85 protein-coding genes, 10 pseudogenes and 1 riboswitch (2 of these 96 only partly in view) are annotated in these 115,343 nt (G+C 72.3%); of the genes and pseudogenes, 59 read left to right on the forward strand and 36 right to left on the reverse strand.

Going from position 1 to position 115,343, the window contains the following annotated elements; translation table 11 throughout:
- The 3 genes and pseudogenes from KGS77_RS01520 to dnaE form a co-directional block, all read right to left on the reverse strand.
- Positions 1-983 carry the 5' portion of an asparaginase gene (locus tag KGS77_RS01520; RefSeq protein WP_242578312.1) on the reverse strand. It extends 7 nt beyond the left edge of the window, so only the first 983 of its 990 coding nucleotides appear in the window; the start codon lies at positions 981-983; its stop codon lies beyond the left edge, outside the window.
- A gap of 130 nt (positions 984-1,113) precedes the next feature.
- Positions 1,114-1,473, reverse strand: a complete 360-nt coding sequence (locus KGS77_RS01525; protein WP_242578313.1) for a DUF6300 family protein — start codon at positions 1,471-1,473, stop codon at positions 1,114-1,116.
- A pseudogene (dnaE, locus tag KGS77_RS01530) lies at positions 1,470-5,090 on the reverse strand (DNA polymerase III subunit alpha). The gene KGS77_RS01525 and the pseudogene dnaE overlap by 4 nt, the downstream one beginning before the upstream one ends.
- 226 nt (positions 5,091-5,316) lie before the next feature.
- On the opposite strand from dnaE, the gene KGS77_RS01535 reads away from it, so the two are divergent.
- Positions 5,317-6,282 (forward strand): LysR family transcriptional regulator, encoded by a 966-nt coding sequence (locus KGS77_RS01535; RefSeq protein ID WP_242578314.1) that lies wholly within the window; start codon positions 5,317-5,319, stop codon positions 6,280-6,282.
- Here the strand turns inward: KGS77_RS01535 and KGS77_RS01540 are convergent.
- Positions 6,260-7,408 carry a bile acid:sodium symporter gene (locus KGS77_RS01540; protein WP_242578315.1) on the reverse strand — a complete coding sequence of 383 codons (1,149 nt, stop codon included), beginning with the start codon at positions 7,406-7,408 and terminating at the stop codon, positions 6,260-6,262. The two genes, KGS77_RS01535 and KGS77_RS01540, sit on opposite strands and share 23 nt — an antisense overlap.
- A gap of 1,337 nt (positions 7,409-8,745) precedes the next feature.
- On the opposite strand from KGS77_RS01540, the pseudogene KGS77_RS01545 reads away from it, so the two are divergent.
- The 5 genes and pseudogenes from KGS77_RS01545 to KGS77_RS01565 all read left to right on the forward strand — a co-directional run bounded on the left by KGS77_RS01545 (position 8,746) and on the right by KGS77_RS01565 (position 16,542).
- A pseudogene (locus tag KGS77_RS01545) lies at positions 8,746-12,386 on the forward strand (nitrate reductase subunit alpha).
- A 1-nt stretch (position 12,387) separates the two neighbouring features.
- Complete coding sequence (gene narH, locus KGS77_RS01550) at positions 12,388-14,067, forward strand: nitrate reductase subunit beta (RefSeq protein WP_242578316.1); 1,680 nt, start codon at positions 12,388-12,390, stop codon at positions 14,065-14,067.
- Positions 14,064-14,690 carry a nitrate reductase molybdenum cofactor assembly chaperone gene (gene narJ / locus KGS77_RS01555; RefSeq protein ID WP_242578317.1) on the forward strand — a complete coding sequence of 209 codons (627 nt, stop codon included), beginning with the start codon at positions 14,064-14,066 and terminating at the stop codon, positions 14,688-14,690. The genes narH and narJ overlap by 4 nt, the downstream gene beginning before the upstream one ends.
- On the forward strand, positions 14,687-15,505 hold the full coding sequence (gene narI / locus KGS77_RS01560) for a respiratory nitrate reductase subunit gamma (protein WP_242578318.1): 819 nt from the start codon (positions 14,687-14,689) through the stop codon (positions 15,503-15,505). Before narJ ends, narI begins: the two co-directional genes overlap by 4 nt.
- Positions 15,505-16,542: a tellurite resistance/C4-dicarboxylate transporter family protein gene (locus KGS77_RS01565; protein ID WP_277994175.1), complete on the forward strand. Its 1,038-nt coding sequence runs from the start codon at positions 15,505-15,507 to the stop codon at positions 16,540-16,542. Before narI ends, KGS77_RS01565 begins: the two co-directional genes overlap by 1 nt.
- 48 nt (positions 16,543-16,590) lie before the next feature.
- On the opposite strand, the gene KGS77_RS01570 is transcribed toward KGS77_RS01565, so the two are convergent.
- A complete protein-coding gene (locus KGS77_RS01570) occupies positions 16,591-17,025 on the reverse strand; it encodes an STAS domain-containing protein (RefSeq protein WP_242578320.1) in 435 nt (144 codons plus the stop codon).
- Between the two features lie 326 nt (positions 17,026-17,351).
- Positions 17,352-19,133: a glyoxylate carboligase gene (gene gcl / locus KGS77_RS01575; RefSeq protein WP_242578321.1), complete on the reverse strand. Its 1,782-nt coding sequence runs from the start codon at positions 19,131-19,133 to the stop codon at positions 17,352-17,354.
- A 287-nt stretch (positions 19,134-19,420) separates the two neighbouring features.
- Between gcl and KGS77_RS01580 the strand changes: the two genes are divergently transcribed.
- The 3 genes from KGS77_RS01580 to KGS77_RS01590 all read left to right on the forward strand — a co-directional run bounded on the left by KGS77_RS01580 (position 19,421) and on the right by KGS77_RS01590 (position 23,133).
- Positions 19,421-20,191, forward strand: coding sequence for an alpha/beta hydrolase (locus KGS77_RS01580; RefSeq protein ID WP_242578322.1), 771 nt, complete (start codon positions 19,421-19,423; stop codon positions 20,189-20,191).
- Between the two features lie 59 nt (positions 20,192-20,250).
- Complete coding sequence (locus KGS77_RS01585; protein ID WP_347404422.1) at positions 20,251-20,973, forward strand: ribonuclease H; 723 nt, start codon at positions 20,251-20,253, stop codon at positions 20,971-20,973.
- Positions 20,974-21,105: 132 nt separating this feature from the next.
- Positions 21,106-23,133, forward strand: a complete 2,028-nt coding sequence (locus KGS77_RS01590) for a hypothetical protein (RefSeq protein WP_242578323.1) — start codon at positions 21,106-21,108, stop codon at positions 23,131-23,133.
- 33 nt (positions 23,134-23,166) lie between these two features.
- On the opposite strand, the gene KGS77_RS01595 is transcribed toward KGS77_RS01590, so the two are convergent.
- The gene (locus tag KGS77_RS01595; protein WP_242578324.1) at positions 23,167-24,396 is read right to left on the reverse strand and encodes an acyl-CoA dehydrogenase family protein; all 1,230 of its coding nucleotides are present in this window, start codon (positions 24,394-24,396) and stop codon (positions 23,167-23,169) included.
- Positions 24,397-24,544: 148 nt separating this feature from the next.
- Here KGS77_RS01595 and KGS77_RS01600 point away from each other — a divergent pair, with 148 nt between their 5' ends.
- Positions 24,545-25,192 (forward strand): TetR family transcriptional regulator, encoded by a 648-nt coding sequence (locus KGS77_RS01600; protein WP_242578325.1) that lies wholly within the window; start codon positions 24,545-24,547, stop codon positions 25,190-25,192.
- Positions 25,193-25,295: 103 nt separating this feature from the next.
- Here the strand turns inward: KGS77_RS01600 and def are convergent, their stop codons facing one another.
- Positions 25,296-25,850 (reverse strand): peptide deformylase, encoded by a 555-nt coding sequence (gene def / locus KGS77_RS01605; protein ID WP_242578326.1) that lies wholly within the window; start codon positions 25,848-25,850, stop codon positions 25,296-25,298.
- Positions 25,851-26,049: 199 nt separating this feature from the next.
- Here def and KGS77_RS01610 point away from each other — a divergent pair, with 199 nt between their 5' ends.
- From KGS77_RS01610 to KGS77_RS01645, 8 genes and pseudogenes are all read left to right on the forward strand, one after another.
- Positions 26,050-27,288, forward strand: coding sequence for a MurT ligase domain-containing protein (locus KGS77_RS01610; RefSeq protein WP_242578327.1), 1,239 nt, complete (start codon positions 26,050-26,052; stop codon positions 27,286-27,288).
- A 57-nt stretch (positions 27,289-27,345) separates the two neighbouring features.
- Positions 27,346-28,074, forward strand: coding sequence for a glutamine amidotransferase (locus KGS77_RS01615; protein ID WP_242578328.1), 729 nt, complete (start codon positions 27,346-27,348; stop codon positions 28,072-28,074).
- A 187-nt stretch (positions 28,075-28,261) separates the two neighbouring features.
- Positions 28,262-29,287 (forward strand): 6-phosphofructokinase, encoded by a 1,026-nt coding sequence (locus tag KGS77_RS01620; protein ID WP_242578329.1) that lies wholly within the window; start codon positions 28,262-28,264, stop codon positions 29,285-29,287.
- A 284-nt stretch (positions 29,288-29,571) separates the two neighbouring features.
- Positions 29,572-30,521: pseudogene (locus KGS77_RS01625) on the forward strand (cytochrome c oxidase assembly protein).
- A 181-nt stretch (positions 30,522-30,702) separates the two neighbouring features.
- Entirely contained in the window at positions 30,703-30,861 is a 159-nt protein-coding gene (locus tag KGS77_RS01630) for a hypothetical protein (RefSeq protein WP_242578330.1), read from the forward strand.
- Positions 30,862-30,989: 128 nt separating this feature from the next.
- Positions 30,990-31,250, forward strand: a complete 261-nt coding sequence (locus KGS77_RS01635; protein WP_242578331.1) for a hypothetical protein — start codon at positions 30,990-30,992, stop codon at positions 31,248-31,250.
- Positions 31,251-31,329: 79 nt separating this feature from the next.
- Positions 31,330-31,818 carry a sigma-70 family RNA polymerase sigma factor gene (locus KGS77_RS01640; RefSeq protein WP_242578332.1) on the forward strand — a complete coding sequence of 163 codons (489 nt, stop codon included), beginning with the start codon at positions 31,330-31,332 and terminating at the stop codon, positions 31,816-31,818.
- Positions 31,818-32,522 (forward strand): hypothetical protein, encoded by a 705-nt coding sequence (locus KGS77_RS01645; RefSeq protein ID WP_242578333.1) that lies wholly within the window; start codon positions 31,818-31,820, stop codon positions 32,520-32,522. Before KGS77_RS01640 ends, KGS77_RS01645 begins: the two co-directional genes overlap by 1 nt.
- 26 nt (positions 32,523-32,548) lie before the next feature.
- Here KGS77_RS01645 and KGS77_RS01650 read toward each other — a convergent pair whose 3' ends face one another.
- Positions 32,549-33,772, reverse strand: a complete 1,224-nt coding sequence (locus KGS77_RS01650; RefSeq protein WP_242578334.1) for a hypothetical protein — start codon at positions 33,770-33,772, stop codon at positions 32,549-32,551.
- A gap of 130 nt (positions 33,773-33,902) precedes the next feature.
- Entirely contained in the window at positions 33,903-34,730 is an 828-nt protein-coding gene (locus KGS77_RS01655) for a DMT family transporter (protein WP_242578335.1), read from the reverse strand.
- A gap of 338 nt (positions 34,731-35,068) precedes the next feature.
- Here KGS77_RS01655 and KGS77_RS01660 point away from each other — a divergent pair, with 338 nt between their 5' ends.
- The 4 genes from KGS77_RS01660 to KGS77_RS01675 all read left to right on the forward strand — a co-directional run bounded on the left by KGS77_RS01660 (position 35,069) and on the right by KGS77_RS01675 (position 39,277).
- Positions 35,069-35,665 (forward strand): XRE family transcriptional regulator, encoded by a 597-nt coding sequence (locus KGS77_RS01660; protein WP_242578336.1) that lies wholly within the window; start codon positions 35,069-35,071, stop codon positions 35,663-35,665.
- A gap of 150 nt (positions 35,666-35,815) precedes the next feature.
- Positions 35,816-37,417 carry an FAD-dependent oxidoreductase gene (locus tag KGS77_RS01665; protein WP_242578337.1) on the forward strand — a complete coding sequence of 534 codons (1,602 nt, stop codon included), beginning with the start codon at positions 35,816-35,818 and terminating at the stop codon, positions 37,415-37,417.
- Positions 37,418-37,573: 156 nt separating this feature from the next.
- The gene (locus tag KGS77_RS01670; protein WP_242578338.1) at positions 37,574-38,305 is read left to right on the forward strand and encodes a lysophospholipid acyltransferase family protein; all 732 of its coding nucleotides are present in this window, start codon (positions 37,574-37,576) and stop codon (positions 38,303-38,305) included.
- 129 nt (positions 38,306-38,434) lie between these two features.
- Positions 38,435-39,277 carry a TIGR02452 family protein gene (locus KGS77_RS01675; protein ID WP_242578339.1) on the forward strand — a complete coding sequence of 281 codons (843 nt, stop codon included), beginning with the start codon at positions 38,435-38,437 and terminating at the stop codon, positions 39,275-39,277.
- 69 nt (positions 39,278-39,346) lie between these two features.
- Here KGS77_RS01675 and KGS77_RS01680 read toward each other — a convergent pair whose 3' ends face one another.
- Positions 39,347-39,697, reverse strand: a complete 351-nt coding sequence (locus KGS77_RS01680; RefSeq protein WP_242578340.1) for an SH3 domain-containing protein — start codon at positions 39,695-39,697, stop codon at positions 39,347-39,349.
- 340 nt (positions 39,698-40,037) lie between these two features.
- On the reverse strand, positions 40,038-41,675 hold the full coding sequence (locus KGS77_RS01685; RefSeq protein WP_242578341.1) for an alpha/beta hydrolase: 1,638 nt from the start codon (positions 41,673-41,675) through the stop codon (positions 40,038-40,040).
- Positions 41,676-41,998: 323 nt separating this feature from the next.
- Here KGS77_RS01685 and KGS77_RS01690 point away from each other — a divergent pair, with 323 nt between their 5' ends.
- The 9 genes and pseudogenes from KGS77_RS01690 (at position 41,999) to KGS77_RS01730 (ending at position 57,838) form a co-directional block, all read left to right on the forward strand.
- Entirely contained in the window at positions 41,999-42,619 is a 621-nt protein-coding gene (locus KGS77_RS01690) for a histone deacetylase (protein ID WP_242587242.1), read from the forward strand.
- 266 nt (positions 42,620-42,885) lie between these two features.
- Positions 42,886-44,313 carry an MFS transporter gene (locus KGS77_RS01695; protein WP_242578342.1) on the forward strand — a complete coding sequence of 476 codons (1,428 nt, stop codon included), beginning with the start codon at positions 42,886-42,888 and terminating at the stop codon, positions 44,311-44,313.
- 47 nt (positions 44,314-44,360) lie between these two features.
- Positions 44,361-45,905 (forward strand): non-ribosomal peptide synthetase, encoded by a 1,545-nt coding sequence (locus tag KGS77_RS01700; protein WP_242578343.1) that lies wholly within the window; start codon positions 44,361-44,363, stop codon positions 45,903-45,905.
- A 209-nt stretch (positions 45,906-46,114) separates the two neighbouring features.
- Positions 46,115-48,717, forward strand: a pseudogene (locus KGS77_RS01705) (amino acid adenylation domain-containing protein); the annotation flags it as partial.
- Between the two features lie 249 nt (positions 48,718-48,966).
- Positions 48,967-49,320: a phosphopantetheine-binding protein gene (locus KGS77_RS01710; RefSeq protein WP_242587243.1), complete on the forward strand. Its 354-nt coding sequence runs from the start codon at positions 48,967-48,969 to the stop codon at positions 49,318-49,320.
- Positions 49,317-50,513 carry an acyl-CoA dehydrogenase family protein gene (locus KGS77_RS01715; protein WP_242578344.1) on the forward strand — a complete coding sequence of 399 codons (1,197 nt, stop codon included), beginning with the start codon at positions 49,317-49,319 and terminating at the stop codon, positions 50,511-50,513. Before KGS77_RS01710 ends, KGS77_RS01715 begins: the two co-directional genes overlap by 4 nt.
- Before the next feature lie 92 nt (positions 50,514-50,605).
- On the forward strand, positions 50,606-52,786 hold the full coding sequence (locus KGS77_RS01720; RefSeq protein WP_242578345.1) for an amino acid adenylation domain-containing protein: 2,181 nt from the start codon (positions 50,606-50,608) through the stop codon (positions 52,784-52,786).
- Between the two features lies 1 nt (position 52,787).
- On the forward strand, positions 52,788-54,797 hold the full coding sequence (locus KGS77_RS01725) for an amino acid adenylation domain-containing protein (RefSeq protein ID WP_242578346.1): 2,010 nt from the start codon (positions 52,788-52,790) through the stop codon (positions 54,795-54,797).
- Positions 54,794-57,838, forward strand: coding sequence for a condensation domain-containing protein (locus KGS77_RS01730; protein WP_242578347.1), 3,045 nt, complete (start codon positions 54,794-54,796; stop codon positions 57,836-57,838). Before KGS77_RS01725 ends, KGS77_RS01730 begins: the two co-directional genes overlap by 4 nt.
- A gap of 200 nt (positions 57,839-58,038) precedes the next feature.
- Here KGS77_RS01730 and KGS77_RS01735 read toward each other — a convergent pair whose 3' ends face one another.
- Both KGS77_RS01735 and KGS77_RS01740 read right to left on the reverse strand, forming a co-directional pair.
- Complete coding sequence (locus KGS77_RS01735; RefSeq protein WP_242578348.1) at positions 58,039-58,341, reverse strand: hypothetical protein; 303 nt, start codon at positions 58,339-58,341, stop codon at positions 58,039-58,041.
- A gap of 77 nt (positions 58,342-58,418) precedes the next feature.
- A complete protein-coding gene (locus KGS77_RS01740; protein ID WP_242578349.1) occupies positions 58,419-59,843 on the reverse strand; it encodes an amino acid permease in 1,425 nt (474 codons plus the stop codon).
- 231 nt (positions 59,844-60,074) lie between these two features.
- Here KGS77_RS01740 and KGS77_RS01745 point away from each other — a divergent pair, with 231 nt between their 5' ends.
- Positions 60,075-61,232: an amidase domain-containing protein gene (locus tag KGS77_RS01745; protein ID WP_242578350.1), complete on the forward strand. Its 1,158-nt coding sequence runs from the start codon at positions 60,075-60,077 to the stop codon at positions 61,230-61,232.
- A gap of 217 nt (positions 61,233-61,449) precedes the next feature.
- Complete coding sequence (locus tag KGS77_RS01750) at positions 61,450-62,715, forward strand: hypothetical protein (protein WP_242578351.1); 1,266 nt, start codon at positions 61,450-61,452, stop codon at positions 62,713-62,715.
- A 127-nt stretch (positions 62,716-62,842) separates the two neighbouring features.
- Here the strand turns inward: KGS77_RS01750 and KGS77_RS01755 are convergent, their stop codons facing one another.
- The 7 genes from KGS77_RS01755 to KGS77_RS01785 all read right to left on the reverse strand — a co-directional run bounded on the left by KGS77_RS01755 (position 62,843) and on the right by KGS77_RS01785 (position 69,973).
- Positions 62,843-64,711: a transglycosylase domain-containing protein gene (locus tag KGS77_RS01755; RefSeq protein ID WP_242587244.1), complete on the reverse strand. Its 1,869-nt coding sequence runs from the start codon at positions 64,709-64,711 to the stop codon at positions 62,843-62,845.
- A 452-nt stretch (positions 64,712-65,163) separates the two neighbouring features.
- Positions 65,164-66,108, reverse strand: a complete 945-nt coding sequence (locus KGS77_RS01760) for an urease accessory protein UreD (RefSeq protein WP_242578352.1) — start codon at positions 66,106-66,108, stop codon at positions 65,164-65,166.
- The gene (ureG, locus tag KGS77_RS01765) at positions 66,105-66,800 is read right to left on the reverse strand and encodes an urease accessory protein UreG (RefSeq protein ID WP_242578353.1); all 696 of its coding nucleotides are present in this window, start codon (positions 66,798-66,800) and stop codon (positions 66,105-66,107) included. Before ureG ends, KGS77_RS01760 begins: the two co-directional genes overlap by 4 nt.
- Positions 66,801-66,832: 32 nt before the next feature.
- Entirely contained in the window at positions 66,833-67,507 is a 675-nt protein-coding gene (locus KGS77_RS01770) for an urease accessory UreF family protein (protein WP_242578354.1), read from the reverse strand.
- A 120-nt stretch (positions 67,508-67,627) separates the two neighbouring features.
- Positions 67,628-69,349 (reverse strand): urease subunit alpha, encoded by a 1,722-nt coding sequence (locus tag KGS77_RS01775; protein ID WP_242578355.1) that lies wholly within the window; start codon positions 69,347-69,349, stop codon positions 67,628-67,630.
- Complete coding sequence (locus KGS77_RS01780; RefSeq protein ID WP_242578356.1) at positions 69,342-69,653, reverse strand: urease subunit beta; 312 nt, start codon at positions 69,651-69,653, stop codon at positions 69,342-69,344. The genes KGS77_RS01775 and KGS77_RS01780 overlap by 8 nt, the downstream gene beginning before the upstream one ends.
- Positions 69,654-69,670: 17 nt before the next feature.
- Entirely contained in the window at positions 69,671-69,973 is a 303-nt protein-coding gene (locus tag KGS77_RS01785; RefSeq protein ID WP_242578357.1) for an urease subunit gamma, read from the reverse strand.
- A gap of 374 nt (positions 69,974-70,347) precedes the next feature.
- On the opposite strand from KGS77_RS01785, the gene KGS77_RS01790 reads away from it, so the two are divergent.
- Positions 70,348-71,301, forward strand: coding sequence for a M28 family metallopeptidase (locus KGS77_RS01790; protein WP_242578358.1), 954 nt, complete (start codon positions 70,348-70,350; stop codon positions 71,299-71,301).
- Positions 71,302-71,326: 25 nt separating this feature from the next.
- Here KGS77_RS01790 and KGS77_RS01795 read toward each other — a convergent pair whose 3' ends face one another.
- The 3 genes from KGS77_RS01795 to KGS77_RS01805 form a co-directional block, all read right to left on the reverse strand.
- Positions 71,327-71,662, reverse strand: a complete 336-nt coding sequence (locus tag KGS77_RS01795) for a type II toxin-antitoxin system Phd/YefM family antitoxin (RefSeq protein WP_242578359.1) — start codon at positions 71,660-71,662, stop codon at positions 71,327-71,329.
- A 93-nt stretch (positions 71,663-71,755) separates the two neighbouring features.
- Positions 71,756-72,355 carry an XRE family transcriptional regulator gene (locus KGS77_RS01800; protein ID WP_242578360.1) on the reverse strand — a complete coding sequence of 200 codons (600 nt, stop codon included), beginning with the start codon at positions 72,353-72,355 and terminating at the stop codon, positions 71,756-71,758.
- A gap of 166 nt (positions 72,356-72,521) precedes the next feature.
- On the reverse strand, positions 72,522-73,049 hold the full coding sequence (locus KGS77_RS01805) for a DUF2867 domain-containing protein (RefSeq protein ID WP_242578361.1): 528 nt from the start codon (positions 73,047-73,049) through the stop codon (positions 72,522-72,524).
- A 340-nt stretch (positions 73,050-73,389) separates the two neighbouring features.
- On the opposite strand from KGS77_RS01805, the pseudogene KGS77_RS01810 reads away from it, so the two are divergent.
- The 6 genes and pseudogenes from KGS77_RS01810 to KGS77_RS01835 all read left to right on the forward strand — a co-directional run bounded on the left by KGS77_RS01810 (position 73,390) and on the right by KGS77_RS01835 (position 77,963).
- Positions 73,390-74,021, forward strand: a pseudogene (locus KGS77_RS01810) (ATP-dependent Clp protease proteolytic subunit).
- Positions 74,022-74,090: 69 nt separating this feature from the next.
- A complete protein-coding gene (locus KGS77_RS01815) occupies positions 74,091-74,396 on the forward strand; it encodes a hypothetical protein (protein WP_242587245.1) in 306 nt (101 codons plus the stop codon).
- Between the two features lie 448 nt (positions 74,397-74,844).
- Positions 74,845-75,007, forward strand: a riboswitch (cyclic di-AMP (ydaO/yuaA leader).
- A 3-nt stretch (positions 75,008-75,010) separates the two neighbouring features.
- A complete protein-coding gene (locus KGS77_RS01820; RefSeq protein ID WP_242578362.1) occupies positions 75,011-75,484 on the forward strand; it encodes a C40 family peptidase in 474 nt (157 codons plus the stop codon).
- A 178-nt stretch (positions 75,485-75,662) separates the two neighbouring features.
- Complete coding sequence (locus KGS77_RS01825; RefSeq protein WP_242578363.1) at positions 75,663-76,289, forward strand: DUF6328 family protein; 627 nt, start codon at positions 75,663-75,665, stop codon at positions 76,287-76,289.
- 202 nt (positions 76,290-76,491) lie between these two features.
- Entirely contained in the window at positions 76,492-77,739 is a 1,248-nt protein-coding gene (locus KGS77_RS01830) for a cytochrome P450 (RefSeq protein ID WP_242578364.1), read from the forward strand.
- A 2-nt stretch (positions 77,740-77,741) separates the two neighbouring features.
- A complete protein-coding gene (locus tag KGS77_RS01835; RefSeq protein ID WP_242578365.1) occupies positions 77,742-77,963 on the forward strand; it encodes a ferredoxin in 222 nt (73 codons plus the stop codon).
- A gap of 26 nt (positions 77,964-77,989) precedes the next feature.
- On the opposite strand, the gene KGS77_RS01840 is transcribed toward KGS77_RS01835, so the two are convergent.
- Positions 77,990-78,418: an ATP-binding protein gene (locus tag KGS77_RS01840; RefSeq protein ID WP_242578366.1), complete on the reverse strand. Its 429-nt coding sequence runs from the start codon at positions 78,416-78,418 to the stop codon at positions 77,990-77,992.
- A 321-nt stretch (positions 78,419-78,739) separates the two neighbouring features.
- Between KGS77_RS01840 and KGS77_RS01845 the strand changes: the two genes are divergently transcribed.
- A complete protein-coding gene (locus KGS77_RS01845; RefSeq protein WP_242578367.1) occupies positions 78,740-79,630 on the forward strand; it encodes a helix-turn-helix transcriptional regulator in 891 nt (296 codons plus the stop codon).
- A 9-nt stretch (positions 79,631-79,639) separates the two neighbouring features.
- Complete coding sequence (locus KGS77_RS01850; protein WP_242578368.1) at positions 79,640-79,879, forward strand: DUF397 domain-containing protein; 240 nt, start codon at positions 79,640-79,642, stop codon at positions 79,877-79,879.
- 83 nt (positions 79,880-79,962) lie between these two features.
- Here the strand turns inward: KGS77_RS01850 and KGS77_RS01855 are convergent, their stop codons facing one another.
- Positions 79,963-81,246: an 8-amino-7-oxononanoate synthase gene (locus KGS77_RS01855; protein ID WP_242578369.1), complete on the reverse strand. Its 1,284-nt coding sequence runs from the start codon at positions 81,244-81,246 to the stop codon at positions 79,963-79,965.
- 146 nt (positions 81,247-81,392) lie between these two features.
- Between KGS77_RS01855 and bioB the strand changes: the two genes are divergently transcribed.
- From bioB to bioD, 3 genes and pseudogenes are all read left to right on the forward strand, one after another.
- Positions 81,393-82,652: a biotin synthase BioB gene (bioB, locus tag KGS77_RS01860; RefSeq protein WP_242578370.1), complete on the forward strand. Its 1,260-nt coding sequence runs from the start codon at positions 81,393-81,395 to the stop codon at positions 82,650-82,652.
- Positions 82,645-83,984, forward strand: a pseudogene (locus tag KGS77_RS01865) (adenosylmethionine--8-amino-7-oxononanoate transaminase). Before bioB ends, KGS77_RS01865 begins: the two are co-directional and overlap by 8 nt.
- A 168-nt stretch (positions 83,985-84,152) precedes the next feature.
- A complete protein-coding gene (bioD, locus tag KGS77_RS01870; protein WP_242578371.1) occupies positions 84,153-84,887 on the forward strand; it encodes a dethiobiotin synthase in 735 nt (244 codons plus the stop codon).
- Positions 84,888-85,021: 134 nt separating this feature from the next.
- Here bioD and KGS77_RS01875 read toward each other — a convergent pair whose 3' ends face one another.
- Together KGS77_RS01875 and KGS77_RS01880 are read right to left on the reverse strand one after the other, a co-directional pair.
- Positions 85,022-86,128, reverse strand: coding sequence for a type III polyketide synthase (locus KGS77_RS01875; protein WP_242578372.1), 1,107 nt, complete (start codon positions 86,126-86,128; stop codon positions 85,022-85,024).
- A gap of 35 nt (positions 86,129-86,163) precedes the next feature.
- Positions 86,164-87,371 (reverse strand): annotated as a pseudogene (locus tag KGS77_RS01880) (cytochrome P450).
- A 546-nt stretch (positions 87,372-87,917) separates the two neighbouring features.
- Here KGS77_RS01880 and KGS77_RS01885 point away from each other — a divergent pair.
- From KGS77_RS01885 to KGS77_RS01895, 3 genes and pseudogenes are all read left to right on the forward strand, one after another.
- Positions 87,918-88,733, forward strand: coding sequence for an ABC transporter ATP-binding protein (locus KGS77_RS01885; protein ID WP_242578373.1), 816 nt, complete (start codon positions 87,918-87,920; stop codon positions 88,731-88,733).
- Positions 88,734-88,738: 5 nt separating this feature from the next.
- Positions 88,739-91,309: pseudogene (locus tag KGS77_RS01890) on the forward strand (ABC transporter permease).
- A 126-nt stretch (positions 91,310-91,435) separates the two neighbouring features.
- Positions 91,436-92,326 (forward strand): LLM class F420-dependent oxidoreductase, encoded by an 891-nt coding sequence (locus KGS77_RS01895; RefSeq protein WP_242578374.1) that lies wholly within the window; start codon positions 91,436-91,438, stop codon positions 92,324-92,326.
- A gap of 94 nt (positions 92,327-92,420) precedes the next feature.
- Here KGS77_RS01895 and KGS77_RS01900 read toward each other — a convergent pair whose 3' ends face one another.
- The 3 genes and pseudogenes from KGS77_RS01900 to KGS77_RS01910 all read right to left on the reverse strand — a co-directional run bounded on the left by KGS77_RS01900 (position 92,421) and on the right by KGS77_RS01910 (position 96,654).
- Positions 92,421-93,716, reverse strand: a complete 1,296-nt coding sequence (locus KGS77_RS01900; RefSeq protein ID WP_242578375.1) for a VWA-like domain-containing protein — start codon at positions 93,714-93,716, stop codon at positions 92,421-92,423.
- A pseudogene (locus tag KGS77_RS01905) lies at positions 93,713-94,977 on the reverse strand (AAA family ATPase). Before KGS77_RS01905 ends, KGS77_RS01900 begins: the two are co-directional and overlap by 4 nt.
- A 180-nt stretch (positions 94,978-95,157) precedes the next feature.
- Positions 95,158-96,654, reverse strand: a complete 1,497-nt coding sequence (locus KGS77_RS01910; protein ID WP_242578376.1) for a hypothetical protein — start codon at positions 96,652-96,654, stop codon at positions 95,158-95,160.
- Positions 96,655-97,047: 393 nt separating this feature from the next.
- On the opposite strand from KGS77_RS01910, the gene KGS77_RS01915 reads away from it, so the two are divergent.
- The gene (locus KGS77_RS01915) at positions 97,048-98,454 is read left to right on the forward strand and encodes a hemolysin family protein (protein ID WP_242578377.1); all 1,407 of its coding nucleotides are present in this window, start codon (positions 97,048-97,050) and stop codon (positions 98,452-98,454) included.
- Positions 98,451-99,476, forward strand: coding sequence for a hemolysin family protein (locus tag KGS77_RS01920; RefSeq protein ID WP_242578378.1), 1,026 nt, complete (start codon positions 98,451-98,453; stop codon positions 99,474-99,476). The genes KGS77_RS01915 and KGS77_RS01920 overlap by 4 nt, the downstream gene beginning before the upstream one ends.
- 206 nt (positions 99,477-99,682) lie before the next feature.
- On the opposite strand, the gene KGS77_RS01925 is transcribed toward KGS77_RS01920, so the two are convergent.
- Both KGS77_RS01925 and KGS77_RS01930 read right to left on the reverse strand, forming a co-directional pair.
- On the reverse strand, positions 99,683-100,453 hold the full coding sequence (locus tag KGS77_RS01925) for an SGNH/GDSL hydrolase family protein (protein WP_242578379.1): 771 nt from the start codon (positions 100,451-100,453) through the stop codon (positions 99,683-99,685).
- Between the two features lie 80 nt (positions 100,454-100,533).
- A complete protein-coding gene (locus KGS77_RS01930; protein ID WP_242587246.1) occupies positions 100,534-100,899 on the reverse strand; it encodes a helix-turn-helix domain-containing protein in 366 nt (121 codons plus the stop codon).
- A gap of 210 nt (positions 100,900-101,109) precedes the next feature.
- Between KGS77_RS01930 and KGS77_RS01935 the strand changes: the two genes are divergently transcribed.
- The 5 genes from KGS77_RS01935 to proP all read left to right on the forward strand — a co-directional run bounded on the left by KGS77_RS01935 (position 101,110) and on the right by proP (position 107,257).
- Positions 101,110-101,979 carry an alpha/beta hydrolase gene (locus KGS77_RS01935; protein ID WP_242578380.1) on the forward strand — a complete coding sequence of 290 codons (870 nt, stop codon included), beginning with the start codon at positions 101,110-101,112 and terminating at the stop codon, positions 101,977-101,979.
- 185 nt (positions 101,980-102,164) lie between these two features.
- Positions 102,165-103,085, forward strand: coding sequence for an NAD(P)H-binding protein (locus tag KGS77_RS01940; RefSeq protein WP_242578381.1), 921 nt, complete (start codon positions 102,165-102,167; stop codon positions 103,083-103,085).
- Positions 103,086-103,245: 160 nt separating this feature from the next.
- Positions 103,246-104,688 carry an adenylosuccinate lyase gene (gene purB, locus KGS77_RS01945; protein WP_242578382.1) on the forward strand — a complete coding sequence of 481 codons (1,443 nt, stop codon included), beginning with the start codon at positions 103,246-103,248 and terminating at the stop codon, positions 104,686-104,688.
- A gap of 1 nt (position 104,689) precedes the next feature.
- On the forward strand, positions 104,690-105,268 hold the full coding sequence (gene mug / locus KGS77_RS01950) for a G/U mismatch-specific DNA glycosylase (protein ID WP_242578383.1): 579 nt from the start codon (positions 104,690-104,692) through the stop codon (positions 105,266-105,268).
- Between the two features lie 441 nt (positions 105,269-105,709).
- Positions 105,710-107,257, forward strand: a complete 1,548-nt coding sequence (proP, locus tag KGS77_RS01955; protein ID WP_242587247.1) for a glycine betaine/L-proline transporter ProP — start codon at positions 105,710-105,712, stop codon at positions 107,255-107,257.
- Positions 107,258-107,325: 68 nt separating this feature from the next.
- Here the strand turns inward: proP and KGS77_RS01960 are convergent, their stop codons facing one another.
- Positions 107,326-107,775 carry a hypothetical protein gene (locus KGS77_RS01960; RefSeq protein ID WP_242578384.1) on the reverse strand — a complete coding sequence of 150 codons (450 nt, stop codon included), beginning with the start codon at positions 107,773-107,775 and terminating at the stop codon, positions 107,326-107,328.
- 229 nt (positions 107,776-108,004) lie between these two features.
- Between KGS77_RS01960 and KGS77_RS01965 the strand changes: the two genes are divergently transcribed.
- Positions 108,005-109,162, forward strand: coding sequence for an ROK family protein (locus tag KGS77_RS01965; protein ID WP_242578385.1), 1,158 nt, complete (start codon positions 108,005-108,007; stop codon positions 109,160-109,162).
- A 238-nt stretch (positions 109,163-109,400) separates the two neighbouring features.
- On the opposite strand, the gene KGS77_RS01970 is transcribed toward KGS77_RS01965, so the two are convergent.
- Complete coding sequence (locus KGS77_RS01970; RefSeq protein WP_242578386.1) at positions 109,401-110,168, reverse strand: GntR family transcriptional regulator; 768 nt, start codon at positions 110,166-110,168, stop codon at positions 109,401-109,403.
- Positions 110,169-110,463: 295 nt separating this feature from the next.
- Complete coding sequence (locus tag KGS77_RS01975) at positions 110,464-111,348, reverse strand: RNA polymerase sigma-70 factor (RefSeq protein WP_242587248.1); 885 nt, start codon at positions 111,346-111,348, stop codon at positions 110,464-110,466.
- A gap of 144 nt (positions 111,349-111,492) precedes the next feature.
- Here KGS77_RS01975 and KGS77_RS01980 point away from each other — a divergent pair, with 144 nt between their 5' ends.
- The 3 genes and pseudogenes from KGS77_RS01980 to KGS77_RS34835 form a co-directional block, all read left to right on the forward strand.
- Complete coding sequence (locus KGS77_RS01980; RefSeq protein WP_242578387.1) at positions 111,493-112,977, forward strand: GNAT family N-acetyltransferase; 1,485 nt, start codon at positions 111,493-111,495, stop codon at positions 112,975-112,977.
- Between the two features lie 168 nt (positions 112,978-113,145).
- Positions 113,146-114,863, forward strand: a pseudogene (locus tag KGS77_RS01985) (DUF885 domain-containing protein).
- Between the two features lie 123 nt (positions 114,864-114,986).
- A protein-coding gene (locus KGS77_RS34835) for a GNAT family N-acetyltransferase (RefSeq protein WP_347404423.1) crosses the window boundary here: on the forward strand, positions 114,987-115,343 show its 5' end (the start). It continues 1,122 nt past the right edge of the window; 357 of the gene's 1,479 nt are visible here — the first part of the coding sequence; it begins with the start codon at positions 114,987-114,989; its stop codon lies beyond the right edge, outside the window.

The raw sequence follows: 115,343 nt of genomic DNA on the forward strand, positions 1-115,343 counted from the left end.
AGCCGGGCGAAGGCCGCGGCGATGTCCTCGCGCCCGGCCCCGTTCGCCAGCAGCGTCCGCAGCAGCACCTTGGCCTTGTACGGGTCGAGCAGCCCGCCGTTGATCAGCCCGCGCCGTTGCAGGTCGGTCTCGGAGCCCGCCGCGCCGTACGTGTTCCGCAGCACCGAGCCGCTGCCCGACCGCGACGTCAGCACGACGGGCATGCGTGCGGCCAGGTCACCGAGTGCCGGTACGAGCGTCGCGGGCACGTGACCGACGCCGAACCCGGCGAGGATCAGGCCGTCATGGTGTTCCGCGACCCCGTCGAGCAGCAGCCCGTCGTCGTCGAACGTCACGGTGTACAGCGCGACGCGGGCCGCGGACGGCTCGGCCGGGACGGGCAGCGGCTCCCGGCGCGGCGGGCTCGTCAGGAGGCGGACCCGGCCTTCGACGACATGGCCGAGCGGCCCGGCGTTCGGGGAGGCGATCGTCGCCGTACTGGTGCTGTGGGTCTTGCGTGCCCAGCGTGCGGCGTGGATCTCGTCGTTGAAGACGATCAGCGCACCGAGGTCCCGGGCGGCGGGGGAGGCGGCGACGCGGACGGCGGCGAGCAGGTTCGCCGGGCCGTCCGGACCGGCCAGCGTCGGGTTGCGCATCGCCCCGGTGAGCACGAACGGCTCCGCGTGCGGCCATACGAGGTCGACGAGGAACGCCGTCTCCTCCAGCGTGTCGGTCCCCTGGGTGACGACCACGCCGCGCGCTCCGGCGGCCACCGCCCGCGAGGCGTCCGCGACGAGATCGAGAACCTGACGGTAGGTCAGGTGGGCACTGGGTACGGCGTGGGTGTCCCGTACATCCAGCGGCGCCCCGGCATCGGCGAGCCCGGGGACGGCCGCGGTGAGTTCGGCACCGGTCAGCCGGGCCACCCCGTCACCGGCCCGCCGGTCCGGGGCGCGCCCGGCCATCGCGATGGTGCCTCCCAGAGTGAACAGTGCAACGCTCACGTGGTGCCTTCCCCTCGTTCCTGTGACCGGATGCCGACACATCGGCGCCCACACCGTACTGAGGTACGAAAGGCGAACGATCACCGGTCTCCCGCCCGCGTAGGGGGCGCGGACAGGCACCAGGGGCGCTTCAGAGGTCTCCGGCTCTCCACCGGGCTTCTTCGGCGTCCAGGGCGGCCGGGTCGGGCCCGCGGTGCCCGATACCGTCCAGCCATTCGTGGGCGAGCGCGTCCAGGGCCGTACGGTGTTCGGCATCGCGGTGACCGATCCGCCGAAGGAGCGTGAGCAGTTTCGTCGTGGCCGGATCGTTCGCTTCGCAGACGGGACAGAGGACGGTCTCTTTGAAGCCGGTGACGTCCGCTCCGTTCCGGTTGCGCCAGGAATGCGGGTAGCGAACGGTCAGGGCGTCCGGGCACCCGCAGCGTGCGCACGGCGGCAGTGCGGCGGCCCGTACGTCGACAGGGCGTACATGGCCGCTCGGCGATGTCATATGAGGCCCGCCCAGGCATCCGTACCGTATGTGCTTTTGATGTCGGAGGCGATGGTGGAGGCGTTCACAGTGGATCGCAGCGCGTAGACGGTGGTCCTCCGGGCGGCGCGCACGCTGAGGTGGACCGGGGTGTCACCGGGTGGGCGCTGAGGATCCGCTGGAGTTCGGCGATGGACCGTCGGGTGATGCGATGGGCGGGGAGGGCGAGACGCAGGGGAGGTCTGCCACCGTGTTCGGCCGCGGACACGTCCAGGGACCGCAGTTCACGGCCGTGGAGGTGCACGGTGCCGTCACGGTCCTCGATACGGCCCTTGACGGTGACGGCGGCGTCCTGGACCAACGCGTGCCGGACCAGCGCGTGGACGGCGGGGAAGAAGAGGACTTCCAGGCTCGCGTCGCGGTCGGCGAGGGTGATGACGCCCCAGGGGCTGCCCTTCTTGGTCACCTTGTGCTGGAGGTCGGCGATCAGCCCGCTCAGCCGTACGTCACCGCTGGTGCGGCCGGAGGTGAGGAGATCGGTGATGGAGCAGTCCCGGGCGGCGGCGAGGATGCGCTCCGCGCCGTCCAGCGGGTGGGCGGAGACGTAGAGGCCCAGCATCTCGCGCTCGGTGGACAGCAGTTGCCGGCGGGGCCATTCGGTGTCGTCCAGGGGGTGTCCAGGCCGAAGGCAGGTGGGGCGCCGTCCGCGGTGGCGAGGCCGGTGAAGAGGTCGTGCTGGCCGAAACCGGCGGCCTTCTTCACCGGGGTGATCATGTCGATGGCGGCCTCGTGGGCGGCGGCCAGGCCCTTGCGGGTGTGGCCCAGGGAGTCGAAGGCGCCCGCCTTGACCAGGGAGTCGACGGCCCGTTTGTTCAGGGCGGGCAGCCCGGCCTTGTGCAGGAAGTCGGCGAAGGAGGTGAACGGCCCCTTGCGGCGGCGGGCGTCGATGACGGCCTCGATGACACTGTCGCCGACGTTGCGTACGGAGCGCAGTCCGAACCGTACGTCGTCGCCGACGGCGGTGAACTCGGCGGCCGACTCGTTGATGTCGGGTGGCAGCACGCGGACTTTGTTGCGGCGGGCGTCGGCCAGGTAGAGGGCGGCCTTGTCCTTGTCGTCGCCGACCGAGGTGAGCAGGGCGGCCATGAATTCGGCCGGGTGGTTCGCCTTGAGGTAGGCGGTCCAGTACGAGACGAGGCCGTAACCGGCGGTGTGCGACTTGTTGAACGCGTACCCGGAGAACGGCAGCATCACGTCCCACAGGGCTTTGACCGCTTCGTCGGAGTAGCCGTTGGCCCGCATACCGGCGTGGAACTTCTCCCACTCGGCGGCCAGCACCTCCGGCTTCTTCTTGCCCATCGCGCGGCGCAGCATGTCGGCGCCGCCCAGGGTGTAGCCGGCCAGTTCGCGGGCGATGGCCATGATCTGCTCCTGGTAGACGAGCAGATGGTGGGTGGGGCCGAGGATCGGTTCCAGGGCCTGTTCGAGCTCCGGGTGGATCGGGGTGGGGTCCTGTTTGCCGTTCTGGCGCAGGGCGTAGTTGGTGTGGGCGTTGGCGGCCATCGGGCCGGGCCGGTAAAGGGCGTTGGCCGCGGCGATGTCCTCGAACCGGGTGGGTTCCATCAGTTTGAGCAGGGCGCGCATGCCGGCACTGTCGAGCTGGAAGACACCGAGCGTGTTGCCCTCGGCCAGCAGCCGGTAGGTCCTGGCGTCATCGAGCGGGATGACGAGGGGTGCCGTGTCATCCATGGCGCCCGTGCCATGCGTAGCGTCCGTGGTGGGTGCCACGGTGGCCAGGCGGATGCCGCGGTTGACGCGGATGTTCTCCAAGGCGTGGTCGATGACGCCCAGGTTGCGCAGCCCGAGGAAGTCCATCTTGACCAGCCCCATCGCCTCGCACGACGGGTAGTCGAATCCGGTGATCTTCGCCCCGTCGGCGGCCCGCATGTGCAGGGGGATGCGGTCGGTGAGCTTCGTCTTGGAAAGGATCACCGCGGCGGCGTGCACTCCGGTACCGCGGGTGAGGCCCTCCACCCGCGGGCGGTGTCGATCACCCGCTGCACGTCCGGTTCGCTCTGGTACATCTGCCGGATCTCGCCGGCCTCCGCGTACCGGGGGTGGGACGGGTCGAAGATCGCGGCCAGCGGGGCGGGCCTGCCGTTCTGGTCGGGCGGCAGCGCCTTGGTGATCCGCTCGCCGTGCGCGTACGGGTAGCCCAGGATGCGCGAGGAGTCCTTGATCGCGTTCTTGGCCTTGATCTTGCCGAAGGTGTTCACCAGGGCCGTGTATTCCTCCCCGTACTTGTCGATGACGTAGTGGACCATGTGTTCGCGCCGGCGGTCGTCGAAGTCGAGGTCGATGTCCGGCGGGTTGATGCGTTCGGGGTTGAGGAACCGTTCGAAGAGCAGGCCGTGTTCCAGCGGGCACAGTTCGGTGATGCGGGTGGCGTAGGCGACGATGGACCCGGTGGCCGAGCCGCGCCCGGGACCGAGGGGGATCCCATGGGCGCGGGCGAAGCGGCAGATGTCGGCGACGACCAGGAAATAGGAGGAGAAGCCCATCGGGCCGATGACCGCCATCTCGGTCTCGAAGCGGTCCAGGACGTGCTGAGGGACCGGCTCGCCGTAGCGGGCCGCCAGGCCCTTGATGACCTCCTTGCGCAGCCAGGACTCCTGGGTCTCGCCGTCGGGCACGTCCGGGTACCGCGGCATCTCGTCGGCATGGTCGAAGACTTCGTCGTAGGACTCGACCCGCTCGGCGATCAGCAGGGTGTTGTCGCACGCCTGCGGGATGTCGGCGAAGAGGCGGCGCATCTGCGCGGGCGTCTTGAGGTGGTAGCCGGAGCCGTTGAAGCGGAAGCGGCCCGGGGCGTCCTTGTTCTTGCCGACGCCGATGCACAGCAGGTTGTCGTGCGCGTCGGCGTGTTCTTCCAGGACGTAGTGCGCGTCGTTGGTGGCCAGCAGCGGAATGTCCAGTTCGCGGGCCAGCCGCAGCAGCCCGTCGCGGACGTCCCGTTCGATGGCCAGACCGTGGTCCATCAGCTCCAGGAAATAGTTCTCCCGGCCGAAAATGTCCTGGTAGGCCGCGGCGGCGGCCTTGGCCTGGGCGTACTGGTCCAGCCGCAGCCGGGTCTGGATCTCCCCGGAGGGGCAGCCGGTGGTGGCGATGATGCCGTCCGGCCGCTCGGCGATCAGCTCGCGGTCCATCCGTGGCTTGCCTGCCGGGAACTGCCCCTGGTAGCTGGCCTGCGTGCTGAGCCAGAACAGGTTCCGCAGGCCCTGCGCGGTCCGCGCCCACATGGTCTGGTGCGTGAAACGGCCGCCGCCGGAGACGTCCTTGGAGCCCTCCCCGTCATCGCCCACGGCGCGGCGCCCGCCCGGCCCCCAGAACTCCCGCTTCCGGGCGAACCGGGACGAGGGCGCCACGTACGCCTCGATCCCGATGACCGGCTTGACGCCCTGGAAGTCCTTGGCGACCTGGGCGAACTCGTAGGCTCCGAACATGTTCCCGTGGTCGCTCATGGCGATCGCGGGCATCTGCTGCCGCGCCACCTCATGGAACATCGGCCTCAGTTTCTGGGCGCCGTCCAGCATCGAGTACTCGGTGTGGTTGTGCAGGTGGACGAAGGAATCGGGCACGCGCGTGTCACCTCCGATGACAGATGAACAGGCCCCATCCGGCCGACGGCACGGCGATGGCGGCCTCACCGGGAACCGGCCGGCCAGCCCGGTGCGTACCCACGTGCCGCCCGGCATGGACAACCGTCCGTTGACCCGGAGCATCTAACCGAAGGGCGGGTTCCGAGATCAAACAACCGAAACGCCGACGAGCTACAACCATTGATTGTGTCAGTAGGCTGTCGCCGTGGATCTCAACGCTGTACGTACCTTCGTCGCGGTCGCGGACGCCGGCCAGTTCCAGAAGGCCGCCGCCGACCTCTCACTCACCCAGCAGGCCGTCTCCAAACGCATCGCCACGCTCGAACAGGACCTCGGCGTACGCCTCTTCGACCGCACCGCGCGCGGAGTCGGGCTCACCATCGACGGCCAGGCATTCCTGCCCCACGCCCGTACCCTCCTGCGGGCCGAGGAACGCGCAGCCGCGTCCGTACGCCCGGAAAGCCGCGCCCTGCGCGTGGACGTGATCGGCCGACGGGTCTCCCCGGCCGGGCTGCTGCGGGCCTTCCACGACGCGCACCCCGAGATCCTGCTCGACGTCATGACCCTCTTCGACGCCGACCAGGCCGTCACCGCGCTCCAGACGGGCACCGTCGACGCCACCTTCCGCGCCGTGACCATGCCCGGCAGCCGGCTCCCCGAAGGCATCGCCAGCATGCCGGTCTTCGACGAACCCCTCCAGTTGTGCGTCGGCCCCGCCCACCCCTTCGCGGAAGCCGACGCGATCACCCCGAGCCGGCTCACCGGACAGCGCGTCTGGATGCCCGGCAACCTTCCCGGAACCGAATGGGGCGCCTACTACGACGCCTTCGCCGACGCCTTCGACGTCACCATCGACACGATCGGCCCCGACTTCGGCGTCGAGGCCCTCCTGGACGCCATCGCCGGCTCCGACTCACTGGTCACCTTCTTCGGCGAACGGACACCGCTCGTCTGGCCCGTCAGCCATGACCTGCGACGGATTCCCCTGCGCGACCCCACCCCGGTCTATCCGCACTCCCTGCTCTGGCGTACGGACAACCCGCACCCCGCGCTCACCGCCCTGCGCGACTATCTGGCCGCCGTAGAGCCCCGCCGCCCCGACACGGACACGTGGGTACCGGCATGGGCCGAACGCCCCCGCCGCGGTGCTAGGACCGGGAACGATCACTGAACCGTCCCCGCCGATCGCCCCGTCGCGTCAAAGACCGCCGATGCGTGACTCCACGGGCCGGTGCGGGCAGCGGACCCGCAGGGAGCCGTGGCCCGGGGCGGCGCGGCCGGCCCGCCACTCCGGCCACGATCTTCTGGAGCAGGCTGTACGAGAGGATCGGCACCAGCACTCCCGGACGGTGGGAGAACCAGCCGGCGGCCAGCACGGCCGCCGCGCTGCTGTTGTTCATCCCGGTGGCGAAGGTGAGGGAGACCCCGTCGGGCCGGTCGCACCGCGTCCAGCGCGAGATCCACCGGCCACACCAGAAGGTCAGACAGCACACTGCGCCGGAAATGCCCAGTGCCAGCAGCAGAAGGTCGGGGTCCGGGCGGGCGAGGGCCTGCCCCAGCGCGCCGACCGCGTTGATGTAGCACAGCAGGAGGATGTTCACCAGGTTGACGGCCTTGGCCGCGGGCAGAACCCGGCGTACGCCGTCGTCGCCGAGCCCGATGCGTACAAGGATTCCGGCCAGGCACGGCAGCACCACCGCCACCAGCGCGAACACGCCGGCTCCGGTGCGGGCGAGCAGGTCGAGCGTGGAGGTGTCATCCAGGGCGCCGGCGCCGGAGGGGCCCACCAGCCGGCCGGTCAGGTGCATGCCGAGCGGGACGGTGAGCGGGCTGAGCACGGTGGAACCGACCACCATCGCGACGGCCAGGGGGACGTTGCCGCCGGCGTGCTGCCCCCAGGAGGCGGCGCCGCCCGCGATCGGCATCGCCAGCACGAGCAGGAGCCCGACCACCAGACCTTCGGCTTCCCCGGGGTCGGGCCAGGCGCGCAGGGCAAGGGCGACGACCGGCAGGACGAGCACGGGCAGCAGGGCGTTGGCGACGATGCCCAGTACGAGTCGCAGCGGCCGGCGCACCACCGTACGGAGCTCGGTGACCCGCACGCCCAGCCCGGCGGTGAACAGCATCACCGCGAGCAGGACCATCGGCAGCGTCAACTCGGCCGCGCCCACCGGCATCCGCAGTATCGGCCCGCGCAGCGCCCGGCCCGGACCGGGGAACACCCCGGCCAGGACGTAACACCCCAGCATCAGTCCCAGCAGCCATCGCTGCACCGCGGCCACCACTACGCCCGTCACGCGAAGGAGCCTATAGCCGCCCCAGGACCACCCTCGATCCCCGACTCAGCCCACGCGCCCCGACACCGCGCCCCGGCCGCCCTCACAGCACACCGGACCACCTAACAGGACGATTCGAACGCGCCCGCTCCCCCAGCCGGGGGTTACCCGGAAGAAGGTGGCCAGAACCCCGGCCCAGAACACGAACCGACCCGCGAACCGCCACGCGGACCGGCCCCGTGCACCAACGCTGTAAACCGGCCCCGTGGACCGACGCCGCTAACTGCCCCCGTAGACCAACGCTGGGAACCGGCCCCGTAGACCAACGCTGCGAACTGACCTCGCGAACCGACGCTGTGAACTGGCCCGGTGGATCGACGCTCCCAACCGACTTCGCGTACCGGCCTCGTGGACCGGCCACCACCACAGTGCGCCCGGCCACCTACAGGGCAAATCGAACGCCCCCATCCCCCCAATCGGGGGTTACCCGAAAGCGGGTAGCCAGAACCCCGGCTCAGCACTCGGACCGCCACCGTGGACCGCCACCGTGGACCGACGCCGCGAACCGATCCGGCCACCCGGCCACCACCATAAGGCGGCCGGCCCCACCTACTGGACGAATCGAACGCGGATGTTCCCCCAACTGGGGGTTACCCGAAGGGAGGCGGCCAGAACCCTGGTCCAGGGCTCGGCCCCCCTCTCCGCGGCCCCGGGTGCGCGGCACGGCATGAGTGCGGGACTCGACACGGGTCCGAGGCTCGGCCCGCACCCCCGGCTCGGCCCTGACGTGAGGCCCGGACCGTGTACGGGGCTCGGCCTGTCGCGTGAGGGGTGGTGCCCCTTCTCCGCCCGGAGGCCGCGGGAGGGGATGCGGCCGGGCGGCAACTCGCCGCCGGCTTCGGGTGGGGGCGTGTCGGTGGCTTGGGGCTGTCGGTGGCGGGCGAGGGCGGCTTTCTGTTGGGGAGGCGGTCTGTCAAGGGGGCAAGGTGGCCATTCGAGGGGCGTCTGGTGGTGCTCCGGTGCCGATGGGAGGCGGGTGGGCTGTCGTGCGGCGACGCGTATTCTCGGCCCGCGAGCGGAGCGGGGAAACGGGGCCGGGATGCCTGGGTGCCCCGGGTCAGGCGTAACTGCCTTGCACGCTCCTGCCGTTCACCTGTTTGTCGAACAGCCGTAGCGACCCTTGTAAAGGGCAAGGAAAATAAGTTCTAGATGCAACCAACTGGCCGAAAAGAGGTCTACGCCAAAGACCGGTCAGGGGCAGTCTGGCCCCCGTCCGTCGACCAGCACGTGCCGGAGGTATCGGATCCGGCAGGCCGATCCCCAGGGAGTCCGAAGGCGTGGGACGCAGCAAGGCGAAGATGGAAAGGGCCGCGGCGGATGCGGCCGAGCGGCTCTTGGCCATGGGAAGGCTGTTGCAGCGGGCGCCGACCACACCGGAGGGGCGGGCGGTCTTCCGTACGGACCAGCGGGTCAACGACCAGCCCTACCGGGAGCGTTGGGCGCACGACAAGGTGGTGCGCTCCACGCACGGGGTGAACTGCACCGGCTCGTGTTCATGGCAGGTGTACGTCAAGGACGGTCTGATCACCTGGGAGACCCAGGCGACCGATTACCCCTCGACCGGGCCGGACCGGCCGGACTACGAACCGCGGGGCTGTCCGCGCGGTGCGTCGTTTTCCTGGTACACGTACTCGCCGACGCGGGTGCGCCACCCGCAGGCGCGCGGTGTGCTGGTGGAGATGTTCCGGGACGCCAAACGCCGCCACGGCGGCGATCCGGTGGCGGCCTGGGCCGAGGTCACCGGCGATCCGGACCGCCGCCGCCGCTACCAGTCGGCGCGTGGCAAGGGCGGCCTGGTGCGCATCGGCTGGCAGGAGGCGCTGGAGATCGCGGCGGCGGCGCATGTGCACACCCTCCAGAAGTACGGGCCCGACCGCATCGCCGGTTTCTCGCCGATCCCGGCGATGTCGATGGCCTCGCATGCCGTCGGCGCCCGTTTCCACGCCTTGATCGGCGCGCCGATGCTGTCGTTCTACGACTGGTACGCGGACCTGCCGATCGCCTCGCCGCAGGTCTTCGGCGACCAGACGGACGTGCCCGAGTCGGGCGACTGGTGGGACGCGGCGTATCTGATGCTGTGGGGCTCGAACGTCCCGGTGACGCGGACGCCGGACGCGCACTGGATGGCCGAGGCGCGCTATCGCGGCCAGAAGGTCGTGGTGGTCTCCCCGGACTACGCGGACGCCACGAAGTTCGCCGACGAGTGGCTGCACCCGCATCCGGGTACGGACGGGGCGCTGGCCATGGCCATGGGGCACGTGATCCTGCGGGAGTGCTTCGTGGAGCGGCAGGTGCCGTACTTCACCGACTACGTCAAGCGGTTCACCGACCTGCCTTTCCTCGTCGCCCTGGACGAGCGGGAGGGGAACACCCACACTCCCGGCGCGTTCGTCACCGCCCGGGACCTGGACCTGGCCCCGGACGCCGACGCCGCGTCCCGGCGCTGGATGCCCGTGCTGTACGACGCCGTCACCGATCAGCCGGTCGTACCCCACGGCACGCTGGGTGATCGCTGGAGCAAGCCCGGTGAGGGCCGCTGGAACCTGGATCTGGGAGACATCGATCCGCGGCTCAGCTTCTACGGTCGTCCTGGCGCCGCCACCGCCGGCGTGCGGCTGCCCCGCTTCGACGAGGAGGGTGCGACGATCGAGCGGGCGGTGCCCGCGCTGCGCCTCGGCGGGCGCCTGGTGACCACGGTCTTCGACCTGATGCTCGCCCAGTACGGCGTGCGGCGCGACGGCCTCGGCGGGCAGTGGCCCTCCTCGTACGAGGACGCCTCCGCGCCCTGCACGCCGGCCTGGCAGGAGGCGGTCACCTCGGTGTCCGCGCGGGCGGTGGTGCGTACGGCACGGGAGTTCGCCCGCACCGCCGAGCGCAGCCGGGGCCGCTGCATGATCGTCATGGGGGCGGGCACCAACCACTGGTTCCACTCCGACACCATCTACCGCTCCTTCCTCTCGCTCCTGCTGCTCACCGGCTGCCAGGGCGTCAACGGCGGCGGCTGGGCGCACTATGTGGGTCAGGAGAAGGTGCGTCCGTACACGGGCTGGCAGCAGCTCTCCACGGCGTCCGACTGGGTGCGCCCGTCGCGGCAGATGGCGGGAACACCGTACTGGTACCTGCACACCGACCAGTGGCGCTACGAGAAGTTCAGCGCGGACGCCCTGGCGCCGTCGACCGCGCCCGGCGCCCTGTCCGCACTGCACACCGCGGACCTGGTGGCCCGCTCCGCCCGGCACGGCTGGATGCCGTCGTATCCCACGCTCTGCGCCAACCCGCTGGACCTGGGGCGGCAGGTACGCGCGGCGGGGGCCGATCCCGCCGAGTGGGTGGCGGCCGAGTGTGCCGCCGGGCGGCTGTCGTACGCCTGCCAGGATCCCGACGATCCGGCCAACTGGCCGCGCGTCCTGACCGTGTGGCGGGCGAATCTGATCGGCTCCTCCGCCAAGGGCAACGAGTTCTTCCTGCGGCATCTGCTCGGCGCGTCCGACAACGCGAGCGCCCAGGAGGTCCCGCCCGGGGCGCGGCCCCGGGAGGTGGCCTGGCGCAAGGAGGCGCCGCGGGGCAAGCTCGATCTGCTGCTCGCCCTGGATTTCCGGATGACCTCCACGACCCTGTTCGCCGATCTGGTGCTGCCCGCGGCGACCTGGTACGAGAAGCACGATCTGTCGAGTACGGACATGCACCCGTACGTGCACGCCTTCTCCCCGGCGATCAGCCCGCCCTGGCAGGCACGTACCGACTTCGAGATCTTCCACGGCATCGCCGCCGAGGTCAGCCGGCTGGCCAGGGGCCGCCTGGACGTGGCGCATGACCTGGTGGCCACCCCGCTGCAGCACGACACCCCCGGCGAGGCGCCTCCGGAGGGGCCCACCGGCCCGCGGTTCACCGTCGTGGAGCGGGACTACACCGCCCTCGGGGACCGGATCGCCGCGCTGGGGCCACTGGTCGAGGAAGAGGGGATGACGGTCAAGGGGTGACCGTGTACCCCGTACCGGAAGTGGGCTGGCTGGCCGCCCGGTGCGGTACGGCCGGCCGCGGACCGGTGCGCGGGCGGCCCCTGCTGGATACGGACGTCAAGCTGTGCGAGGCGGTCCTGGCCCTGTCGGGCACCACCAACGGCCGTCTGGCCGCGGAGGGTTTTGAGCGGCTGGCCGAGCGCTGCGGCGCCGGATCGGGGCTGTGGGAACTGGCGGCGTCGGTGGCCGGGCGACGGGTGGAGTTCTCCGACACCCAGGCGCGGCCGGTCCAGGTGGGGGCGAGCTTCGAGTGGTCGGGCAAGGAGGGGCCGGAGCGCCGCTACGCCCCGTTCACGGTCAACACCGAGCACCTCAAGCCCTGGCACACCCTCACCGGGCGTCAGCACTTCTACCTCGATCACCCCTGGGTCGCCGAGTACGGCGAGCAACTGCCCGTCTACCGGCCGCCGCTGGACCTGTCCGCGCTCGGCGAGCGGCCGGCGGAGTGTAGCGACGGCGGGCGTTCGGTGACGGTGCGCTACCTCACGCCGCACTCGAAGTGGTCGATCCACTCCGAGTACCAGGAGAACCTGCTGATGCAGACGCTGGCCCGGGGCGGCCCGGTCATCTGGACCAGCGTGGAGGACGCCGCGGCCATCGGCGTGGCGGACAACGACTGGATCGAAGCCGTCAACGCCAACGGGGTGGTCGTGGCGCGCGCGGTGGTCTCGCACCGTATGCCGCCCGGCACGGTGTTCATGTACCACGTGCAGGAGCGCCTGGTGAACGTGCCCAGGTCCGAGGCCACCGGGCGGCGCGGCGGCGTGCACAACGCGCTGACCAGGCTGCTGATCAAGCCGACCCATCTGATCGGCGGGCACGCCCAGTTGTCCTTCGCCCCCAACTACTACGGCCCCACCGGTAATCAGCGCGACGCGGTCACCGTCATCCGCCGCCGTTCGCAGGACGTGGAGTACTGACATGCCCCGTGGCAAGGCCACCACCGGACCCGCCATCGGACGCTGTATGGCACAGGTCGCCATGGTGATGAACCTCGACAAATGCATCGGCTGCCATACCTGTTCGGTCACCTGCAAGCAGACGTGGACCAACCGCGACGGCACCGAGTACGTGTGGTTCAACAACGTCGAGACCCGCCCCGGACAGGGCTACCCCCGCGGCTACCAGGACCAGGACAAGTGGCGGGGCGGCTGGCAGCTCAAACACGGACGGCTCGTCCCCCGCAGCGGCGGCCGGGCCCGGCGCCTGGCCCGCCTGTTCGCCAACCCCGACCTGCCCTCCTTGGAGGACTACTACGAGCCCTGGACCTACGATTACGAGAACCTGACCACCGCGCCGCTGGGTGAGGACGTGCCCACCGCGCCGCCCCGCTCCCTGATCGACGGCGAACCCACCGCGATCACCTGGGGTCCGAACTGGGACGACGACCTCGGCGGCGGGCCCGCGCAGCTCGCCGACGACCCGGTGCTGAGGAAGATGAACGAGCGGGTGCGCCTGGAGTACGAGCAGGCGTTCATGTTCTACCTGCCGCGGATCTGCGAGCACTGCCTGAACCCGTCCTGCGTGGCCGTGTGCCCCTCCGGCGCGCTGTACAAGCGCATCGAGGACGGCATCGTCCTGGTGGACCAGGACCGCTGCCGGGGCTGGCGGATGTGTGTGAGCGGCTGCCCGTACAAGAAGGTCTACTTCAACCACCGGACCGGCAAGGCCGAGAAGTGCACCTTCTGCTATCCGCGCATCGAGGCGGGCCAGCCGACGGTGTGCTCCGAGACCTGCGTGGGCCGGCTGCGCTACCTCGGTGTCATGCTGTACGACGCCGACAAGGTCGGCGAAGCCGCCGCCACCAAGGATGAACGCGGCCTGTACGAGGCCCAGTTGGACTGTTTCCTGGACCCCGGTGACCCGGCCGTGGTGCACGCCGCCGAGCAGGCGGGCATCCCGCACGACTGGATCACCGCCGCCCGCCGCTCCCCGGTGCACGCCCTGATCAGCACGTACAAGGTGGCGCTGCCGCTGCATCCGGAGTACCGCACCATGCCCATGGTCTGGTACATCCCGCCCCTGTCACCGGTGGTCGAGTCGCTGACCGCCACCGGGCACGACGGGGAGGACCCGGCCAGGCTGTTCGCCGCCATCGACTCCCTGCGCATCCCCGTCGGCTATCTCGCGGAACTGTTCACCGCGGGCGACCCGGCTCCCGTGGAAGCCGCGCTGTGCCGGCTGGCCGCCATGCGTACCCATATGCGGCGCATCAATCTCCACGAGGAGCCCGACCCCGCCATCGCCCGCGCCGTCGGCATGAGCACCGACGGCATCGAGGACATGTACCGGCTGCTGGCGCTGGCCAAGTACGACGAGCGCTACGTCATCCCCACCAGCTACGCCGCCACCGCCCCCGCCGACGGCCTGGACGCGGGCTGCGGCCTGGACGGCGACGGCGGGCCGGGCATGTACGAGGCGGACGCCTTCCACGCACCCCTGGTCTCCGGCCACGAACCGGGACGTGGCGGTGAACCGGGGCCCGGCGGTGAACCGGAACACGCCGGGGTCTCGCTGCGCGGCCGGGTGAACCTCCTGAACTGGAACGGCGAGGGCCGCCCCGACGGACTCTTCCCGCGCGCCGAGGGCGGCACCCGGTGAGCCGCCCCGTCACCCACCAGGCCGCCTCCCTGCTGCTCGGCTACCCCGACGAGAGCTGGCCCGGGCGCCTGAGTGCCGTACGTACGGCACTGGAGCCCGTGCCCGGCCCCGACATCGCCCTCCTGCTGCGGTTCTGCGCCCGGGTCCAGGAGACACCCCCGCTCGCGCTGGGCGCCCAGTACATCGCCACCTTCGACCGCAGCCGCCGGCGGTGCCTGTACCTGACCTACTACACCGACGGCGACACCCGCAGGCGGGGCGCGGCACTGGCCGGCCTCAAGGCGCTCTACCGCGAGCACGGCTGGCAGCCCCCCGGGGACGAACTGCCCGACCACCTGCCCCTGATGCTGGAGTTCGCCGCCCGCACCCCGCAGGCCGGTACGAAGCTGCTGGCCGGGCACCGCCCCGCCCTGGAACTGCTGCGCCTGGCCCTGGCCTCGTACCGCAGCCCCTACGCCGACATCGTCGAGGCGGTCTGCCACACCCTGCCCGGCCCCGGCCCCGCCGACCGCCGAGCAGCCCTGCGCCTGGCCCGCAGCGGCCCGCCCGCCGAAGCGGTCGGCCTCCTTCCGTTCCCCCGACGAGCTGCCGACTCCCCGCACGTGGAGGAGACCTCCCGGTGAAGCATCTGCACATCGCCCTGTGGGGCGTACTGCCCTACCTCGCCGTCGCCGTCCTGGTCACCGGCACCGCCTGGCGCTACCGCTACGACCGGTTCGGCTTCACCACCCGCTCCAGCCAACTGCACGAACACCGCCTGCTGCGCATCGGCGGCCCCCTCTTCCACTACGGGATCTTCTTCGTCGCCGCCGGGCACGTCATCGGTCTGCTCGTCCCCGAATCGCTCACCGAGCGCGTCCACATCCACGAGTGGCTCTACCACGCCAACGCCCTGATCGTCGGCGGCACCGCCGGGCTCGCCACCCTGGCCGGTCTGGCGATCCTGCTCCACCGGCGGCTGCGCGTGCCCGCCGTACGGGCGGCGACCAGCCGCAGCGACCGCGCCGTCTATCCGCTCCTCATCTGCGTCGTCCTGGCCGGCCTCGCCGCCACGGCCACCACCTTGCAGCCCCACCCCTACGACTACCGCGTCGGCGTCTCGGTGTGGTTCCGCTCCCTGCCGGCCCTGGACCCGGACGTGCCCGCCATGGCCCATGCCCCGCTCGTCTACCAGATCCACGCCCTGCTCGGCATGGCCCTGTTCGCCCTGTGGCCCTTCAGCCGTCTGGTGCACGCCTTCACCGCGCCCCTGGGCTATCTGGCCCGCCCCTACATCGTCTACCGTTCGCGCGGCGCCCGGCGTGTCCCCGCCGCCCAGCCATACGGCGCCCAGCAATACGGCGCGCTCCCATACGACGCCGGGGAGTACGGCGCGCGCCGACACGGCGCACATCCCGCGCGGCGCCGGCCGGCGCAGAGCACCCCGCCGCGCCGGTGATGTGGTCGGCGCTCCCCCACCGCTGCCGGAGGCTGCCGCCCGCCTGCTTCGCCCCCGTCATGGCCACCGGCATCGTCTCCCGGGCCCTGTCCCGGACCGGCGCCCACGCCCTGTCGGCCGCACTGTTCGGCCTCGCCCTGGCCACCTACCTCGTGCTCCTGGCAGCCACCGCGCTCAAGGCCGCCTGCCACCGGGACACCATCCGGGGTGAACTCCAGGACCCCGGCCGGCTGTTCGGCCACTTCACGCTGGTCGCCGCCAGCGGCGTCCTGGCCACCCGCAGCCCCGCCCGCATCACGGCCTGCGTGCTCCTGGTCATCGCCGCCCTCGCGTGGACGGCGCTCGCCCTCGCGGCGGCCGGGCTCCGGCGCTTGGGGACGCACCTGGTCCTGCGGCAGGCCGACGGCACCTGGTTCCTGGCCACCGTCGGCCTGCAGGCCCTCGTCCTCACCCTCATCCGCATCCACCCCGGCCGCACGGTCCTGACCGGCGCTCTCCTGCTGTGGGGTACGGGAGTCCTGCTGTACGCCGCCACGCTCGCCACGGTCCTACGGCGACTGCTGTCGACCCTGCCCCCGGCCGCCCGCCTGGCCCCCAGCTACTGGGTCGCCATGGGCGCCGCCGCCATCAGCACCCTCGCCGGTACCCAACTCCTCACCCGTTCCGCGCTCCTGCCGCCCCTGGCCCGCGTTCCCCTCGGCGGCACGGTCCTGACCCTGTGGGCCTGGGCCACCCTCCTGATCCCCCTCCTGGTGGCCGCGGGCATCTGGCGTCACCTGCACCACCGTGTCCCGTTGGCCTACGAACCCGCCCTGTGGTGCATCGTCTTCCCCGTGGGCATGTACGCCACCGCGACCGCCGAACTCACCAGCGCCCAGCGGATCGGCGCGTTGACGCGCCCACACCCCCTCCTGCCATCCCTCTTGCCGTCCCTCCTGGCATGGGCCGCCCTGGCGGCATGGCTCGCCGTCGGCCTGCGCTGCCTCACCGACCGGCTCGGCCCGCGTTCCCGGCACGAGGCACCGGCCCACCGGTAGCCGCCACCACAGCGGGGGCGCGCCCGGCAGGCCCGTACGGCCGTCCGCTCACTCGATGGCGGTCGTCGGCCCCCCGGCCTCCCCTCCCCGGACCGGGAGGCCGCCGGCGCAGGCTTCCTCCAGGGTGGCCACCGGGCGGAAGAGCGAGCTGAGCCCGGTGATGCCCAGCAGGTGCAGATGCTGGGCCCGGACGCACACCAGCCGCAACTGACCGCCCTGCTCATGGATCCGCTGACGGATACGGCACAGCAGACCCAGCGTGGCGCAGTCGATGAAGTCGGCGGGGCGCAGGTCGACGACTACCCGCGGGCCGGGGTGCCGGGCCGCGGCTTTCAGGTGCGCTTCGGCCAGGGGCGCGGTGGCCACGTCGATCTCCCCGTGCAGGGTGACCACGGTCCAGCCGTCCACGAGCCGGGTGCGGGCGTAGGTGGCGGGCTGTCCGGTCGCCGGGAAGGCCGTACGGACGGACCGGGTGAATGGCATACCTGAATACATGGCTGGCGCCCCCTGGGACAAAGTCCCGCGGTACTCCGCGGACCTGCGGCAATAGGGCGACGCCGGGGACCGGGGCGACGCGTGCGGGAACACCGTACGAAGGAAAGCGTCGGCAGAAACGTACTTGCGCAGCAGTACCCCACGTCCGGGTGAATTTCGGCGATTAGCCGTGCAGAGACGGCGAGGAGTACTCACGCACCATCCGCACCATCCACCGCCGGGACCGGGGACACATGGCACACTTTCCGGGCCCGGCGGTCGACGACGCACCGGTCAGCCCGTACGGGCCGGCTCAGGTGGCCGTACGGACCAGCTCAGGCCGGCGGCGCGACGGCGGTCGGCGCGTGCCCCGGCTCGGTGGCCAGCGCCTCGAACTCCACCACTTTGTCGATGTCACCACTGGGGCTCATCGCGATGTCGGTGACGCGTTCCAGGATGACTTCGACCACGACCGGCACACGGTGCTCGGCGGCGAGCTTCCTGGCCCGTTCGAACGCCGGCAGCAGTTCCGCCGGGTCGGTGACGCGCAGGGCCTTGCAGCCCAGTCCCTCGGCGACCTTGACGTGGTCCACGCCGTACCCGCCCAGTTCGGGGGAGTTGATGTTCTCGAAGGAGAGCTGGACCTGGTAGTCCATGTCGAACGCCCGCTGTGCCTGGCGGATCAGCCCCAGGTAGGAGTTGTTCACCAGGACGTGGACGTAGGGGATGTGGAACTGCGCGCCGACCGCCAGCTCCTCGATCATGAACTGGAAGTCGTAGTCGCCGGAGAGCGCGACGACCGGCGCGTCCGGGTCGGCGGTGGCGACGCCGAGCGCCGCGGGCACGGTCCAGCCCAGCGGGCCGGCCTGGCCGCAGTTGATCCAGTGCCGCGGCTTGTAGACGTGCAGGAACTGCGCCCCGGCGATCTGTGAGAGCCCGATGGTGGAGACATAGCGGGTCTCGGGGCCGAACGCCCGGTTCATCTCCTCGTACACCCGCTGCGGCTTGATCGGGATGTCGTCGAAGTGGGTACGGCGCCGGAGCGTGGCCCGGCGCTCCTGAGTGGCGGCGGCCCAGGAGCTGCGGTCCGGGAGCCCGCCGGCGTCCCGCAGCTCGCGCGCCACCTCGATGAACAGCTTCAGCGCGGCGCCCGCGTCCGAGGTGATGCCGTAGTCCGGCGCGAAGACCCGGCCGATCTGGGTGGGTTCGATGTCGACGTGGACGAACGTGCGCCCCTTGGTGTAGACGTCCAGGTTCCCGGTGTGGCGGTTGGCCCAGCGGTTGCCGATGCCGAGCACGAAGTCGGCGGCGAGCAGGGTGGCGTTGCCGTAGCGGTGCGAGGTCTGGAGGCCGACCATGCCGGCGTTGAGCCGGTGGTCGTCGGGCAGGGCGCCCCAGCCCATGAGGGTCGGCACGACGGGGACACCGGTGAGTTCGGCGAACTCTGCCAGCGCACCGGCGGCGTCCGCGGTGATGACGCCGCCGCCGGCCACGATCAGGGGGCGCTCGGCCTGGTTCAGCATCGTCAGCGCCTTGAGGATCTGCGCCCGGGTGGCGGCCGGACGGTAGACCGGCAGCGGCTCGTAGGTGTCCGGGTCGAAGTCGATCCCGGCCTGCTGGACGTCGAGCGGCAGGTCGATCAGGACCGGGCCGGGGCGGCCGGAGCGCATCAGGTGGAACGCCTGCTGGAAGACGCCGGGGACCTGCGCGGGCTCCAGCACGGTGACGGCCATCTTGGTGACCGGCCGGGCGATCGCACAGATGTCGACGGCCTGGAAGTCCTCCTTGTGGAGGCGGGCGGTCGGTGCCTGGCCGGTGATGCACAGGATCGGCACGGAGTCCCCGATGGCGGAGTACAGGCCGGTGATCATGTCCGTACCGGCGGGCCCCGAGGTGCCGACGCACACCCCGATGTTGCCGGCCACGGCGCGGGTGTAGCCCTCGGCCATGTGGGAGGCACCTTCCACATGGCGGGCGAGGGTGTGCGTGATGCCACCGCCGGCCCGCAGCGCCGCGTAGAAGGGGTTGATCGCGGCGCCCGGCACACCGAACGCGTGGGTCACGCCTTCGCGCTTGAGGATCTCCACTGCCGCACGGGCGGCGGTCATTCGAGGCATCGAGTACTCCTGCGTCGTTCGGCCGGTGACACGATCTACGAGCTGCGATTTTCCGTATTACGGAATCTTTATTTTGTTCTACGGAAGAAGGTAGGGCGCGGCGATGTACCCGTCAAGGGAGAAGGAGTGGCTGCCGGGCCGGGCGAGGGTCACGGGCGGGTGGCACCGACGGGCGCCCTGGCGCCACGCCCTATCCTTGCCGCGCGACGATCTTGGGCGCCGCCGCCCGCCACGACCGACGGCGGACGGCGGACGGCGGACGCCCCCGGACACAAGGAGATGCGACCGTGCACAGCGCCCCAGTGACCCCCGACGGCGACCGCATACGCTGGGTGGAGCTGCCCGGACGCGACCCGGCCCGCGTCTACGTGCACGGGCTCGGCTCCAGCAGCCCCGCGTACTTCACCGGGACCGCCGCGCACCCGCTGCTTGCCGGCCACCGCTCGCTCCTGGTCGATCTGCTCGGCTTCGGCCTCAGCGACCGGCCCGCCTCCTTCCCGTACACGCTTAAGGCCCACGCCGACGCGCTGGCCACGGCGCTCACCGCGGCCGGGGTCCGGCAGGCGGAGGTCGTCGCGCACAGCATGGGCGGCACGATCGCCGTCGTCCTGGCCGCCCGGCACCCGCAGCTCGTCTCCCGGCTGGTACTGGTGGACGCCAACCTCGACCCGGTCAGCCCCGTCCGGGGCGCCCCCGGCAGCAGCGGACTGGCCGCCTACTCGGAGGAGGAGTTCCTGGCGGGCGGCTGGCAGGAAGTACGTGACGCGGCGGGCGCCCACTGGTGGTCCACCATGCGGCTGGCCGGCCGGGAGGCCCTGCACCGCAGCGCCGTCCACCTCGCCCGCGCCGAGGGCATCCGCGAGCTGCTGGCCGGCCTGCCGGTCCCGCGCACCTACCTCCTCCCGGCGGCAGACGGCCCGCTGCCCGGCGCCGACCGGCTCACCGAGGCCGGCGTCGCGATCGTCCCGGTCCCCGACTGCGGGCACAACATCATGCTCGACGCCCCCGACGCCTTCGCCCGCCACACCGCCGCCGCCCTGGCCGCCGGCCCGGCCTGACCCTGTGACGCCGTGGACCGATGTCCGGTGCGGGCCGGAGAGCTGGCAGTATCGGGGGAATGACTGAACAGATCATCGCCGCCTGCGACGGAGCCTCGAAGGGCAACCCCGGGCCCGCCGCCTGGGCCTGGGTCGTCGCCTCCCCCGACGGCACCATCGAGCGCTGGGAGGCCGGCCCGCTGGGAACCGCGACCAACAACGTGGCCGAGCTGACCGCTCTGCGGATGCTGCTGGAGGCCACGGACCCGGCGGTGCCGGCACAGGTGCGGATGGACTCCCAGTACGCGATGAAGGCGGTCACCACCTGGCTGCCGGGGTGGCGGAAGAAGGGCTGGAAGACCGCCGCGGGCAAGCCGGTGGCCAACCAGGAGCTGGTGCGGCGGATCGACGAACTGCTCACCGGCCGTACGGTGGAATTCCGCTACGTCCCGGCGCACCAGGTCGACGGGGACCCGCTGAACGCCGCCGCGGACGCAGCCGCCAGCCACACCGCCCGTACGCAGCAGGCCGCCGGCACCTCCCTCGGCTCGCCGCTGCCGGCCCCGGACGCCGCCCCGGCGGGCGGCGGACGCACCCGGCAGCCGGGCGCCCGGGGCACGGCCGTACCCCGGCAGAAGAAGGCGGCCCGTCCGGCGGGCCCCTCAAGGCGCGGTTCCCCGGCCAGTGCCGCTGCGGCCGGTCCTACGCCAAGGGCGAGCCCATCGCGAAGAACCCCGACGGCTGGGGCCACGCCTCCTGCGCCACCACCTCGGGGCCGGCCGCCTGAGCCCCTGGCGCCCTAGCCGAGGGAACGCCGCCGGATGCGCGGGACGAGCCACGCTGCGAAACGGCGCAACAAGGGCCCGCCCCGGTGGCGGGGCCGGTGCGGGGCTGCTGGGCTGGGAGCAGACGCCCCCGTCCAGGAGGAGAAGACCATGGGTGACAGCGCCCCCGGAGCCGGGGACGCCCGTCCCCCGGCAGCCCCGCAGGCCCGGCCGGACACACCGGCCCCGCCGGGCACACCGCACAAGCCTCCCTACGTGCCGCACTGGCACCCCGGCCACAGCGACCTGCCCGACAAGAGCACGGCGATTCTGGACTGGTCTTCGGGCAAGGACCCCGACGCCCCCTTCAACCGCAGCCATGTCCCTCTGCGTCCGCGCTCGCAGAAGGCACGTCCCGGCAGCCGGGCCCGCGCCGGCGAGGGCCGTGTGATGTCGTGTGCGGAGTTCTGGGGTACGGACCTGAACCCGCCGCAGGGCGTGCCGGACCACCGCTACTACGCGTTCAGCCACTGGCAGTACGTGGACCTGCTGGTGTTCTGGGCCGGAGTCGCCGACCGGGGCCTGATCTGCCCGCCCAACGGGCACGTCACCGACGCCGCGCACCGCAACGGGGTCAAGGTCTACGGCAGTGTCTTCTTCCCGCCGCAAGGGGACGGGGGCAACCCCAAGTGGGTCAAGGACTTCGTCCAGAAGCAGACCACCGGGGGCGACGACACCTACCCGGTGGCCGACAAACTGATCGAGGCCGCCCAGTACTTCGGCTTCGACGGCTGGTTCATCAACTACGAGACCAGCATGGGCCAGGAAGCCGCGGAGACCGAGGCGAAACTGCGCGCCACCCTCGCCTACGCCCGGGCCCGCTCCGCCGTCGAGTTCGCCTGGTACGAAGCCTTCCGCTACGAACTCACCGACACCGGCAGCAACAGGAACGAGTTCTACCTCCAGGACGCCGGCAGACGGGTCTGCGACTCGGTCTTCATCGACTACGAATGGACCGACCAGAAGATCACGGATTCCCTCACCACGGCCGGAAAGATCAAACGCAGCAAGTACGACGTGCACTACGGGCTGGAACTCGTCCGCAAGGTCCCCGAGAACCCGGGGCGCGTGCAGATGGTCTGCCCCGCGGGCAAGGAGCACCGGGGCTCGCTGGCCCTGTACGCCGCCCACACCGTCTCCAACCAGCCCAAGGAGCCCAAGGACGCCTGGCTGGGGTACTTCTACCGCGCCGAGGCCGACTTCTGGACCGGCCCCTGCCACGACCCCTCGGACACGGGCTGGCCCGGCATCGCCCACCGCATCGCCGAGCACACCACCGTCCACAGCCTCCCGTTCGTCACACACTTCAACGCCGGCCACGGCCTGGCCCACCACCACGCCGGGACGAAGACGTGCCAGGGCGGGAACGGCTGGGCCAACCTGTCCCTGCAGGACGTCCTGCCCACCTACCGGTGGATCACCCGCTCCACCGGCAACTCCCGCATGCACGCGTCCCTGTCCTTCGAGGACGCCTGGGAGGGCGGCTCCTGTCTGCGCCTGACCGGTGCCCTGGCCCCCAGCTTCCGCTCATCCGTACACCTGTACCAGACGAGGCTCACCGTCACCTCCGGCACGAAACTCACCGTACGGGCCAAAACCCCCGACGGCACCGCATACACCTTCAACGCCCTGATCGCCCTGGACGACAACCCCACCGACTTCATGAGCGTCCCGCTGAGCACCACCGACACCAGCGGCTGGAAGACCTACACCGCCGACCTCAGCGACCACAAGGACAAGACCCTCATCCAGCTCGGCCTGCAACTCCACCTCGCCCCGACCGCGAAGACCGACCTCGCCTACGACATCAGGGTCGGCCAGCTCGCCGTCCACACCGGCGACTTCACCACCCCACCCGCCCCGGCCGCCCTCAAGGTCGATCGCGCCACCACGCTCACGAAGACCCGCAAAGCCCTGCGCCTGTCCTGGACACCCCCCGCCACCACCGACGCGATCCACCACTACGAGATCCACCGCGGCCCCGGCGGCTCCCTCACCCACCTGGGCGCCACACCCGGCACCGTCTACTACCTCGCCGGACTCGACCGGAACAACGAGACCACCACCACCCTCACCGTCACCTCCGTCGGCCCCGACGGCACCCACAGCACCGGCGCCACCACCACTGTCACCTGGTGAGCGCGGACCACGCGTCTCACCGCAGGGCCGGCCCTAGCGGATCGGAACGCCGGAGATCGTACGGGCGATGACCAGGCGCTGGATTTCGCTGGTGCCTTCGAAGATGGTGTAGATGGCCGCGTCGCGGTGCATGCGTTCCACCGGGTATTCGCGGGTGAAGCCGTTGCCGCCGAGGATCTGCATGGCCTGGGCGGTGACCTTTTTGGCGGTTTCGCCGGCGTGGAGCTTGGACATGGAGCCCTCGGCGGAGGTGAAGGGCTTGTTGGTGGCTGCCATCCAGGAGGCGCGCCAGACCAGGAGGCGGGCGGCGTCTATCTGGGTGCGCATGTCGGCGAGTTGGAAGGCGATGCCCTGGTTGTCGATGATCGGGCGGCCGAACTGGACGCGGGTGCGGGCGTAGTCGAGGGCGATTTCGTAGGCGGCGCGGGCGATGCCGACGGCCTGGGCGCCGACTGCCGGGCGGGATGCCTCGAAGGTGGCCATGGCGGCGTTCTTGCCGGAGGCCCCGCCGCCGTTCGTCATCCGTTCGCGGGCCCGGGCCAGCCGCTCGTCCAGTTTCTCCTTGCCGCCGAGGAGGCAGTGGCCGGGTACGCGTACGTCTTCCAGGACGACCTCGGCGGTGTGGGAGGCGCGGATGCCGTGCTTCTTGAACTTCTGGCCCTGGGTGAGTCCCGGGGTGCCCGGCGGGACGATGAAGGAGGCGTGCCCGCGGGAGCCGAGTGCGGGGTCGACGACCGCGACGACGACGTGGACGTTGGCGATGCCGCCGTTGGTCGCCCAGGTCTTGGTGCCGTTGAGCACCCATTCGTCCTTGGCCTGGTCGTAGACGGCGCGGGTGCGCATCGCGGCGACGTCGGAGCCGGCGTCGGGCTCGGAGGAGCAGAAGGCGGCGAGTTCGACGTCGGCGGCGTCACCGTACATCTGCGGGATCCAGGTGCCGATCTGTTCCTCGGTGCCGTTGGCCAGGACGCCGACGGCGGCCAGGCCGGTGCCGACGATCGACAGGCCGATGCCGGCGTCGCCCCAGAACAGTTCCTCCATGGTCATGGGGATGCCCAGGCCCGTGGGGTCGAAGAACTGCTGGGCGTAGAAGTCCAGGGAGTACAGGCCGATCTTGGCGGCTTCCTGGATGACGGGCCAGGGGGTCTCCTCGCGCTCGTCCCATTCGGCCGCCGCGGGGCGCATGACGTCCGCGGCGAAGCCGTGGATCCAGTCGCGGACTTCCCGCTGTTCCTCGTTGAGCTCCATGGTGAACTCGGCCATGACCCCTCCAGCAGTGCGTTACTTGCGGTAACACGAGTCTGTTACCCGCCAGTAAGCCATGTCAACTCCCCAGGGCCGCCAATTCGCCCCGCTGTGCGGGTGTTACGTTGCGCAAGCGTCACGGATGAATATGGGCGGGGAGTGGAGCATGGAGAGCAAGCAGCACGGCGGCCGGCAGCAGGAGGCCACCGAGCGGCGGCGACGGGAGTTGCTGGAGGCGGCGGACCGGGTGGTGCTGCGGGACGGGCCCGACGCGTCGATGAACGCGATCGCCGCTGAGGCCGGGATCACCAAGCCGATCCTCTACCGGCACTTCGGCGACAAGGGCGGGCTGTACCGGGCGCTGGCCGTACGGCACACCGATGCCCTGCTGGACGGCCTGCGCTCCGCGCTGGACGCGCCGGTCCCCCGCCGCGACCGGGTCGAGTCGACCCTGGACACCTACCTCGCCGCGATCGAGGCCCGGCCGCAGGTGTACCGCTTCCTGATGCACCCGGCCGAGCAGGAGCAGCCCGCCGACCAGGGATTCGACGTCGGCCGGCACTCCGCCCCGCTGCTGCGGCGGCTCGGCGAGGAGCTGGCCAAGGTCATCGGCGAGCGGCTGGACCTGGGGCCGGGCGGCGAGGAACTGGCGCGGGTGTGGGGCCACGGGATCGTCGGCATGATGCACGCGGCCGGCGACTGGTGGCTGCGTGAACGCCCTTGTTCGCGGGCGCAATTGGTGCAACACCTGGCCGACCTGCTGTGGGGCCGGCTGGCCGCGGCCGGCGACCGGCTGGGCGGCCCCGGATTCTAGCCGGCCGACCCCGGGTTTCAGGTGCTCGCGAGTTCTGGGGCGGCCCGGGTCCTGGAGCGGCCCCGGCTGCCGAAGACGCCGCGGCATGGGCCGCGGCGCGGCTTCACACCTTTGCGGACCGTATGGACCAGGGCGCGCGGGCTGCGGCCCACAGCGCCCGGCGGCGCCGCAGCCCGGTCAGCCGGTCGATGTACAGCCCGCCGTCGAGGTGGTCGCACTCGTGCTGGAGGCAGCGGGCGAAGAAGCCGGTGCCGGCCACGGTGACCGGCGTGCCGTCCTGGTCGAAGCCCTCCACGACGGCGTGATCGTACCGTGGCGTGCCGGCCTCGATGCCGGGCAGCGACAGACAGCCCTCGGGTCCCCGTACGGTCACCCCGTCGGCTTCCACCAGGCGCGGGTTGACGAGGTGGCCCAGGTGCCGGCGGTCCTCGTCGTCGGGGCAGTCGTAGACGAACACCCGCAGCGGGACGCCGATCTGGTTGGCGGCCAGGCCCACCCCGCGTGCCGCGTACATGCTCGCGAACATGTCCTGGATCAGCTCGCGGAGCGTGGCGTCGAAGGCGGTGACCTCACGGCACGGCTCGTTCAGGGCCGGGTCTCCGAGGAGTCGCAAGGGGCGCGGGCGGCCGGAGCTGCCGGGGATGGAGCGGTCTCGCATGGGCCCAAGCGTACGGTCCTCGACCTGTGCGCAGGTCGCGGTGGATGTCACTGCACGGGTGGCGGGGTTCGGGGCCGCCGCAGGATCTCGATAGGCTGATCCCCGACCGAAGCCTCGAAGCCGGTGATCGGCGGCGAAGGGGGCGTCCCCGGCAGCCGACGGGGCGGGAGGGCGCCGGATGCAAGGAGGATCAAGGACGATGGCAGGCAACACGGAGCCGCTGTCGGCGCGGGCCAAGCTGGCCGTGACGGCGGGCAGGGCCGCGGCGGCGGTGTCGCGGGCGGCGGGCCGGGGCAGCGGATCGGTGATCGGTGGCCGGGTGGCGCTCAAGCTCGACCCCGACCTGCTGGCCCGGCTGGCCCGGCACTTGGACGTGGTCCTGGTGTCGGCCACGAACGGCAAGACGACCACCACGCGGCTGATCGCGGAGGCGCTGCGGGCCAGCGGCCCGGTGGTCTCCAACGCGCTGGGCGCCAACATGCCCGCGGGCATCACCTCCGCCCTGGCGGGCGGCTCCGATGCGCGCTACGGCGTGATCGAGGTGGACGAGAAGTACCTGGCGGGTGTCGCACGCGATGTGACCCCCAAGGCCATAGCGCTGCTGAACCTCTCGCGTGACCAGCTCGACCGGGCCGCCGAGACCCGGATGCTGGCCGAGCACTGGCGCGAGGGGCTGGCCGGCTCCAAGGCGCTGATCGTCGCCAACTGCGACGACCCGCTGATCGTGTGGGCGGCCTCGTCCTCGCCGCATGTGGTGTGGGTCGCGGCCGGCCAGGAGTGGAAGGACGACGCCTGGTCCTGCCCCTCGTGCGGTGGCGTGATGCAGCGTCCGGGCGAGGACTGGTTCTGCGCCGAGTGCGGCTTCCGCCGTCCCACGCCGAGCTGGGCGCTGTCCGGGGACCACGTACTGGATCCGCACGGTTCGGCCTGGCCGATCCGTCTCCAGCTCCCGGGCCGGGCGAACAAGGCCAACGCCACGACCTCGGCCGCGGTGGCCGCGGCGTTCGGCGTGCCGCCGCAGGTCGCACTGGAGCGGATGTACGCGGTGCAGGCGGTGGCCGGCCGCTACGACGTGGTGTCCTTCATGGAGCGGGAGCTGCGGCTGCTGCTGGCGAAGAACCCGGCCGGCTGGCTGGAGACCTTCTCGCTGATCGACCCGCCGCCGACGCCGGTGATCCTTTCGGTCAACGCGCGCGGCGCGGACGGTACGGACACCTCCTGGCTGTGGGACGTGGACTACCCCCGGCTGGCCGGCCACCCGATCTTCGTCATCGGTGACCGCAAGCTGGACCTCGCGGTGCGCCTGGAGGTCGCCGGGCTGGACTTCCGCGTGTGCGAGAACGTCGACGAGGCGGTGCGGATGGCTCCTCCGGGGCGTATCGAGGTCATCGCCAACTACACGGCCTTCCAGGACCTGCGCCGCCGCGTGGGCAACTGACCGCGGTGCACCGCGACGCGGAGACGCACGGACGACGCACGGACAAGGACGAGCGAGATGAGTGACAACAGCCTGCGCCTGGTGTGGGTGTACCCGGACCTGCTGAGCACGTACGGGGACCAGGGCAACGCCCTGGTGGTGGAGCGCCGGGCGCGCCAGCGCGGCCTGGACGTGCACCGCCTGGACGTACGCTCCGACCAGCAGATTCCCACCTCCGGTGACATCTACCTGATCGGTGGCGGTGAGGACCGGCCGCAGCGGCTGGCGGCCGAGCGGCTGCGCCGCGACGGCGGCCTGAACCGCGCGGTCGCCAACGGCGCGATCGTCTTCTCGGTGTGCGCCGGGTACCAGATCCTGGGGCACGAGTTCATCAACGACCTCGGCGAGCGCGAGCAGGGCCTGGGGCTGCTGGACGTGGTGAGCACCCGCGGCGAGGGCGAGCGGTGCGTGGGCGACGTCCTGGCGGACATCGACCCGCAGCTCAACCTGCCGCCGCTGACCGGTTTCGAGAACCACCAGGGCGTGACGCACCTGGGGCCGACCGCCCGCCCGTTCGCCAAGGTGCGCTTCGGCAGGGGCAACGGCGTCGGGGACGGGTACGAGGGTGCCTGGACGGACACCGTTTTCGGGACGTACATGCACGGTCCGGTCATGGCGCGCAATCCGCACATCGCGGACCTGCTGATCAAGCTGGCCCTGGATGTGAACGCACTGCCGCCGGTCGACGACCGCTGGTACGAGGCGCTGCGGCAGGAACGCATCGCCGCGGCGACCCAGCCGGCATAACACCCGGCGGTCGCCCGGGACGGTCCGCCGTCCAAGAAGAACCCAGGGGGATTCGCCCCTTTCGTACGCCCGCGGTCTCGCACCGCGGGCGTACGTGTACCCGCCGCTCCCCCGCTTGTAGGGTGAGCACTCCAACCGGACGACGGGGTCCGGGCGTCCGGTTGAGTTGCAGAGGGTCTTACGAGCAATGCGTATTGGTGTACTCACCTCCGGCGGCGACTGCCCCGGGCTGAACGCCGTCATCCGCTCCGTCGTCCACCGCGCCGTGGCCGACCACGGCGATGAGGTGATCGGCTTCCACGACGGCTGGAAGGGCCTGCTGGAGTGCGACTACCGCAAGCTCGACCTGGATGCGGTCGGCGGCATCCTGGCGCGCGGCGGTACGATCCTGGGCTCCTCGCGGGTGCAGCCCGCCCATCTGCGGGACGGCGTGGAACGGGCCCGCGGGCACGTGGCCGAGCTGGGGCTCGACGCGGTCATCCCGATCGGCGGCGAGGGCACCCTCAAGGCGGCCCGGCTGCTGTCGGACGCCGGACTGCCGGTCGTCGGGGTGCCCAAGACGATCGACAACGACATCGCCGTGACCGATGTGACCTTCGGTTTCGACACGGCGGTGGGGGTGGCCACCGACGCCCTGGACCGGCTCAAGACGACCGCCGAGTCGCATCAGCGGGTGCTGATCGTGGAGGTCATGGGGCGGCACACCGGGTGGATCGCGCTGCACTCCGGCATGGCGGCCGGCGCCCACGCGATCGTGGTGCCCGAGCGCCCCTTCGACATCGAGGAGCTGACGCAGCGGGTCGGGGAGCGCTTCTCGGCGGGCAAGAAGTTCGCGATCGTGGTCGTCGCCGAGGGCGCCAAGCCCCGCGAGGGCTCGATGGCCTTCGACGAGGGCGGCACGGACGTCTACGGGCACGAGCGGTTCGCCGGCGTCGCCCGCCAGCTCGCCCTGGAGCTCGAACGGCGGCTGGGCAAGGAGGCGCGCGCGGTGATCCTGGGGCACGTCCAGCGCGGCGGCACACCGACCGCGTACGACCGGGTGCTGGCGACCCGCTTCGGGTGGCACGCGGTCGAGGCGGCGCACCGCGGCGACTTCGGGATGATGACCGCGCTGCGCGGTACGGAGATCACGCTGGTGCCGCTGGCGCAGGCCGTGGAGACCCTCAAGACGGTGCCGCACGAGCGGTACACCGAGGCGGAGTGCGTGCTGTAGCCGTACGCGGGACCTCGCTCGCGCCGCCGGGGCGCGTTCCGTACGCATCCCTGCGCGTCCGTATGCATCCGTACGCGTCCGTATGCATTCGTAAGCGTCCGTAGGCATCCGTACGGAACGTCTCCGGCTTCCCGGCGCCCGCGACCTGCACACCCGTGCCCCGTGCGCCCTCGTCCCGCTTGTCCCGTACCCCTATGACCTGTACGACCGCCCCCGGCCGTGGCCCGCGCCGGGGGCGGTTCTAGTCTGGTCCCGGAGCATTGGTACGAATCAGGAGCGAGCGGATGGATCACAGCGGGCACGGCATGAACATGGACCTTCCGCCGTTCACGCTGGGGCGGGGGCTGGAGTTCGGCGGGGACCCGGTCTTCCTCATCGGCTGCCTGGCGGGGCTGATGCTGTACGGGTGGGCGGTGGTGCGACTGCGGCGGCGCGGCGACTCCTGGCCGGTGGGCCGGACGGTCGCCTGGGTCGTGGGCATCGTGACCGTGGCACTGGTGATGTGCACCAAGCTCAACGACTACGGCATGGTCATGTTCAGCGTGCACATGGTGCAGCACATGGTGATCAGCATGCTCTCGCCGATCCTGCTGCTGCTCGGCGCGCCGGTGACCCTGACGCTGCGCGCCCTGCCCGCCGCCGGCCGGGCCGCAAGGGACCGCGGGAGTGGCTGGTGGCCCTGCTGCACAGCCGCTACATGCGGGTCATCACCCACCCGGCGTTCACGATCCCGATGTTCATCGCGAGCCTGTACGCCCTGTACTTCACCCCGATCTTCGACTTCCTGATGGAGTCCAGGGCCGGACACATCGGGATGATGGTGCACTTCATGGCGGTGGGCCTGGTGTTCTTCTGGCCGATCATGGGCGTGGACCCCGGACCGCACCGGCCCGGTTACGTCATGCGGATGCTGGAGCTCTTCGCCGGCATGCCCTTCCACGCGTTCTTCGGCATCGCCCTGATGATGGCGGCGCAGCCGATGGTCAGCACGTTCAAGAACCCGCCGGCCTCGCTGGGCATCGAGGCGCTGGCCGACCAGTCGGCGGCGGGCGGCATCGCCTGGGCGTTCAGCGAGATTCCCTCGGTGGTGGTGCTGGTCGCGCTGGTCTTCCAGTGGTACAAGTCCGAGGCGCGGCAGGCCCAGCGCAAGGACCGGGCCGCGGACCGGGACGGCGACAAGGAGCTGGCGGCGTACAACGCCTATCTCGCCTCGCTCAACGCCCGCGGGCAGTGATCCGGTGCGCGGGCGACACCGGTCCGGTGAGCGCGTGACAACGGTCCGGTGAGCAGGTGACAACCATCCGGTGAGCGGGTGACAACAGAGAGCTGGCGGTACGGGCCGCGGCCGGGGACCATGTCCTTGAGGCCGCGGCCCGTGGCATCGGCGCCCGGGCTGCCGTGAGGAGGTTGCGGGGATGCCCGGATCTGCCAAGACGATGGCGTCGTGCACGGTAGGCGGTCTGATCCTGGTCACGGCTTACACCGTGGCCCTGGGCAGCAGCGGCTGGCTGTGGTTCACCTGGGTGGTACTGGCCCTGGCGACGGCCGGGGTGATGGCCGCCCGGCAGCTCTGACGCGGCGCTGCGGGCGACGGTGACGGTCCGGCGGAGGATTCCCCGCCCGTGTCACGGACGGCTCCCCTTTGTGCACTCCTATATGAGTAGTGCATCTGGCACCTCACCGTACAAGGGCGGAGGACGTCATGGACGTAGTGCTTGCAGGGGTGGTGGGAACGGTCTGCGCCTATGGCGCGCGCCTGCTGCATCTGTGGATCGTCGGACGTACCCGGGTGGAACTGACCCGAGTGGCCCAGCAGGGAATCAGCGAGCGGGTACGACACCTTCCGCCCGGCAGCCGGGTGCGGCTGCGCCGCGCCGGCGAGCCGGAGGTCGTCCTGGAGATCGGCGACCGGCCTCATCAGGGCATCGTCGGCCGGGCGCAAGGCGGTGAGGTCGGTGGATGACCGGACAGGTGCCCTCACGGTGCCGGCGCCGTGCCGGCCCCCGTGCTCGGCGGGTCCTGACTCCAACAGCGCGGTGCGGGTGGACTTCGCCCAGTACTACGCGCAGAACATGGCCCGGCTGACGCGGTTCGTGATGCGGCACGGCGCGGACCCGCTGGAGGCGGCGGACGCCGCCCAGACGGCCTTCACCGTGGCGTTCCCCAAGTGGGAGACGATCGAGCGGCCGGCCGCCTGGCTGCGGAAGGTCGCCGTACGGCAGTACCTGCGCCAGCCCGGCCGTCTGGAGACGCCGGTCGGGCAGGTGCCGGACGCGCCGGGCGGCTGGTGCCCGCTGGAGCGGGCGATGCTCAAGGACCAGGAGCGGGACGTCCTGAAGGTCCTGGGCGCGTTGCCCATGCAGCAGCGCCAGGTGCTGGCCTGGCATCTGGACGGCTTCGCCCACGCCGAGATCGCCGTGGAACTGGGCATGACCCGCGAGGCGGTGCGGCAGAACCTCTCCCGCGCCCGCGCCGCGGTCAGACGCGCACTGGGTCCGGCGGACGGTGCGATAAGGGGAGGTGGACGGTGATGGGCTCCACGGACGACCTGTTCCCCGGGAAGGCGGACGGCGGCGACGAAGCGTTCGACGCCCTTCTGGCCGCGGCCGAGGCGGGAATCCTGGAGACGTTGGAGGAGGGGCTGGACATCGACGCCGGGCGCGCCCGCATCTTCGCCGGCGCCCTGCTGCGGCCCCGGTCCCCCGTACGGCCGGGCGCCCCCGCCGCCGGGACCGCGGGGGGTGCGGAGGAGGACGACTGGGAGATGGTCGGCCCGGCCGGCGGTCAGCCCGGCGGCCCGTGCGACGGCCGGTCCGGCGGGCAGCCCGGCGTCCAACTGCCGCAGTTGTGGGCGCGGTTGTGGGACATGCGCAAGGCGCTGATCCGGCTGCGCCGGCTGTGTGCCGACGACGCCCTGCGGGGCCGCGTCACCCCGGCCGCCCGGCGCCGGCTCGATGCGGGCTGGGCCCATGTGGACGTACTGCGGCGGCAGTTGACCACCCGGCGGGCGACGCGGTCGGAGGCCGTGGAAGCGCTCGGCCGTGTCGCCCGTGCCGTCGCGGAGCTGGACGGCCAGCTCGCACGTCCGCATGCCGTGGGACGGCCGCCGGGAGCGGAGGCGGCACAGGCCCGGGAGCTGTGTGCCGAGCTGACGCACGCGGTGCGGCTCGCCCTGCGCGTGGTGGGCGGCCTGGTCGACCCGTCCGACAAGGAGATGTGCGCCCCGGCTCAGTGACGGCCCGGTGATGGCCCGGTGACGGCTCAGTGACTGGCCGGGGTCTCTTCCAAGGTCTCCTCCAGGTTCTCCAGGTCCTCCAGGTTTTCCATCAGCCATGCCTCCGTCGTCAGCAGTCGCCGCTCCACCTCCGCGGTGTCGGCGCCGCGCACGATGACGAAGCACAGGTAGGACGCGCTGTGCTGGGTCACCGCGCCCGGCGCCAGTTCCTCGTTGACCTCGTAGTGCCGCACCCAGGGGAACGGCGGCCTGCCGGGTGCCCGCACCGGACGGCCCTGCGGCAGGACGGAGACCGAGCCGTGCACCTCGGCCGGCGGGGTGCTCGGCGGCGGGTCGACGGGCAGGCCGCACAACTGGCGCATGACGGCGGTGTGCAGGTCCACGCCGTACGTGGCGCGGGTGAGGGCCGGAATGCGGTCGCCGCCGACGCGCGAGGCGATTTCGCACAGCACCAGTTCGTCGTCGGGGGTGTGAAAGACCTCCAGGTGGTACGCGCTGACATCCGGGGTCTCGAACGCTTCCAGTACGCGGTCGAAGAAGTCCTCCAGCCGACGGGCGAACGGATCCTCCGGGCGGAGCTGGACGGATCCGCTGTTCTCCCCGGAGAAGACACCGAGACAACTGCGCAGATAGCGGGAGGCGGCCACGAACCGATAGCCCTCACCCAGCACCGCGTCGACGTGATACATCGGGCCCTCGATGAATTCCTCGACCATGAGGTCCTCACGCCAGGCCCGGCGGCTGAACGCGCGCAGATCCTCCTCGCTCCCAAGGACGCAGATATCACGTGAACCGCCCTGCTTGACCGGTTTGACGACGACCGGGTACGCGCACTCCTCTATGAAGTCCGTCAGGTCCACGAACGTCTCCAGGCGCGCGAACCGGGCCGTGCGGACGGTGCGGCCGGCGACCTCCTTCATGACCACCTTGTCGCGGAAGGAGGTGGCACTGGCAGCCGACTGACCGGGAATCCCGAAGTCCTCCCGCATACGGGCGGCCCGTTCGAGGTCGTATTCGTTGTCCGTGATCAGGTGGGTGAACGGCTTCTCCCGCGCCAGTCGGCGGATCATCCATTCCGCGTACGGTACGGACTCGCAGTTCTCGACGTATTCGTAGTGGGCCAGGCCCTCGGTGTTCTTCAGCTCATGGTGACTGAACACCTGGAGCCGGTCGGCAAGCTCCGGGAGCATGGCGGCGTAATCGTGCCTCGGACCGTAGTTGATGACAGCGATGTTGGGGCTGTCGCTCATGGGATGTGAGTCTCGCTTTCCGTGACCGGGAACTTCTTGACGGGAACTTGATTGACGGGAAATTGCTTGGCGGGAAATCGGCTGGCGGGGATTTCCTGGCAGGACGCTCGTCGGGGAGTACGGGCGGCTTTCAGCGGCGGACACGGTTGGCCAGGAGCGTGCCGGCCGTGGCCAGCAGAAGTCCGCCGAGAGTCAGCGGCCCCAGGTGCTGCCCGAGCAGCACCGCGCCGAGTGCGGCCGTACCCATCGGGACGAGGTAGAAGAGGCTGCTGACCTGACTGGTTCCGTGGCGCCGCAGGAGGTGGTGGAGCAGGCCGACGCCGACGATGGAGTTGACCAGCGCGCTCCACAGCAGCACGGGCCAGTACGAGGCGGTGGGGTGGACGTCCCAGCCCTCGGCGAAGAGCGCCGGGAGGAGCACCACCGGGACGGCGGCCAGCAGTTGGACGGCGTTGCCGCTCACCGGCTCCATCGGTCCGCAGAACCGCTTCTGGTAGACGGTGCCGACCGAGATGCCCAGCAGTCCCAGCGCGACGAAGCCCAGCCCGAGCAGATGGCCGCCGGACAGCCGGCCTCCTTCCGTGACCGCCAGGGCCACCCCGCCGAGCCCCAGGACCAGCCCCAGGTACTGGCCCGCACGGATGCGTTCATGGAGCACCGGTACGGCCAGCAGCGAGGCGGTGAGCGGGTAGAGGGCGATGATCAGCGCCGCCAGCCCGGAGGGCACACCGAGGTCCATGCCGACGTAGATGCTGGAGAACTGCACCGCTTGGACGAGTACGCCGGCGACGGCCAGGTGCAGCAGTCGGCGCCCGCGGGGCAGCCGCTCACGGCGGACCGCCGCGACGGCCAGCAGCACCAGGCCGGCGACGGCGAAACGCAGCGTCGCGAAGGTGTAGGGCGCCGAGTGGCGCAGGCCGAGCGTGCCGGAGATGAAGCCGGAGCTCCAGACCACCACGAGGGCGATCCGTACGGCCAGATCGGCCCCCGCGCCGTGGGCCGTACGGCGGCACCGGGCGGACCGGCCGCCACGCCCGCGCCCGGACGCGAACCCGTGACCGTACGCGGGACCGGACCGGGGGCCGGGCTCCTCGTCGATGACTCCCTCACTCAGGCATCACTCCCTCACTCCCTCGTGCACGCACGGCGATGCCGCGCCGAGTCGTGCCGCACCGTGTCGCGCTGTGCGATAAAAAGCACTGTAGAGCAGAATATCGTTCGGTGCGAGAGTGATCGGTGATACGGGCCGACACGGGAGAGACGGGAGGGGCGGAAGGCTGCGTCTAAGATGCGGGCATGGCTGAACCGGACTCCTCCGCCCGTACCGCCGCCCCACGGGATCCGGAACTCGGCTTTCCGCCGCCCGGCGAGGTGCTGCGCCGGCTGCGTACGCACCGGGGCATGTCGCTGCGTCAGGTGGCGGCGGAGTGCGGGCTGTCCGTGTCCTTCCTGGCCGCTCTGGAGCGGGGGGAGACCGACATCGCGCTGGAGCGGCTCGGCCGCCTCGCCAAGGTGTTCGACCACGACGTCGGGTCGTTCCTGGGGTTCTCGCGGGGGCGGGCCACCCCCTCGGTCTTTCCCCGGGAGAAGCAGGAGACGCTCGACCGGGCGCCCGGCGTCGTCTACCGGGTGCTGCGCTCACCGGAGCTCGGGTACCAGGTGGTCACCGGCGACTTCGCGCCGCACAGCGGGCTCACCGAAGACCTCCAGCACGAGGGGTCCGACCTGATCACGGTCACCCGGGGCACGCTGGTGGCCCGGTACAACGGGGTGGACCATCTGCTGCGCGCCGGGGACTGCATCCAGTGGTCCGCCGGCCATCCGCACACCTTCCGCAACGACACCGACGAGCCGGCCCAGATGATCGCCGTACTCTTCTCCAGCCTGTACTGATCCCTCGCGTCTCCAGCCTGTACCGATCCCTCGCGCCGCCTGCCACGCCTCCACCGCCTCGCGGTCCCACGGTGGCCGAACATCGCCGCCGGGGCGGCGGCGCGGACGCGGGCACGTCCATGATGGTGGCCCACCAGGGAGGGGAAGCCCATGCAGCGTGACCGGATCCAGGCCCGTGCCGACGAGACCCTCGACGCCGACTACGTGGTGGTCGGAGCGGGTTCGGCCGGGTGCGTACTGGCCGCGCGGCTGAGTGAGGACCCCGGCGTACGTGTCCTGCTGCTGGAGGCCGGTCCGCCCGACGATGCCCCGGAGATCCGTACACCGGTGGCGTTCGGGAAGCTGTTCCGTACCAAGTACGACTGGGACTACACCTCGGAACCCGAGCCGGAACTGGGCAGCCGCCGCTGCTACCTCCCGCGCGGCCGGACGCTCGGCGGCTCCTCGTCCATGAACGCGATGATCTACATCCGCGGCAACCGCCGGGACTACGACGCCTGGTCGCGCGCCGGCGCCAAGGGCTGGAGCTGGGAGGAGGTCCTCCCCTACTTCCTGCGCGCCGAGGACCACCACACCGGGCCGTCCGACTGGCATGCGGCCGGCGGCCCGCTCACCGTCAGCCCGGGACGTTCCCGCAGCCCGCTCATGGACGCGTACGTGACGGCGGCGCAGGAGGCGGGCCACCGGTTCAACCCGGACTTCAACGGCCCCGAGCAGGACGGTTTCGGCTACTACGAACTCACCCAGCGCGACGGGCTGCGGTGCAGCACGGCCCTGGCGTATCTGCGCCCCGCCATGGAGCGGCCGAACCTGACGGTGCTCACCGGCGCGCAGTGCACCCGGCTGCTCTTCGAGGGCGAACGGGCCGTCGCGGTCGAAGCCGAACGGTACGCAGAGGTGCTGGAGCTACGGGCCGAACGGGAGATCGTGCTCGCCGCCGGCGCCTACAACTCCCCGCAACTGCTGATGCTTTCGGGGATCGGCATCGCCACGGAGCTGGCGCCCCTGGGCATCACGCCCCGCGTCGACCTCCCCGTCGGCGAGAACCTCCAGGACCACGGGCACCTGCCCCTGATCCATTTCACCGACACCGAGACGCTGCTGAGCGCGCAGACCGAGCGCAATGTCGCGCTGCTGGAGTCCGAGGGACGCGGGCCGCTCACCTCGAACGTGGGCGAGGCCGGCGGCTTCGTACGGACGCTGGACGGTCTGGACGCGCCGGACGTACAGATCCACGCGCTGCCCGCGATGTTCCACGAGGAAGGGCTGGGCGCCGCGACGGCACACGCCTTCCATCACGGCGCGGTCCTCCTGGACGCCACCAGCCGCGGCAAGGTCTCCCTGCGCTCCGCCCTGCCCACCGCCAAACCGCGCATCCTGCACAACTACCTCTCCACGGAGCGGGACCGGGCGGCGGCGGTCCGGGCGCTGCGGGTGCTGCTGGACATCGCGGGCCGCCCCGCCCTGCGGGAACACCGGCGCTCGGACCTCCACATGCCGCGCTCGGACAGCGAGGAGGACCTCCTGGACTTCGCCCGGAGCGAGATGCACACGCTCTACCACCCGGCGGGCACCTGCGCCATCGGCCCGGTCGTCGACCCCGGTCTGCGGGTGCACGGGGTGAGCGGTCTGCGGGTGGCCGACGCCTCGGTCATGCCGACTCTCGTACGGGGCAACACCAACGCCCCCACCATCATGATCGCCGAGAAGGCCGCCGACCTGATCCGCGGCATCACCGCCGCCTCCCCTTGAAGCCGGCTCGCGGCAGCCTGCCCACCGCGTCGGCACCGGTCCTGCCACAAGTGGTTACGGATGCTCGCGCCTGCTCCTACACTATTTTCTCCTACACCTCATCCGACCTGCGAAAACACTTCGTTGCGCCGGTTCCGGAGAGTGAGGAGAACCCGCGTGTTCTACCTGTTGCTCAAGTACGTCTTCCTGGGGCCGTTGTTGAGGCTGATCTTCCGGCCCCGGATCGAGGGACTGGAGAACGTACCGCAGGAAGGCCCCGTGATCATCGCGGGCAACCATCTGTCGTTCTCCGACCACTTCGTCATGCCGGTGATCCTGCCGCGGCGGATCACCTTCCTGGCCAAGTCCGAGTACTTCACGGGCGCCGGCCTCAAAGGGCGGCTGACCGCGGCGTTCTTCCGGGGGGCCGGGCAGATCCCGGTGGACCGGTCGGGCGGCAGGGCGGCGCAGGCCGCGATCTCCTCGGGGCTGGCGGTGCTGCGCAAGGGGCGGGTGCTGGGGATCTATCCCGAGGGCACCCGCTCGCACGACGGACGGCTCTACAAGGGGCGTACGGGCGTGGCGACCCTGGCCCTCAAGGCGCAGGTGCCGGTGGTGCCGTGCGCGATGATCGGCACGTTCGAGGCCCAGCCGACGGGGCGCCGGCTGCCGCGCGTCATGCGCATCACGATCCGCTTCGGCGAGCTGATGGACTTCTCCCGGTACGCGGGCCTGGAGGGCGAGCGCGCCGCACTGCGGGCCGTCACCGACGAGATCATGTACGCCATCTTGAAGCTGTCGGGTCAGGAGTACGTGGACATGTACGCGCGGGACGCCAAGGCGGCGCAGCAGCAGGGCCGCGGGATCGGCCGCCTGGGGCGTGGGCCGGGGCAGGAGCAGACGCGCTGAGGCGGGGCGGGGGCCGGGCCGGTCGGCCGTGCACAGGGGGCGGCTGCGGTGATATTGCCTCGCGGGGCGGGGCCGTGGGGCTCTAGCCTCGGGACTCATGCAAAAGGATCAAGAGTGCGGGGGCCAGGGATGAGCACCCGGCTGCGCGGGATGGCGCAGGAGACGGAACGGATCGTCGCGGCGGGGTCCTACCGGGCGCTGAGCGGGCGGACGGTCGGGATCGGTGCGGCGGTCGAGCGGGCCCGGGCGGGGACGCGGCTGTACGGGCCGGAGCCGGTGGACGTGGGCGCGGAGGCGGGTGCGGGCGCCGGCCGGGGCAGCGGCGGGAGCACCGTGTTCGAGGTGACGGGGGAAGGGAGCCTGACGGCGGGCCGACGGCTGGCGGGGGATGGCGGCGGGCCGGTCGCGGTGCTGAACTTCGCCTCGGCGCGCAACCCGGGCGGCGGCTTCCTCAACGGCGCGCAGGCACAGGAAGAGGCGCTGTGCCGGGGGTCGGCGCTGTACACCTGTCTGCGCCAGGTGCCGGATTTCTATGCCGCGCACCGCGCCGAACCCAGCGCCTTCTACAGCGACCGGGTGATCCTCTCCCCCGGTGTGCCGGTGTTCCGTGACGACCGGGGCACGCTGCTCGAAAAGCCCTACGAGGCCGGGTTCCTGACGGCCGCGGCGCCGAACGCGGGCGTGATCGCACGCCGGCAGCCCGCGCAGGCGGGTGCCGTCGCCGCGGCGCTCACGGTCCGCGCCGAACGGGTGCTGGAGGTCGCCGCCACCGGCGGGCACCGGCAACTGGTGCTCGGCGCCTGGGGCTGCGGGGTGTTCCGCAACGACCCGGCGGACGTGGCGCGTGCTTTCGCGGCCCATCTGCTGGACGGCGGGCGCTTCGCCGGATGGTTCGACCGGGCCGTCTTCGCCGTACTGGACCGCCGGGAGGACTCCCCCGCCCGGGCCGCCTTCAGGGACGTGTTCGGCTGACCGGTCGCGGCGCGGCTCCCGGCGGCGGTACGGGCTGCCGGGGGGCCGCGTACGAGCGAGAAGGGCCGGTCAGCAGCCCTGGGTGCCCTTGTCGACGAGCTTGCGGACGTACACCCAGTTGACCCAGCCGGCGGTCCCCTTGGGCAGGCCGTTCTTCGACTTGGCGGTCAGCTTGACCTTGTACCAGAAGCAGGAGCGGTTGGTGGCCGTGACGCGGATCTTGTCGCCGTAGGCCAGGGAGCCGTTGGCCCGGTACTTGGTGCCGGGGCCGGACCGCAGGTTGACGCCCTTGCCCCAGATGGTGGTGTTGTAGTCCCGGACGTTGTTCTCGCCGGCCGCCGCGGCCGGGCCCGTACCGAGCGTGCCGACGGCGAGCACGGCCGCGGTCAGGGTGGCCGCGGCGGTGATGCGTGTCCTCATGGTTCCTCCGTGCGTGCGTTCCGGGAACGGATACGGCGACGGGCGGAGTGAAGCGTCGTTCCCCGGAACAGCGGGCCGCGCCGTGATGGCGCGGCCGGATCGTCGGTGCCCCCGTGCCGTGCGGCCCGCTCGGGGCGCGCTCGCCGGAAATTTTTACCATGGACACGGCAAAGCGTGTTCATGACGGCATGCCCGTGACGGCATGCCCGCGACGGCATGTCCGTGACAGGGGCGGAAAAGCGTGCGGGGCGGCCGGGAGACATCCCGGCCGCCCCTGGCGACTCCTGGCACCGGCGGTCATATCAGGACGACATGCCCGTCGGCGGACGCCCGGCCGCGGTCAGCGCGTGGCCGGCAGTTCGGCGGCGGCCCGGGCCGCGGCCTTCGCCGTCACCTTGGCCGGCTCCGGCGTGGCGTGCGGCGCGCACGTCACGTCCTTGGCGTCGGTCTTCCCCGTCAGGAAGTAGGCGTCGACACGGTTGTTGATGCAGGGGTTGACCAGACCGGTGACACCATGCGAACCGGCGTCCCGCTCGGTGATCAGACGCGAGCCCTTGAGCCGCTTGTGCAGCTCGACGGCGCCACCGTACGGGGTGGCCGCGTCACGGGTGCTCTGCACGATCAGGACGCTGGGCAGGCCCTTGCCGGTCTTGACCTCGACCGGGGTCTGCTGCTTGGTGGGCCAGGTGGCGCAGGGCAGGTTCATCCAGGCGTTGGCCCAGGTCATGAACGGCGCCTTCTTGTGGACGCGGGTGTTGTCCCGGTCCCACTGCTGCCAGCTCGTGGGCCACTTGGTGTCGGTGCACTCCACGGCCGTGTAGACCGCGTTGCTGTTCTCCGAGGCGATGTTCCCGGCGATGTCGCTCATGTCCGGGCCCGCGTTCTGCACCAGCAGCTTGGAGTCACCGGCGCGGTGCGCGCTCCACGCCTCGGCGACCGTGGTCCACATCGAGTCGTAGTACGGGGCCTTCTGGAAGAAGCCGATCAGCTCGGCGGGGCCGACGAGGCCGCCGATGGGCTTCTTCCTGGCGTCCGCGCGCAGCTTCTCCCAGTTCGCCTGGACCTTGGCCGCGGTGTTGCCGAGGTGGTAGACCGCGTCGTACTTGGCCACCCACTTCTTCCAGTCGCCCCAGCGCGTCTCGAAGGCGATGTCCTGGTCGAGGTTGGCCTGGTACCAGACCTTCTCGCGCGAGGGGTCCACGACGCTGTCGACGAGCATCCGGCGCACGTGGTTGGGGAACAGCGTCGCATAGACGGCGCCGAGGTAGGTGCCGTAGGAGACGCCGAGGTAGTTGAGCTTCTTCTCACCCAGGGCGGCGCGGACCACGTCCATGTCACGGGCGGTGTTGGCCGTCGTCATGTGCGGCAGGAGGGCGCCGCTGCGCTCGGCGCAGCCCAGCGCGTACTCCTTGGCGAGCTTGCGCTGGGCGCGCTTGTCGGCCTCGTTGCGCGGCACCGGGTCGGCCTTGGGGGCCTTGGCGTACTCCTGGGGGTCGGCGCAGGAGATCGGCGCGGAGTGGCCGACGCCGCGCGGGTCGAAGCCCACGAAGTCGTACGCCGCCGCGGTCTTGGTCCACAGCGGGCTCTTGTTCGTCACCCGGGTGGGGAAGCGCATGCCCGAACCGCCGGGGCCGCCGGGGTTGTAGAGGAGGGCGCCCTGACGCGCCTTCTTGCCGCCGGTGTTGCTGATGCGGTCAACGGCGATCTTGATGGTGCGGCCGTTGGGCTTGGCGTAGTCGACCGGGACGGTGACGTAGCCGCACTGGATGGGGGCCGCCAGGCCCCAGTCGGCGGGACAGGTCCGCCAGTCGATGCCCGCCTTGGCGGCGCGGGCGGCGGCGATCTGCACACCGCGGTCCTGCGCCGAACCGCCCTGGTGACGGTCGCCCGCGACGGCGGGCGTGGCGGCTATCGCTCCGGCGATGAGCGTGCCGGTCACCAGAGTGCCGGCCGCTCCGAGGGCTGCTGTACGTCTCACGTGATGATTTCCCCTGCGTGGAGCGCCGCTCGAAGCGGCGATGATCGATGATCACAGAGCTGCACGGGGATCCTTGCCGCTGCAACCCCCCTCTGAACAGGCCCTGCGGCCATTTCTTTACCAAACCGCAGGATTCGTACGGCGCTGTGCGGAGCAAGACCGCCGGGGTTGGTCCACTGTGGCGGGAAACGTCCGCAACGGTGCCGGGACGTCCGCAACCGTGGCAGGGGACGCCGCCGGGAAGCGTCCGAAGCGGGTGACCGGAGCGGGAGCGGGAGAGGAGGCGGGCGGTGCGCGTCTGGTACGTGTCCTACGGCTCCAACATGCACGCCGCACGCCTGCGCTGCTACCTCGCCGGGGGCAGACCGACGGGCGGCGCCCGTACGTATCCGGGCTGCCGCGATCCCCGGCCGCCGTCCCGGTCCGTGCCCGCCGTGCTCCCGGGGGCCGTCTACTTCGCGCTGGAGTCCCGGGTGTGGACGGGCGGGATGGCCTTCTACGACCCGGACGGCCCGGGGGAGGTCTGGGCGCGGGCGCACCTGGTGACGGCCGGGCAGTTCTGCGACATCGCCGCGCAGGAGATGCACCGGATGCCCGAGGACGACGCGGAGGCGTGTCCGGGCCTGCGCCGGGGGCCGGGGCTGGAGCTGGACCTTTCGGCCGTGGTCGCGCGGGGCCGGGTGAGCATCGGGCCGGGGCGGTACGAGACGCTGGTGTGCCCCGGGATGCTGGACGGCCGGCCGATGCTCACCTTCACCGCGCCGTGGGGCGCGGGCGACGTGACGCACAACCGCCCTTCGGCCCGCTACCTGGCCCATCTCACCGCCGGTCTGCGGGAGGCGGGGGCGTGGGACGAGGAGCAGATCGCCGGTTACCTGGCGCGATGCCGGTCGGGTGAGGTGTGGGCGCGCGGCGGCGAGGCGACCGGTGGGGGCGTTCCGTAGCACGTTCTGCTCCTGACGTCAGTACCGCTTATGCGTTCCGAACGCAAAGGACGGCAGGAACCGGACATTCGCCCGACAGCCGGATCCATGATGGACACCGGCCGTCGGCACGGTGCCGCAGCAGGTCGAGGCGGAAGTTGTTCGTCCGCGGAGAACGGACCGTTCACCACAAAACCATCCATCGGCGTCCGGAATGCGGATAAAGCTGACCGGAAAGCCCCCTCCGCTTTTGACCCAACCTTTGTTCATCACCAAATGTCGGCCAGGTGACCTCATCGCGAACCTCCGGCCGGACCGCCGCCGGCGGACTCCGGCGCCACCGTGACTTCCGATGGCTGCTGTCCGCCGCCGCGGCCGGTCAGATCGGTGCCCAAGTGACGCTGGTCGCCCTGCCGTTGGTCGCGGTGGTCACCCTGCGGGCCCCCGCCTTCCAGGTCGGGCTGCTGACCGCTGCCGAGACCGCCGCGTTCCTGCTCATCGGTCTGCCCGCCGGCGCCTGGGTGGACCGGACGCGCCGGCTGCCCGTCATGGTCCGGGCGAACCTGGTGCGCGCGGTGGCCATGGGCAGCGTGCCGCTCGCCGCGGTCTGCGGGGTCCTGACGATGGCCCAGCTCTACGTGGTCGCCCTGGTCACCGGCGTCGCCACCGTCTTCTTCGACGTGGCGCACCAGAGCTTCCTGCCCCGTGTGCTGCCCCGCGAGAAGCTGGTGGCGGGCAACGGGGCGCTGGAGAGCACCCGCTCGGCGGCCCAGGTGGCGGGCCCGGGCATCGGCGGCGGTCTGGTGCAGCTCCTCGGGGCGCCGTTCGCCATCCTGGCCGACGCGGCCGGTTACCTCCTGTCCGCCCTGTGTTTACGTGGTATTCGCGTCCGCGAACCGCATCCCGAGGCCCCGGCCGGCGTCCCGCTGTGGGCACAGATCAGGGAGGGGCTGTCCTTCGTCCTGCGCCATCCCGTCCTGCGCATGATCGCGCTGACCACCGGGACCGCGAATCTCTTCTCGGCGATGCTGATGTCGGTACAGACGGTGTACCTGGTACGTGTGGCCGGGCTGGCACCGGGGGCGCTCGGGCTGATGCTGTCGGCCTCCGCCGTCGGCGGCCTGGCCGGGGCGCTGTGCGCGGGGCCGGCCGCGCGGGCCGTGGGACAGGCCCGGCTGATATGGCTGTCCACCGTCGTCACGGGGCCGTTCGCCCTCCTGTGGCCGCTGGCCGGGCCCGGCGCCGCCGCGGCGTGGTTCGCGGTCGGCTCCGGCGTGGTCTTCTTCGGCGCCGTCCTCTACAACGTCGCGCAGGTCAGCTTCCGTCAACTGCTGTGCCCCGACGCGCTGCTCGGGCGGATGAACGCCACCCTGCGCTTCCTGGTATGGGGCTCCATGCCGCTGGGCGCGCTGGCCGGCGGCGCCGTCGCCCAGGCCGCCGGGGCACGGGCCGCGGTGTGGGTGTGCGCGGCCGGATTCCTGCTCGTACCCCTGCCGTTGCTGTTCTCCCCGCTGCGCGGGATGCGCGAGTTGCCCCGTACCGGCGAGGGGTCGCACGGTCCGGGCCGGACCGGCGACGGGCCGTGCGACCCGGACCAAAGCGACGACGGGCCGCCGGGGCAGCGTCCCGGTCCGTCCCAGGAGGCCGCCGGCCCGGCCTCCGTCACCCCTGACCAGCCGCCCCCGTACCACCGACCCACGCACGCACCGTTGTGAACGTCCGCCCGGACAGTTGCGCCCGCGGCGGCACCAGAGAGGTCATTGTGGACTCCAGCACCAACAGGACCACCAGCACCAGCACCGTCCGTACCGCCCCCTCCCCCACCACCGCCGACAACGCCACCGTCAACCACAGCCCCGTCAACCACAGCCGCGTCAACAGCACCAGCGTCACCGCCGCCTACCTCAGCCGCTACGAGCGGACGGCCCGGCGGGCGGACGTCCCGGCCGGTCTGCTGCCGGTCACCGGCGCCCAGCGGCGCTTCCTGCTCGCCCGGCGGCTGGCCCCCGGCGGCCGGCCCGACCTCGTCCCGCTGTTCTTCGCCTTCCCCCGGGGCACGGTCGACCTGGACCGGCTGCGCGCCGCCGCCGGTCGTCTCGCCGCCCTCCACCCGGCGTTACGGGCGCGTACGGGCGTCCTGCGCTCCACTCCGGTGCAGTGGCTCGACACGCCGCGCGCCGAGGTGCGCCGCGAGACACCGCGCCCCGGTGAGAGTGCCGTGCAGGTGCTGCGCCGGGCACTGCTGGAGTGGCCGGCGCAGGGGCCCGCGCTGCGGTTCTTCCTCACCGAGGACCCGGCGGCCGAGGAGCCCACGGAGGTACTGGCCCTCGCCCTGGACCACGCGGTCTGTGACGAGCAGTCGCTCGGCCGGATCACCGCGGACCTCGGCGACGCCTACCGTGACGGGCTGGGGCCGGCCGACGTGGACGCGGACCGGGCGGCCGAGGAGGCGGCCGGTTACGCCGAGGCGGTTCGTCTGCAACTCGACGCCGAGGCACGGGCGTCCGGGCCCGTGTCGCTGGCGTACTGGTCACAGCGGCTGGCCGCGGCCGGAGCCCGTACGGAATCCGCCACGGGTCCCGGCACGAAAGCGGACACGGACACGGGCGTGCACACGGGGGTGGACACCGGCGTGCACGCGGCCCCGGACACCGGCACGGCCCCGGACGCCGGCGCGGCGCGGCTCAGCGGTGCCGTCCAGGCCCGGCTGCCCCTCGGCCCGGACGGCGGGCGGGCCATGGCCTTCCCCGTACTCCTCACCGCCTGCACCACCGCCGCGCGCGCCCTGTACGGCACCGGCCGCGTCCCGCTGCTCGGCTACCCCTGGGGCGGCCGGCCCGCCGCGGCGCCGCCCGTACTGGGCTGCTTCCTCAACACCGTCGTGCACCCGGCCCTGGACCGCGGCCCGGACGAGGTGACCTCCACCTGGTGGGACGACCTCGACCACGCCGACACCCCTTTCGACGAGGTCGTCCGCGCGGCCCGTACCGCCCTCCACCCCCCGGCCGGCCCGGCCTCCCCGCCCGTCTCCGGCGCCTGGTCGGGCAAGCTGGACGGCCTGCTCACCTTCGAGGACCTCCACCGGCGTCCACCGCTGCGACTGGGCGGCGTCGACGGGCGTGAGGTCCACATCGACGGCCGTCCGCTCCAGGCGCCGTTCGCGGTCTCCGTCTCCTACGGCGCGGACCTGCTCGTACGGATGGCCTGGGACCGCGGCGTCCTGTCCGACGCCCGCGCGCGGGACGCCTTCGGCCTGCTTCTCGACGCGCTGCGGACCCATATGGGCACCGCTGCCCCGGCGGCCTGACCAGCACGACCAACTCGACCAGCACGCCCCGACCAGCGCAGCTCGGTCGGGCCGGCCCGACCGGCACGCCCTCGAACCCGGCGGCCCGAGCACGACGGCCCGACCCCGTCCGCCTCACCCGCCTCTTCTTTCCCACCCACCCCGGCTCCCGCCGTCCGACCGACGGAAGAGCCGTGCGGCACCCTCATCCCCCACCCAAAGGATGGATCATGTTCGCACTCTCTCCCTCACAGGAGATCGTGTGGCTGCACGAGCAGATCCTGCCCGGCAGCCGCGCCTACAACTTCACCGCCTCGGTCGACCTCTGGGGTGCGCTGGACGAGCCGGCCCTGCGCGCCGGACTGGCCGCCGCCCTGGACCGGCACCCCGGCCTCCGCCTCGAACTCGTCGGACGCCCCGGCGAGTTGCCCCTGCAACGCGTACGGGAAGACTGCGTGCCGCGCATACGCGACGTCGACCTGTCCGGGGAGGCGGACACCGAGGCGGCGTTCCGGGAGCTGCTGCGGGCCGAGGCCGAAGCCCCGCTGGACACCTTTCGGGCGCCGCTGCTGCGCTGGTGCCTGGTCCGCATGGGCGAGCGGCACCACCGGCTCGTCCATGTCGAGCACCACCTCATTCATGACGGGCACTCCTTCGCGATCCTGCTGCGGGACGTCTTCACCGCCTACCGTTCGCATGTGCTCGGCGAGCCGGCCGCGCTGCCCGCGGCACGCTCGTACGAGGAGCACGTACGAGCCCTGGCGGAGCGGGCCGGGGACCGTACCGCGAGCCTGGCGCACTGGCGGGAGGAACTGCGCGACGCCGCCTTCGACCTGCCGCTGCCCGGTCTGGCCCGGCCCGGGGCACAGCGCCGGCACGCGGGCGGACAGCTTCGCCAGTCCATCGGCGCCGACCTCGCGGAACAACTGCGCGCGCACAGCCGTGCCCAGGGGCACACGCCCTTCTCCACCCTTCTGAGCCTGTTCGCCGAGGTGCTGCGGCGGCACAGCGGGCGGGCCGATCTCGTCGTGGGCACGGCGGTCGGCAACCGCCCGCGGGGTTCGAGGAGACGGTGGGCATGTTCGTCAACACCGTCCCGCTTCGGTTGCGACTGGACCCCACCGCCGCCGCGGGCGAGACGGTGGACGAGGTCACCGACACCCTCATACGGGCGTTGCCGCACCAGGAGGTGCCGGTGCAGGAGCTGACGCGGGAGCTGGGCCTGCACACCACCGGCGCGGACAACCCGCTGTTCAGCGTGATGTTCAGCGCCCATGACGCGGCGCTGCCCGAGGTGGAGGTGCCGGACCTGGAGGTGTCCCTGTACGAGGGTTTCAACACCGGCACCACGCGCTTCGACCTGGATTTGGTGCTGATCCCGGACGACCGGAGGGTGGTCGGTCCCCGGCAGGGCGTCGCCGGGATGACGCTGGTGTGGGACTACGACCGGGACCGGTTCGAGGAGTCCACCGTACGGCTGCTCGCGGGGCGTTTCCTGGACGTGCTCCGCGCCTACCTGGAGCGCCCGGACGCCCCGTTGGCGTCGCTGGCCGCCGAGTACGGGCCGCGGCCGGAGCGGGAAGAAGCCGATGCCGCCGCCGATCTGGGCGCGCTCGCGGACATCGTGGCCTCGGTGGACCCCGCACGGCCCGCCGTGGAGAGCGGTTCCGGGCGACTGACGTACGGGCAACTCGACGCGCTCGCCGAGGAGTTGGCGGCCAGGCTGCGTGCCGCGGGGGTGACGGAAGGGCGGCCGGTCGCCGCCGTGCTGCCGCGTGGCACGGACACCGTCGTGACGCTGCTCGCCTGTCTGCGTACCGGCGCCGTCTACTGCCCGCTGTCCCCCAACGACCCGCCCGCCCGCCTGGAGACGCTGCTGCGCCGGCTGAACCCGGCGCTGGTCCTGGCCACCCGGGAGAGCGCGCTGGCGCTGCCCGCCGAGGGCCTGCCGGTGGCGCTGCTGGACGGGCCGGACTTCCCGGCAGCCGGGCCGGCCGCGTCGGTCGAGGGCGCGGCGTACATCATCCACACCTCCGGGTCCACCGGCCTGCCCAAGCCGGTGGTCGTCGGCCGGGCGGCGTTGGCGCGGCACGCCCGTGCGGCGGCCGGACGGTTCGCGCTCTCCGGGCAGGACCGGGTGCTGCTCTTCGCGCAGCCGTCCTTCGACGTGGCGCTGGAAGAGGTGCTGCCGTCGCTGCTGGCCGGTGCCTGCCTGGTCGTCCCGCAGCGCGAGGTGCCCACCGCGGACGAGCTGATCGCGGTGCTGGCCGCCCGCCGCGTCACCGTCGCCAACCTGCCGACCAGCTATCTGCTGGCCGTACGGGAGGAGCTGTGCCAGGCCCTGGCGGACGGCCGCTGGGCGCCGCGGCTGATCGTGCTCGGCGGCGAGCGGCTGCCCGCCGGCGCGCTGAGCGGTCTGCTGGACGCCACGGAGGGCGCGGGCACCGCCACCACCGTCATGAACGCCTACGGCGTGACCGAGGCGGCGGTCACCAGCACCGTCCACGAGGTGACGCGCGAGGACCTGCGGGAGGGCGCGGAGGTGCCCTTGGGCACGGAGCTGCCGGGCACCCGGATCCACGTCCTGGACGCCGGGCTGCGGCCACTGCCCGCGGGGGCGGTCGGCGAACTGGCCGTCGCGGGCGCGGGGCTGGCCGAGGGCTACCTCGGTGACGAGGGGGCCACCGCCGCCCGCTTCGTGACCGTGGACTCCCCCGGCGGCCCGCCCGTACGCGTCTACCGCACCGGTGACCTGGGCTACCGCGACCTGGCCGGCCGTCTGTGCTTCCTGGGCCGGCGGGACAACCAGATCAAGCTGCGCGGCTACCGCATCGAGCTGGAGGAGATCGAGTCGGTGGCCTCGGCCGAACTGGGCGGGCGGTCCTGCGCGGTGGTGCTGGACGGTACGGACCCCGGCGGGCCGCGGCTGGTCGGGTTCCTGGAGGCCGACGGCGACGGCGACGGCGACGGCACGCAAGGGGACACGCGGGAGGCGACGCCGGACGAGGCGGCCCTGCACGCCGCGCTGTCCCGGCGGCTGCCGGCCGCGCTCGTCCCGGCCCGCTGGGTGCGGCTGGAGAGGATGCCGCTGCTGCCGGGCGGCAAACCGCACCGGGCGGAGCTGGCCCGCCGGGCGGCCGGACTGCCGCGCACCGCACCGCAGGACGGCGCGGCACCGCGGGAGGAGATCACCGATCCGTCCGTGGCCCTGATCGCCGAGGGCTGGCGGGAGGTGCTGGGCCACGACCGCTTCACCCCGGCGTCCCACTTCTTCCAGGTGGGCGGGCACTCGCTGGCCGCCGCCCAGCTCGCCGCCTGGCTGGAGCCACGGATCGGCGGCCGGCCACCGCTGCGGGTGCTGTTCCAGAACCCGGTCCTCACCGACCAGGCCCGGGCCGTACAGGCCGTACGGACCGCACAGGAGGTCTCCGCATGATCACGGCCCACTCCCCCGCCGGGACTCCCGTGCGCTCCTCCTCGCCGTCCTCGGTCCTGGAGGCCGAGCACCGCGAACTGGTGGCCTCCTTCGAGGCGTTCATCCGCAAGGAGCTGGTGCCGCTGGCCGCCGACCTGCCCGAGACCGCCGACCTGCCGCCGGCCGACCTGCGCGACTACATACGCCGGCGCTCCGCGCGCCTGGGGTTCTACGCGGGCGACTACCCCGAGGAACTGGGCGGATCCGGCATGCCGTTCAGCGCCGTGGTGCTGCTGCACCACGCGGCGGGGCGCAGCGGCTGCCCGCTCGCGCCGTACGCGCTGGCCGGTTCCGACGGGCCGAGCCCGCTGCTGCGGCACGGTACCGAGGAACAGATCCAGCGGTATCTTGTGCCGCTGGTGCGCGGGGAGGCGGTGCGCTGTCTGGCGCTCACCGAGCCCCACGCCGGGTCGGACGCCTTCCATCTCACCAGCACCGCCGAGCGGGACGAGGAGGGCCGCGGCTGGCTGCTCAACGGCCGTAAGACCTTCGTCAGCAACGCCGACCGCGCCGACTTCACCCTGGTCGTCGCCTCGGTCGAGGGACAGGCGACCGCTTTCGTGGTCGAGGCGGGCAACCCGGGGCTGCGGATCGGACAGCGCTACGACGGGATGTCGGGCGAGCCGCTGTTCGAACTCCTCCTGGAGGACGTACGGGTGCCGGACGACGCCGTGATCGGCGGCGCGGACGGCATCGGGTCCGCGATGGGCAGCGGGATCGACAGTCTCTCGCGCGGCCGGCTCGTGGTCGCGGCCATGTGCAACGGCATCGCCGAGTACGCGCTCGCGCAGGGCGTCGGGTACGCCCGGGAGCGGCAGGCGTTCGGGGCGCGCATCGGCGCGTACCAGCATGTGCAGGAGCACCTGGTGAGCAGCCGGGCCGAGGTCGAGGCGGCCAAGCTGCTGACGCTGGCCTGCGCACGGCTGGTCGACGAGGGCACGGAGGCGCCGGAGAACGCGGCACTGGCCAAGCTCACCTCGTCCGAGACCGCGGTGCGGGTGGTGGACCGGGCACTTCAGGTGCACGGCGCGACGGGGTGGGTGCGCGGGCATCCGCTGGAGTTCCTGTACCGGTACGTCCGGATGATGACGATCATCGAAGGGACGTCGGAGATCCAGAAGGTGATCATCGCCCGCGCCATGGGACTGGGCTGAGCGCCCTTCCTTTCCCCGCACCTTCGCTTCCCTTCGCTCCCCTTCGCTCCCCTTTCTCCTCTCCTCCTCCCGCATTCCGTGACAGAGGGATCATGAATACTTCCACGACGGCGGCCACGCAGCCGCACGATCACCGTACGGACGACCCGACGGCCGGCCCGACGGAGGACCGTACGGACGACTCGACGGACAGCCCGGCGAACGGTCTCGCCGACGCCGCGCCGAGCATCGCGTACGGCGCCCCCGCGGCACCGAGCCGCCCACAGGACATCCTTTGCGAGTACGGCCACTGGGTCCGCACCGCCCCGGACGCACCCGCCGTCGAGGACGGCGAACTGACCTGGAGCTACGGCGAGTTGGACGACCTCGCCCGGCACGCCGCCGACGCGCTGCGCGGCCGGGTGGCCGCCGGCGACGTGGTCGGCGTCTGCCTGGACCGCTCGGTCGCGCTGGTCGCGGTAGCCGTGGCGCTGGCCCGGCTCGGCGCCGTCTACCTGCCGCTGGGGCCGCGCCCCGGCGAGCGGCGGCTGGCGGCGGTGACCGGGACGCTGCGGGTACGGTGCCTGGTCGGTGACGCCGGGCTGCTGCCCGGGGCGTACGGCGACGCGGAGCGGACGGTGCTGCCGCTCCCGTCGGCGGGTGCCCACGCGGCCGGGCAGGTGGTGGCCGCGTTCACGCCCGCACCCGGATCGCCCACCGCCACGTCCCGGACGTCCGGCTCCGACTCCCGGACGTCCGATTCCGGCTCCCAGCCGTCAGCCGCGGGCTCCGCCCCGGCGGCTGCGCCCGCGGCCGTTCCGGCGGGCGCCTTCTACACCGTTTTGACCTCGGGTTCGACCGGCACCCCCAAGGCCGTCGCGGTCGGCGGCGCTTCGCTGGCCGCCCTGCTGCGCTGGTACCGCCAGCGCGTCGGCTCCGGCCCCGGGGACCGGCACAGTCTGCTGGTCGGGGTCGCTTTCGACCCGCACGTCAAAGAGCTGTGGGCGGCCCTCACCTCCGGTGCCGCGCTGAGCGTCGCGCCCGAGGAGGTGCGCTGGGACCCGCGGGCCCTCACCGACTGGTGGCGCCGTGCGGGCGTGACGATCTCCGTCCTGCCCACCCCGCTGGCCGAACTGGTCCTGGACCGGCCGTGGCCCGCGCTCCCCGCGCTGCGCCATGTCGAGGTCGGTGGCGACCGGCTGCGCCGCTGGCCCTCCCCGCAGGTCACGGCCCAGTTCCACAACGCGTACGGCCCCGCCGAGGCGACCGTCATGACCACCGCGCACGCGCTGGACCCCAGGCGCGAGGACGTGAGCGTGCCGCCGCCGATCGGGTCGCCGATGGACGGGGCCGTCGTCTGCGTCACCGACGAGGAGGGCCGGGTCGTCCCCCGGGGCGAGGCCGGCGAACTGCGCATCGGCGGCGGCTGTCTCGCGCTGGGCTACGCGGACCCGGAGCTGACGGCCCGCCGCTACGTGGCGCCACCGCCCGGCGTCATTATCACCGGAACCGGCACGGGCACCGGCACCGGCACCGGCACCGGCACGGGCACGGACTCGGGCACCGAGCGCGTCTACCGCACCGGGGACCGGGTACGGATGCGGGCCGACGGGGTGCTGGAATTCCTCGGCCGCATGGACGACCAGGTGAAGGTCAGCGGCGTACGCATCGAGCCCGCCGAGGTGGAGGCGGCGTTCGAGCACGACGAGCGGGTACGCCGGGCGGTGGTGGCGGCCCTGCGTACCGACGGCGAAGTCCTGCGGCTCATCGCCTTCGTGCTCCTCGCCCCCGGCCGGCCCGCGCCCGCCACGGCGGAGTTGCTGCGGGGCGTCCGCGAGTGGCTGCCCGAGCAGGCGGTCCCCGCGGTCGTACGGTACGTCGACGCCTTCCCGTACGACGCCAACGGGAAGGTGGACCGCGCGGCACTGCTGGCGGCCGAGCCGCAGCGGACGCCCGCCGGCTCCACAAGCTCCGGAACACGTGACACGGCCGCCGGTACGGCCCGTACGGCCCGTACGGACGGCGCGGAACAGCCGCGGACCGCGACGCAGGAGCTGGTCCTGCGGCTGTGCCGGGACCTGCTCGGGGACCCGGACCTCGGGCTCACGGACGCGTTCGCCGCCTCGGGGGGCACATCGCTGGCCGCCGCCCGCCTGCTGGCGTCCCTGGAGGAGGAGTGCGGGGTGCGGCTGCGCGCGCCGGCGGTTCTGCGCCAGCCCGATCTGCGCGGCATCGCCGATCTCGTGGACGCCCGGCTGACCGCAGCCGGTACCGCCGCCGTAGGAGGTGCGTGAAATGACCAGCACGAAGCAGCTCTTGTCCCAGAGCTCCCCGTCCGGGAGTTCCTTCGACTTCGCCGGCGGGGTGCCGGCCCGGGTGGCCCGGTACGCGCGGACCACGCCGCACGCCCTGGCCGTCACCGACGGCGAAGTCAGCCTGACCTACGAGCAGTTGGCCACCGCCGCCCACCGGTTCGCCGGCCGGCTGCGGGAACGCGGGGCCGGTCCCGGCAGCGCGGTCGGCGTCCTGCTGCCGCACTCGGTGCGCGCCGTCGTCACCCAGCTCGCCATATGGTGGGCCGGCGCCCACTACGTACCGCTCGACCCGGCGTATCCACGGCCACGCGTCCAGACGATGCTGGCCACGGCCGGTGCCGTCCTGACGGTCGGCGAGAAGGGCCTGCTGGAGACCGCGGGCATCCCCGCGCACCAGGCGCTGGCCCTGCCCGCCACCGAGCAGTACGAGCAGGAGGACGACCAGCGGTACGGGCCGGAGCCGGGTGCCCCGTCCCCGTACGCGCCCTGTGATCCCGACGCCACCGCGTACGTGATGTTCACCTCCGGCTCGACCGGCCGTCCCAAGGCCGTGGCCCTCACCCACCGGGGAGTCGCCGGCCTGGTCACCGAGCCCGGCTACCTCACGCTCACCCCTCGCGACCGGGTGCTCTTCCACTCCCCCGTGACGTTCGACGCCTCGGCGTTCGAGGTGTGGGCCCCGCTGGCGAACGGTGCGGCGGTGGCGGTCTCCACCGCCGACCGGCTGTCCCTGGAGGCGCTGGCGCGGGACACCGCGCGACTGGGCGCGACCGTCGCCGTACTGACCACCGCGCTCTTCCACCACCTCGCCGCCCGGCGCTCCCCGCTCTTCGGCGTGCTGCGCACGGTCGTGGTCGGCGGCGAGGCGCTGTCCGCGCAGCACGCCCGGGACGTGCTGCGCGCCCACCCCTGGCTGGAGCTGGTCAACGGGTACGGGCCCACGGAGGCCACCACCTTCACCACCGCCCACCGGGTCACGCCGGAGGACTGCGACGCGCCGCCGCCCATCGGGCGGCCGATCGCCGGGGCGACCGTCCACGTCATGGACGAGGCCGGCGAGCCGGTGCCGTCCGGTGTCCGGGGCGAGCTGTGGATCGGCGGGCCGCGGCTGGCCCGGGGCTACGCCGGGCAGCCGGAACTGACCGCGGAGCGCTTCGTGGACCATCCGGCCGCCGGGCGGCTGTACCGCAGCGGTGACATCGTCTCGGTCCGCGCCGACGGCGTCCTGGACTTCCACGGCCGTACGGACGATCAGGTCAAGGTCCGCGGCTTCCGGATCGAGCCGGGCGAGATCGAACACGCGCTGCGCGAGCACCCGCAAGTCGCCGACGCGGCCGTGGTCCTGCGGCGTCCCGCGCCCGACGACGCCCGGCTCGTGGCGTTCGTCGTCCGGGCCGTCCGGGCGGAGCGGCGGCAGCCGGATCCGGCGGCGCTGCGTACGCACCTGGCGGAGCGGCTGCCGGCGCATCTGGTGCCCAACGCCTGGTCCTTCGTGACCGGGCTGCCGCTGACCGCCACCGGCAAGGTGGACCGCCGCGCCCTGGCGGAACGCCCGCTGCCGGGTGAGGAGGCGGTGCCCGAGCCGGGCGGGGCGCCGGAGCTCCCGCCGGGCCAGGAGGTGGCAGCCGCGCCCAAGCGGGCAGCGGTGCCCGAGCCGGCGGACACCGGGGCCGACGCCGCCCCGGACACCCCGTCCGCCCCGTCCGCCCCGTCCGCCGGAAAGGCGCTCTCCCCCCTCCAGCAGGTCGTGGCCGACGTCTGGAGCCGGGCGCTGGAGGTCCCGGTCACCGGTCCCGACGCCGACTTCACCGCGCTGGGCGGGCACTCCCTGCTCGCCCTGTGCGTGGTGGACGACCTGCGCGAGGACCTCGGCGCGGAGCTGACCCTCGCCGAGTTCTTCGCCGCGCCCACCGTCGCCGCCCAGGCCGCGCTGGTCGAGCAGGCGCTGCTGCGTGCCCACGGGGCGCCGGACCCCGAGGACGCCCGATGACCGCCGCCCCGGGCACCGGCGCCGCCCGCGAGGAGGCACTGCTGCGGCTGGCCCGGCAGCGGCGGGCCGACGCCCGTAAGATCGCCGCCCCCGCCGCCCCCGCCGCTCCGGTGGAGCCGGCCGGTGCGGCGGGTCCGCCGCCGCTCTCCTACGCCCAGCGGCGGATGTGGCTGATGGACCGGCTCGGCCGGAGCGGGGCCGCCTATCACGTGCCGTTCGCCACCCGGGTGCGCGGGCCGTTCTCCCCGGACGCTCTTGGCCGGGCGCTGAGCGGGCTGGTGCGCCGTCACGAGGTCCTGCGGACGCGGTACGGGCAGCGCGACGGCGAGCCGTACCAAGAGGTGATGCCCGCGGCGCCGGTGCCGGTGGACGTGGTGACGGACCCGGGAGACCCTGAGCACCTGTTGCGGCAGGCGGCGGCGGTCCCCTTCGACCTGGCCGCCGGCCCCGTACTGCGCGCGCTCGTCCTGCGGCACGGCCCCGAGGACCACACCGTTCTGCTGACGTTCCATCACGTAGCCGTCGACGGCTGGTCGTTGGGCGTCGTCACCCGGGAGCTGAGCGCGCTCTACCGGGCCGAGCTGGACGGCCCGGCCCCGGAAGGCGGGACCGCCCCGGAAGGCGGGCGCGGGCCGCGGGACCCGGACGGCCTGCTGGGCGGTCCCGCGCCGCGGTACGCGGAGTTCGCCCGCCGGGAACAGGCCGCCGCGGCCGGCCTCGCGGCGGGTCTGGAGCACTGGCTCCGGCGGCTGTCCGGCGCCCGCCCGGTGCCGCTCCCCGCGCCCCGCGCCGCCTCGGCCCCGGGCCACCGCGGGCGAAGCGGCGTGGTCGGCGAGCCGCTGGCGCCCGAGGTGCTGGACCAACTGCGCGCGGTGGCCCGCAAGCACCGGACCACGCTGTTCACCGTCACCCTGGCCGGTGCGTACGCGGCGCTGCTGGAGACGACCGGCGCCGAGGACCTGGTGCTCGGCTGCGCCGTCGGCAACCGTGACCGGCCGGGGCTGCGTGGCCTGGTCGGATTGTGCGTCAACACGCTGGCCGTACGGGTGGACACCACGGGCGCCGCGCACTTCGGGGCGCTCCTGGACCGCGTACGGGACGCCCTGCTGGAAGCCCATGAGCACCGCGAGGTCCCCTTCGACCTGGTCGTGGAACGGCTCGGGGCCGCGGGCCGCGACCGGGACGGGCATCCGCTGGTCGATGTGACCGCCGATGTGCTGCGCGCACCCGTCACGCTGGAACTGGCCGGCGCCCGGACCGAAGCGGTCGATATCGATCTCGGTACGGCCAAGTTCGGTCTCGGGTTCTATGTCGAGGAAGCACACGGTGAGGACGGGCCGCGCTGTCTGGTGCAGTACGACCTGGCACGTCTGGACGAGCCGGCCGCCCGGGACCTGCTGCGCCGCTTCACCGGCCTGCTCACGGCGGTGGCGGCGGACCCGGCGCACCCGCTGACCCGGCCCGTGCCGCCGGCCCCCGCGGCGCTCCACCCCGCCCAGGCATGGCTGCTGGAGCGGCCGGAGGTGGCGCGGGCCGCGGTACTGGAGCGGCCCGGACAGCCACCGCTGGCGTACGTGGTGCCGAGCGGCCTGGGGTCGGCGGAGCCCGTGGGGCTGCGGATCGCGCTGCGTTCGGCCCTGCGGCCCGAGCTGGTGCCGGCCACGGTGACGGTGCTGGACGCGCTGCCCCGCGCCGCGGACGGAAGCGTGGACCGTGCCCGGCTGCCCGGCGCACCACCGGCGGACGGGGTGGCAGGACCGGCTGCCGGGGACGGAACGAGCGGCGGGGACGGAACGGGCGGCGGGGGTGGAACGAGCGGTACTACGGGTGCGCGGGCGCGGGCCGTACTGGATGCGTTCGGTGAGCTGCTGGGCCAGGAACCGGCGCCGGACGCCGACTTCTTCGCGCTGGGCGGTCACTCCCTGCTGGCCGTCCGGCTCGCCGACCGGCTGCGCGAGCGGCTGCGACTGCCGCTGACCGGCCTGGACGTGATGGAGCACCGCAGCCCGCGGGCGCTGTCCGCCCTGCTGGAGGAGCGTGCCCGGCAGCGCACGGCCGCGGCGGCGCGGCACGGCGCACGGCGGTCCGCGTCCCGTACGGACACGGTGCTGGTCACCGGAGCCACCGGTGGCGTGGGCGCCTTCGTCCTGCGGGAACTGGCGGCGCGCGGCCGTCCCGTACGGGCGCTGGCCCGGCCGGAGTCGGCGCACCTGCTGGCGGCGGACGGGGTCGAGGTGGTCCACGGCGATCTCGGCGATCCGGCCGGTCTGCGGGCCGCTACCGCGGACGCCTCGGCGGTGATCCACGCCGCCTGCACCTTCACCGATCCCGAGGTCGATCTCGCGGCGATGCGCGCCCTGCTGGACGGCTGGCGGCAGGGCCCCTTCGTCTTCGTCAGCAGTGTGGACGCCTACGGGCAGCCGCCGTTGACGGACGTGGCCGAGGACACGCCCTCCGCCGAGCCGCTCACCCCGTACGGCCGGGCCAAGCTCGACTGCGAGCGGATGCTGCGCGAGGCCGCGGGCCGGGCCGGGCGCGGCGGTGCGAGCGCGGTGCGCGCGCCCATCGTGTGGGGCCCGCACGCCAGGCTGCGGGACCAACTGCGGTGGGGTGCGACGGGGGCGCTGTTCCAGGCGGCGAAGGCGGGCCGGCCGATCGAGCTGCCCGATCCGGCGCGGGGGTGGTACGGGGCGCCGTGGGTGCACGCCGCCGCCTTGGCGCGGGCCCTGGTGCGCTGTGTGGACCGGCCGGCCGGCGGGGTGGTCAACGCGGTCGCAGGGCACGTCGGCTGGGCGGAGTTCGCCACCGAACTGGTCCGGCTGCTGGACGGCGCGGGCGGCGTCCGCTTCACCACGAGCCCGCATCCGGACCCGGCACCAGCACCGGACCCGCGCCCGGCCGCGGACGCCGGCACCGGTCCGGCCGTGCCTCCCGGTCTGCTCCACCGCCGCCGCTACCGCGCGGGCACACTCGCCGCCGAGCTGGCCGAGCGGCCCGGCGAGGACTGGCGCTCGGCGATCGCCGCGACGCTGGCCTGCTGAGGGGCCCGGCCGGGAGACGGTGACGGCGGCCGGCCGGGCGGCCGAGGGTCCCGCCCGGCCGGCCGCCGCTGAAATTTTTTTCGCTTCGTTCGCCGTCACATGGCACCGATTGGCCCCGGATGCCGTCTAGTGGGGTGCGACGCCGCTCCTTCCCCCCAGGAGCGGCGCCGCCTCTCACCGCCCCGCCGCCCGCCGCGCCGTCACGGCTGCGTTCCGGTCCCGAAGCCGCCCCCCACCGCATAAGGGCTGTACGGCGCGTCCCGGCCCGGGACATGGTCTCGTACCTGTCCCCCCCTGGCGTCCCGCGCGCCCTCCGCGTGGTCGTACTGCGCCGCGAAGACATGCTGCCCCTCCGGCAGGCTGCGGCCCGGCTTGAGGGTCCAGCGGTAGCGCAGGATGCCCTTCTCCTGGAAGAAACGGCGACCGCCGGGTCGGTCGGTCCGGCGGTCGCCGTTCGGCCGTCTGTCAGTTGCCGCCGACCGGCACGATGGCTGCCGGCTCAACGCGAATTCTTTCCAGACCCCTGCCAGGCCCCTGCCATGCCCCTGCGGGTCTCCCGCCAGGGCCACGACGTACGCACTCAGCGCGTGGCCGCCGCCCGCTGCCGTACGCAGCCGATCAGAGCGAGCACCAGCGCCAAGCCGCCGGTGGAGAACAACTGCGCCCGGGTGCCGGCGTTCAGGGTCATCAGCGCCAGTACCGTGACCACTCCCGCCAGCGTCACCCAGGTCAGGTACGGGAAGCCCCCCATCCGCACCGCCGGCTTCCCCGGCGCGGCGCGCTCCAGCCGCCGGCGCAGCACGAGTTGTGAGGCGGCGATGAACCCCCACACCACCAGCACGACCGCGCCGACCATGTTCAGCAGCCAGGCGAAGACGGTGGTGGGCCACCAGTAGGACAGGAGCACGGCGACGAAGCCGAAGGCGGAGGAGGCGAGTACCGCGCGGCGCGGCACCCCGCCGGAGACCTTGCCCAGGGCTTTGGGGCCCTGGCCGCGGGAGACCAGCGAGTAGGCCATGCGGGAGGAGCCGTAGATGTTGGCGTTCATCGCGGACAGCAGCGCGACCAGGACGACGACGTTCATGATCTGGCCCCCGCCGGGGACGCCGAGCCGTTCGAGCACGGCGGCGTACGGCCCGTGTTCCGTGACGGCCCGGCTGCTCCACGGGACCAGCGTGACGATCAGCAGCATCGAGCCGACGTAGACGATGCCGATCCGCCACATCGTCGTACGGACGGCCTTGGCGACCGCGCGTGCCGGGTCCTGGGACTCGGCCGCCGCGATGGTCACCGTCTCCAGGCCGCCGTAGGCGACGACCGAGGCCAGCAGGCCGGTCAGCAGTCCGCTCGCGCCGTTGGGGAGGAAGCCGCCGTCGTGCAGGAGGTGGGCGGTGCCGGGCGCGTCGGTGCCGGGCAGCACCCCCAGGACCGCCAGCGTGCCCAGGACCAGGAAGAGCGCGATGGCGCCGATCTTCAGGGCGGCGAACCAGAATTCCAGCTCGCCGAAGTGGGAGACCGCGGCCAGGTTGGTGCCGCAGAAGAACGCCATGAAGACCAGCACCCACAGCCAGGACGGTGTTCCCGGGAGCCAGCCCTGCACGATGTGGGCCGCGCCGATCGCCTCGACCGCGACGCCGACGACCAGCAGGGTCCAGAACATCCAGCCGGCGGTGAGGCCGGCCCAGCGGCCCAGCGCGCGGTCGGCGTGGACGGAGAAGGAGCCGGAGGCCGGGTCGGCGGCGGACATCTCGCCGAGCATCCGCATCACGGACATCACGAGCAGTCCGGACACCGCGTAGGCGAGCACGATCGAGGGGCCGGCCGCGGCGATGCCGGCGCCCGAGCCCACGAAGAGGCCGGCGCCGATGACGCCGCCCAGGGCGATCATCGAAAGGTGCCGCTGCTTGAGGCCGTTGGACAGCGGGTTGCCGGGCCCGGGGGTGTTCCCGGCCGGTGCGGGGGTGCTCTCGGTCGGCGGAGGGGGTGCGGGGAGTGTCCGGCTCATGGTCGTACCTGTCCAATATGCGATATCGAGCCATGAGGATGGACAGAAGAAGCGATTTTGCGTCAGACGCGTCCGTTATGCGGACATCAGGTTCACGCACCGTGATCACCGGGCCGTACGGACAGTGATCACGGGACCGCCCGGCCCTTGTACGAATCTTTCCCGGAACCACTGATCCATCCGGGTGATGGTTCGTGCGAAGATTCCCCCTCCCGGCCCAGGTGAGCCGGGATGACAAGGGGAAACTACGTGAATCGAACAACACTGAGATGCGCCATCGGCGCGGCGCTGTCCGTGGCCGTGGCAGCGGTGGTCCTGCCCTCCGCGACCGCGACGACGACACCGGAACCCGCCGCTCCGCGCGTGGACAAGGCGACGGTCGACGCCTTCGGCCGGGCCGCCGACGCCGTGCTGACCAAGCGTACGGCGGCGATGGTGGACAGCCGGACGGCGGCACGGCACATAGCCCCGCTCCCCGGCCAGGTCCGTCTGTCGCAGGGCCTGGAGCACACGGAGCACGCGGGCGTCTCCTCGCTGCACAGCCGCAAGAAGCGGCTGGCCGCCCTCGGTGAGGCGTACACCGCCGGCGACACCCGGGTCACCGTGGACAGCACCCAGGTCAAGGGCCGCCGCGCCACCGCGCAGATCACCGAGACCACCACGCTGACGTACAAGAAGATCCGCGGTGACGAGCCGGGCACCACCGGCTTCAAGGCCCGCCACGAGGTGACCTTCACCGCCACCCCGGGCGGCAAGTGGGAGCTGACCGGCATCCGGTCCAAGGACAGCGGACCCGGCGCGATCAACGCTCCCGCGCTGCGTACCGCGCCGGTGGCCGCCGCGCCCAGCACGCCCGACGCGCCGCGCGCCGCCACCTCGTGGCCCGCCCGGCAGGTGCCGAAGCGGCAGACGACCGCCGGCTACAACTACGCGGCCATGGCGGCGTACGCGGAGAAGTACTGGCGGAACTACAACCCCGCCTACCGAAAGTTCAACGCGGACGGCGGCGACTGCACCAACTTCCTGAGCCAGTCCCTGAAGGCGGGCGGCTGGAAGCCGGAGACCGGCTCGGCCTCGGACTACCACAAGTGGTGGTACTCCGCCTCCGGCCAGTCCGACAGTTGGCTCGGGGTCAACGAGTGGTCGTGGTACGCGCTGAACTCCAAGCGCGTGACCAGCCTGTCGAACGTCTACCAGATGGAGGTCGGCGACGTCCTGCAGATGGACTTCGACCGTGACGGGTCCAAGGACCACTCCATGATGACGACGTACCGCAGCCGCTACGGCGTCCCGTACCTGACGTACCACTCGACCAACACCTACCGGAAGTCGGTGGCGAGCATCATCGCGTCCTACCCGAACGCGATCTACTACGCCTACCGCACCTGACGGGCCCGTCCGTAAGGACGGCACCGCCCGGCGGCCCTCCGCCGCCGGGCGGACCCGCCGACGGGCCCGGCCGCCACGGCCCGTCCGCGCCTCCCACCCCGCGCGAGACGCAGGAGAACCTGGGAATCGGCACATGAGACCCCAGGGGCGGACGAGGGTCCTGTAGCTTCCTGTGATACTCAGAGCAAACATGTGTGTGCTGCCAGGGAGTGGGAAATTGTCGAAAAGGACCGTGCACGGCGCGCCGGCTCTGCTCACCGTGGCCGCTCTCGCCCTCGGGCTGTCGGCCTGCGGCTCCGGTGAAACGGACGGCGAGAAGAGTTCCGCGTCGCCGTCCCCGAGCGCCGCCCAGGGGAAACAGGCCCCGCTGGAGAGCGACGGGAAGAAAGCCGGCAAACCCGAGGAGAAGTGGGACGGCAAGGTCAAGGTGCTGGGTGACGGCTCGACGTCCTATACGGGGCCGCAGCCCAAACAGCCCAAGCCCAAGAAGCTGAAGCCGGGTGAGAGGCCGCCGCAGTTCGTGGTCTTCTCCTGGGACGGCGCGCTGGAGGGCGACGACCACCTCTTCTCGCATTTCCGCGAGGCTGCCCGGCAGAACGACGCCCAGATGACCTTCTTCCTCACCGGCACCTATCTGCTGCCGAAGTCGAAGGCGACGATGTACCGCCCGCCGCAGCACAAACCGGGCGCCTCGGCCATCTCGTACGCGACGAACGAGCACATCAAGGACACCTTGCGGCAGCTCCGCGGCGCCTGGCTGGACGGCAACGAGATAGGCACGCACTTCAACGGTCACTTCTGCGGCCCCAAGGGCGGCGGCGACTGGAGCCCGGCGGAGTGGAAGAGCGAGATAGCGCAGTCGTATTCCTTCGTGCAGAACTGGAAGACGAACACCGGGTACACCGATTTGCCCCCGCTGCCCTTCGACTACAAGAAGGAGCTGGCGGGCGGGCGCGCGCCGTGCCTGGAGGGCCAGCAGAATCTGCTGGCGGCGGCCAAGACGTTCGGCTGGCGGTATGACGCCAGCTCGCCCGGCGACTTCCAGATATGGCCGTCCAAGGCCAACGGCATCTGGAATTTCCCGCTGCAACTGCTGCCCTATCCCAAGAGCGAGAAGCAGGTCCTGTCCATGGACTTCAACTTCCTCTACAACCAGTCCGGTGACAACACCAAGGGCGACCCGTCGAAGTACGCGCAGTGGCGGAAGCTGACCCGCGACGGATACCTCAACGGATTCGAGCGCGTCTATCACGGGAGCCGGGCGCCGCTTTTCATCGGCAACCACTTCGAGGACTGGAACGGCGGCATCTACATGAAGGCCGTCGAGGACGTCATGAAGTCGGTGTGCAAGCGGAAGGAAGTGCGCTGCGCCACCTTCAAACAGGTCGCCGACTGGCTGGACGCCCAGGACCCCCAGGTCCTCCAGCGGCTGCGCGGGCTGGACCCGGCACAGTCCCCGGACTGGTCGGAGCTGGTGAAGTGACCTCGCGCCGCCCATAAAGACCCCTGAGGACCGGCAAACGCCGGCAAAGCCCAGCAAACGTCGGCAAAGCTCGGCAAAGACGAGGCCCCGTACGCGCGCGTACGGGGCCTGTGTCGTGGGCCCGATGCTAGCGGGCGGTCATGTACCGGGTCCAGATGTCGATCGGGTACGTGCTGCCGACGTTCTTCTTCGGCGCGCCGCCGAGGCCGTCCAGAGGAAGCAGTTCCTGGCTCTTGGGGTCGATGCGGGCGAGCGAGACGGCGGTGGAGAGCGTGCCGCGGTAGCCGACGAACCAGGCGGACTTGTTGTCCTGCGCGGTGCCCGTCTTGCCGGCCGCGCCCGGGCCCGCGGCCCTGGCCCGTACGGCGGTGCCCCGGCGCACCGCGTCGCGCAGCGCGTCGTCCACGGAGCCGGCCACCGACCGCGGCAGGACCTGCTCGGTCTTCGGCTTCTCCACGGGCACCTCGGCGCCGTTGCGGGTGAGCCTGGCGACCGAGTACGGCTCGCTGTGCCTGCCCTGGCCGGCGAAGGTGGCGTACGCGTCGGCCATGCGGATGGCGCTGGGCGTGGCCGTGCCGAGCGAGAAGGACGGCAGTTTCTCGCCGAGGCTGCTCTCCAGCAGTCCCGTCTGCACGCCCATCTTGCCGACCTCGTCCAGTCCCACGTCCATGCCCAGTTGCATCATCGTGGTGTTGACGGAGTGCACGACCGCGTTCTTCAGCGTGATCCTGCCCCAGGACCTGTCGCCGTCGTTCACCGCCTTGGCGATCTTTCCCGAACGGTCCCAGTAGGGCCCCTCCGGGGTGAGCAGCGTGATCTTGTTGTTGCCGTCGTAGACCGTGGCCGGGGTGACGGGGGTACGGGGCTTGCCGCGCTCACGCTCGACACCGTCGCGCAGGGCCGCGGCGTAGACGAACGGTGTGAAGGCGCTGCCGGCCGGGACGACGGAGGAGTTGGCGTCGTTGAAGCCCTGCCGGAGGTAGTCCGGCCCGCCGTACAGGGCGACGATCCGGCCGTCCGTGGTCACCGACGCGGCACCGATGCGGACATTGCGGTCGGCCTCGCGGCTGCCCGGCCGCAGCTTGTCCCGCGCCTCCTTGACGGCCTTGGCCAGCGCCGTCATCCGGGGCTTCTCGAAGGTGGTGTGGATCTGGTAGCCGCCGAGGGCGAACTCCTTCTCGGAGATCTTGGTGTGGGCACTGACATAGGCCCGGGCGGTCTCCACGAGGTAGCCGTTCTGACCGGTCAGCCCGGCGGGCTTGGGCGGGGCCTGGGGCTCGGGGAAGTGGGTGTAGCGGGCCCGCTCCTCCTTGGAGAGCTTGCCGATGGCCACCATCCGGTCCAGGACCCACCTCCAGCGCTCCACCGCGCGCTCGTGGTTGGCGTGGCCGAGCGCCGGGTCGTACAGGGCCGCGCCCTTCAGGAGCGAGGCGAGGAAGGCGCCCTCGCTCACGTTCAGATGGGAGGCGTCCTTGCCGTAGTAGGCGTGGGCGGCCCGCTGGATCCCGTACGTGCCGCGCCCGTACCAGCTCGTGTTCAGGTAGCGCTCGAGGATCTCGTTCTTGCTCATCTTGTTGTCGAGCTTGATGGCGATGAACATCTCGTCGAGCTTGCGGCCGAAGGTCTGCTCCTGATTGAGGTAGGCGTTCTTGACGTACTGCTGCGTGATGGTCGATCCGCCCTGGGTGCTGCCACCGGTGATCATTTTGGAGACGGCCCGGACCATGCCGCTGGGCGAGATGCCGCTGTCGGAGTAGAAGGTCTCGTTCTCGGCGGCCAGCGCGGCCCAGCGGACCTTCTCGGGCACCTTCTCCAGGGGGGTGTCCTGCCGGTTGATGTCGCCGGTACGGGCCATCTCGGTGCCGTCGGCCCAGTAGTAGACGTTGTCCTGCTGGGTGGCGAAGGCGTTGAGGTCGGCGGGTATCTCGGTACGCGCGTACATGATCAGCAGCACACCGGCCAGCAGGCCGACGAAGGAACCGGCCAGGCCCAGCATCTGGCGCCAGGACGGCACCCAGCGCCGGAAACCGGTCCGTCCGGGGCGCGGGTAGACCGGGCGGACCGGGATGTCCCGGAACGCGATGCCTCTGATCGGGCCCCAGTCGGTGCGTCGTTGTACGGCCCGTCGCCGGCCGGCGGCCCGCCGGGGCCGAGGACGGGCCGCCGGTCGGCCGGAGCGGCATCGTGGTTCCGGGCGTGTGCCCCTTTTCGAGGTTCGATCACCGCTCGACCCTATGGGATGACCTGGGGCGCGAATGTTCTGCTCTGTCGCGAAAACATTACGTTTCCGACCCATCTCGTTCCCGAAGAGGTGCCCTGAGTCACTCCCGGCGTGTCACGTGCTTCTTCGCCGTGTGCTTCTCCGCCGTGTGCCTCTTCCCCCTGTGCTTCTCCGCCGTGTGCTTCTTCTCCGCGCGTCCCGGAACCGCTCGCCCGTGCGCCCGCGCGTCACCGCACGGCATGACCGGCGTCCAGCAGACGTCGCAGCCGCAGCGCGTCCGGCGCGACGGCGGTGACCAGTGCCGCCGGTCCGGCCAGCGGCGTACGGACGCCTTGGCCGCCGTCCTCGCCCAGCAACCGGACCTCGGCCGGCTCCTCACCGGGCGCCGGACCGGCGACGAGCAGTTGTCCCGTCGCCCGGTTGCCGCCCAGGACGGCCGCGGAGTCCCAGCCCGGGACGCCGTCCCCGTACGCCGTCTCCTGGTCCAGAAGCGGACGTCCGGCCCGGCGGACCGTCAGCCGGCTGCGCAGCCGGCCCGGCCGTTCGCCGCTGCGGCCCAGCACCTGTTCCTCCCGCAGCACCAGGCGCGCGGTGGGGGCCAGGCACACGGTCGTGGACATCCGCAGATCGCTGCCCGCCGCGGAGACCAGCGGCTCGGGAAGCCACTCCAGCCGGGCCCCCTCCCCCACGGTCAGCACCACGTCGTAGTACGCGGCCCCGCCCGCCCGGCCGGGGAGGGCGACGGTCGCGGCGGCGGCGGTGACACGCAGGTCGGCGCCCGGCTCGACGGTGACCTCGATGCGCAGCCGGTCGCCGCCGAGCGGGGCGCTCATGGCGCCGACGACGCAGACCCGCGCCTGGTGCGTATGCGGACGGCTGCCGTCACCGCTCCCCTCATGGGGATCGCGGGAGGCGCATGAGTGGTAGGTGTCGTACGAGCGGATGCGGCGCAGCGCGAGCGGGCCGTCGCCGTCCAGGACGGGCAGCCGCGTGACGCCGTCCGCGTCGGCCCGCGCCGTGATACGGGCGGTGGCGCGCAGACCACCGGCCGAGGCGGGGGCAGCCGCCGACGCCGGTGGTGCCGCCGGTATCGATGCCGGTGACGAGCCGTCCGGTGCGGGCCCCGCGTCCGGTACGGCCGGCCGCGGGGCCCCGGGAGGGGCGAGCGTCATACCGGGCCCGCGGTCCAGTCGGCCAGCCGCGCGCGGACCCAGTCCACCACCGGTGCGACCCCGCCCTCGGCCTTCAGCGCGGTGAAGGCGACGGGCAGCTCGCCGCGCTGCGCCTTGGCGTCGCGTGCCATGCCCTCCAGGTCGACCCCCACATAAGGGGCGAGATCGGTCTTGTTGATGACCAGGAGGTCGGCGGTGGTGACGCCGGGTCCGCCCTTGCGGGGGATGTCGTCGCCGCCCGCCACGTCGATGACGAAGATCTGCGCGTCGACCAGGCCCTTGGAGAAGGTCGCGGTCAGGTTGTCGCCGCCGGACTCGACCAGGATCAGGTCCAGCGGCCCCACCTGCTCCTCCAGGTCCTCCACCGCTTCGAGGTTGGCGGAGATGTCGTCGCGGATGGCGGTGTGCGGACAGGCCCCGGTCTCCACGGCCGTGATCCGCTCGGCGGGCAGCACCGCCTCCCGCAGCAGGAACTCCGCGTCCTCACGGGTGTAGATGTCGTTGGTGACCACCGCGATGGACAGTTCGTCGCGCAGCGCCCGGCACAGCGCGGCGACGGTGGCGGTCTTGCCGGTGCCCACCGGCCCGCCCAGGCCGATGCGCAGGGCCCGGCGGCTGCCGTCCGCGCGGCGCGGGGCGGCGGCGCTGTAGGTGTGGCGCTCGGGGAAGGTCTCGCCGTGGTCGCGATGCATGGCTGCTCCGGGGGTGTCGTACGGGCTGGTGGTCAGGAGGCGAAGAGGCGTACGGGCCAGGCGGCGTGCTGCTCGGCGGTGATGTCCAGCAGCGGTGCCGAGGCGGCCGGCAGCACGTCGACGCCCTCCAGCGGCAGGCGCCCGGCGGCCTCGGCGGCCCGGCCGGCGACCAGGTCGAGGTCGGCGGTGAGACGGGCGAGGACGGCGGTGGCGTCGAAGGGGTCCAGGCTCAGCAGGCGTACGGCCGCGGTGGCCGGGCCGCTGACGGTCTCGTACGCGACGGCGTACGCGGCGTCCAGCGGGGTGAGCCCGGCCGACCGGGCCGCCAGGCCCAGCACGACGGGCTGGTGGGCGCCGCGCGGCCGGGCCGCGGCCAGCGCGTCGAGTCCGGCGCCGGGCCAGGTGGCGCGGGCCGCGCGCATCATCTGGCGCCCCAGCCGCCGGGCGGTGGCACGCAGGGCCGGTACGGGCGTACGGGCGTCGGCCGCCTCGTCCAGCAGGAGCGGGTCGTACCCGCCGGCCGCCGCGGCGGCCAGCGCGGCGGCGACCAGGCCCGTGGTGTGCAGCCGCCCGCGGCAGAAGTCCTCCAGCGAGCGCGCGTCCGTGATGCGTCCGGCGGTGACGGCCGGTTCGGCCCCGCCGGAGTGGGCGTGCCCGCCGGCGGGAAACCGGCCGTCGGCGAGGACGAGCAGCGCCGCCCGGCTCATCGTCGTCCTTCGCGCTGCGGTCCCGTACGCATGTCCATCCCGCCGTCCATGCCGCCGTCCATGTCGCTGTCCACGCCGCCGCCCATACCGTTCACCGCAGTTCAGAGGAGTCCGTAGGTTTCAGAAGAGGAAGTACCGCTGGGCCATGGGCAGTTCGGCGGCCGGGTCGGGTTCGACCACGTCCCCGTCGATGGTCACCGTGAAGGTGTCGGGGTCCACCCGCACCCGCGGCAGCGCGTCGTTGTTGCGCATGTCGGCCTTGGTGAGGCCGCGGGTGCCGCGGATGGCCCGGAAGGACTTGCCCAGCCCGAGCCGCTCGGGAAGGCCGTCCTCGATGGCCTGCTCGGCCACGAAGTTCAGCGAGTTGCCGCCCGGGGCGCGGCCGGTGGCGCCGAACATCGGCCGGGGCAGGACCGGCTGCGGCGTGGGGATGGAGGCGTTGGCGTCGCCCATCTGCGCGTACGCGATCTGCCCGCCCTTGATGACCAGGTGCGGCCGGACGCCGAAGAACGCCGGGTCCCACAGCACGAGGTCGGCGAGTTTGCCGTCCTCGACGGAGCCGACCTCGTGGTCGATGCCCTGGGCGACGGCCGGGTTGACGGTGTATTTGGCGACGTACCGGCGGGCCCGGTGGTTGTCCGCGAGGTGGTCGCCGGGCAGTGCGCCGCGCCGCTTCTTCATCACGTGCGCGGTCTGCCACGTCCGCAGGACGACCTCGCCGATGCGGCCCATGGCCTGGGCGTCGGAGGACATGATCGAGATGGCGCCGAGGTCGTGGAGGATGTCCTCGGCCGCGATGGTGGAGGGCCGGATGCGGGACTCGGCGAAGGCCAGGTCCTCGGGGACGGCCGGGTTGAGGTGGTGGCAGACCATCAGCATGTCGAGGTGTTCCTCGACGGTGTTCAGGGTGTGCGGCCGGGTGGGGTTGGTGGATGCGGGCAGGACGTTCGGCTCGGAGACCATCGCGATCATGTCGGGGGCGTGGCCGCCGCCGGCGCCTTCGACGTGGTACGCGTGGATGACGCGGCCCGCGATGGCGGCGAGGGTGTCGGCGAGGAACCCGGCCTCGTTCAGCGTGTCGGTGTGGATGGCGAGCTGGACGCCGCTCTCCTCGCACACGCGCAGACACGCGTCCAGTACGGCGGGGGTCGCGCCCCAGTCCTCGTGGATCTTGAAGCCGAGGATGCCGGCCCGCAACTGGTCGCGCAGGGACTCGCGGGAGGTGGTGTTGCCCTTGCCGAGCAGCCCGACGTTGACCGGCGAGGAGTCCATCGACGCCAGCATCCGGGCGACGTGCCAGGCGCCGGGCGTGACGGTGGTGGCCTTGCTGCCCTCGGCCGGGCCCGTACCGCCGCCGATGAGCGTGGTGACGCCGGAGGCGAGCGCCTCGTCCACCTGCTGCGGGCAGATGAAGTGGACGTGGGTGTCGATGGCGCCGGCGGTGAGGATCTTGCCGTTGCCCGCGATGATCTCGGTCTCCGGGCCGATGACGAGGTCGGGGTGGACGCCGTCCATGGTGTCGGGGTTGCCGGCCTTGCCCAGTGCGGCGATCCTGCCGTCCCGGATGCCCACGTCGGCCTTGACGACACCCCAGTGGTCCAGCACCACCGCCCCGGTGATCACCGTGTCGGGGGCGCCCTCGGCGCGGGTGGCGCGGGACTGCCCCATCGACTCGCGGATCACCTTGCCGCCGCCGAAGACGGCCTCGTCACCGGCCCGGCCGGGGCCGCCCGAGCGGTCCTCGGTGATCTCGATGAGGAGGTCGGTGTCGGCGAGGCGGACGCGGTCACCGGTGGTCGGGCCGAACAGGCCGGCGTAGGCGGCGCGCGTCAGCTCAGCCATCGAGGGGGCCCCTGGTCTCGCCGCGCAGGCCCGCGACGATCCGCTTGCCCCCGACGGGGACGAGTTCGACCTCGGTGGGGATGCCGGGTTCGAAGCGTACGGCGGACCCGGCGGGCACGTTCAGCCGCTTGCCGTGCGCGGCGGCGCGGTCGAAGTCCAGGCCGGGGTTGGCCTCGGCGAAGTGGTAGTGGGAGCCGACCTGGACGGGCCGGTCGGCGGCGTTGAGCACGGTCATGCGGGTGACCGGGAGGCCCTCGTTCAGGCGCACCGGTTCGGCGGCGGGGAGAATCTGCCCCGGGATCATGGTCGGCCTCTCCCCGGTCAGTTGATGGGTTCGTGGACGGTGACGAGCTTGGTGCCGTCGGGGAAGGTCGCCTCGACCTGCACGTCGTGGATCATCTCGGGGACGCCTTCCATGACGTCCTCCCGGGTGAGCACCTTGCGGCCGGAGGACATGAGTTCGGCGACGGTCCGGCCGTCCCGTGCGCCTTCCAGGATGTGCGAGGTCAGGAGGGCGACGGCTTCGGGGTGGTTCAGCCGCAGCCCGCGGGCCCGGCGCTTTTCGGCCACATCAGCCGCCACATGAATCATCAGGCGTTCCTGTTCATGCGGGGTCAGTTGCATGCCTTCCACCTCACCGTCTTCCTGCCCCGGGCGCATCGGCCCAGGTCACGGGCGCGAAAACACCCGCAAAGGCAGATGTACCACACACTGATTAAAGGAGGAGCAAACTGACATCCAGCACCGTGCCATCAATTCCCCCGGGTCCCACATCGTCAGGCGCCGCTGCTCACAGGCTAGTTCGGCGGCATTTCGACGGTGTTAACGCCAGGACCCGATGAGGGACGCCCGAAGTCCCGCCGTATACGCGGTGTGTCCCGATATCCGGAACAGCCGGTCCGGTATGCGCTCTTGACGGGACGAGAAACGATCACAATCCTCATGTTCGCGTCAATCAGCTCCGCACCATCCCCCCACACCTGTATCGGAGCCACACCGTGACTCGTTCCGTACGAATACGCCGTGCCGCCCTCGCCACCGGTGCGTGCACCGCCCTCGCCGCCGGCCTGCTGGGCACGGCGTCCGGGGCCCAGGCCACCGCTCCCACAGCGGCGACCGCTCCCGACATCCCCGTCGCCGCCGTCAAGGCACACCTCCAGCAGCTCCAGTCGATCGCCGAGGCGAACGGCGGCAACCGGGCCCACGGCGGCCCCGGCTACAAAGCGTCGGTCGACTACATCAAGGGAAAGCTGGACGCCGCCGGCTTCACCACCTCCGTCCAGGAGTTCAGCCACGGCGGCAGCACGGGCTACAACCTCGTGGCCGACTGGCCCGGCGGCAGCGCGGACCACACCGTCATGACCGGGGCGCACCTGGACTCGGTGAAGGCCGGCCCCGGCGTCAACGACAACGGCTCGGCCTCCGCGGCGATCCTGGAGACCGCCCTCGCGGTCTCCCGCGAGGGGTTCAAGCCGGCGAAGCACCTGCGGTTCGCCTGGTGGGGCGACGAGGAGGACGGCACGGTCGGCTCCCGGCACTATGTGGACACGCTGGCCGCCGCCGACCGCGCCAAGCTCGACGCGTACCTGAACTTCGACATGATCGGCTCACCGAACCCCGGCTACTTCGTCTACGACGACGAGCCGCGGCTGGAGAAGGTCTTCAAGGACTGGTTCGCGGCCAAGAACATCGCCACCGAGATCGAGACGGAGGGCGACGGCCGTTCGGACCACGCCCCCTTCAAGGAGGCGGGCGTCCCGGTCGGCGGCCTGTTCTCCGGCGCGGAGCGCGTCAAGACCGACGAGCAGGCGAAGAAGTGGGGCGGCACGGCGGGCAAGCCGTTCGACCCCTGCTACCACGCCGCCTGCGACACGGCCCGGAACATCGACGAGACCGCGCTGGACAACAACAGCGACGCCATCGCCGACGCCCTGTGGAAGCTCAGCTCCTGACGCTCCGTCAGCAGCCGTGACGCGCTCAGCCCTCGCGGCCCGGTTGCCGGTTCCCGGCGGCCGGGCCGCGGTGCTCGGCCGCGGCGGAGCCGTGGTGCTGCGCCGCGATGCCGAAGCGGTGCCGTTCGCCGGCAGCGGACGGCAACTGCCGCACCGAGGAGACCGTGCTGATCACCTGCTCGTTCCCGGCCGCCACCTCTGCCTCGACCGCTTCGAGTCGTTGCAGGTCGGCGGCGGACACCAGCGCCACCAGGGGCTTCCCGTGGCGCGTGACGACCACCCGCTCGTCGCCGTAGACGACGCGGTTGATCAGATCCGCGAGCTCTGCACGGGCTTGCGTCACCGGAATCTCGTAGGTCATGCTCACAGTTTATGTGTCCATGGCCGTGGACGGTCCGGCGTACGCCGTGCCCCTGCTCGCCCCCGGCCCGGCGGTCGTGGCGCAGGCCGGCGGTCAGGGATCGGACCGCTCCTTGGGACGGGGCTTGGCACGTACGTGCATGCGCTCGCCCTGGCGGCCGAAGAGGCTGAGAACCTCGACGGGGCCGTCACCGGCGCTGCCGAACCAGTGCGGCAACCGGGTGTCGAACTCGGCCACCTCCCCCGGCCCCATGACCAGGTCGTGGTCGGCCAGGACCAGACGCAGCCGGCCCGCCAGGACGTACAGCCACTCGTACCCCTCGTGGGTGCGCGGGTCCGGCGTGTTCCGCTCGGCCGGTATGACCATCTTGTAGGTCTGGAGCGGCCCGGGGTGCCGGGTCAGCGGCACCACGGTGTTGCCGTGTACGCGCTGGGGCGTCAGGCGGACCCGGGGGTCACCGACCGCGGGGGCGCCGACCAGTTCGTCAAGGGCGACCTGGTGTGCCTGGGCGAGCGGAAGCAGCAGTTCCAGGCTGGGCCGGCGCAGGCCGGACTCCAGCCGGGACAGGGTGCTCTTGGAGATGCCGGTGGCCTCGGACAGCGCCGCCAGGGTCACGCCGCGCTGGGTCCGCAGCCGCTTGAGGCGCGGGCCGACCTCGGTCAGGGCCCGGGCGATGGCTGGTGAGTGGTCCATGCACGTCATTGCACCGTCTTGTCCCGCGAATGGCAACACGGATTGCGGGGAGCGGGACGAGGGTCCGGGCACCGGACCGACCCCCGGACCAGGGCCGGACCAGGGCCGGATCATGGCCCGGTCGCAGATCGGCGTACCGTCGCGCATCGCCGCCGTCGCGTCGCTCCTAAGCCGCCGACCGGGAGCCCGGTGCGGTCCGGCGGCGGCCTGCGGCGGACCGGAGCGCGCGCCGCAGCAGCAGGGGGACCATCAGGTGGTGGACCGGCGCCGCCACCCCCCACGCCACCCGGCCGGCCCGCCCCTTGAAGCGCACGGTGGTGGCCCACAGGATCTGCGCGTCCTCCACCAGCACGACGTTGTGCGCGTCGACCAGCCGGGAGGGTGCTTCCAGGGTGACCGAGCCGGGACCGGGACGCGTCACCCGCCATCCCAGGACGTGCCGCGGGGAGGACTTCGGGCCCAGCCGCAGCCCCAGTACACCGGTCCACCCCAGCATCAGGCACCACCGCATGGGAAGCGGGGCCGTCTCGAACGTGACCCGTGCCCACTGCTCCGGCGTCAGCGGCCGGCCGTCCGGCACAGGTGACGCGAAGGCCGACGCGTAGTGGTACCCCGCGAGGTCTTCGCGGGCCCGCAGCGCTCGCGGCACTTCCACACGCCGTACGCGCGCGGGGGATGCGGAAGCAGTGGCCATGGCAGACGGCTCCTTACGGCAGCGGGCTGAGATCAGCGGCAGGCTGAGGTCAGGGGATCGTAACCGCACGGCGGCCGGCCGGTCCGTACCGGGCCCGGCGTTCCCAACTTCCCTGCCATCTGTGGCTCATGACGCCCTGTTCCGCCGCATGACCCCTCATGTCGTGCGCCGGGACTTTCGCTGTGGGCGAGCGCCCAAGACCGCTGTGACCGCTTGCCTTCCCTCTGCGGGCGAGTCATGCTCACTTCTGCCAGGACGTACGTCCTGTACATTTTTTACATCGGCGCGTGCGGACACGTACGGGACGCGTACGGAGCACGTACAGAGCAGAGGAGTCGCCATGGACCGCCCCACGGCCCGCCATGTCCTTCCGGAGTTCACCGAACGCACCTTTTACGGGGTCCGCACCATGGACCCGTACTCCAAGCTGCTCAGTGAGCGTGTGGTCTTCCTCGGCGCCCCGGTCGACGACACCGTCGCCAACGACGTGATCGCGCAGCTCGTCCACCTCGACTACGACGCCCCGGGGCGCGACATCTCGCTCTACATCAACTCCCCCGGCGGCTCGTTGACCGCGATGAGCGCCATTTACGACACGATGCAGTTCGTCTCCTGCGACATCCAGACCTACTGCCTGGGACAGGCCGCCTCGGCCGCGGCGGTGCTGCTGGCCGCGGGCGCCCCGGGCAAGCGGTTCGCCCTGCCGCGTGCGCGCATCCTGATCCATCAGCCGTCCCTGAGCGAGCCGATCCAGGGACAGGCTTCCGACTTGCAGGTCAAGGCCGCGGAACTGCTGCGCAGCCGGGCGATGCTGGAGGAGATGCTCGTACGGCACACCGGCCGGCCCGCCGAGCAGATCGCCGCCGACATCGAACGCGACAAGATATTCGACGCGCGGGGGCGCTGGAGTACGGACTCATCGACGGGCTGACCGGCAGTCGCAAGCGGCCGGCCGTGGCGCCGGCCGCGTAGTGAGCGGAGCGCACGAGGGAATGGGACGCACGAGGGAATGGGACGCATGAGGGGGACGAGATGAGCGGGATGCTGCCGCCCGAGTTGCCGCCGCTGCCCGCGCTGACCCGGGCCGAGGGCGAGTTCATCGACAGCTACCTGGCAGTGCTGGACCTGCTGGGCCGTATCAACCCGAGCCGGGGCGGGGCCACTTACGGCGGGCTGCGGGCCGCGCAGGCCCTGGTCGCCAAGGCAACGGACCTGCGGGACGCGCTGACGCTGATGCACCGGCGCGGCGAGAGCGAACTGCACGCCGCGACGCTGACGCGGGCGCTGCGGGTGCTGGACGGCGAGCGCCGCGCCCGCCTGGTGACGGTGCCGCCCGCCCAGAAGTGACGGGGCCGGCGAACGACCGCGGAACAGCGGCTGCGGCCGGCGCGTGCCCGTCGCATCGCCCGCCCCGGGGACGACCGGCTCCCCCACCGGCAGCGGAGCGCACACCCCTTCGCCAAAGGGCACACGGGACTGACAGGCGACCGGGGTTCGCTCGCCCGTTCGGTGTAGTCAGGGTCCCGGCTTTTGCGGGAGTGCGGTTGCGCAACACGCGCACACAACATCCGGAATGATCCGCTCCGCGCCTGGTGCGGGGGTCCTCACGGGTCGCGGCCCGGGCACGAAGCGGGCGTTGTCCACCTGAACGGGTCAGTCGTGACCAGCCTCACATACGGCCGTTTCGGCTCGGCATCCTGCCGCCGCCGGGTGACGATCCCTCTCGACGACAAGCCCCCGCCACAGCGGTGGGGCGGTCCGGACGGGCGCCGAATCCTGCCGCCGTGCCGGGCGTCCGGTCGATGCGCCTGATCGGCAGGAGCGGAGGACCCGAGCACGACGGGACCGTCGGCCGGCGAAGCCGACGGCCCCTTGGGGTGAAGCCGGAGCCACGGCCGGGCATCTTCGCCTGCCCGAACCCGACAGGTTCTCCTTCGCAGGCGGCTGACGAAGGGTTGCGCATGGCTGCGCACGTTCGCGTTTCCGGGATGCCGGTGCGGGCGGGAGTGATCTCCGCTCTCGCCCTCGCCACGGCCGCCGGGACGATGATGATCCCCGGTGGGACGGCGGAGGCGCAGGCCGCCTCGGCCTCCGCCAAAGCGCTGCGGATCGCCGCCTCGAAGAAAGGGGCTCCCTACCAGTACGGCGCGACGGGCCCGTACCGCTTCGACTGCTCGGGCCTGACGCTGTACTCGTTCAAGCGCGCGGGCAAGAAACTCCCCCGCACCGCCGCGTCGCAGTACAACCGCACCCGCCATGTCCCCGCATCCTCCCGCGCACGCGGTGACCTGGTCTTCTTCTATTCCCGTGGGGGCATATACCACGTGGGGATATACGCCGGGAGCGGACGCATCTGGCACGCGCCCAAGACCGGTGACGTGGTGCGCCTGCAGAAGATATGGACGCGCAGCGTCCTGTACGGCCGGGTGCGCTGACCCGGGCGCCAACTCCTGTTCCTGTTCCGCCCCGCCGGGAACGGCGGGGCGGAACAGGAACACACCCTCGTTTTCCCCCGGCATGGACCTTCGGCGGACGTACGGGCCGGCGGGGCGCGGCAGCCGCCGTTCGTGGGTCGTTCCGACTGATTGCCGCACCGCTGGCTACTCGTACGGAATGGACCGTCCCACCGACCGCCCCGGGACGCCGGACCCCGGCGCCGGCGGACGCGAGGAGCGCCAGGAGGACGCGCAGGAACGCCACGAGACCGCGCTGGAGCGTTACGACCGCAACTTCTCCGAACTGCTCCAGGAACTGCGGGTCATGCAGACCGGCGTACAGATCCTCTTCGCGTTTCTGCTGACCCTGGCCTTCACTCCGCGCTTCGTGTCCCTGGACACGGTCCAGCGGGCGACGTACGTCGGGACGCTGCTGCTGGCCGTGCTGGCGGCCGTACTGCTGACCGCGCCGGTCGCCACCCACCGGATGCTCTTCCAGCGGCGCGAGAAACGCCTGGTCGTGATGGTGTCCGCCCGGCTCGCGGGAGCGGGCATGGCGGCGGTGGCGGTGGCCCTGGCCGGCGCCGTGACTCTGGTCGTCGACGTGGTGCTGAACCGGGCCGCGGGCGTGGCGGCGGGGGCCGCGACGCTGCTGGCGTGCGCCGCGCTGTGGGCCTTCCTGCCGCGCGTACTGGGACGCCGCAACGGGCACGACCACGAGCGGGCCGGGCCGGGACCCGGGGCGGCGGACCGTGCGGGCGACCAGGACGGGTACGGGGGCGACACCCGCAGTACGCGCGGGTAACGGCAGGCGACCCACCCCTCCCACGTAGCGCCCAGATGGCACCTTCACGGTGCCGTCATAGCGCCACGTGCACACCATTCGAGCGCCATCCACTCTTGCTGCGACGCCAACGTGATGCCATAGTGGCGTCACGACTGAGCGGACCCCGTCCCGGCCCGCTCTTCGCATTCGCCTTCGCATTCCATCTCCGAGGAGACCTGCCATGCGGCCAGAACCGTCCACCCACGCGCCCGGTGAGACGACTGTGACCACAGCCCCTTCCGCCGAGGCGGTGACGCTGCCGACGGACCGGACCACGGGCTGCCCCTTCGATCCGCCCGCCGAACTGGCAAAGGTGCGCGAGCGGCAGCCGCTCATCCGTATGCGCTACCCCGACGGGCACCTCGGCTGGCTGGTCACCGGCCACTCCGCGGCCCGCGCGGTGCTGTCGGACCCCCGCTTCAGCTCGCGGTACGAACTCCTGCACGCCCTGGTGCCGGACGCCCCCTCCGAGATACCTCCGGCCCCGCCGGGGGACCTCACCGGGATGGACGCCCCCGAGCACACCCGCTACCGGCGGCTGCTCATGGGCAAGTTCACCGTACGGCGCATGAGGCTGCTCACCGAGCGCGTCGGGCAGATCACCGCCGAACACCTCGACGCCATGGAGCGCCGGGGCGGCCCGGTGGACCTGGTGGAGGCGTTCGCGCGGCCGGTACCCGCCCTGATGATCTGCGAACTGCTGGGTGTGCCCTACGCCGACCGGGACCACTTCCAACGGCTCACGGCGACGGTGATGGAACGTGAGACCACCCCCGAAGAAATGATGGCCGCCTACCACGCGCTGCAGGAGTACATCCACGAGCTGGTGCGGGCCAAGCGCTCGGAGCCCACCGACGACCTGCTCGGTGATCTGGCCACCTCCGACCTCACCGACGAGGAACTCGCCGGCGTCGGCGCCTTCCTGCTGGCCGCCGGTCTGGACACCACCACCAGCATGCTGGCGCTGGGCACCTTCGCCCTGCTGCGCAACCCCGGTCAGCTCGCCGCCCTGCGGGCCGATCCAAGCCTGGCCGACCAGGCCGTGGAGGAGCTGCTGCGCTACCTGAGCATCGCCGACCCCATGGTCCGGTCGGCCCTGGAGGACGTCGAGGTGGACGGTCGGCTGATCAGGGCCGGCGAGTCGGTCACCGTCTCCGTCCAGGCCGCCAACCGCGACCCGCTGCGCTTCCCCGACCCCGACACCCTCGACCTGCACCGCAAGGCCACCGGGCACCTGAGCTTCGGCCACGGCATCCACCAGTGTCTGGGGCAGCAACTGGCCCGCGTCGAAATGCGCGTGGCCTTCCCCGCCCTGGTCACCCGCTTCCCCACCCTGCGCCTGGCCGTACCGCCCGAGCAGGTGCCCCTGCGCGCCCATGCGGGCATCTACGGCGTGCACAGCCTCCCTGTCACCTGGGACGAGCGCTGACCATGGACGTCTCCCTCGACCGCGACCGCTGTGTCGGCGCCGGGATGTGCGCACTGACCGCTCCCGAGGTGTTCGACCAGGATCCGGAAGACGGCCGTGTGCTGCTCCTGACCCGCCGGCCGCCGGACCCGCACCGGCCGGCCGTGCACGAGGCCGCCCTGCTCTGCCCCGCCGGGGCGATCTCCGTCCTCGGGCGGCCGGTCGCCGACGACACCTCTGCGTAACCGAACCGGCCGCCGTCCCCGGGACGTCAGGTTCCCGGGCGGGGCCAGGGAAGGACGATCCAGACCGTCTTGCCGCCGCAGTCGGTGGGAGTGACCATGACTCTGCCGCCCGATTCGGCGGCGAGGAAGCGGACGATGACCATGCCGCGGCCGTTGTCCTGCTGGACGGCGGCCGGCAGGCGCTGGGGCCAGCGGGGGTGGCTGTCGGTGACGCCGACCCGCAGTTGCTCGTCGCGGTCGAGCTGGACCTCGACGGTGAAGTCGGGCGACTGGCCGAAGGTGTGCTGGATGGCGTTGGTGGACAGTTCCGAGACGATCAGACGGGTGACGTCGATGGTCTCCGCGTCGGACGGCAGTCCCCAGTCGGCCAGTACACCTGTCACGAACCTGCGAGCCGCGGCGACCGAGGCCGGCACGCTCGGCAGGGTGAGGGATGATTCCTGGTGGTCTGCCATCGCGACGCCGTCCCTTTCCGCCGGCACCCGACTTCGCGGCACGCTTGACGGTATGGCACCGTCGAGCCGTCGCCGAGCCGCCGGGCCCCGGATCACTGCTTTGCGCCAGACTGCCACTCATGCTCTCGTCGCTGCGGGCGATCCACCTGGATATGCATATATCTGTCGCTCGAAGCAGTGAACTTTGCTACGCGGGACCGGATTTGGACGGCACACTGATCTGTTGATGTCGTACGGAACAGTAGTCGTACCAGATACGTTGTATGCGGCACGTCCTATATGAGGGCCGATGCGCGTATACGTTGCCTCAAGGGAGGACGTATGCATTACGGGCCCGCCGTACGCCGCCGCAAGCTGGGCGCGGAGTTACGGCGCCAGCGGGCGCTGAGCGGACTCACCAGTTGTCAGGCGGCACGGCTGGTGGACTGGCACCAGTCCAAGATCAGCCGGATCGAGACCGGACGCAGCGGCGTCAAACCCGCCGATGTACAGCGCCTGTTGGACGCGTACGGCGTCGTGGACGCGGAGCTGCGCGCCCTGCTGACGGCGCTGTGCGGCGGGGACGCGGGGGACGGCACCGGCCGCGACCGGCGCGGCTGGTGGCACAGCTACCGCGATGTGCTGCCGCCCGTCTACCGGGACTTCATCAGCCTGGAGGCGGAGGCGTCGTGGGCCCGCACACTGGAGACCGGGCTGGTCCCCGGGCTGTTGCAGACGCCGGACTACGCGCGGGCGGTGACCCGGGCGGCGCTGCCGGGGCTGCCGGACGGGCGGGTGGAGGCGCTGGTCGAGGTGCGTCTGGCGCGGCAGGAAGTGCTGCGCGGCCACCGGCCGTTGGAGCTGTGGGTCGTGTTGGAGGAGGCCGTCCTACGGCGGACGGTCGGCTCCTCTGCGGTGATGGCGGCCCAGCTCCGCCACCTGACGCGGATGGCCGGGCTGCCGCACGTGCGCCTCCAGGTGCTGCCTTTCACGGCCGGTGTGCACACTGGCACCATCGGCCCTTTCGTTATTTTCTCCTTTCCGCCAACCGGTGACATGGACGTGGTTGTTATCGACCATTTGACGAGTAGCCTCTACCTCGAACAGCGAGAAGATGTAAGGGCGTACAGCGATGCTTTCGCGACGCTGCGGGGGCACGCCCTCTCGTACGAGAAATCGTCGGCTTTCATTGCCCGGATCGCCGCTGCCCAGCAGGCCGGCGATGGCGCGTGAGGAGGCGCCATGACCGCACTGCCCCGCTGCCCGCACATTTCTCTTTCCGTTCATCCCTACGGCCCCTGGCGCAGCAGCAGCCACAGCGCCGGAACGAACAACTGCGTGGAGACGGCCCGCTTGAACGCGGAGCTGCTCGCCGTACGCGACTCGAAGGACACGGCAGGGCCCGCGCTGCTCTTCGGCACCGGGGCCTGGCGGTCCTTCGTGGGCGAACTGACCGACGTCCGCTTCGCGCACGTGCGCTGACTCGCGCACGTGAGCCGACAGGCCACCCCACGGCCTCCCCATGGCCTCCCCATCCCTGAGATCCCCGCGGCCGGCTGCGTGATTCAGATGGTCAGCCGCCTGTCCCAGGCGGCGGTCGGCGCGGTCCGTACGATCGTGCCGACCGCTTCCTCGATCCGGCGGTCCGAGAGATCGGCACGGGCGGTGAGCCGCAGCCGGGAGATCCCGTCCGGTACGGACGGCGGCCGGAAGCAGCCGACCGCCAGTCCGGCCTCGCGGCAGTCGGCGGCCCAGCGCACCGCCTGCTCGGGCGAGGGGGCCCGTACGGAGATCACGGCGGCGTCCGGACGGACCGCGCCGAGCCCCGCGGCGGACAGCCGCCGGTGCAGCTCGCGGGCGACCGTCCGGGCCCGGGCGGCGCGCCACGGTTCCCGGCGCAGCAGCCGCAGCGCGGCCAGGGCGGCGCCCGCCGCGGCGGGTGCCAGCCCGGTGTCGAAGATGAACGTACGCGCCGTGTTGACCAGGTGCTCGATCACCCGGGCCGGGCCGAGCACGGCACCGCCCTGGCTCCCCAGGGACTTGGACAGGGTGACGGTGGCCACCACGTCCGCGTCCCCGGCCAGTCCGGCGGTGTACGGCGCGCCCCGGCCGCCGTCCCCCAGGACCCCCAGGCCGTGGGCGTCGTCCACGAGCAGCGCCGCGCCATGCGTCCGGCAGGCCGCCGCCAGCTCCGGCAGCGGCGCAGCGTCACCGTCGACGGAGAAGACGGAGTCGGTGACGGCCAGGGCCCGGCCGGTGTGCCCGTCCAGCGACTTGCGCACCGCGTCCGGGTCGGCGTGCGGGACGACGGCGGTGCGGGCGCGCGAGAGCCGGCAGCCGTCGATGAGGGAGGCGTGATTGCCCGCGTCGGAGACGATCAGCGTGCCCGGGCCGGTCAGGGCGGTGACGGCGGCCAGATTGGCGGTGTAGCCGCAGGACAGGACGAGGGCGGCCTCGAAGCCGCAGAACGCGGCGAGTTCACTCTCCAGCCGGGCGTGGAGTTCGGTGCTGCCGGTGACCAGCCGGGAACCGGTCGCGCCCGCGCCCCAGCGGTGGGCGGCCTGTGCGGCGCCGCGGATCACCTCCGGGTGCCGGCACAGCCCCAGGTAGTCGTTGCCCGCCAGGTCCAGCAGCGGGGAGTTGACGGGGCGTGGGCGCAGGGTCCGCAGCAGTCCGGCGCGGCGGCGCTGCTCACGCGCCTCGTCGATCCAGCCGAAGGCCGCGTCCGGACCCGGGGGCGACGATTCCGGGGCCGACGCGTCCGGGGCCGACGCGTCCGGGGACAGGGCCGGTTCCACGGCGGCGAAGGGCGCGTTCCGGGGCGTCGGCGGGACAGGTCGCTGCGGCATCGGCATCCTTGTCGTTTGTTGGCTGTCGATAGACGTTAGCGGTCGTTACGCAGTCATACGGTGTGGCGATACACACACCCCCTGTCAGCGGTGTTGTGGGGTTCCTCCATTGGTCACCGGTATCGAGGTAGGACAGGATCACCGCCATGGACCTGCTGAACACGCTTGTGGACAAGGGGCTGCGGCGCGTACCGCCGACCCGCGAAGAGGCGCTCGCCGTGCTCTCGACCTCCGACGACGATCTGCTGGAGGTCGTGGCCGCGGCCGGAAAGGTGCGCCGCCGGTGGTTCGGACGGCGGGTGAAGCTCAACTACCTGGTCAACCTCAAGTCGGGCCTGTGCCCCGAGGACTGCTCGTACTGCTCGCAGCGGCTCGGCTCGAAGACCGGGATCTTGAAGTACACCTGGCTCAAGCCCGAGGAGGCGTCGAAGGCGGCTGCCGCGGGAGTGGCCGGCGGCGCCAAGCGCGTGTGCCTGGTCGCCAGCGGGCGCGGCCCCACCGACCGCGACGTGGACCGGGTCTCGCAGACCATCGCGGCCATCAAGGAGGAGAACCAGGACGTCGAGATCTGTGCCTGCCTCGGTCTGCTCTCGGACGGCCAGGCGCACAAGCTGCGCGCGGCGGGCGTCCACGCCTACAACCACAACCTGAACACCTCCGAGGCGACGTACGGCGACATCGCCACCACCCACACCTTCGAGGACCGCGTCCAGACGGTGCGGCAGGCGCAGGCGTCGGGGCTGTCCTCCTGCTCCGGTCTGATCGCGGGCATGGGCGAGAGCGACGCGGACCTGGTGGACGTGGTCTTCGCGCTGCGCGAGCTGGACGTGGACTCCGTACCGGTCAACTTCCTGATCCCCTTCGAGGGCACGCCGCTGGCCAAGGAGTGGAATCTGACGCCGCAGCGCGCGCTGCGCATCCTGGCGATGGTGCGGTTCGTCTGCCCGGACATCGAGGTACGGCTGGCCGGCGGGCGTGAGGTGCACCTGCGCACGCTGCAGCCGCTCGCCCTGCACCTGGCCAACTCCATCTTCCTCGGCGACTACCTGACCAGTGAGGGCCAGGCCGGGCAGGACGACCTGGCGATGATCGCCGACGCGGGCTTCGAGGTGGAGGGTAGGGGCACCACGACGCTGCCCCCGCACCGGGCGGACGCGCGGGCGGCGGGCGGCTGCGGCGGCGGCCGAGGGGACGGCGAGGACCACGGGGGCTGTGGTGACCACGGGGGCGAACAGAGTTGCCCCCCGTGCGGCAGTGGCGCCCAGGGAGCCGGGACGCGAACCGGCGACGGCGAGGACACCGCGACCGCCCCCGTCCCCCGCTCGGTCCCCTCCGAAGAGGCGCGCACGAAGCTGGTCACCGTCCGCCGCCGCGGCGCGGGTACGGAGCTGCCGCCCAATGCCTGAGCCCACCGCCGCACCCCAACCGCCGACGGGCCGGCCGCCCCTGACCCCTCGTGAACTGCTGGACCTGGACCGCCGGCACGTCTGGCACCCGTACGGCCCGATGCCCGGCCGCGTCGAGCCCCTGCTGGTGGCGTCCGCGTCCGGGACCCGGCTGCGGCTGGCCGAGCCGGTGCACGGCCGTACGGAGCTGCTGGACGGCATGGCGTCGTGGTGGTCGGCGATCCACGGCTACAACCACCCCGTACTCAACGAGGCCGCCCGCGCCCAACTGGACCGGATGAGCCATGTGATGTTCGGCGGGCTCACCCACGAGCCCGCCGTACGGCTCGCCACCCGCCTGGTGGAGATCACCCCGAGGGCCTGGAGCACGTCTTCCTCTCCGACTCCGGCTCGGTCTCGGTCGAGGTCGCCGTCAAGATGTGCCTCCAGTACTGGCGCTCGGTGGGGAAGCCCGCCAAACAGCGGCTGCTGACCTGGCGCGGCGGCTACCACGGTGACACCTGGCAGCCGATGTCCGTCTGCGACCCGGACGGCGGCATGCACACGGTGTGGCAGGGCGTCCTGCCGCAGCAGGTCTTCGCCGACGCGCCGCCCGCCGGTTTCGACGCCGCGCCCGACCCTGCGTACGTGGCGCATCTGCGGGAGCTGATCGCCCGCCACGCCGAGGAGCTGGCGGCGGTGATCGTGGAGCCCGTGGTGCAGAACGCGGGCGGGATGGCCTTCCACTCCCCCGCCTATCTGCGGGCACTGCGGCAGGCGTGTGACGAGTACGGCGTGCTGCTCGTCTTCGACGAGATCGCGACCGGCTTCGGCCGTACGGGCGAGCTGTTCGCCGCCGACCACGCGGGGGTCACCCCGGACGTCATGTGCGTCGGCAAGGCGCTGACCGGCGGCTATCTCACAATGGCCGCCACGTTGTGCACCTCGGCGCTGGCGCGGGGCATCTCGCGGGGCGAGGTGCCGGTGCTGGCGCACGGCCCGACCTTCATGGCCAATCCGCTGGCCGCCGCGGTCGCGGGCGCCTCGGTCGACCTGCTGCTGTCGCAGGACTGGCGCACTCAGATCAAACGTGTCGAGGCCGGACTGCGGACGGGCCTGGCGGAGGCCGCCGCGCTGGACGGCGTACGGGCGGTGCGCGTCCTCGGCGCGATCGGCGTGATCCAGCTCGACCACGAGGTGGACATGGCGGCGGCGACCCGGGCGGCGGTGCGGGAGGGCGTATGGCTGCGCCCGTTCCGTGACCTGGTCTACACGATGCCGCCGTACATCACCGACGACGGGGAACTGGCCCGGATCTGCGCCGCGATGTGCGCCGTGGCACGGGTTTCTTAAGGACGCCGCGACTCATTGGTCACGACGGTGCGCACCACCGCGCGTCGGCGGCCCGCAGAGATATGGAGGAGTGAACAATTGCCGGAGCCACAGACGGAACAGATGAGGCGGTCGGGACGGGCGGGGCAGACAAGACACGCGGGTCAGGCGGGACGGACGGGAGAGAACATGCCGGTGCTGTTCGTGACGGGGACGGGTACGGAGATCGGGAAGACCGTCACGACGGCCGCGGTGGCCGCCGCGGCGCTGGCCCGCGGCCGGACGGTCGCGGTCCTCAAGGCCGCGCAGACCGGCATCGGCCCCGGCGAGCGCGGTGACGCGGCGGAGGTGGCACGGCTCGCCGGGCCGGTCACCGTCGCGGAGACGGCCCGGTTCCCCGAGCCGCTGGCGCCGGCGACGGCCGCGCGCCGGGCCGGGCGTCCGGCGGTGGGTCCGGCGCAGATCGCCGAGGCCACCGCGCGGCTCGCGGCCTCGCACGACCTGGTGCTGGTCGAGGGCGCGGGCGGGCTGCTCGTACGGTTCGACGAGCAGGGCCGGACGCTGGCCGATGCCGCACGGCTGGTCGGCGCGCCGCTGCTGGTGGTGGCCTCGGCCGGGCTGGGAACGCTCAACGCGGTCGCGCTCACCGCGCTGGCCCTGCGCTCGTACGGACTGACCAGCCCCGGCGTCGTCATCGGGAGCTGGCCGGCCGAACCGGACCTGGCCTGCCGCTGCAACCTCGAAGAGCTGCACGAGGTGGCGCAGGCCCCGCTGCTGGGCGTGGTGCCGGAGGGGGCGGGCACGCTGCCGCCGGACATCTTCCGTACGGCCGCGCCGGGCTGGCTGGACCCCCGCCTGGACGGCAGCGCAGAGGTGTCCCGGCTGGTCTCCGCACACCGGGAACCGGCCGTCCAGGGCGCGTAGCGCGAGAGCGGGGGTCGGGGTGGGGCGAGGCCGGGGCCGGGCGCACCGGGCGTCCGTACCGGCGCGTCGTACGGCTTCGGCACGCGGACCTCACCGCGCCCCCGCCCGCACCTCACCACGCCCGTGCCGCCCCCTCAAGCAGCCTGCATGGCCGACTGCCGTACGGCCTGCTCGCCCTCCCCCTCCGCCTCCTGCGCCCCGGCCCACGTTCCCAGGGCGATCTCGGCGGTGATGCCCGGCCCGAACCCGGCGATGATCCCGCGGGCGGAGTCCACCGCGCCGCCCTCCGCGAAGAGGCGGTCCAGCGCGTCGAAGATGACGGCGCTGGCGATGTTGCCGCGTTCGGTCAGGGTGGCCCTGCTGTAGCGGAACATTTCGGAGGGCAGGTCCAGGAACTGGCCCAGGTCGTCCAGGATGCGCGGTCCGCCGGCGTGGACGATGTAGAAGTCCAGGCCGGAGGCGTCCCATCCGAACGGTTCGGCCATGGCGCACATCGCCGGGGCGAGCATGGCCATCGTGCCGGGCACCCGCTTGTCCAGGAGGAAGTGGAAGCCGGTGTCCCGTACCCCGTAGGAGATCCAGTCCTCGGTGTTGGGCACCAGGTGGGAGCCGTTGCAGGCCAGCCGTACCCCGGTGCCCCCGTCACCGCGCACCACGGCCGCGGCGACGGCGTCCCCGAAGAGGCCGTTGGAGAGCAGCGATCCCACGCCCAGGTCGGTCGGCTGGTAGCACAGGGAGCAGAACTCGCAGGAGACGATCAGTACGTTCGCCCGCGGGTAGGCGGTGCAGAAATCATGGGCGCGGTTGATCGCCGCGCCGCCGGCCGCACAGCCGAGCTGGGCGATGGGCAGTTGCCTGGTCTCGGGGCGGAAGCCCATGGAGTTGATCAGCCAGGCGGTCAGCGAGGGCATCATGAAGCCGGTGCACGACACGTACACGATCATGTCGATGTCGCGCACGGTCAGTTCGGCGTGGTGCAGTGCCTGCCGGACGACCGTCGGCACCCTGGCCTTGGCCTGGGTTTCGTAGAGCGCGTTGCGCGCGGTGAAACCCGGATGCGCCAAGGTCTCCTCGATCGGCTGAATCAGATGGCGGGTGCGGACGCCGGTGTTTCCGATCAGCCGGAGGACGAGATCCAGTTGCGGGTGCCCGCCGTGCAGTTCACGCGCCAGATCCAGGGTCTGTTCCATCGTGATGACGTGCTCGGGGACGGCCACCGCCGGCCTGCACAGTGTTGCCATGACGGCCTCCTTGGTCTGACGGACGGGCACGCCGGTCACCAGCGGACGGGCAGCGCGAGCGGGAAGCGCCAGATGGAGCTGGTGTTCCACCGGACCTCTTCCGCCGGAACGGCAAGCCGCAGCCCGGGGAAGCGGGTGAGCAGGGTGCCGATGGCGACCTGGAGTTCCATGCGGGCCAGGTGGGCACCGATGCAGTGGTGGGTGCCGTGTCCGAAGGTCATATGGGAGGAGGCGGTACCACGGGTGAGGTCCAGTTCGTCCGGACGGTCGTAGACCTGTTCGTCGCGGTTGGCGGTGAGGTAGGAGACGTGTACGGTCTCGCCGGCGCGCACGGTGACGTCACCGAAGTCCACGTCCTCCAGGGCCACCCGCGGAATGCCCACGCCCTGGCGGAACGGGATGAAGCGAAGCAGTTCCTCGATGGCCCCGGGCAGGATCTCGGGCCGCTCCCGCAGCAGAGCGAGCTGTTCGGGATGGGTCAGCAGGGTGTAGATGATGTTGCTGATCTCATACGTGCTGGTGTCGTGCCCGGTGACCAGCAGCAGCATGCCCATGACGGCGACTTCCCGCTCGTCGAGGAACTCCTCCCCCTCGCGGGCCACGGCCAGCGCGCTCAGCAGGTCCTGTCCCGGGTCCCGGCGGCGCCGCGCGGTCAGGTCGCCGAAGTAGGCGCGCAGGCCCGCCTTGCCCTCGGCCGCCGCCGCCCGGTCCCCGGTGCCGGTGGACATCATGGCCATCGCCCAGCGCCGCAACTGCGGCCGGTCGGGTTCGGGCACGGCCAGCAGCTCGCAGATCGTGGTCAGCGGCAGCCGGGCGGCCAGGTGCGCGGACACGTCCGCGGCGGCCCCTGCTCGGCCATTTCGTCCAGCAGGGCGTCGACGAACTGTACGGTTTTGGGGCGCAGTTGTTCGACCTGGCGGTTGGTGAACGCCTTGGCCACCAGGCGGCGCAGCCTGCTGTGTCCGGGCGGGTCCATCAGGTTGATCGACTCGGACTGGGCGATCGGGTCCGGTGTCAGCCGGGGGAAGTCCTGTCCGATCAGCGCGGCCCGGCTGAATCTGCGGTCCGCCGTGACGGTCCGCACGTCCTCGTACCGTGTCACCAGCCAGGCGTCGCCCTGGCCGTGGGGCATGCGGATGCGCGCGATGGGCTCCTCGTCACGCAAGCGGGCGAGCAGCGGATCGAACTCCAGGCTTTCGGTATGCCGGAACGGGCACGTCCACACGGTCTCCGAAGCGGTCATCAAAGCTCTCCCATCACACACATCCACGCCCGGTGACGCGCTGATCCGTTTCCAGTTATTCCGCGACGGCGACACCTGCCTACACGTCCCCCGACAGTTCACTCGGATGCTGGGCTTCCCGAAGACCCGAGCGAGTGCCGGACCGGGGCGCCCTGCCGGGGCAGCGGGCGGCCACCGCCGGTCCGGCCGCGGAAGCCGCCCGGGCCGGGGCCGCCGCAAGCCGCCGCTCCGTACGCCGTCGCGCGACGGCGCGCGCCTTCCCGGCCCGGTGCGCCACCGGTTCGCGCTCCCCCGCGCCGTACCCGCCACGGTCCTCCCCGAGGACGAGAAGTCCGCCGCCCGCCACTCCCCCAGGGGGATGCACGGCCGCCGCACCGCCCGTAACCTCGGTCCGCAGGACGGGAGTTGGCTGGGCCGGGAAGTGGCCGGCCCGGCCGGTACGGGGAGGCGAGAGGCCGGTGTCCACACCTGCGGGGGGCGGCGAGCGGTACGGCGGCGGGCGAGGCGGCAGCGGCCCGGGCCCTGGCGCTGACCAAGACGTACGGAATGGGTGAGACCCGGGTCGTGGCGCTGGACGGCGTGGACGTGGCGATCGCGCGCGGGCGTTTCACGGCCGTGATGGGCCCCTCGGGGTCGGGGAAGTCGACGCTGATGCACTGCCTGGCCGGGCTGGACACGGTCTCCGCGGGGCGGGTGTGGCTGGGCGAACAGGAGATCACCGGTCTGGACGACCGCGAGCTGACGCGGCTGCGCCGGGACCGGGTGGGCTTCATGTTCCAGTCCTTCAACCTCCTGCCGACGCTGACGGCCGAGGAGAACATCACCCTGCCCATGGACATCGCCGGCCGCAAACCGGACCGCCGGTGGCTCCAGCAGGTCATCGACACGCTCGGGCTCGGCGACCGGCTCGGGCACCGTCCCGCACAGCTTTCCGGAGGGCAGCAGCAGCGGGTGGCGTGTGCCCGGGCGCTGGCCTCACGACCCGAGTTGATCTTCGCGGACGAGCCGACCGGCAACCTGGACTCCCGCTCGGGCCTGGAGGTGCTGCACGTCCTGCGGGAGGCGGTGGACGAGCTGGACCAGACGGTGGTGATGGTGACCCACGACCCGGGCGCCGCGGCCCACTCCGATCTGGTGCTCTATCTGGCGGACGGGCGGATCGTGGACGAGATGCCGCAGCCCAGCGCCGATGCGGTGCTGGAGCGGATGCAGATCTTCGCCCAGGGCGCGCCGGCGTCCCGCGAGCCGGAGCGGGACGCCACGCGAACGCGGCGCACCGGGCCCGACGGCCGGAAATCCGCCCAGCCGCCGGGGCCGCGGGCCACGGACCGGCCGCCCGGGCACGACACCGGGCGGAGCTGATCGCCGTGCTGCGTGCCACGCTGCGTTCCTTCCTCGCCCACAAGGGCAGGATGCTGCTGTCCGCGCTGGCGGTGGTGCTCTCGGTCGCGTTCGTCGTCGGCAGCCTGATCTTCTCCGACACCGCGAGCGCCACTTTCGACCGGCTCTTCGCCTCCACCGCCTCGGACGTGCAGGTGACGCCCCGGCAGGAGTTCGAGGCGGCCGGCGGCGTGGGCGGCGGGCCGACGCCGACCGTGCCGGCCGCGCTGCGCGGCAAGGTGGCCGCGGTCCAGGGGGTGGCGTCGGCGCACACCGAGGTCCAGGTGCAGCAGGTCACCGTCGCCGACGCGCGCGGCCGGGCCCTGGGGGCGGCGCAGGGCGCGCCGACCATCGCCACCAACTGGTACTCCGGTGAGCACCACGCCGTGGAGGTCACCGGGGGCCGGCCGCCGCGCGCCCCGGCGAGGCGATGATCGACCGGGACACCGCCGATGCCAAGGGCATCGGCTCGGTGACCGGCTGCGGATCATCGCGCCCCCGGGCAGCCTGTCCGCACGCGTCGTGGGCATCGCGGCCTTCACCACCACCAACCCGGGCGCCACACTGGTGTTCCTGGAGACCGGGACGGCCCAGCGCGCGCTGCTGGGCCGGCCGGACGCGGCGACCTCGCTGTCCGTGGACGCCGCGCCCGGCGTGTCCGACACGGTGCTCAAGAAGCGGATCACCGACGCACTCGGCAACTCCAAGGCGTACGAGGTACGCACCCGCGCCGAGCAGCGCAAGACGCAGGCCGAGGAGCTGGGCGGCTTCCTGAAGGTCCTGAAGTACGTGATGGTGGGCTTCGCGGGGGTCGCCGTCCTGGTCGGGATCTTCCTGATCGTCAACACCTTCTCGATGCTCATCGCCCAGCGCACCCGGGAGCTGGGGCTGCTGCGCGCGCTGGGCGCGGACCGGCGCCAGGTCCGGCGGTCGGTGCTGACCGAGGCGCTGTTGCTGGGGCTGTTCGGGTCGACGGTGGGGCTGGCGGCGGGCCTGGGGCTCGCCGTCGGGCTGATCTACGTGATGCGTCTGCTCAGCCTGAAGCTCGACGCCTCGGAGCTGGTGCTGAACTGGCCGACGCCGGTGGCCGCGTACGCGGTGGGGGTGGGGGTGACCTTCGTCGCCGCGCTGCTGCCGGCGCTGCGCGCGGGCGGGTCTCACCGATGGCGGCGCTCGCCGACGCGGAGATCGCCGGAGCCGGCCGGCCGCTGCGGGTCCGGGCCGTGACGGGGCTGCTGACCGGGGCCGCCGGGGCGGCGGCTCTGGTGGGCTGCGCGGTGAGCGGGAAGACGGGGGCGGCCGGGTCGCTGCTGGCGCTCGGGGTGCTGCTGACGCTGGTCGCGGCGGTGGTCACCGGGCCGGTCCTGGTCCGTCCGGTGATCCGGGTGCTGGGGCGGGTCCTCGTACCGTGGTTCGGCACGGTCGGCCGGATGAGCGGGCGCAACGCGCTGCGCAACCCCCGGCGTACGGGTGCCACGGCGACCGCCCTGATGGTGGGGCTGGCGCTGGTGGCCGGGCTGTCGGTGGCCGGGGCGTCCTCCGCCGCCTCCGTCGACCGGCAGATCGACCGCACGCTGGGCGCGGACTTCGTCGTACAGAATCCGTCGTTCCTGCCCTTCCCCCAGGAGGTCACCGAGCGGGTCCGCTCGACGCAGGGGGCCGGCACGGTCGTACGGCAGCGGCTGGTGGCCCTGGAGCTGAGGCTGCCGGACGGCACCAGGACCAGGACGGTGGGCGGGGCCTTCGACCCCGCTCTGGACTCCGTGGCCAAGGTGGACTACGCGTCGGGGAACACGGCCGCGGCGCTGGCGCCCGGCCGGGCCGGTGTGGACGCACGTTTCGCGAAGGAGCACGGGCTGAAGGTGGGCGGCCCGCTGCGCGGGGTGCTCTCCACCGGGCAGCCGGTCGATCTGACGGTGGGGGCGCTGACGAGGAATTCCGGCGCGGGTGCCGGTGCGCGCGGCGGGGTCTTCATGGGGATGGCCACGCTGGAGCGGTATCTGCCGCGCGGCCAGGACTCGGTGGTGTACGTGGACGCCGCGCCCGGCGCCGACGTCAAGCACCTGGGGTCCGCGCTGGAACGGCGGCTCAAGCCCTTCCCGCAGCTCCAGGTCCGCGACCGGGCCGGGTACAAGAAGCTGATCAGCGGCCAGATCCAGGTCCTGCTCAACCTGCTGTACGGCCTGCTGGGGCTGGCGATCGTCATCGCGGTGCTGGGCGTCGTCAACACCCTGACACTCTCGGTGGTCGAGCGCACGCGGGAGATCGGGCTGCTGCGGGCCGTCGGCCTGTCCAGGAAGCAGTTGCGGCGGATGGTCCGGCTGGAGTCGGTGGTGATCGCGGTGTTCGGGGCGCTGCTGGGACTGGCCCTGGGGCTGGTGTGGGGGGCGGCCACGCACCGGGTGCTGGCGCTGGAGGGGCTGACGGTGTTCGCGATCCCCTGGCCGACGGTGGTCGTGGTGATCCTGGGATCGGCGGCGGTGGGCCTGCTGGCGGCCCTGCTGCCGGCGCTGCGCGCCTCCCGCCTGAACATCCTCACCGCCATCGCCCATGAATGAACGGCCGGCCGGCGGCTCGTCACCACCGGCCGGCGAACGCGAGGTTCGCTTTTCATCGAACCATCGCTACACTGCGGCCATCGCGGCGCTCCCCGCGCTCGCTCACCTCAAGTTCAAGGGGGACCGGTGACACGCCCGTTCCGTTTCGGCGTCAACATGCTCACCATCGAGTCGGGTCGGGAGTGGCGGGACAAATGCCGCCGGGCCGAGGGCCTGGGCTACGACGTCCTGCTCGCCCCGGACCACCTGGGCATGCCCGCGCCCTTCCCCGCGCTGGTCGCGGCGGCGGAGGCCACCGAGCGCCCGCGCGTGGGCACGTTCGTCCTGAACACCGGCTTCTGGAACCCGGCGCTGCTGGCCCGGGAGGTCGCGACCGTCGACTCGCTGACGGGCGGCCGGTTCGAACTGGGCCTGGGCACCGGCTACGTACGCGCCGAGCACGAACGGGCCGCCCTGCCCTGGGGCACCCCCAAGCAGCGCGTGGACCACCTCATCCGTACGATCGAGGAACTGGACCGGCTGCTCGGCGACCCGGAGCACCTGCCCGCGCCCGTCCAGCGCCCCCGCCCGCCGCTGCTGATCGGCGGCAACGGCCCGCGCATGCTGCGGCTGACCGCCCGGCACGCCGACATCGCGGCCTTCACCGGTGCCCGGCAGGCCCCGGACCAGCCGGAGGGCACACTGACCATGCTCCCCTCCGAGCACCTCGCCGCCTCACTCACCACGTACGAGGAGGCCGCCGCCGCCCGCAAGGAGCCGGCCGAACGCAACATCCTCATCCAGCGGGTCCTGGTCACCGACGACCGCCGGGCCAAGGCGCGGGAGATCGCCGCGTACGGCATCGGACTGGACGAGGAACAGGCCCTGGACGTACCGACGCTCCTCATGGGAACACCGGCCCAGATGGCGGAGCAACTGCGCGAGCGCCGCGAGCGGTTCGGCTTCTCCTACATCACCGTGCTCGACTCGTTCATGGAGGCGTTCGCACCGGTCATCGAGGAACTGAAGGGGAGTTGAGGCGGGCGGAGCGGAAGGGGAGCCGGGCGACGGGGCCACCGGGGCTCACCGGACGGACGGGACTCGGCGGACGGAACTCGGCGGACGCCGGGGCTTACCGGACGGCGGGAGCGGACCCGATATCCACCACTCGTGCCCAGGCGGGCGGCGAGTCCGGCGCGTAGTCGGGATCGTCCTCGTCCCACGAGCCGGCTGCCTGCTGCCGGGGGAACAGGCCCACCACCGTACGGCACGGGGGGCGCGTGTCCGGCCAGGGTGTCTGCCCGTCGGTCAGGGCCACGACGACATCCGGCCGGGGCCGCGCCCGCAGTGCCCTGGCGAAGCCCGTACGCAGATCCGTACCCCCGCCGCCCACCAGTGGTATGCCCTCGGCACGGCACAGCGGGTGCACCGTACGGGCCGCCGCGTCGCACGACAGCACGGATACCAGGTCACGACGGCCGCCCACGGCGCGGGAGATCGCGGCGACCTCCAGGAGCGCGCTGCCCAGTTCGGTGTCACTGACCGAGCCGGACGTGTCGATGATCACCGAGACCCGGGGCGGCCTGCGCCGCAGGCTCGGCAGGACGACGCCGGGCACCCCGGCCGAGCGCCGCGAGGGCCTGCCGTAGGTGTAGTCCTCGCCCACGCCGGGGGCCGAGGCCGCCGAGCGGACGGCCGCCCCCAGCAACTCCCGCCACGGCTGCGGCGGATGGAACACCTCCTGCGCCCACCGCCGCCACCCTTCCGGGGCATCCCCCGGGCGTCCGGTGATGCCCTGCGCCACCCGGAAGCGGACCGCGTCCCGCTCCTGTGCGCTGAGGCCGTGCGCGCCGTCCGGCCCCAGGTCCCACTCCCGTTCCAGTCCGTCGGCGCCACTGCCGCAGTCCAGCCAGGCCAGGTGACGGATGTAGGGCCCCAGTGCGAACCGGCGCAGGTACTCCTCCATGAGCTCGCCCTCGGGCAGCCGCAGAGCGGCCGGTTCCACGGCGCCTTCCGGCCGGACCAGCCCGTCACCGAACACGTCGTCGTTGATCTCGCAGTCCGCGGCGATGTTCATCCGCAGCCGTTCCGCCCGGCCGGTCAGCCCGCGCTCGCGCGCGACCCGGTCACTGCGTCCGTGGTGGTCGCGCAGCAGGTGCGAAACCTCGTGCACCCATACGCCGGCCAGTTCCTCCACCGGCGTCCGGTCCACGAACGCCGGTGAGACATAGACCCGCCAGTGCCGGTCGACGGCCATCGTCGGTACCCGCCGCGAGGCGACGGTGTGCAGGGCGAACAGCGCCGTCGCCAAGTAGGGCCGCACCCGGGCCGCGTGCAGGCGGGCAGCGAAGAGCTTGTCGAGGTCCAGTGTTCCCCTCGCGTCCGGCGTCCCCGGCGTCCCCGGCGTGCCTCGTGTTTGCGGGTTCATCGGCCGGCCTTCGCGGTGACCGCGGTCCGGGCCGCCGCCGCGCGGTCGGCCCGGCGCGAGAGGGACACCACTCCGGCGAGCTGCTCGATCGATGCCGGGACGTCCCAGTCCTGCTGACGCAGTGCGGCCAGGGTGGTCGCGGGGACGACCACCAGGTCCGGCGCTCCGGTCCGTACCGCCCGGACCAGGAGCGCCCACGCCGCGTCCCAGCGGGCCTTCTCCGGGCGTTTGCGGACCGCCTCCACCACACCGTCGAGCACGGCCTGCCGCAGGTCCCCCCGCTCGGGCAGGTCGGCACCGGCCGGATCGGCGAGCAGCACCTCGGGGTCCGGGAGGTCCATCCGGTCCAGGCTCGCCAGCAGCTCCAGCCCGGGACCGTCCCCACGGTTCCTCGGACCAGCAGGGACAGTACGTCGCGGGACGAGCCGGCCGCGGTCGCGAAAGCGATCAGACGCAGGGTCATCTCCCAGCTCCGGGGCGAGGGCCAGGGGCCGCCCCGCCGGGCTTCGCTGCCGGGCAACCGGTGTACGAGCCCGGGGCGGGCGGTCAGCAGCCCGCACACCGCACGGCGGGCGAAGCGCACGGCCTGCGGCAGCGTCTCCGGGGCGAGCCGGGGCAGCGTGGCCCGTGGCCAGGTCCCGCCGAGGCCGCGCACCACCACCTCGTGGTCGTGTGTCCACTGAAGATGGACGAACCGGTTGGCCAGCGGCGGGCTCAGCTCCCAGCCGTCTGCGGCCGAGCCCCGCGGGTTGGCGGCGGCCACGATCCGTACGCCGGGCGGCAGTTGGAGGGTGCCGATCCGCCGCTCCAGGACGAGGCGGAGCAGGGCGGCCTGGACGGCCGGCGGCGCGGTGGACAGCTCGTCCAGGAACAGCAGCCCGCGGCCGGTCCGCACCAGGCGCACGGCCCAGTCCGGCGGGGCCATCGGGACACCGTGCACCGCGGGATCGTCCCCGACGACGGGCAGGCCCGAGAAGTCGGACGGCTCGTGCACGCTGGCGATCACCGTGGTCAGCGGGAGGTCCAGGGCCGCGGCGAGCTGGGTCAGGGCCGCGGTCTTGCCGATCCCCGGCTCGCCCCACAGGAGGACGGGCAGGTCGGCGGCCACGGCCAGGGTCAGGGCCTCCAGTTGGGTGTCGGCGCGCGGCTCGGTGGTCGCTTCGCGCAGCAGGGTCAGCAGCTCACCGGCGACATCGAGCTGGGAGGCGCCGGACGGATCGCAGGGGGCGTCGGTGGCAGCGAACGGGGTGTGTGAAGGCACGCGTGATCACCTATGGGTTGACGGGAGTTGGTGGTCGGTTGACGGGCGGTTGGCGCCGAGCCGAAGGGTGTGGGTCCGGGGACGGTGACGGAGGTCGCCGAGCCGGTCGGGCCGGGCCGGTCAGCTCGGACCCGACCGGGCCGGACCGGGCCGGGCCAGATCAGGCCAGGTCAGGCCGGGTCAGCGGGATGTCGCGTGACGCGGGTGTGCGCGGCAGTCAGGAGGACGGCGACGGTCCGGGCGGCCGGGCCGGGGATCAGGGCCGGGCTCGCCGGATCCGGATTCGGGTCGGGAGCCGGGCCCACCGGGACCGGTTCCGGTCAGACCCGATCGGTAGAGCCCGTACGTGATCCGCCGCCGCGCGGCCGTCTCCAGAGCGTCCCGCAGCGCGCCGGTGCGCAGCGTCGCCCCCGGGCCCAGCAGGCTCTCGACGACGGCCAGCGCGCCGGCGGTGTCGCCGTGGGCCAGGCGTTCGCGGACGCCGGTGAGACAGTCCGGACGACGGTGCACCTCGTCGATCACCTGAAGGCAGGGAAGCGGGGTGCCCGACAGGGCGGCCAGCAGCTCCTCCCGCCGGATCTCGGCCGGATCGTGGTCCAGCGGGACCAGTACGCCGTCGACCAGGCCGATCCGGTGCCGGGCTCCCCGGCACTCCACCAGGCGCGGTCGTTGCCCCGGCCGCTCCGCGGGCCGGGGCGGACCGGCGGCCGTACGGTCCGGCACCAGGGCCGCGGCGACCAGCGGATGCAGCCGGCCGGCCTCGATCGCACCGGCGCGGATCAGCTCCAGGTCGGGTGGCACCCAGGTCGCCGCGTCGGGCAGGACGGGCAGCGCGGAGACACTGCCGCCCGTGGGCGCCGCCGCGATCCGCGGGACGGGCCCGGCCGCCCCCTCCCTGTCACCGTCCGCGGCCGGGTCCAGGATCAGCCGGTGCCGGGCCCCCAGCCGTACGGTGACGGGACCGGCGGGCCGCCCTTCGGCGCGGAGCACGATCCCCGCCTCCGCCGCCCACCGGTCGACTGCACAGCGGTATCCGTACGGCACCGCACCCAGCAGCTCCGTGCCCAGCAGCTCTGTACGAGGCGGCTCCGAGTCCGGTGCGGAAGGGCCGTCGGCGGGCAGCCGATCGGCCCCGGATCTGGTCCGCAGCTCATCGGTTCTGCGCGCGTCCCACAGGTGGCGGTGCAGATCGAGGCGGAACCGCCGGTGGGGCCGGGGGTGCGGATGCCGGCCGGCACCGGCGTCCGGGCGGGATCCGTCCCACAGTGCGAGGCTGATCCGCTGGCCGGCGTCCGCCCAGGCGGGCGGGGTCCGGACCACGAGGTGCACCGGACGTGCGCCGTCACGCCCCTGGGGGTCGTACCGCGCCAGGGCGATGGTCAGGCCGGGGCGCAGCAGCCCGTCGGGAGCGATCCTCGGCAGGTGCCAGCGCAGCAGATCGGGCGCCAAGTGGCGCAGATCGGCCCGGAGTCGGGCCGCGAACTGTCGGCCGTAGGCATGCGCCACGGAGCGGAGGTGGAGATCGACGTCGATACCTGCGGCGGCGCACGCCCCCGCCCAGTCACCGGCGTGACGACGGGCGGTCGCAGTCTCGATCATGGACGGCGGCACGGCGAACTCTCGCACGCGCGGCCAGAAGGAAAGGCGGGGATTCCCCTTCGCGTGGTGAGTGGGCATCAGCACTCACCTTGCGTGGACGGGGCCCCCAATCTGTTGTCAGAAGGAGTCGTCATCGCGGGGATGTTATCGCTCTTGACTTCGATTTCGCCAGAGGTCCGCCCCTGACCGAACCGGAAGACCACCGTCGATTTCTCGACTCGTCAGCCTCTCGGCTCCTCGGCTCCAACGGTCACAGCCGGCTTCGACGGCCGGCGCTGCTCGGACCGGCCGGCCGTACGCCCGGACCCACGCACACCCTGACCACTTTGCCGGTCATTTACGATGGACGTTCCTGTTTCCCTATGAAAGGAGTGAGCGTCCAGCCATGGGCGAGCCTCCCAGTTGTCGACCGTCCTCCACACAGAGCGCGGACCTTTCGTTCCTGTCCGACCATGGGACGGAGGTGACCCGATGACCGAGCTGCTCCTCCTGGCCCTGGCCCTCCTCCTGACCCTGGCCTGCGGCGTCTTCGTCGCGGCCGAGTTCTCCTTGACGACCGTCGAACGCGGCGACCTCGAACGCGCCGTGGAGCGCGGCGAGCGGGGCGCGGACAGCGCCCTGAAGGCCGTACGCGGTCTGACCTTCCAGCTCTCCGGCGCACAGCTCGGCATCACCGTGACCAACCTGGTCATCGGCATGCTCTCCAAGCCGTCGATCACGGCCCTGCTGGCCGGTCCGCTGGGTGCCGCCGGGCTGCCGGAGTCCGCCGCCGACTCGGTGGCGCTGGTCATCGGCACGGCCCTGTCGACCGTCGTCCTGATGGTGGTCGGGGAGCTGATCCCCAAGAACTGGGCGATCTCCGATCCGGCGGCCGTCTCCCGGCGCGTCGCCTCCTTCCAGCGTGGGTTCAGCGCCTCCTTCAAGCCGTTCATCCGGCACCTGAACAACACCGCGAACCGGCTGGTGCGGCGGATGCGCCTGGAGCCCGCGGAGGAGCTGGCCTCGGCGCGGGGGCCGCGGGAACTGGTCGCCCTGGCCCGGCACTCCGCCAAGGAGGGTGCGCTGGAGCCGGACACCGCCGAGCTGTTCGTCCGTACGATCGGCCTGGCCGATCTGACCGCCGAGAACGTCATGACCCCGCGCGTGCAGGTCACCGCCCTGGACGTGCAGTCCACGGCGGAGGACGTGGCCACCGCGACCCGGACCACCGGCCTGTCCCGCTTCCCGGTCTACCGGGGCACCCTGGACACCGTCGTCGGCACCGCCCACATCAAGGACGTCCTGGCGATACCCGCGGCCCAGCGCCCCCGCTTCCCGGTCTCCGAGCTGCTGCGCGAGCCGCTGCTCGTACCGGAGACGCTGCCCGTGGACCGGCTGCTGGACCGGCTCTCGGGCAGGCGCACGATGGCCGTGGTCATCGACGAGTACGGCGGCACGGCCGGGGTGGTGACGCTGGAGGACATCGTCGAGGAGGTCGTCGGCGAGGTCCGCGACGAGCACGACCCGATGGAGACCCCCGACCTGGTGCCGGCGGGCGAGGACGCGCAGGGCCGCCGGCTCTTCGACGCGGACGGCGCCATCCGTACGGATCAGCTCGCCCTGATCGGGCTCAAGGTGCCCGAGGGCCCGTACGAGACCCTGGCCGGCCTGATCGCCACCGAACTCGGCCGCATCCCGGCGGCCGGGGACAGCCTGGAGGTGGCCGGGTGGCGCGTGGACGTGGTGGACGCGTCCGGCCGCCGCGCGGCGCGGGCACTGCTGCACGCGCCGGCGGCCGGTCACGACGGCGACCACGACAGCCATGACGGCCCCGGTGGTCACGGCAGCCGTGACCACCGCGACGATCACGACGGCTACCGCGGGGAGGCGGCCCGATGACCGCGCTACAGCTCTTCATCGGCCTGCTCACGCTGGTCGTCAACGCCTTCTTCGTGTGTGCCGAGTTCGCGCTGATCTCGGTGCGCCGCAGCCAGATCGAGCCGTACGCCGAGGACGGCGACCGCCGGGCGCGCAGCGTCCTGTGGGGGCTGCGGCACGTCTCCGCCCTGCTGGCGGCGGCACAACTGGGCATCACGCTGTGCACCCTGGTGCTCGGTGTGGTCGCCGAGCCCGCCATCGCCCATCTGCTGGAGCCGGTCTTCCACGCGGTCGGCATGCCGGACGGTCTGATCCACCCCGTCTCCTTCGTCATCGCGCTGACCGCGGCGACCTATCTGCACATGCTCTTCGGCGAGATGGTGCCGAAGAACGTCGCGCTGGCCGAGCCGGTGCGCAGCGCACTGCTCCTGGGCCCGCCGCTGGTCGCCGTCGCGCGGGCGCTGCGTCCGGTGATCTTCGCGGTCAACGCGTTCGCCAACGCCCTGCTCAAACTGTTGCGGGTGGAGGCCAAGGACGAGGTGGCGGCGACGTTCTCGGACGACCAGCTCGCGAAGATGGTGGAGGACTCGCAGGCCGCCGGGCTGCTGGACGACCGGGCCAAGGAGCGGCTGCGGGACGTGCTGGAACTGGGCCGGCGCCCGGTCCAGGACGTGGTGCTCCCGGTGGAGAAGGTGGTGGCGGCACGGCTGGGCATCACCCCCGACGGGCTGGAGCACCTGGCCGCCGAGTCGGGCTTCTCGCGCTTCCCCGTCGTCGACGGCGCGCGGCGCATCCTGGGCTACCTCCATGTGAAGGACGCGCTCGGCATCACGCCCCGCGACCTGCCGGTGCCGGTCGCGGCGATGCGGCCGATCGCCCGCGTACGGGCCACGACACCGCTGGACGACGTACTGACGGCGATGCGTGCCACGGGTACGCACCTGGCAGCGGTCATCGGTACGGACGGCCGGCTGGCCGGGCTGGTGACCATGGAGGACGTACTGAGGGAGCTGGTGCTGCAACAGCCGCCGGCGGTCGCCTGACCGGCCCGGCGCGGGGCCGGGGGCGCGTGGAGCCGTCTTGGACCACGCGCCCCCGGACGCGTTCGCCGCACGGTTCGTCCGTCGTACGGGCCGTTTGCCGGTACGGCCCGTACGCCCGCACGGACCGCCAGCCGGTACGGCTCGTGCGCCCGTACGGCGGGGCAGTCGTACGGCTGGGCAGTCGTACGGCTCGGTCCTCGTACCGCTCAGCCGTCGTACGGCAGCAGGTCCGGGCGCTTGGGCGGCCGGCCGTCGCCGGAGGACCGGCCGGTGATCCGCCGGCCGATCCACGGCACCAGGTGTTCCCGCGCGAAGCGCACGTCCGAGGTGCGCCGGGCCCGCCACCCCGGCCGTACGAAGGCGGGCAGCGGCGCGTCCCAGTCGAACTCGGCGTCGTACCCCAGGGCCTGCCAGACCGCCTCGGCGACCCGCCGGTGCCCCTCCGCGTTCAGATGGAGCCGGTCCTGCGCCCACATCCGGGGATCGGCCAGCGACCGTGAGGCGAAGAGGTCGACGACCAGCGCGCCGTGCCGCTCCGCCAGCTCGTCTATGAACGCGAACAACTGCTCCATACGAGGGCGGAAGCGCTCCAGTACCGGCCCCTGCCGCCCGGGGCTGCGCATCAGCACCAACTGCTTGCAGCTCGGCGCCACCCGCCCGGCGGCCTCCTCCAGCAGCGCGCACACCCGCCCGACGTCGCACTTGGGCCGCAGTACGTCGTTCAGCCCGCCGACCAGTGTGACCAGGTCGGCGCCCATCGCCGCCGCGGGCTGCGACTGTTCCGCCACGATCTGCCCGATGAGCTTGCCGCGTACGGCGAGATTGGCGTACCGGAATCCCGGCGTACGGGCCGCCAGCCGCGCGGCGAGCAGATCGGCCCAGCCGCGGTAGGAACCGTCAGGCAGGCCGTCGGACATGCCCTCGGTGAAGCTGTCGCCCATCGCGACGAAACTCGTGTAATCGGCATTGATCTCCATGGCGCCGGCGATCCTATCCGGCGCCCGCCTCCGGGCCACGAGCAGCCCGCCCGCCTCACCCCGGGCCCGCCCCGTCTCGCTCAGCCGTCCGTGGCGGCGCGTTCCTCGCTGTGCCGGTTGGCACGGTCGATCTCGGCCATGTGCTCCTCGGCCCACGCCCGGACCATGGCCAGCGGCTCTTCCAGCGACAGGCCCAGTGGCGTGAGCCGGTAGTACACCCGCGGCGGGACGGCCGGCTCCACCCTGCGCTCGACCAGCCCGTCGCGGGCCAGGGACTGGAGCGTGGCCGACAGCATCTTCTGCGAGACCCCGGCCATCCGGCGCCGCAGCTCCGCGAAGCGCACCTCCTCCGGAGACGCCTCCGCCAGCACCTTGACGGCCATCGACGTCCATTTCGTACCGATCCGGTCGAGCAGACGGCGCGTCGGGCACTGCGGATCGAACAGGTCCCCGCGCGGTCCCTGCTGTCTCTGCTTCCCCTGCGTCCCCTGCTGTCCCTCGGGCGCCCGGCCCGCCGGAGGGGTGCGGTCACCTGGAGCTCACCACCTGTCGTGAAAGTGCCTTCTTGGCAGCCCCACCCTAGTTACCTAGCGTTCCGTTGTCACCATCAGTAACCATCCTGCCGCCCCTTCTCCCCTTCCCCTCCCGGAGGCCCCGTGCCCAGCACACCGCACTCCCCCTCCCGCCCTTCGTACGCCGTCGAACTCCGCCGGATCACAGCCAACGGCATCGCCCTCAACGTGGCGCTCGCCGGCCGCGGACCGGCCGTCCTGTTGCTGCACGGCTTCCCCCACACCTGGCAGGTGTGGACCGACGTCCTGGACGGGCTCGCCGAGCGGCACCGGGTGATCGCACCGGACCTGCGCGGCTTCGGCGCCAGTGCCCGCGCGGCGGCCGGTTACGACGCCGGCACTCTCGCCACCGATGCCGAAGCCCTCCTGGACGCCCTCGGCGTGACCTCCGCGGCCGTGGTCGGTATCGACGCGGGCACCCCGCCGGCCTTCCTCCTGGCCATGCGCCGCCCCGGCCTCGTACACCGGCTGGTCGTCATGGAATCGCTCCTGGGGCCGCTGCCCGGCGCCGAGGGGTTCCTCGCGCGCGGCGCGCCGTGGTGGTTCGGTTTCCACTCCGTCCCCGGCCTCGCCGAGTCCGTCCTCACCGGCCACGAGGACCGGTACGTCGACTGGTTCCTGGACGCCGGCACCCTCGGCCAGGGCGTACGGCCCGATGTCCGGGACGCCTTCGTGCGCGCCTACACGGGAGCCGACGCCCTGCGCTGCGCCTTCTCCACCTACCGCGCACTGCCGAGTAGCGCCCGCCAGATCCGGCAGGCCACCGCGGCGGGCCGGCTGACCGTCCCGGCCATGGCCGTCGGCGCCCGCCCCGTGGGCAGGGCGCTCGAACAGCAGTTGCGGCCGGTCACCGACGACCTCGTCGGGCATGTCATCGAGAACTGCGGCCACATCATTCCCCTGCACCGCCCGCAGGCCCTGCTCACCCTCCTGCGCCCGTTCCTCGCGCCCTGACGCGTGACGGTATTCATCTGTGACGGTATTCACCTGTGACGCGCCTTCTGATGACGGTTTCCTGCACACTTCCCGCACCGACTGTGAAGAACCGCCCCCCACGATGATCGTGGACCCGGGCCCGGGCGACGGAGGGTCCGGCACATCGGCCGGGCCCCGGGACCTGGCGGACAAGGAGGCATGCGGTGAGCGGCAGGTGCGGGGTCCTCGTCACGGGAGCGACCGGGAATGTCGGCCGGCAGGTGGTGTCCCAGCTCCTGGCGGCCCGGGCGGGTGGGGTGCGGGCGCTGACCCGCGACCCCGATACGGCCCGGCTTCCGCGGGACGTCGACGTACGACGGGGCGACCTGGCCGACAGCGACGCGCTGACGGCGGCGCTGGACGGGGTGGACACGGTGTTCCTGATGTGGCCGTTCCACAGCGCCGAGCCGGCCGCCGCCGTCGTGGACACCCTCCGACGGCATGCCCGCCGGGTGGTCTTCCTGTCCTCCGGCGCCGTACGGGACGGGGTCGCCCCCCAACGCCAGCCCCACCCCGTCGGCCGGTCCCATGCGGCTGTCGAGCAGCGCATCGAGCGGTCGGGGCTCCGGTGGACGCGCTTGCGTCCGAGCACCTTCGCCGCCAACACACTGTGGTGGGCCGGTCAGGTCCGCGGCGGCGATGTCGTCGAGGGCGCGTACGGTGGCGTGCCCATGGCGCTGCTGCACGAGGCGGACATCGCGGCCGTGGCGGTACGGGCGCTGACCGGGGACGGCCACGCGGGGCAGACGTACGTGCTGACCGGCCCGGAGATCCTCACGCAGGTGGAACAGGTGCACATCATCGGCGAGGTGCTGGGCCGCCCTCTGCGGTGGCGGGAACTGCCCCGCCAAGCGGCGAAAGCGCGTCTGCTGGCAGACGACGACTTTCCCGACTCCTTCGCGGACACGCTCCTGGACGGCTACGCCGGCATGCTGACGGCCCCGCCTCCGGTCCTGACCTCCACGGTCGAGGCGGTCACGGGAACACCGGCGCGGACCTATCGCGACTGGGTGGCCGACCACGCCGCCGACTTCCGGTGCGCGGAGCCGGTGCCGGCAGCTCGGTACGGCAGCCGGGGACGCTGACCCCCGCTGACCACCGAGGCCGTGCCGTCCGGACGCGCTCTCCCGCTCACTGGCACGCGTCCCCCGCATCCCCCGTGCCCCTCGCAGCCGCCTCACCTCTCCTGTGCACCTCTGACGTGCGGCCTTTAGGTGACCAGTAGACTCTCCTCACGTGACTGCTGTGTCTGCGAAGCCTCGCATCCCCAACGTTCTGGCCGGCCGCTACGCCTCCGCGGAGCTCGCCGTCCTGTGGTCCCCCGAGTACAAGGTCAAGCTGGAGCGGAAGCTGTGGCTGGCCGTACTGCGCGCGCAGAAGGACCTCGGGGTCGAGGTGCCGGAGCAGGCGCTGGCCGACTACGAGCGGGTGCTGGAGGACGTCGACCTGGCGTCGATCGCGGAGCGCGAGAAGGTCACCCGGCACGACGTCAAGGCCCGGATCGAGGAGTTCAACGCCCTGGCGGGCCATGAGCAGGTCCACAAGGGCATGACCTCCCGGGATCTGACGGAGAACGTCGAGCAGTTGCAGGTCCGGCTGTCGCTGGAGCTGGTGCGCGACCGTACGGTCGCGGTGCTGGCGCGGCTGGGCAAGCTGGCCGGGGAGCACGCCGAGCTGGTGATGGCGGGCCGTTCCCACAACGTGGCGGCGCAGGCGACGACGCTGGGCAAGCGTTTCGCGACGGCCGCGGACGAGCTGCTGGTGGCGTACGGGCGCCTTGAGGAACTGCTTTCGCGCTACCCGCTGCGGGGCATCAAGGGCCCGGTCGGCACCGCGCAGGACATGCTGGACCTGATGGGCGGTGGGTCCCAGGGCGCTGAGCGGCTGGCCGAGCTGGAGCAGCGGATCGCCGCCCACCTGGGGTTCGGGCAGGCGTTCACCTCCGTCGGCCAGGTCTACCCCCGTTCGCTGGACTACGACGTGGTGACCGCGCTGGTGCAGCTCGCCGCGGCGCCGTCCTCGCTGGCCAAGACGATCCGGCTGATGGCCGGGCACGAGCTGGTCACCGAGGGCTTCAAGCCGGGCCAGGTCGGCTCCTCGGCGATGCCGCACAAGATGAACACCCGCTCCTGCGAGCGCGTCAACGGGCTGATGGTGATCCTGCGCGGGTACGCCTCGATGGCCGGTGAGCTGTCGGGCGATCAGTGGAACGAGGGCGATGTGTCGTGCTCGGTGGTGCGCCGGGTCGCGCTGCCGGACTCCTTCTTCGCCCTGGACGGGCTGCTGGAGACCTTCCTGACCGTGCTGGAGGAGTTCGGCGCCTTCCCCGCCGTCGTCGCCCGCGAGCTGGACCGCTATCTGCCCTTCCTCGCCACGACGAAGGTGCTGATGGGAGCCGTACGGGCCGGGGTCGGCCGCGAGGTGGCCCACGAGGCCATCAAGGAGCACGCCGTCGCCTCGGCGCTGGCCATGCGCGAGCGCGGCGCCGAGCGCAACGAGCTGCTGGACAAGCTGGCCGTCGACGAGCGCATCCCGCTGGACCGCGCACAGCTCGACGCCCTGATGGCCGACAAGCTGTCCTTCACGGGCGCGGCGGCGGACCAGGTGGCTGCCGTGGTCGCCCGTATCGAGGAGATCGTCAAGCAGCGGCCCGAGGCCGCGGCCTACGCCCCGGGCTCCATCCTCTGACATGCGCTTCACCCCCGAAGAGCTGGCAGCCGCTCGCGACCGCCTCGTCCCCGACGTGGCCGCGAGCGGGCTCCGCGTGCTGTTCTGCGGCATCAACCCGGGGCTGATGTCGGCTGCGGCCGGTCATCACTTCGCCCGGCCCGGCAACCGCTTCTGGCCCGTGCTGTACGCCTCCGGCTTCACGCCCCGGCTGCTCAAGCCCTCCGAACAGCAGGAACTGCTCTCGTACGGGCTGGGCATCACCAACGTCGTGGCGCGGGCGACGGCACGGGCCGACGAGCTGACCGCCGAGGAGTACCGCGAGGGCGGACGGCTGCTGGCGGAGAAGGTGGCGCGGCTGCGGCCGAAGTGGCTGGCGGTCGCGGGAGTGACCGCCTATCGGGTGGCCTTCGACAACAAGCACGCGAAGGTCGGCCCGCAGCCGGACCTCATCGGTGACACCCGCATATGGGTGCTGCCCAACCCCAGCGGTCTCAACGCCCACTGGCCGCCGGCCGCACTGGCACAGGAGTACGGACGGCTGCGCGCGGCGGCCTTCGCCGAGGACGACCTACAGGGCGACGCACAGGGCGACGGGTAGAACGGCACGCGGGACACCGCGTGCCGCTGTCGCCGCGCCCTACGGCGCGCAGCACGACCGCGGCGCGCGGTACGTAGCCCCACAGGGCACCGCCACCTGCGGGTCTTCGCCTTCCACATCACCTCGTCAGCCCCACGTATCTCTACTTTCCCACGCATCCCGGACGCACTTTCGGGTACCGCCCTATTGCGCCTTCAACAGGCGCCGGCACCCCGTCCGGCATGCGGTCGGTCCCCCTTTCACGTCCGTGCCGTCCTGCCGGTTTCGATCTTTCGGTTGATACTCGGGTAAACCGGAAAAACCAGAGATCCCGGAGAGACCGAAGGTGCCGCCTTTTAGGCCCCCTAGCGACAGGACGAGATGACTACCGGTCAGCCTCAGCCGCCGCACTCCCGGCGGAACAAGCGCTCGGACGGCGCGCGGAGCGCCACGACCGACCAGATGGTGCGCATCCTGCTGCGCCGCCGAAAGCGAGCACTCAGCGTCCAGGACGTCACCGTCACCGACCGGCCGCTGGTGCGCAGGGCCGTCACGGCGGCGGCCCTGGGCAACACCATGGAGTGGTTCGACTTCGGTGTCTACGCCTATCTGGCGGCGACGATGGGCAAGGTCTTCTTCCCGTCCAGTTCGCCCGGGGCGCAGGTCGTCTCGACCTTCGCCACCTTCGCCGCCGCCTTCCTGGTCCGTCCGCTGGGCGGGCTCGTCTTCGGTCCCCTGGGCGACCGCGTGGGCCGGCAGCGCGTCCTGGCCGCCACCATGATCATGATGGCGATCAGCACCTTCGCGGTCGGCTTCCTGCCCACCTATGCCACCATCGGCTTCACCGCTCCCCTGCTGCTGCTCCTGTGCCGGCTGGTCCAGGGCTTCTCCACCGGCGGCGAGTACGCGGGCGCCACGACCTACATCGCGGAGTACGCGCCGGACAAGCGCCGTGGCTTCCTGGGGAGCTGGCTCGACTTCGGTACCTTCGTCGGTTATTCGCTCGGTTCGGGCCTGGTCACCGTACTCACCGCCGTACTGGGCGCGGACGGTCTGGAGAGCTGGGGCTGGCGCATCCCCTTCCTGGTGGCCGGGCCGCTCGGTCTGATCGGCCTGTACATGCGACTGAAGCTGGAGGAGACCCCTGCCTTCCAGCGGGAGACCGAACAGGCCCAGCAGGCGGCGGCCTCCGCGGCCGACCAGGACGGCGACCGTGACGGCGACGGCGAGGAGACGCCTGTCGAGGCGGCCCGGCAGTCCGGCAAGGGCCGGCTCAAGGAGATCTTCACCCGGCACTGGCAGGCCGTGCTGATCTGTATGGGGCTCGTCCTGCTCTACAACGTCACCAACTACATGGTCACGTCCTATCTGCCGACCTTCATGACCGCCACACTCGGCCAGGACGACACCACCGCGCAACTGCTGGTGCTCGGCACCATGATCGTAGTAGCGCTGACCATCACGACAGTGGGCCGCACCTCGGACCGCTGGGGCCGGCGGCCGGTCTTCATGTGGGGCAGCGTGGCCCTGATCGCGTTCGCCTATCCGGCGGTCGTCCTGATCCGGCAGAACGGCATTCTCATGCCGGCCCTGGGCTGTCTGATCCTGGGCCTGCTGCTGGTCTGCTTCGCGGGCACGGCCGCCTCCACACTCCCGGCGCTCTTCCCCACCCGGTTGCGCTACGGCGCACTGTCCATCGCCTTCAACATCTCCGTCTCCCTCTTCGGCGGCACGACACCACTGGTGGCGTCGGCGCTGGTGGAGGCGACCGGCAGCGAGATGGTGCCCGCGTACTACCTGATGGCGGCGGGCGTCATCGGGCTGATCTCCGCCTTCTTCCTGCACGAGACGGCGGGCAAGCCACTGCACGGTTCGGGCCCCATGGTCGAGACCACCGAACAGGCCCACCGTCTGGTGGCCCGCAGCCGCACCGAGGCCGGCCGCCAGGCCCGCGACCTGTGGATCCGGCTGCGGCACCCCTGGCACCGGCACCAGCCCAAGGACCGCTGAACCGGACGAGCCACCGACGGCGGGCCCACGGCGGCTCCGGCACCGGTCCCGTACGGCCCGCAGCGGCCTCAGCGCACGGTGTCCGCCGCGGCGACCGCCGCCAGGAGCTGGAAGGGCAGGTCCGGCTCGCCCTGGCCCAGACCGACCGCGACCCAGCGGCCGTCCGCCCGCCAGGCGTACACCCGGGGCACATAGCCGCACAGGGAGTCCAGCGGCGGCGGGACCGGCATGCCCATGGCCGCCCGCTCCAAATGTGCGGACAGGTCCAGGACTTCCGGTTCGCCCCACCGTAAGCACAAGGCGGATATGAGTCCCTCCAGCTCGTCCCGGAACTCCTCGGCGGTTTCCCGGACGTCGGCGGGGTCGGCGTCCCAGAAGGGCTCGCCGGCGCGCAGTTGCGCGATGTGGAAGCCCGGCCCGCTCTCCACCATCGCCGACCGGGTGGGCCGGGCGGGGAAGTCGCGGGCGCGCAGGAGATCGATGGCGGTCAGGTGCTGTGCGGTGCTCGTGTGCGTCATGCCGTCAGTAAACCGGTGGGGTCTGACAATTGGCCGCCCGTCAGCCGCCGGGCCCGCGCGGGAAGGGGCCGGCGCCGCTGGGCGGCAGGGAGCCCGGAGGCCGGGCGACCGTCCCGCCCGGATGGCTCCCGGCGTCCCCCGTTGGGCCCTCCAAGGGGCCCCGGGGCTCGCCGCACACCGGCTGACCGGCTACGATCCGCCACACGGAGCAATGCGAGGGAGACGGACGTTGGGGCGGCTCACCGGCGGGGACCCCTCCCTGCTGCGACGGATCAACTCCGCGGTGGTGCTGCACGCGCTGCGCGCCGCCGACGCCCCCACGCTCACCCACCTCGTCCAGGTGACGGGCCTGTCCAGGCCCACCGTCGAGGGTGTGGTCGAGGGGCTGATCGGGACCGGCCTGGTGGTCGAGGCGCCCGCCGAGGAGGGCGAGGCACGCCGTCAGGGCCGTCCGGCCCGGCGCTTCCGCTTCCGTACGGAGGCCGGTCATCTGCTGGGCATCGAGATCGGGCCGCACCGGGTGGCGGCGCTGCTGTCGGACCTGAGCGGGCGGGTCCTGGGGTCGGCGCAGCGCACGGTAGGAGAGGCGGCGTCGGCGGACGAGCGGCTGGAGCGGGTCCGTACGGCGGTGGCGGAGCTGCTGCGGCGGGCGGGCGTGCCGCGCAGTTCACTGCGCGCGGTGGGCGTGGGCAGCCCGGGGATCGTGGAGGCGGACGGCACCGTACGGCTGGGGACGGCGCTCCCCGGCTGGACCGGTCTGCCGCTCGGCGACCGGCTGCGACGCTCCTTCCGCTGCCCGGTGCTGGTGGAGAACGACGCGAACGCCGCCGCGGTGGCCGAGCACTGGAAGGGCGCGGCGGCCGGCTCGGACGACATCGTCTTCGTGCTGGCGGGACTGAGTCCGGGGGCCGGTTCGCTGATCGGCGGGCGGCTGCACCGCGGGTACGGCGGCGCGGCCGGGGAGATCGGCGCACTGCACCTGCTGGGGCGGGGTGCCACCCCGGAGAAGCTGCTGTCCACGACCGGGGAGCCGCTGCACCCGTTGGACGAGGCGCAGGTGGCACAGGTCTTCGCGCTGGCGCGCGACGGCGACGCACGGGCCCGTGACGCCGTGGACCGCTTCATCGAGCGGCTGGTGCACGACGTGGCGGCGCTGGTGCTGGCCCTGGACCCGGAGCTGGTGGTCGTCGGCGGCTGGGCGGCCGGGCTGGACGGCGTACTGCCGCCGCTCCGCTCCGAGCTGGCACGCTACTGCCTGCGCCCGCCCGAGGTCGCCCTGTCGATGCTGGGCGAGGCGGCGGTGGCCACGGGCGCCCTGCGCCTGGCCCTGGACCATGTCGAGGGCGAACTGTTCGCGGTCGAGAGCACGGTCACGGCGCGCCGCTGAGCGCCACGCCGCAGCGCCCCGCCCCCGGCTCCGGCCCCGTACGACGGCTCGACGGGCCCCGTACGACGGCACCCCGCTCCGTACCACGGCGCGGCCGTTTCCGTACGGCGGCATGACCGGCCCTGCACGGCGACCCGACCGGCCCCGTACTCCGCGACCGCCTCCCGTACGGCAGCTTCCACCGGCCCTCGGTCGAGGGCCCCGGCCGACCGACGGCCGGGCCCGTCGACCGGCCCCGTCAGCCGGCGAGGGCGGCGACCGGGGACTCGCTGTCTCCGAAAGTCAGCCGGCAGGTGTCGGCGCGGTACGTGGAGACCGCGACCGCCGCCGTACGCCCGCCCGCGAAGTAGCGGGTCGTCACGACCAGGACGGGCGCGCCCGGCAGCCGGTCCAGTTGCTTGGCGTCGTCCGCGCGGGCCGAGCCCAGCTCGACGGTCCGGTCCTGGCCCTCCAGTGAGAGGCCCTGAAGCGCGCGCAGCACCGCGCGGGCACGGCCCTGACCCGAGGAGCTCGCCGTCGCGGCGCCCGTGGCCGGCCCGGCCCCTTCGGGAAAGGTCGCGCAGGGCACGTACAGCAGCTCGGCGGCCACCGGCTGCCCGTGGGTGACCCGGTTGCGACGCACGACGTGGACCGGCTGACCAGGGGAGGTCTCCAGGAGACGCGCTACCGCGGCGGGCACCGATGCCGTTTCGGTGGCGTCCACCGGCTGCCAGTCGTCACCGGCGGCGCCCGGCCACGTATGACGTACGGGGTCGACGGCCACGCCCACCCGCGGCGGGGCGACGGTGGTACCCACCCCGCGGCGGCGCTGCAGCCGGCCCTCCAGCTCCAACTGCTCCAGCGCCTGCCGGAGCGTGGCCCGGGCAACACCGAAGCGAGCGGCGAGGTCACGCTCGTTCGGCAGGATCTCCCCGACCGCGAACTCCGAGTCGAGAGCGTCACTGAGCACGGTCTTGAGGTGCCAGTACTTCGGCTCCGGCACCGTTTCGAGCTGCGTGGTCCCCACCCTGTCCTCCGCAATGGCCGTTTCCCCGACGGGGCTGCGCCCCCACCGGATACGGGCCCGGGGGTGAGCCCGCATCTGCGCCCGGATATGAGCGCTTCTTTATTAAAGGTTGTTGCAGTATCCCTGCGACGATATGGCGGCCCTCACCCTTGGTCAAGACCAATCGGAGATCCGTTGCGGCGGCGGTGCGCACGTTCACGGCATGCCTGCCCTCCCGCACACCTCCTCCACACATTCCCGGCGTTCAATGCGTTGACGGGACGAGGAGATGCCGGTATGTGAGCGTCGCAGCGCGTCAGTCGCGAGTAAGTGAGACCAGCTTGTCGGGATTGCGTACGATATAAACCGTCTGAATCCGGCCATCCGCCACGTCGACCTGGAAGACGGAGTCGGCCTTGCCGCCGGAGAACGCCACGAGGGCGATGCCGCCGTTGAGCTCCCGCAGGACGAATTCCATCCCGGAGACCCCGGACCGGGCGGCGCCGAGCAGGAAACGGCCGACCTTGTCCGCCGTCCGGATGATCCGCAGCGGCGCCTTGGCCTTGCCGCCGCTGTCGCCGACCAGTCGTACGTCCGCGGCCAGCAGACCCAGCAGGCCCTCCAGGTCGTCCCCGGCGGCAGCGGCGAGGAACCGTTCCGTCAGATCGCGCTGCCGCGCCGGATCGACCTCGAAGCGCGGCTTGCCCTCCTCGACATGGCGCCGCGCCCGGCCCGCCAGTTGCCGTACCGCCGCCTCGCCCCGCTCAAGGATCGCGGCGATCTCCGCGTACGGATAGCCGAAGGCCTCCCGCAGGACGAAGACCGCGCGCTCCAGCGGCGAGAGCGACTCCATGACGACCAGCACGGCCAGGGTCACGGACTCGGCCAGCACGGCCCGCTCGGCCGAATCGGGAACGGCGTCCCCGAAATCCGTTGCCAGCGGCTCGGGCAGCCAGGGCCCCACATAGGACTCGCGGCGCGCCTGGACCTGCCGCAGCCGGTCGATGGCCAGCCGGGTCGTGACGCGTACGAGATAGGCACGCGGCTCACGGACCGCCGAACGGTCGGCGGCCGACCAGCGCAGCCACGCCTCCTGGACCACGTCCTCGGCATCGGCAACCCGGCCGAGCATGCGGTAGGCCACCCCTTGGAGGACGGGGCGGTGCTCTTGGAAGACATCGACGGCGGGATCGGCGTGCACCGGTACATCCCAGCGTGCCGCCCCGATGTTGTCCAGCGGCGGGGACACGGAAAGGGAAACGGAAACTTTGCCCCGGATGCGTCCTTTACCCATCGGTCACAACGCGTTCGTGATCAGGCAACACCCGTCGGCCAGGCTGGCCGCATGACTGACGCGACGTCCCCGAAGAGTGCCCGCCGCCACCACTGGCGGCGGGACGTGGTCGAGCTGGCGGCCATGTTCACCGCCGTCACCGTGGCCGACGGCATCGCCAACACCGTCGCCCACGGCCCCTCCGGCCCGTTCCTGCTGTGCGCCTCGGCCGCCGCGCTGGTGGCCACCGCCGGCTTCCACACCTGGTGGTCCCACACCTGGTCCCTACGCCGTCACGAAAGCGGCGCACCGCCGGGCGAAAAGGGCAACAGGAGGAGCAATAAGAGGGTCGACAAGGGCGATACGGGCGCCACGGCGCCGATGGCCCCCGCCGCCCAGGAGGAGGGCGAGCGGGAGACGGCGCTGTGGCGGATGCGGACGACCGTACGTGATGAGCCGGGCAGCCTCGCCGCGCTGTGCACGGCGCTCGCCGGGCACCGGGTGGACATCCTCAGCCTCCAGACCCACCCGCTGTCCGACGGCACGGTGGACGAGTTCCTGCTGCGCACGCCCGCCGCCCTGCCGCCGGCCGACCTGTCCCGCGCCGTCACCGAGGCGGGCGGGGCGGACACCTGGCTGGAGCGGGCCGACGCCCACGACCTGGTCGACGCCCCGACGCGGATGCTCCAACTGGCCACCCGTACGGCTCTGGACTCCGCCGAACTGCCGCTCGCCCTGCGCCAGTTGCTGGGCCGCTGCACCATCCGCTCGATGCCCCTCCGGTCACCGGCCGGAGCGCCCCTGGCCGAGCGGGTACCCGAGGAAGGCGTCCTGGAAGAGCACACGATGACGTTCCGCGACCCGTCGGGCGGGTCCCTGACCATCGAACGGCCGCGGCTCCCCTTCACCCCGACGGAGTTCGCCCGGGTGCGGGCGCTGGTCGGCCTGGACGCCCGGCTCGGGCAGCGGGTGCCGCCGCGCCGTGACGTACTGACCCTCCCCGAAGGCAACGCGATCACCATCCGGCGTGCCGACACCTCCGACCTGGTCGCGGCCCGCGAGATGCACGAGCGCTGCTCGGAGCGGACCCTGTCGCTGCGCTACCACGGCCCGGTCGCCGACGCCGAACGCTACCTCGGCCACCTGCTGAGCCCCCGCTTCGGCCGGACGCTGGCCGTGGAGACCACGTCCGGGCGGCTGGTGGCACTCGGACACCTGCTGTGGGACGGGGACGAGACCGAGGTGGCGCTCGTGGTCGAGGACGCCTGGCAGCGGCGCGGCATCGGCGCGGAGCTGCTGCGCCGGCTGGTCGGCATGGCCGCCGAGGCGGGCTGCGAGAGCGTCTACGCCATCACGCAGGCGTCCAACACCGGCATGGTGGCGGCGATGCGCGGCCTCGGGCTGCCGCTGGACTACCAGATCGAGGACGGCACGCTGGTGATCACCGCCCGGCCGACGGTCCTGGTCACCCGGCGCGAGACCCATGAGTCCGTACGGGTGCCGGCCGCACCCACAGCGCGCGAAGGCCGTTCGGCGCGCTCGCAGAGGCAGAGGTAGCGAAGGGGCGGCCGGGCGGGCGCCCTGCCGGGGCGATGGAGAACCGCCCCACAGAACCGGCCCGTGCCCTCCGATCCGGCGGGCTCTTCCCGGCATCGAGGATCCCGATACTGAGGATGCCGATATTGAGGATGACGGCGCGGGGCCCGGCGTACGAGGATGGTCCGCATGTCGCAGACGCCTTCCTCACATGCATCCGACTCCGCCGACTCCACCGGCCCGCTCCTCCCCCGCCAGGTCGCCGACGCCCACGTCGACGCCCTCGTCGAACTCGACCCGATCACCGGCACCTACCTGGGCGTGGCGGAGTGCTCCGGCAAGCTCCCCGACTTCTCGCCGCGGGCCAGGAAGCCGTGGCGCGGCTCGCCCGTACGACGCTGGACCGGCTCGCCGAGGCCGAGGCGCGGCCGGGCGGCGACAGCGAGGCCGAGCGGCGGTGCGCACGGCTGCTGCGCGAACGGCTGACCGCCGAACTGGCGGTGCACGAGGCGGGCGAGGGGCTGCGCAGGGTGGGCAACCTCGACTCGCCGCTGCACCAGGTGCGGGAGATCTTCACCGTCACACCGGCCGACACCGAGGAGGACTGGGCGGCCATCGCCCGGCGCCTGCGGGCCGTACCGTCCGCGCTGGCGGGCTACCGGGCCTCTCTCGAAGCGGGCCTGGAGCGGAACCTGCCCGGCAGCCCGCGTCAGGTGGAGGCGGTCATCGGCCAGATGGACGAGTGGATCGGTACGGACCGGAGCTGGTTCGCCGAGTTCACCGAGCCGGGTCCGAAGTCGCTGCGTACGGAGCTGACGCAGGCCGCCGAGGTGGCGACCGGCGCGCTGGTGGAGCTGCGCGACTGGTTCCGCGACCATTACGGACCGGCCGTGCAGGGCGCCGCCGATGTGGTGGGCCGCGAGCGCTACGCCCGGATGGCCCGCTACTTCAACGGGACCGACCTGGATCTCGACGAGGCGTACGCGTACGGCTGGTCGGAGTTCCACCGGCTGCTGGCCGAGATGGAGGCCGAGGCGGAGAAGGTCCTGCCCGGGGCGAAGTCCCCGTGGGAGGCGCTGGCATGGCTGGACGAGCACGGCGAGGTCATCGAGGGCGTCGAGGAGACCCGGGTGTGGCTCCAGTCGCTGATGGACGAGGCCATCGAAGCGCTGGACGGCACCCATTTCGACCTCGCCGAGCGGGTCAAGCGGGTGGAGTCGCGGATCGCGCCGCCCGGCACGGCCGCCGCCCCGTACTACACCGAACCCTCGCTGGACTTCTCCCGGCCGGGCCGTACCTGGCTGCCGACCATGGGACAGACCCGCTTCGTCGCGTACGACCTGGTGTCCACCTGGTACCACGAGGGCGTGCCGGGGCACCACCTCCAACTGGCACAGTGGGCGCATGTCGCCGACGACCTCTCGCGCTACCAGACGACGGTGGGCGGGGTCAGCGCCAACTGCGAGGGCTGGGCGCTGTACGCCGAGCGCCTGATGGACGAGCTGGGCTTCCTGACCAACGCCGAGCGGCGGCTGGGCTACCTGGACGCGCAGATGATGCGGGCGATCCGGGTCATCATCGACATCGGCATGCACCTGGAGCTCCAAATTCCGGCGGACTCGCCTTTCCACCCGGGCGAGCGCTGGACGCCCGCGCTGGCGCACGCCTTCCTCTCGGCGCACTGCAGCCGCTCGGCCGAACACGTCGAGAGTGAGATCGTCCGCTACATGGGACTGCCGGGGCAGGCGATCGGCTACAAGCTGGGCGAACGTGCCTGGTTGCAGGGGCGGAAGGCGGCCCGCGCGCGGCACGGCGCCGACTTCGACCTCAAGGCGTGGCACATGGCGGCGCTGTCGCAGGGGTCGCTGGGGCTGGACGACCTGGTGAGCGAGTTGTCCCAGCTCTAGGCGGACGCTGTGAGGGGCGAGGGCCGAGGCTTCTCGTAGCGGGGGGCGCAGGGTTTGCCGGCGGCGGCCGTCCACCGGCTGTTTCGTTGTGGCCGGCCGCCGCCGACCGTAAGGTCCGCTGTCATGACCACCGCTGCCACCGGCCCCTCCACCGGCCCTTCCGCCGACTCCGCCGCCGATCCTCCATCCGGCTCCTCCGCCCCCGTGTTCCTGTTCTCCGGCGATCCGCTGCGGCCAAGCCGTACGGACCCGCAGTTCACGCACGAGGCACGGGCGGCGCAGGCGGCCGGGGCCCGTACCTCGGTGATCGACCACGAGGCGCTCGGCGCCGGTGACGCGGCACGGGCGGTGGCACGGGTGCCACACGGGGCGGGAGCCGCCTGGTACCGCGGCTGGATGCTGCCGGCCGAGCGCTACGCGGCGCTCGCGGCGGCCCTCGCCGACCGTGGCTGCGCCCTGCTGACCTCCCCCGAGCACTAC

Source organism: Streptomyces sp. MST-110588 (genome assembly GCF_022695595.1).
Lineage (GTDB): Bacteria > Actinomycetota > Actinomycetes > Streptomycetales > Streptomycetaceae > Streptomyces.

Excerpts from the sequence above, each read along its gene's own strand:
- KGS77_RS01525 (WP_242578313.1), bottom strand. The coding sequence starts at position 1,473 with ATGACATCGCCGAGCGGCCATGTACGCCCTGTCGACGTACGGGCCGCC.
- narH (WP_242578316.1), top strand. The coding sequence starts at position 12,388 with ATGCCCCGTGGCAAGGCCACCACCGGACCCGCCATCGGACGCTGTATG.
- KGS77_RS01565 (WP_277994175.1), top strand. The coding sequence starts at position 15,505 with ATGTGGTCGGCGCTCCCCCACCGCTGCCGGAGGCTGCCGCCCGCCTGC.
- KGS77_RS01570 (WP_242578320.1), bottom strand. The coding sequence starts at position 17,025 with ATGCCATTCACCCGGTCCGTCCGTACGGCCTTCCCGGCGACCGGACAG.
- gcl (WP_242578321.1), bottom strand. The coding sequence starts at position 19,133 with ATGCCTCGAATGACCGCCGCCCGTGCGGCAGTGGAGATCCTCAAGCGC.
- KGS77_RS01585 (WP_347404422.1), top strand. The coding sequence starts at position 20,251 with ATGACTGAACAGATCATCGCCGCCTGCGACGGAGCCTCGAAGGGCAAC.
- KGS77_RS01590 (WP_242578323.1), top strand. The coding sequence starts at position 21,106 with ATGGGTGACAGCGCCCCCGGAGCCGGGGACGCCCGTCCCCCGGCAGCC.
- KGS77_RS01595 (WP_242578324.1), bottom strand. The coding sequence starts at position 24,396 with ATGGCCGAGTTCACCATGGAGCTCAACGAGGAACAGCGGGAAGTCCGC.
- KGS77_RS01600 (WP_242578325.1), top strand. The coding sequence starts at position 24,545 with ATGGAGAGCAAGCAGCACGGCGGCCGGCAGCAGGAGGCCACCGAGCGG.
- def (WP_242578326.1), bottom strand. The coding sequence starts at position 25,850 with ATGCGAGACCGCTCCATCCCCGGCAGCTCCGGCCGCCCGCGCCCCTTG.
- KGS77_RS01610 (WP_242578327.1), top strand. The coding sequence starts at position 26,050 with ATGGCAGGCAACACGGAGCCGCTGTCGGCGCGGGCCAAGCTGGCCGTG.
- KGS77_RS01615 (WP_242578328.1), top strand. The coding sequence starts at position 27,346 with ATGAGTGACAACAGCCTGCGCCTGGTGTGGGTGTACCCGGACCTGCTG.
- KGS77_RS01620 (WP_242578329.1), top strand. The coding sequence starts at position 28,262 with ATGCGTATTGGTGTACTCACCTCCGGCGGCGACTGCCCCGGGCTGAAC.
- KGS77_RS01630 (WP_242578330.1), top strand. The coding sequence starts at position 30,703 with ATGCCCGGATCTGCCAAGACGATGGCGTCGTGCACGGTAGGCGGTCTG.
- KGS77_RS01635 (WP_242578331.1), top strand. The coding sequence starts at position 30,990 with ATGGACGTAGTGCTTGCAGGGGTGGTGGGAACGGTCTGCGCCTATGGC.
- KGS77_RS01645 (WP_242578333.1), top strand. The coding sequence starts at position 31,818 with ATGGGCTCCACGGACGACCTGTTCCCCGGGAAGGCGGACGGCGGCGAC.
- KGS77_RS01650 (WP_242578334.1), bottom strand. The coding sequence starts at position 33,772 with ATGAGCGACAGCCCCAACATCGCTGTCATCAACTACGGTCCGAGGCAC.
- KGS77_RS01660 (WP_242578336.1), top strand. The coding sequence starts at position 35,069 with ATGGCTGAACCGGACTCCTCCGCCCGTACCGCCGCCCCACGGGATCCG.
- KGS77_RS01665 (WP_242578337.1), top strand. The coding sequence starts at position 35,816 with ATGCAGCGTGACCGGATCCAGGCCCGTGCCGACGAGACCCTCGACGCC.
- KGS77_RS01675 (WP_242578339.1), top strand. The coding sequence starts at position 38,435 with ATGAGCACCCGGCTGCGCGGGATGGCGCAGGAGACGGAACGGATCGTC.
- KGS77_RS01680 (WP_242578340.1), bottom strand. The coding sequence starts at position 39,697 with ATGAGGACACGCATCACCGCCGCGGCCACCCTGACCGCGGCCGTGCTC.
- KGS77_RS01690 (WP_242587242.1), top strand. The coding sequence starts at position 41,999 with ATGCACGCCGCACGCCTGCGCTGCTACCTCGCCGGGGGCAGACCGACG.
- KGS77_RS01710 (WP_242587243.1), top strand. The coding sequence starts at position 48,967 with ATGCCGCTGCTGCCGGGCGGCAAACCGCACCGGGCGGAGCTGGCCCGC.
- KGS77_RS01715 (WP_242578344.1), top strand. The coding sequence starts at position 49,317 with ATGATCACGGCCCACTCCCCCGCCGGGACTCCCGTGCGCTCCTCCTCG.
- KGS77_RS01720 (WP_242578345.1), top strand. The coding sequence starts at position 50,606 with ATGAATACTTCCACGACGGCGGCCACGCAGCCGCACGATCACCGTACG.
- KGS77_RS01725 (WP_242578346.1), top strand. The coding sequence starts at position 52,788 with ATGACCAGCACGAAGCAGCTCTTGTCCCAGAGCTCCCCGTCCGGGAGT.
- KGS77_RS01730 (WP_242578347.1), top strand. The coding sequence starts at position 54,794 with ATGACCGCCGCCCCGGGCACCGGCGCCGCCCGCGAGGAGGCACTGCTG.
- KGS77_RS01740 (WP_242578349.1), bottom strand. The coding sequence starts at position 59,843 with ATGAGCCGGACACTCCCCGCACCCCCTCCGCCGACCGAGAGCACCCCC.
- KGS77_RS01745 (WP_242578350.1), top strand. The coding sequence starts at position 60,075 with ATGACAAGGGGAAACTACGTGAATCGAACAACACTGAGATGCGCCATC.
- KGS77_RS01755 (WP_242587244.1), bottom strand. The coding sequence starts at position 64,711 with ATGCTGGGCCTGGCCGGTTCCTTCGTCGGCCTGCTGGCCGGTGTGCTG.
- KGS77_RS01760 (WP_242578352.1), bottom strand. The coding sequence starts at position 66,108 with ATGACGCTCGCCCCTCCCGGGGCCCCGCGGCCGGCCGTACCGGACGCG.
- ureG (WP_242578353.1), bottom strand. The coding sequence starts at position 66,800 with ATGCATCGCGACCACGGCGAGACCTTCCCCGAGCGCCACACCTACAGC.
- KGS77_RS01770 (WP_242578354.1), bottom strand. The coding sequence starts at position 67,507 with ATGAGCCGGGCGGCGCTGCTCGTCCTCGCCGACGGCCGGTTTCCCGCC.
- KGS77_RS01775 (WP_242578355.1), bottom strand. The coding sequence starts at position 69,349 with ATGGCTGAGCTGACGCGCGCCGCCTACGCCGGCCTGTTCGGCCCGACC.
- KGS77_RS01780 (WP_242578356.1), bottom strand. The coding sequence starts at position 69,653 with ATGATCCCGGGGCAGATTCTCCCCGCCGCCGAACCGGTGCGCCTGAAC.
- KGS77_RS01785 (WP_242578357.1), bottom strand. The coding sequence starts at position 69,973 with ATGCAACTGACCCCGCATGAACAGGAACGCCTGATGATTCATGTGGCG.
- KGS77_RS01795 (WP_242578359.1), bottom strand. The coding sequence starts at position 71,662 with ATGACCTACGAGATTCCGGTGACGCAAGCCCGTGCAGAGCTCGCGGAT.
- KGS77_RS01800 (WP_242578360.1), bottom strand. The coding sequence starts at position 72,355 with ATGGACCACTCACCAGCCATCGCCCGGGCCCTGACCGAGGTCGGCCCG.
- KGS77_RS01805 (WP_242578361.1), bottom strand. The coding sequence starts at position 73,049 with ATGGCCACTGCTTCCGCATCCCCCGCGCGCGTACGGCGTGTGGAAGTG.
- KGS77_RS01815 (WP_242587245.1), top strand. The coding sequence starts at position 74,091 with ATGCTGCCGCCCGAGTTGCCGCCGCTGCCCGCGCTGACCCGGGCCGAG.
- KGS77_RS01820 (WP_242578362.1), top strand. The coding sequence starts at position 75,011 with ATGGCTGCGCACGTTCGCGTTTCCGGGATGCCGGTGCGGGCGGGAGTG.
- KGS77_RS01825 (WP_242578363.1), top strand. The coding sequence starts at position 75,663 with ATGGACCGTCCCACCGACCGCCCCGGGACGCCGGACCCCGGCGCCGGC.
- KGS77_RS01830 (WP_242578364.1), top strand. The coding sequence starts at position 76,492 with ATGCGGCCAGAACCGTCCACCCACGCGCCCGGTGAGACGACTGTGACC.
- KGS77_RS01835 (WP_242578365.1), top strand. The coding sequence starts at position 77,742 with ATGGACGTCTCCCTCGACCGCGACCGCTGTGTCGGCGCCGGGATGTGC.
- KGS77_RS01840 (WP_242578366.1), bottom strand. The coding sequence starts at position 78,418 with ATGGCAGACCACCAGGAATCATCCCTCACCCTGCCGAGCGTGCCGGCC.
- KGS77_RS01845 (WP_242578367.1), top strand. The coding sequence starts at position 78,740 with ATGCATTACGGGCCCGCCGTACGCCGCCGCAAGCTGGGCGCGGAGTTA.
- KGS77_RS01850 (WP_242578368.1), top strand. The coding sequence starts at position 79,640 with ATGACCGCACTGCCCCGCTGCCCGCACATTTCTCTTTCCGTTCATCCC.
- KGS77_RS01855 (WP_242578369.1), bottom strand. The coding sequence starts at position 81,246 with ATGCCGCAGCGACCTGTCCCGCCGACGCCCCGGAACGCGCCCTTCGCC.
- bioB (WP_242578370.1), top strand. The coding sequence starts at position 81,393 with ATGGACCTGCTGAACACGCTTGTGGACAAGGGGCTGCGGCGCGTACCG.
- bioD (WP_242578371.1), top strand. The coding sequence starts at position 84,153 with ATGCCGGTGCTGTTCGTGACGGGGACGGGTACGGAGATCGGGAAGACC.
- KGS77_RS01875 (WP_242578372.1), bottom strand. The coding sequence starts at position 86,128 with ATGGCAACACTGTGCAGGCCGGCGGTGGCCGTCCCCGAGCACGTCATC.
- KGS77_RS01885 (WP_242578373.1), top strand. The coding sequence starts at position 87,918 with ATGGGTGAGACCCGGGTCGTGGCGCTGGACGGCGTGGACGTGGCGATC.
- KGS77_RS01900 (WP_242578375.1), bottom strand. The coding sequence starts at position 93,716 with ATGAACCCGCAAACACGAGGCACGCCGGGGACGCCGGGGACGCCGGAC.
- KGS77_RS01910 (WP_242578376.1), bottom strand. The coding sequence starts at position 96,654 with ATGCCCACTCACCACGCGAAGGGGAATCCCCGCCTTTCCTTCTGGCCG.
- KGS77_RS01915 (WP_242578377.1), top strand. The coding sequence starts at position 97,048 with ATGACCGAGCTGCTCCTCCTGGCCCTGGCCCTCCTCCTGACCCTGGCC.
- KGS77_RS01920 (WP_242578378.1), top strand. The coding sequence starts at position 98,451 with ATGACCGCGCTACAGCTCTTCATCGGCCTGCTCACGCTGGTCGTCAAC.
- KGS77_RS01925 (WP_242578379.1), bottom strand. The coding sequence starts at position 100,453 with ATGGAGATCAATGCCGATTACACGAGTTTCGTCGCGATGGGCGACAGC.
- mug (WP_242578383.1), top strand. The coding sequence starts at position 104,690 with ATGCGCTTCACCCCCGAAGAGCTGGCAGCCGCTCGCGACCGCCTCGTC.
- proP (WP_242587247.1), top strand. The coding sequence starts at position 105,710 with ATGGTGCGCATCCTGCTGCGCCGCCGAAAGCGAGCACTCAGCGTCCAG.
- KGS77_RS01960 (WP_242578384.1), bottom strand. The coding sequence starts at position 107,775 with ATGACGCACACGAGCACCGCACAGCACCTGACCGCCATCGATCTCCTG.
- KGS77_RS01980 (WP_242578387.1), top strand. The coding sequence starts at position 111,493 with ATGACTGACGCGACGTCCCCGAAGAGTGCCCGCCGCCACCACTGGCGG.